The sequence below is a fragment of the Ramlibacter cellulosilyticus genome (genome assembly GCF_014297465.1).
GTDB classification, from domain to species: Bacteria; Pseudomonadota; Gammaproteobacteria; order Burkholderiales; family Burkholderiaceae_C; genus Ramlibacter; species Ramlibacter cellulosilyticus.
On sequence record NZ_JACORT010000001.1, the window covers coordinates 660791 to 773161 of the forward strand.

Sequence of the window (112371 nt, forward strand, 5' to 3'; positions counted from 1 at the left end):
CGGCGGCACGGGCGGCTCCGTCTACGCCCTGGCCGACGACGCCAACGAGCTGATCGCCTCGCTGCCCGATGCCGCGCGCAAGGTGCGCGACGTGCTGCGCAAGCCGAAGAAGGAAGCCTCCACGCTGGAGACCGTGCAGCAGGCCGCCACCGAGCTGCAGAAGGCCACCGAAGGCGCGCCCGCCGGCGGCACGCCCCGGGGCGTCCAGCGGGTGATCGTGGAGAAGCCGCGCTTCGACCTGCGCGACCACCTCTGGACCGGCACCATCGGCCTGGCGAACGTCGTCGGCCAGACGGTGATCATCACCTTCCTCACCTACTTCCTGCTGCTCTCGGGGGACACCTTCCGCCGCAAGCTGGTGAAGATCGCCGGCCCGGGCCTCGCCGAGAAGAAGCTCACCGTGCAGGCGCTGGACGAGATCAATGCGCAGATGCAGCGCTACCTGCTGGTGCAGCTGGTGGCGAGCGTGGCGGTGGGCGTGTGCACGGGCATCGCCTTCGCGCTCCTGGGCCTGAACCACGCGGCGGTGTGGGGCGTGGCCGCGGGCGTGCTGAACCTCGTGCCCTACGTCGGCTCCGTGGTGGTCACGGGTGGTGCTGCGCTCGTCGCCTTCCTGCAGTTCAACGGCAGCGTCAACATGGCGCTGGCCGTGGCCGGCGTTTCGCTCCTGATCAACACCATCGAAGGCAACCTGCTGGTGCCGCTGGCCACCAGCCGCGCGAGCAGCATGAACCCCGTCGCCGTCTTCATCGGCGTGCTCGCCTGGGGGTGGCTCTGGGGCGTGTGGGGCCTGCTGCTCGGGATCCCCATCCTCATGGCGGTGAAGGCGGTCTGCGACCGCGTGGACCACCTCAAGCCGATCGGGGAGCTCCTGGGCAACTAGGCGCGCAGGATGGGCGTCGCGCGGATCTTGCGCTGCAGCTGCATCACGCCGTAGAGGAGTGCCTCGGGCGTGGGCGGGCAGCCCGGCACGTAGACGTCCACGGGGAGGATGCGGTCGCAGCCGCGCACCACGGAATAGGCGTAGTGGTAGTAGCCCCCACCGTTGGCGCAGGACCCCATGGAGATGACGTAGCGCGGCTCCGCCATCTGGTCGTACACCTTGCGGATCGCGGGCGCCATCTTGTTGGTGAGGGTGCCGGAGACGATCATCAGGTCCGCCTGGCGCGGGCTGGCGCGGGGGATCATGCTGAAGCGGTCGAAGTCGTAGCGGGCCGCGGCGGTGTGCATCATCTCCACGGCGCAGCAGGCGAGGCCGAAGGTCAGGTACCAGAGGCTGCCGGATTGCGCCGCGCGCAGCACCTCTTCGACGGTGCCGAGGGCATACGCGCCTTCGCCGGTGCGGAAGGGCGGGGGAACGAGGGACATGCCGCCACCTTAGGCGGCGTCGCCTTCTCCGTCTTGAAGAATCCGGACACGGGCGGGCGCAAGGGACCAGTCATGGGCATGGCGCAAGCGGGCGGGGCTCGCGTGCACGAAGTCCTGCGTGTCGCGCGTCAGGTGCGCCTGGTCCGCGTAACCGTGGCCTGCGGCCAGGCGGGCGAGCGCCGGTCGCGCCTCGGGGGCGAGCAGGCCTTGCAGCGCCTCCTCCCAGCGGCGCACGCGCAGCCAGGCCGCGGGGCCGAGGCCTTGCTGGCGCTGGAAGCGTCGGCGGTACTGGCGCTCGCTGCAGCCCACCGCGGCGGCTGCGCCGGCGACGCCGTGTTCCCGCAGCAGGGGGAGCGCCAGTTCGGGTGGGCGAAGGGAGGGAACCGCGTCTTCCAGCAGGCGCCATGCGGTGGCGAGCGCGTCGGCGTCGCCGCAGGCGCTCGCCAGCGCGGCGCAGAGGGCGTGCAGTCCGGGGTGCTGCAAGGCGTCGACGTCCACCAGCGCATCGACCAGGCCGTCCGGCCGCAGGCCCAGCCAGGGTTCCAGCAGGCCCGGGGCGAGCACGAGGCTCGCGGACGCCAGCGGTGCGCTCGCCGACGTTTCGCGCGGACGGGACGCGGGGCCGGCGAGGAAGCGCGGCGGCTGCAGCGTGCCGTCGCAGCGCACCTCCCCGGCCGTGACGACGTTCAGGCAGGCGAAGGTCGTTGCCTGCACGCGGGCGCGGAGGACATCGCCCGCATCCGCGTGCCGCAGCAGCACGCACACGGCCCAGGGGCGCAGCGCGGGAGGTGCGGCGTGCACCGCCAGCCGTTCGCGCGTCGCAGCCTGCATGGCGGGCGGATCAGGACTCCGGCAGGCCGAAGGCCTCGCGGGCCCACGCGTCCGGCGCGGTCTTGAAGGCGAGCGCCTCGACCTGCAGCCGTTCCGTGCCGATGAAGATCTTGCGGAATCCCGCGTTCCACAGCGCCAGCTCCAGCGACCGCGGCGTGAAGCCGGTCTTGTGGGCATAGAAGTCCTGCCCGGTGCGCTCGATCTCCTCGCCGTAGCCGTAGAGGACGTCCAGCACCGTGATCGGGCCCGCGGCGGACTGGTACAAGGTGTCCTCGACGTCGAGCTTGCGCTCCACGGCCTGCTGCATCACCGCCTGGAGGTCCGGCACGATGACGTGCGCGAAGCCGCCCGGCTTGAGCACGTGCTGGAAGCCCGCGAGCACCCGCGGCACCTCGTGCCGGTGGTAGTGCTCCAGGTTGTGCGAGCAGTAGACGGCGTCGACCTGCGCCGCCTCCAGGGTGGTGAGCTGGCGCGCGTCGCAGACGATGTCGACCGAGTCGCCGGGCTGGATGTCCAGCAGCAGGTGCTCGTAACCGGCATAGGCGGGCGGCAAGGGGATCTGCTTGCTGTTGCCGCCGACGTTCAGGACGCGCTTGTTGCTCATGCGCGGCACGGTAACACACCGCAACTCGCCGACAATCACGCCATGAGCGAAAACACCGAACGTCCCCCGCTGCCCGACCACCTCTCCGCCGACCCGCGCAGCCCGCACCACGTGAAGGAAATCTTCGAGCACGACGTCGGCATCCTCTTCAACGGCAAGGAGCGCACCGACGTCGAGGAGTACTGCATCAGCGAGGGCTGGGTGAGGGTGCCGGCGGGCAAGACGCTGGACCGCAAGGGACAGCCGCTGATGATCAAGCTCAAGGGGAAGGTCGAGGCGTTCTACAAGTGAGGACGGGCGGTGGGGTTCGCTGCGCTCACCTTCCGCGGCTGGCGCCGCGCCACCCTACAAGTCCGGATTCGTAGGGTGGCGGCGCGCAAGCGCCGGCAGGTGAGCGCAGCGAACCCCACCGAAGGGCCCCGCCTCACCCCGTATTCCGCAACCCCGCCGCGATCCCGTTGATCGCGAGGTGGATGCCGCGCCGCTCGCGCTCGTCGGCGCTGCGTTCGCGCCAGCGGCGCACCAGCTCCACCTGCAGGTGGTGCAGCGGGTCGATGTAGGGGAAGCGGTGGCGGATCGAGCGTGCGAGGGCGGGGTTGCCGGCGAGGCGCTGCTTCTCGCCGGAGATCAGGGCCATCGCGTCCACGGTCCGCTGCCACTCCGCTTCCATGGTCCCGAAGATGCGCTTGCGCAGGCGTGCGTCCGGCACGAGGTCCGCGTAGCGACGCGCCAGGGCCAGGTCGCTCTTGGCCAGCACCATGTCCATGTTGGAGAGCAGGGCCTTGAAGAAGGGCCACTGCCGGTACATCCGCTGCAGCAGCGCGGCCTGCTCCTTGCGGTCGCCGGCGGCGAGGAAGGCCTCGACGGCGGAACCGAAGCCGTACCAGCCGTTCAGCGTGAGGCGGCACTGCCCCCAGCTGAAGCTCCAGGGGATCGCACGCAGGTCCTCGATCCTCTGGGTCGCCTTGCGTGACGCCGGTCGCGAGCCGATGTTCAGCTCCGCGATCTCGCGGATCGGCGTCGCGCTGAAGAAGAAGTCCACGAAGCCCGGCGTCTCGTACACGAGCGCGCGGTACGCCTTCATGCTCGCCTGCGACAGCGCTTCGGCCGCCTGCAGGAAGGCCTTGGTCGCGGGCTTCGTCGGCTGCAGCAGCGTGGCTTCGAGCGTGGCGGCCACCAGCGTCTCCAGGTTGCGCCGCCCGATCTCGGGGTTCGCGTACTTGGAAGCGATCACCTCGCCCTGCTCGGTGAGGCGGATCTGCCCGCGCACCGTGCCGGGCGGCTGCGCCAGGATGGCCTGGTAGCTCGGGCCGCCGCCGCGGCCCACGGTGCCGCCGCGTCCGTGGAACAGGCGCAGCTGGATCTGGTGAGAGGCGGCGAGCTGGTCGAACAGTTCGACGAGCGCGATCTCGGCGCGGTACAGCTCCCAGTTGCTGGTGAAGATGCCGCCGTCCTTGTTGCTGTCGCTGTAGCCCAGCATGATGTCCTGCTCGCGGCCCGAGCGCTGCATCATCTTCGCGATGCCGGGGAGCGCGTAGAACTCGCGCATGATGGGCGCGGCATTGCGCAGGTCGGCGATGGTCTCGAACAGCGGGACGACGATCAGGTCGATGTGCGCGCCGTCATCGATCGTCCCGTGCAGCAGGCCGACTTCCTTCTGCAGCAGCATCACTTCCAGGAGGTCGCTCACCGCCTCGGTGTGGCTGATGATGTAGTGCCGGATCGCCTGCGGGCCGTAGCGTCCCCGCATCGCGACGGCCGTCTCGAAGATGGCCAGTTCCCTGCGCGCGTGCTCGCTGTAGTCGGCGCCCGGCACGCGCAAGGGACGCGCGTCGGCCAGCATCTTCATCAGCACGGCGCGCTTGCCCGCTTCGTCGAGGCCGCGGTAGCCCTTCTCCACGCGCGCCGTCGCGAGCAGCTCGGCGACGACCTCCTCGTGCTGCTCCGAGTTCTGCCGCAGGTCCACGGTGGCGAGGTGGAAGCCGAACACCTCCACCGCGCGGATCAGCGGATGCAGCCGCTGGTGCACCAGCGCGCCGCCGTGGTTCGCGCGCAGCGAGTCCTGCAGCGTGCGCAGGTCGGCAAGCAATTCCTCGGCGCGGAAGTACGGGTTCTGCGGCGGCAGCACGTGGCGCGCCGCATCGCCGCCGGTGAACTCCTTCAGCGAGCCGGCGAGCCGCGCGTACATCCAGTTGACGGCGCGCCGGTAAGGCTCGTCCAGCCGGTGCTCGTTGGTGTCGGGCGAGCTCTCGGCCAGCGCGCGCATCTGCGGCGTCACTTCCACCAGAAGGGCGGAGAGCGACAGTTCGCTGCCCAGCCAGAACAGTTCGGTGAGGTAGTGGCGCAAGGCCACTTCGCACTGGCGGCGCAGTGCGTACGCGAGCGTCTCCGCCGTCACGTTGGGGTTGCCGTCGCGGTCGCCGCCGATCCACTGCCCCATGCGCAGGAAGCTCGCCACCGGGTGCTGCCCCAGCGCGTGCTCCAGCTCGCCATACAGCTTGGGGATCTCGCGCAGGAAGGTCGCCTCGTAGTAGCTGAGGGCGGTCTCGATCTCGTCGGCCACGGTCAGCCTGGTGAAGCGCAGCAGGCGCGTCTGCCACAGCTGCTCCACGCGCGCGCGCATCTGCAACTCGTTGGCGGCGAGCTCGCGCGGCGCCAGCGCGTCGCGGGGCAGGGCGCGGCCCTTGATCTCGTCGCGCTCCGCGAGCAGGCGCGCGATGTCGCGCTCCGCATCCAGGATGCTCTTGCGCTGCACCTCCGTGGGATGCGCGGTCAGCACGGGAGACAGGTAGCTGTTCGCGAGCGTCTGCGACACGGTGCGCGCATGGATGCCGGCCCAGCGCAGTCGCGCGAGCGCCACCTCGATGCTGCCCTCCTGCGTGTCGCCCGCGCGCTCGTGCACCTCGCGGCGGCGGATGTGGTGCCGGTCCTCGGCGAGGTTGGCCAGGTGGCTGAAATAGGTGAAGGCGCGGATCACGCGCACCGCCTCGTCGCCGGAGAGCGTCTTCAGCAGCGACTTCAGCTCGCGGTCCGCGGCCTGGTCGTCATGGCGGCGGAAGGAGACGGAGAGCTTGCGGATGCGCTCCACCAGCTCGTAGGTGTCCACCCCCTCCTGCTCGCGGATCACGTCGCCGAGGATGCGGCCGAGCAGGCGGATGTCCTCGACGAGCGGCCGTTCGTTCTCCTTGGCACGCCGCGCGGGCGGCTGCTCGATCGCAGGCATGGATCGCTTCCTGTGGGGGGATGCGCGGGATGCTAGCATCGACCTTCCCCCATCGATTACGAACAGGTTACGACCTTGAGCCAGTTCACCATCGCCACGCGCGAAAGCCGCCTGGCCCTCTGGCAGGCCGAACACGTGCAGGCCCTGCTGGAACAGCGGGGCCACGCGGTGGCGCTGCTCGGGATGACCACCAAGGGCGACCAGATCCTCGACCGGTCCCTCAGCAAGGTCGGCGGCAAGGGCCTCTTCGTCAAGGAGCTCGAGGTCGCCCTGGAGGAAGGGCGCGCGGACCTCGCCGTGCATTCGCTCAAGGACGTGCCCATGGACCTGCCGGAGGGCTTCGCGCTCGCCTGCGTCATGGAGCGGGAAGACCCGCGCGATGCCTTCGTCTCCAACAAGTACCGGCAGCTTGCGGACCTGCCGCAGGGCGCCGTCGTCGGCACGTCCAGCCTGCGCCGCGTGGTGCTGCTGCGCGCGCTGCGCCCCGACCTGAAGATCGAGCCGCTGCGCGGCAACCTCGACACGCGCCTGCGCAAGCTCGACGACGGCCAGTACGACGGCATCGTGCTCGCCGCGGCGGGCCTCAAGCGCCTCGGGCTGGCCGGGCGCATCCGCCAGGTCTTCGAGCCGACCGAGATGCTGCCGGCCGCGGGGCAGGGCGCGCTGGGCATCGAGATCCGCGCCGCGCGCGGCGACGTCGCCGAGGCGCTCGCGCCGCTCGCCAACCAGTCCACCTGGCTCGCCGTCGCGGCCGAGCGCGCCGTGAGCCGTTCCATGGGCGGCAGCTGCTCCATGCCGCTCGCCGCGCACGCGCACTTCGAGGGCGAATACCTGCAGCTGAACGCCGCCTGGGGCGATCCCGACCAGGCCGGCGTGCTGGTGCGCGCCCGCAGCGCGGACGTGGTGGCGGACCTGGAGCAGGCCGCGGCCCTCGGCGAGGCCGTCGCGGCGCGCCTGCGCGCCGGCGGGGCCCGCTAGCCGATGCGCGTCGTCCTCACGCGCCCGGTGCCCGAAGCCGAGCGCTGGGCGGCGCGCCTGCGGGAGCGCGGCATCGACGCGCTCGTGCTCCCGCTGCTGGCCATCGGGCCCGCGCCCGATGCCACCGCCCTGGAGCAAGCCGCACGCGAGGCGGACCGTTACGCTGCCGTCATGTTCGTGAGCGCCAATGCGGTGCAAGGCTTCTTCGCGGCGCAACCCGTGTTCCGCCAGGCCCGCGCCTGGGCGCCCGGTCCGGCGACGCAGGACGCCTTGCGGCAGGCCGGCGTGCCGGACGCGCGCGTCGACGCTCCGGCGGCGGACGCGGCCCAGTTCGACTCGGAAAACCTGTGGCAGCAGGTGCAGGGGCAGCTCGCGCGGGGCGACCGCCTGCTGCTCGTGCGCGGCGGCGACGGCGACGGCCGCGGGCAGGGCCGTGACTGGCTTCTGCAGCAGCTGGAGGCGCTGGGCGTCGGGGTGGACATCGTCGTGGCCTACACGCGCGCGGCTCCCGCCTGGAGCGAGGCGCAGCGCGCAGCGGCCCGCGAGGCGGCCTCGGACGGCTCGCTGTGGCTCTTCAGCAGTTCGGAGGCCGCGGGGCACCTGCCGGCGCTCCTCCCCGGCCAGGACTGGTCCCGCGCCCGCGCGCTCGCGACGCACCCGCGCATCGCCGACAGCGTGCAGCGCCTCGGTTTCGGTCGCGTGGAGACCACACGCCCCGGGTGGGACGCGGTGCTCGCGTCGATAGAATCGACCCGATGAGTTCCCTGCCCCCGACGCCTCCGCCTCCGCCCGAGCTCCCGCCGGTGCTGCCGGCGACGCAGGGCACGCCAGTCGCTGCGCAGGTCCGCTCCGCCACCGTGTCGCGCGGGACCTTGATGGCGCTGGTGCTGGTCGCCGGCGCGGGTCTCCTGTCCAGCGTGATGCTGTGGCAGCGCCTGTCGAACATCCAGGAGCAGCTCGCGCGGCAAAGCGCGGACACCGGCGCCAACGCCATCGAGGCCCGCGCCCTCGCGCGCCAGGCGCAGGACGTGGCGCGCGACGCCGCCGCGCGGCAGGTGGTGCTGGAGTCGCGCCTCTCCGAAGTCGCGCTGCAGCGCGGCCAGCTGGAAGACCTGATCCAGAGCCTTTCGCGTTCGCGCGACGAGAACCTGGTGGTGGACATCGAATCGGCGCTGCGCCTCGCGCAGCAGCAGACGCAGCTCACGGGCAGCCCCGAGCCGCTGCTCGCCGCGTTGCGCACCGCCGACCAGCGCCTCGCGCGCGCGGCCCAGCCGCGCCTGGCGCGCCTGCGTGCTTCCATCACGCGCGACATCGAGCGCATCCGTTCCGCCACCGTCACCGACGTGCCGGGCCTGCTGGCGCGCCTCGACGACATCGTGCGGCAGGTCGACGACCTGCCGGTGGCCAATGCCGTGCCGGCGCGCTCGCTGACGGCGGACGCACCGCGCAGGCCCGCATCCGCCGTGGACGCCGGCCCGGCGCCCGTGGCCTGGTGGCACCGCTGGCGCGGTGCCGTGCTGGAAGAGGCGCGCGGGCTGGTGCGCGTGAGCCGCATCGACCAGCCCGAAGCGATGCTGGTGGCGCCGGAGCAGGCCTTCTTCCTGCGCGAGAACATGAAGCTGAAGCTGCTGAACGTGCGGCTGTCGCTGCTCGCGCGCCAGAACGAGGCCGCGCGCGCCGATGTCGCCGCGGCGAGCGCCGCCCTTTTCAAGTACTTCGACCCGGGCTCGCGCCGCACGCAGGCCGTGGCGGCGCAGCTGCAGCAGGTGCAGGGCCAGGTGCGCACGGCGGAGCTGCCGCGCATCGACGAGACGCTCGCCGCGCTGGCGACGCTCGGCGCCGGGAAGTAAGCCATGCGTGCCGCGCTCTGGCTGCTGGTCCTGTTCGCCGTTGCCGTGGCGGGCGCCTTGTTCGCCGGCAACAACCAGGGCACGGTGACGCTGTTCTGGCCGCCGTACCGCATCGACCTCTCGCTGAACCTCGTCGTGCTGCTGCTGGTCGCCTCGTTCTTCTTCGTGCACGCGGTGATGCGCGCGCTGGCCGCGCTGTTCGACCTGCCGCGGCAGGCGCTGCGCTGGCGCACGCAGCAGAAGGAGCGCTCCATGTACGGCGCGCTGCTCGAAGGCTTGTCGCACATGCTGGCGGGCCGCTACATCCGCGCTCGCAAGGCGGGCGAGGCGGTGCTGGACCAGGAGGCGTCGCTGACCGCATCCGGGCAGAAGCCCGCGAACGCGGCGCAGTTGCGCGCCATCGCCCACGTGCTGGCCGCCGAATCGGCGCACGCCTTGCAGGACCGCGCCGCGCGCGAGGAGCACCTGCAGCAGGCGCTGGAGCAGGCCTCGGGCCGCGACGCGCAGGAAACGCGCGAGGGCACGCTGCTGCGCGCCGCGCGCTGGGCGCTCGAGGACCGCGAGCCCGAAGCCGCCATGCAGCACCTGCAGGAGTTGCCGCAGGGCGCGTCCCGCCGCACGCTGGCGCTGCGCACCCGCCTGCGCGCCTCGCGCCAGGCGGGCCAGACGCGCGAGGCGCTGGAGACCGCGCGCCTGCTCGCCAAGCACCATGCCTTCTCGCCCGTGGCGGCGCGCAGCATCGTGCGCGGCCTCGCGATGGATCTCCTCAACGGCGCGTACGACGTGGCGCAGCTGCAGCGGGCGTGGGCCGCGCTGGAGCCGGCGGAGCGGGTGATGCCGGAGGTCGCCATCCATGCAGCGCAGCGGCTCACGTCGCTGCGCGGCGAGGCGCGCGTCGCGCGGGAGTGGCTGCTGCCCGTGTGGGAGAAGCAGGCGGAACTCAACGACGCCTTGCGCGTGAAGCTGGTGTGCGCGCTCGAGGAAGGCCTCGACTCGCTGGATGCCAGCTGGCTCGCGCGCGTCGAGGCGGCGCAGAAGGCGAATCCGCGCGACGCCACCTTGCAGTACCTCGCGGGCATGGCGTGCATGAAGCGCCAGCTGTGGGGCAAGGCGCAGCAGCTGCTCACGCAGGCGGCGCTGGGGCTGCAGGATGCGAAGCTGCATCGCAACGCCTGGCGCGCGCTCGCGGAACTCGCGGAGCAGCGCGAGGATGCGCAGTCGGCGGCGATCGCGTGGAAGAGGGCGGCGGGGGAATAGCCTGGTGGCTCAACGCTGGGGTGCGCTGCGCGCAACCCAGCCTACCTGGTCGCGCGCACCCCCGGGGTCACTCCCGCATCCGTAGGCTGGGTTTCGCGCCAGCGAACCCCAGCAACTCCCCAAAGGAAAAAGGGCGCCACCGGCGCCCTTTTCATCCTGCAAGCCGCCTCAGAACGGCAACTGCATGTTGCGCAAATCGCGCTTCGTCTCCACCAGCACCAGCGGGCCTTCGTCGACGACCGCCGCCGGCGGCCGCTCGCGCGGCACGTGCACCGGCTTCGGTTCGGCGGCGATCGCGGCCTGGGCGGCAGCGATCTTGTCGGCGTCGGAATTCACCCACTGCAGGCCGGAGCCCTCGGCGACGTTCTTCAGCTCGTCGACCGGCAGCGAGAACGGCTGCACGCGGGGCACGCCGCGGGTGCGGATCGGCTCCAGGCCCGTGGCGGGCGCGGCGGCCTGCTGCGGCTGCGGCGCGTGGCCGCGGGCATGGTGCTCCTCGGGCAGCGGCGCGTGGCCGGCGAACACTTCCATCTCCGCGGGGGACACTTCGGCGCCGGTCGCAACGATGGCGCCGTTGGGGCGCTCGACGCGGTCGCCACGTTCGCGGCGGTCGCGGCCGTAGCGGTCGCGCGAACGGCGGTCGCGGCGCTCGCCCTGGTCGGCCTGCTCGCCCTCGGGGCGGCGGTCGTCGTAGTGCGTGTGCGATTCCAGCACCGGATCGGCACCCGGGGGCAGCTGCGACTCGGGCGACTCGGTCACCGCGCCGACGGAGCTGGCCGCGCCGGCCATGGCATCGGCGGCTTCGGCCGGCGTGCCTTCGCGGGGGCTGCGCTCCCCGCGGTGCTCGCCACGCTCGCGGCGTTCGCCGCGGTCACGACGCTCCCCACGCTCGCCACGCTCGCCGCGTTCGCCACGCTGCTCGGCGGACGCGCCTTCGCCTTCCGGCGCAGGCACGACGCCCTCCGGCATGTCGCCGCGGGTCTCCAGCAGTTGCTGGCTCTCGCGCGCCTGGCGCTCGGCTTCGCGGCGCTGGCGCGCCTCGTGCCGCTCGCGGCTCTCGCGCGGCTCGCGATCGTCGCGCCCTTCGCGCGGCTCGCGGCCCTCACGGGCCTCGCGCGGCTCCCGCTGCTCGCGGGGCTCGCGGGGCTCGCGCTGTTCACGCGCTTCGCGGGGCTCGCGGCCCTCGCGCGGTTCGCGTTGCTCCCGCCCTTCGCGCTGCTCGCGCGGTTCGCGCGCCTCGCGCGGTTCGCGCGGTTCGCGGCCTTCGCGCTGCTCGCGCGCCTCGCGGGGTTCGCGGCCTTCGCGCTGCTCGCGGCCCTCGCGGCCTTCGCCGCGACCGCCACGCTCGCGCCGGCCTTCCCCGCGCTGCTGCTGGCCGTCGCGCTGCTGCTGCTCCGGACGCTGCTGGCCTTCGGCCGCTTCCGCGCCCACGCGCTGGTCGCGTCGCTGCTCGCCGTCACGGCGGCCTTCGCCACGGCGGTCGCGGCCACCGCGTTCGCCACGACCGTCACGGCGGCCGCCACGTTCACCGCGCTCGCCGCGTTCCCCGCGGCCTTCGCCGCGCTTCTCGTCACGGCGCGGTTGCTGCGCGGCAGCCGGCGCCGGGGCCGGCGCCGGTTCGGCGGCCGGGGCCAGGCCGAAGGCCGTCTTCAGCCAGGAGAAGAAGCCACGCTCGGCCGGCGCGTGCGCGGGCGCGGCGACAGGTGCCGGGGCGGCCGGGGCAGGCTGGGCCTTCGCCACCGGCTCCTGCACGGGCGGCTTCGCCACGGGCATCGGTGCCGGCGCATCGGGCAGCACGCCCTTGATCAGCGGCTCCTGCTTGTTCACGCGCTCGTGCGAGCGGCGCGTCACGCCGGTCGGGTCCTCGACTTCCTCGGCCATGTGGTAGCTGGCCTTGATGTTGTCCAGGCGCGGATCGTCGTGCTTCAGGCGCTCCAGCCGGTAGTTCGGCGTCTCGAGCGTCTTGTTCGGGATCATCAGCACGCTGATGCGCTGCTTGAGTTCGATCTTCGCGATCTCCGTCCGCTTCTCGTTCAGCAGGAACGACGCGACGTCCACCGGGACCTGCACCAGCACGGAGGCGGTGCTGTCCTTCATGGACTCTTCCTGAATGATCCGCAGGATCTGCAGCGCGGAGCTTTCCGTGTCGCGGATGTGGCCGTGGCCGCCGCAGCGCGGGCAGGGGATGGACGCGCCTTCGGACAGGGCCGGGCGCAGGCGCTGGCGGCTCATCTCCATCAGGCCGAACTTGGAGATGGAGCCGAACTGCACGCGCGCGCGGTCCTGCCGCAGCGCGTCGCGCAGGCGGTTCTCCACTTCGCGGCGGTTCTTCGACTCCTCCATGTCGATGAAGTCGATGACGATCAGGCCGCCGAGGTCGCGCAGGCGCATCTGGCGGGCGACCTCGTCGGCGGCTTCCAGGTTGGTGCGCGTTGCGGTTTCCTCGATGTCGCCGCCCTTGATGGCGCGGGCCGAGTTGACGTCGATGGAGACCAGCGCTTCGGTGTGGTCGATGACGATCACGCCGCCGGAGGGCAGCTTCACCTCGCGGGCGTAGGCCGACTCGATCTGGTGCTCGATCTGGAAGCGGGAGAACAGCGGCGAATCGTCGCGGTAGCGCTTCACGCGGGCGGCATGCTCGGGCATGACGTGCGCCATGAACTGGTGCGCCTGCTCGAAGATGTCGTCGGTGTCGATCAGGATGTCGCCGATGTCGTGGTTGAAGTAATCACGGATCGCGCGGATCACCAGGCTCGACTCCTGGTAGATCAGGAAGGCGCCCTTGCCGCCCTTGGCCGCGCCTTCGATGGCGGTCCACAGCTTCAGCAGGTAGTTCAGGTCCCACTGCAGTTCCGGCGCGCTGCGGCCGATGCCGGCCGTACGGGCGATGATGGACATGCCGTTCGGGTACTCCAGCTGGTCCATCGCCTCCTTCAGCTCGGCCCGGTCGTCGCCCTCGATCCGGCGGCTGACACCACCGCCGCGCGGGTTGTTGGGCATCAGGACCACGTAGCGGCCCGCCAGCGAGATGAAGGTGGTCAGCGCCGCGCCCTTGTTGCCGCGCTCTTCCTTCTCCACCTGGACCAGCAGCTCCTGGCCTTCCTTGATCACGTCGTTGATCCGGGCCTGGGAGACCGGGACGCCCGCCGCGAAGTACTGCTTGGAGATTTCCTTGAACGGCAGGAAGCCGTGGCGGTCCTCGCCGTAGTCGACGAAACAGGCTTCGAGCGAGGGCTCGACGCGCGTGACGACCGCCTTGTAGATGTTGCCCTTGCGCTGCTCGCGCCCCTCGATCTCGATTTCGTAGTCGAGCAGTTTCTGCCCGTCCACGATCGCCAGCCGGCGTTCTTCCGCCTGCGTGGCGTTGATCAGCATACGCTTCATAGCGTCACCTTCTTGTTGTCAAACATCCGGACCCCCATGGGTCCAACGACGCCGGACGACGCTTCGAAACGGATGGAATTGCCGGAGTGCGGGTCGGCTTGCGGAGCGTCTAGCTCAGCAACCGTCGCAAGGGCACAGGGATGGGGGCGAGGGAGCGACGGCGCTGCACTGCAAATGCAGCAGTGGGAAGGGCGCCGAAGAGGGGCCATGGTGCCTGCATGGCGGGCGCCGGCAGCAGCCAGCGCCAGAAAGCCAGGAGGAAAACCATCAGCACCGTTGTCTCGCTTTGATCCGTCCGCGAGCCGGAGGCTTGCGGACTTCTTATTCCGTATCAGTGTTTCGAAGAGCCGGCCCCTGCCGTCACCGCCCGCGCCACGACGGGCTCTGGCCCGGAATCTGCGCGGCACGATGCCGGTGGCATCGACCTTCCAGAGGGCCCGGCGACGAGGCGTGGACTAAACTGCCAGCCAAATCAACCACTTACGGCGTAACTCTGGTGAAACTGATTATAGGGGGCCGCGCGCCCCCTGCAAGTGCGGAGGTCCAATTTCTGACAGTGGGCGAAGAGTCTGCGGGGCAGCGTCTCGATAATTTCCTGATCCGGGTGCTCAAGGGCGTGCCCAAGACGCACGTCTACCGGATCATCCGCTCCGGGGAGGTGCGGGTGAACAAGGGGCGGGCCTCGGCGGATACCCGCATCGAGCTCGGCGACCTGGTGCGGGTCCCGCCCGTGCGGATGTCCGAGGCCGCGGCCGCCAAGGCGGAGAAGCCGGCGCCCGCGCGCGAATTCCCCATCCTGTTCGAGGACGAGCACGTCCTGGCCGTGGACAAGCCCGCCGGGGTGGCCGTGCACGGTGGCAGCGGGGTGAGCTTCGGCGTGATCGAGCAGTTGCGCCAGGCTCGGCCGACCGCGAAGTTCCTCGAACTGGTGCACCGGCTGGACCGCGAGACTTCCGGCATCCTGCTGGTGGCCAAGAAGCGGTCCGCCCTGACGAAGCTGCAGGACCAGTTCCGCGAACGCGAGACCGGCAAGACCTACCTGGCGCTGGCCGTGGGCGCCTGGCCCGCGAACAAGAAGGTGATCGACCAGCCGCTGCACAAGTACCTGCAGGCCGACGGCGAGCGGCGCGTGCGGGTGGTCGCGAAGGACGATCCGGACGGGATGCGGTCGATCACGCTCGTGAAAGTGGCGGAACTGCTGGAGGGCTACTCCCTCCTCGAAGTCACCATCAAGACCGGCCGCACCCACCAGATCCGCGTGCACCTCGCCACGGCCGGCCACCCGATCGCAGGCGACGACAAGTACGGCGACTTCGAGCTGAACAAGGCGCTGGCGAAGCAGGGCCTCAAGCGCATGTTCCTGCACGCGTGGCGGTTACAGTTCGACCATCCCGCCACCGGCGAGCGCATCGCGCTGCAGGCGCCATTGCCGCCGGAACTGCAGAAATTCACCGACCAATGCAAGCATCCCGTCCGCGCCGGTACGACCTGATCGCCTTCGACTGGGACGGTACGCTCTTCGATTCCACGAAGATCATCGTCCGCTGCATCCAGAAGGCCGTCTCCGACGTCGGCGGCGCCGTGCCGACCGACGAAGCGGCGGCGTACGTGATCGGCATGGGGCTCATGGACGCGCTGGCGCACGCGGCGCCCGACGTGCCCCGCGACCGCTACCCCGAGCTGGGCGCCAGCTACCGCAGGCACTACCTGACGCACCAGGAAGACCTCGCGCTCTTCGACGGCGTGCTGCCGATGCTGGCCGAGCTGCGGGCGCGCCACCACTGGCTGGCGGTGGCGACCGGCAAGTCGCGCCGCGGGCTCGACGAGACGCTGCGCGCCGTGGAGCTCGCGGGCGTGTTCGACGGCTCCCGCACCGCCGACGAGACGGCCGGCAAGCCGGATCCGCGCATGCTGCACGAGCTGATGCGCGAGTTCGGGACCGACCCGGAACGCACGCTGATGATCGGCGACACGACGCACGACCTGCAGATGGCGCTGAATGCCGGCTGCCCGAGCGTGGCCGTGAGCTACGGCGCCCACGCGTACGAAGGCTTCGAGGCGCTGCAGCCGGTGGCGATCGTGCATTCCGTGCGGGAGCTCCACGACTGGCTGCTGGAGAACGCGTGAGCGACGAGGCGCAGCTCGTCGCGCTGTGCAATTCGCGCGACCTGGAGGAGGGCGGGTTGGCGGTCCCGTTCGACGTCGTCTACGCCGGCCAGACCTGCCGCGCGTTCGCGATCCGCTACCGCGGGCAGGTCCATGCCTACCTGAATCGCTGCACGCACGTGGCGATGGAGATGGACTGGCAGCCGAACCGCTTCTTCGACGACACGGGCCAGTGGCTCCTGTGCAGCACGCACGGCGCCGCCTACCGGCCGGATACCGGCGCCTGCGGCGGCGGGCCTTGCCGCGGGTCCCTCACGCGCATCGAGCTCACCGAAAGAGACGGCGTCGTCCACTGGCATACTGCCTGGAATCTCCAACCAATCTCTTTTTGACCCACCCCCGAAGCGCCTGCGGCGCCTCCCCCTCAAGGGGGCGCCACCAGCGGCCCGGCAAAGCCGGTTCCGCGGTGGCACGCGACACCCTTGGCGAGGCTGCGAGGATCGTGTACTCCCCGGAGAACTGAGATAGCGACATGAACGAGAACGACACCCTTCCGCCGGAACGTCCGGCCGAAGCGCCCGCGGCCGCCCCGACCGTCGGCGCCGCCACGCCCGCGGCCGGCAGCGCCGCCTGGGAACGCAGCGCGATGGAGAAGCTCCTCTTCGCGACGCTGGAGGAGCAGAAGGCGCAGCGGCGCTGGCGCACCTTCACGCGCCTCGCCTGGCTCGCCTTCTTCATCTTCCTGGTCTGGTCGCTCACGTGGAAGGGCAACGTCAGCGGCGAGAAGCTGGCACCGCACACGGCCGTCATCGAGATCGAGGGCGAGATCGGGCCCAAGAGCGAGTCCAGCGCCGAATTCATCGTCGCGGCGGCCAAGGCCGCCTTCGAGGACGAGGGCGCGCAAGGCGTGGTGCTGCTGATCAACTCGCCCGGCGGCAGCCCGGTGCAGGCCGGCATCATCAACGATGAACTGCGCCGGCTGAAGGCGAAGTACAAGAAGCCGCTGTATGCGGTCGTCGAGGAGTCCTGTGCCTCCGCGGCCTACTACATCGCCGTCTCGGCGGACCGCATCTTCGTGGACAAGGCCAGCATCGTCGGCAGCATCGGCGTGCTGATGGAAGGCTTCGGCTTCGTGGGCCTCATGGAGAAGCTCGGCGTCGAGCGCCGCCTGCTCACGGCCGGCGAGAACAAGGGCTTCCTCGATCCCTTCAGTCCGCAGACGGACCGCCACCGCGAGCACGCGCAGCAGATGCTGGACGTCGTGCACCGCCAGTTCATCGACGTGGTGAAGACCGGCCGCGGCAAGCGCCTGAAGGCGGACATGCCGGAGCTGTTCAGCGGCCTGTTCTGGACCGGGCAGCAGGCGGTGGACCTCGGCCTGGCCGACCAGCTGGGCAACCTGGACTTCGTCGCGCGCGAAGTGATCAAGGCGGAAGACCTGGTCGACTACACGCGGCGCGAGAACGTGGCGGAGCGGCTGGCGAAGCGGTTCGGGGCGGCGGTGGGCGAAGGTGCCGTGAAGGCGCTGCGCACCGTTCAACCGCTGCGGTAAGTCTTGGGCTGATTCCGTAGGCTGGGTTGCGCGCCAGCGCACCCCAGCGATGCGCCGCCGCGCCGGAAAGCTGGGGTGCGCCTGCGGCGCAACCCAGCCTACAGGCCGATGGCGAACACGGCGGGCAGGTCGTTCGTGACCGGTGCCGCCTGCTGCTTCCAGGCAGCGGCCGTCGCGCAGCGGCACCGCGCCGTCGGCAAGGTCAAGCCCGACGCGACCGCGATCCGCGTCGCCGGCTTCAAGCCCTGCACCATCGCCTGCCACAGCGCCGCATTCCGGTAAGGCGTCTCGATGAACATTTGCGTCTGCCCGGTGCGCTGCGCCAGCGCCTCCAGCTCGCGCAGGCGCTGCGTGCGCTGCGCCGCGTCCTGCGGCAGGTAGCCCACGAAGGCGAAGTGCTGGCCGTTGAGGCCGCTCGCGGCGAGGGCGAGCAGCAGCGACACCGGCCCCACCAGCGGCACCACCTCGATCCCCAGGTCCTGCGCGGCACGCACCACCGACGAGCCCGGGTCCGCGACCGCGGGCATGCCCGCTTCGCTGAGCAGCCCCACGTCCTGGCCCTGCAGCGCCGCCTGCAGCAGGGGCTTCGCATCGAAGGCGGCGGGCCCGTGGTCGCCCTTCTTGTGCACTTCGCGCGGCAGCTCCTGGATCGCCTGCTGCTGGAGCGGCGCGGCGAGCGGCTGCACTTCGCCCACGCGCTTGAGGAAGGCGCGCGCGGACTTCGCGTTCTCGCAGACCCAATGGGTCAGGCGCGCGGCGACGGCGATCGTGCCCGCCGGCAGCACTTCGCCGAGGGCCACGTGCTGCTCGCAGCCGAAGTCGAGCGGCGTCGGGACGAGGTACAGGCGCCCGGCCATCAGAACACTTGCAGGCCCGCGGCGCGCAGCATGCGGCAGGTGCGGATCAGGGGCAGGCCCACGAGCGCCGTCGGGTCGTCGCTGTCGATCGCCTCGAGCAGGGCGATGCCGAGGCCTTCGCTCTTGGCGCTGCCCGCGCAGTCGTAGGGCTGCTCCGCGCGCAGGTAGGCTTCGATCTCGTGGTCCGCGAGCTCCCGGAAGCGTACGCGCACCGGCGCGAGGTCGTGCTGGGTGAAGCCCGTCGCCTGGCACATGACGGTCAGCGCCGTCTGGAACACCACGGTCTTCCCCGACATGCGCCGCAGCTGCGCCACCGCATTCGCATGGTTGCCCGGCTTGCCCAGCGGTTCGCCTTCGAGGTCCGCGACCTGGTCCGAGCCGATCACCACAGCATCGGGATGCTTCGCGGCCACGGCGGCGGCTTTGGCTGCAGCGAGGCGACGCGCAAGCTCGGCGGGTGTTTCGCCCGCGCGCGGCGTCTCGTCGACGTGCGGTGGCTCGACCGAGAAAGGCAGATGCAGGCGCGACAGCAGTTCGCGGCGGTACACCGAGGTCGAGCCGAGCACGAGGGCGCGCGAGGGGGAGGCAGGAGGCATCCCGGGATTCTCTTACACTGGATTCATGGCCAAGGACTTCGACCCGCATCGCCTGGACGTTCGCCGCTTCGCCGAAGAAGGCGCGGCGCTGCAGGAGAGCACCGAACTGCGCAGCTTCTCGCGCCTGGCCGGCGAAACCGCGGGCGGCGACCCCGCCCTGCCCGTGCACTGGCACGCACATGGCGAGATGCGCAACCCCAAGCACGTCCATCCGGAGATCTGGCTGCACCTCGATGCCGACGCGATCCTGCCGCTCGTGTGCCAGCGCTGCCTGCAGCGGGTGGACCTGCCCGTGGCCGTGGACCGCTCGTTCCGCTTCGTGGCGGACGAAGCCACCGCGGCCGCCCAGGACGACGAGGCGGAGGAAGACCTGCTGGCCCTGTCCCGCAGTTTCGACCTGCTGGAGCTCGTGGAAGACGAACTGCTGATGGAGTTGCCGGTCGCCCCGCGCCACGAGGCCTGTCCGGAGCCCGTGAAGATGTCGGCGGCCGACCCGGAGTTCGAAGGAGCAGGGGCGGAAAAGGAGAACCCGTTCGCCGTGCTCGGCCGGCTGAAGACGGGGAAGTAGCCTTGGGCTATAATCGTGGGCTTCGCGCCAAGGGGGCGCCTGCCGGGCTGGCAGGACTCCGCACCCCGCGCCCTGTCCAACCCAACCCACGGCTGCCTGATCTGAAGGGCGGCTGCCAGATTCCAGGAGCCCTTCATGGCCGTCCAGCAAAACAAGAAGTCGCCGTCGAAGCGCGGCATGCACCGTTCGCACAACGCCCTGACGGTGCCGGGCATCGCGGTCGAGCCGACCACCGGCGAGACGCACCTGCGCCACCACATCAGCCCCAACGGCTTCTACAAGGGCCGCAAGGTGCTGAAGACCAAGAACGACGCCTGAGCCAGGTTCGCGCGAGAGGCCCGGCCGCAATACGCGGGCCGGGCCTTTTTCATGCCGATTTGGCTCTACAGTTGAGGCCATGACGACGACCACCCTGGCTGTCGATTGCATGGGGGGCGACCACGGCCCCGCCGTCACGCTGGCTGCCTGCCGGCAATTCCTCGAGTCGCATCCCGAGGCCCACCTGCTGCTGGTGGGCGCTCCGGCGGCGCTCGAAGCCTTCCAGCACCCCCGTGCCCGCGTCGTGCCCGCCTCCGAGGTGGTCACGATGGACGACCACGTGGAGGTCGCCCTGCGCAAGAAGAAGGACTCTTCGATGCGCGTGGCCATCCAGCAGGTGAAGGAGGGGCAGGCGCACGCCGCGGTGTCCGCGGGCAACACGGGGGCGCTCATGGCGCTCGCCCGCTACCTGCTGAAGACCGTCGAAGGCATCGACCGGCCCGCGATCGCGACGCAACTGCCCAACGCCAAGGGCGAAGCCACCACCGTGCTGGACCTCGGCGCCAACGTCGATTGCACCGAGCTGCACCTGCTGCAGTTCGCGGTCATGGGTTCGGCGCTGGTCTCCGCGATGGAAGGCCACGACAACCCCACCGTGGGCCTGCTGAACATCGGCGAGGAAGTGATCAAGGGCAACGAGGTGATCAAGCGCGCCGGCGAACTGCTGCGTGCCGCTGGCGCCGCGGGGGACCTGAACTACCACGGCAACGTGGAAGGCAACGACATCTTCAAGGGCACGACCGAGATCGTGGTGTGCGACGGCTTCGTCGGCAACGTGATGCTCAAGACCAGCGAAGGCGTGGCCTCGCTGATCTCCGGTTTCCTGAAGGAGGAGTTCTCGCGCAGTGCCCTCACGAAGCTCGCCGCCGCCGTCGCGATGCCGGTGCTGAACGCGCTGAAGCGCCGCGTCGACCATCGCCGCTACAACGGCGCCGCCCTGCTCGGGCTGCGCGGGCTGGTGTTCAAGAGCCACGGCTCCGCCGACGCCTTCGCCTTCGAGCAGGCCCTGAACCGCGCGTATGATGCGGCCCGAAACAATCTGCTGGAGCGCGTGCAGAGCCGCATCGCCCACGCGCGGCCGCTCCTGGCGAGCGCCGCCGGCGACGCCCCGCTCGAAACCGCCACCCATTGAGAATGAACAGATATTCCCGGATCACGGGCACGGGCAGCTTCCTGCCGCCCCGGCGCGTGACCAACGCGGAGCTCGCAGCGCAACTCGCCGCCACCGGAGTGGAAACCTCCGACGAGTGGATCGTCGAGCGCACCGGCATCCGGGCGCGCCACTTCGCCGAGCGCGACGTCGGCAGCAGCGACCTGGGCCTCGAGGCGGCGAAGCATGCGCTCGAGATGGCCGGCCGCCAGGCCTCCGAGATCGACCTGATCATCGTCGCCACGTCCACGCCGGACATGGTGTTCCCCTCGACCGCCACCATCCTGCAGAACAAGCTGGGCATCGCCGGCTGTCCCGCATTCGACGTGCAGGCGGTGTGCAGCGGCTTCGTCTACGCCCTCACCGTCGCGGACGCGATGATCCGCACGGGCACCGCGAGCAAGGCGCTCGTGATCGGCGCCGAAGTGTTCTCGCGCCTGCTGGACTTCAACGACCGCACCACCTGCGTGCTGTTCGGTGACGGCGCCGGCGCCGTGGTGCTGGAAGCATCGGACACCCCGGGCATCCTCGCGAGCGACCTGCACGCGGACGGCAAGCACGTGGAGATCCTCTGCGTGCCCGGCGGCGTCTACGGCGGCAAGGTGCACGGCAACCCCCTGCTGCGCATGGACGGCCAGGCCGTGTTCAAGCTCGCCGTGGGCGTGCTGGAGAGCGCCGCGCGCGCCACGCTCGCGAAAGCGGGCAAGACCGACGCGGACATCGACTGGCTCATCCCGCACCAGGCCAACATCCGCATCATGCAGGGCACGGCGAAGAAGCTGAAGCTGCCCATGGACAAGCTGGTCGTCACCGTCGACCGCCATGGCAACACGTCCGCGGCCTCCATCCCCCTGGCGATGGACGAAGCGGTGCGGTCCGGGAAGGTGAAGAAGGGCGATACCCTCATGCTGGAAGGCGTGGGCGGCGGCTTCACCTGGGGCGCGGTCCTGCTGGACTTCTGACGGCGGCCGCTGCGGCGGCGCTACCTACGACAAGAGAGACAAGCATGAAACCCTTCGCTTTCGTGTTTCCGGGCCAGGGCTCGCAGGCCGTCGGCATGCTGGACGCCTGGGGCGACCATCCCGCGGTGACCGAGACGCTCAAGGAAGCGTCCGCGGCCCTCGGCGAGGACGTCGGCCGCCTGATCCGGGAAGGTCCCAAGGAAGCGCTCGCGCTCACGACCAACACCCAGCCGGTGATGCTGGTGGCCGGCATCGCCGCTTATCGCGCCTGGCGCGCCGAAGGCGGTGCCGAGCCGGCCGTGGTGGCGGGGCATTCGCTGGGCGAGTACACGGCGCTGGTCGCCGCCGGCGCGCTGGCTTTTGCCGACGCGGTGCCGCTGGTGCGCTTCCGCGCGCAGGCGATGCAGGACGCGGTGCCCGTGGGCACCGGCGCCATGGCCGCCATCCTCGGCCTGGATGCGCAGCGGGTCATCGAAGGGTGCGCCGAGGCCGTGCGCAGCTTCGGCACCAACACCGACGAAGTGGTCGAGGCCGTCAACTTCAACGATCCGGCGCAGACCGTGATCGCCGGCAGCAAGGCCGCCGTGGAGAAGGCCTGCGAGGTCATCAAGGGCATGGGCGCCAAGCGCGCGCTGCCGCTGCCGGTGTCCGCGCCGTTCCACTCCAGCCTGATGAAGCCCGCGGCCGAAAGGCTGCGCGAGAAGCTGGCGGCCACGCCGCTGCAGGCGCCGCGCATCCCGGTGGTGAACAACATCGAGGTGAAGGTCGAGACGGACCCCGACCGCATCCGCGCCGCGCTCTACGAGCAGGCCTTCGGCCCGGTGCGCTGGGTGGAATGCGTGCGTGCCATCCAGGCGCGCGGCGTGGACACCATCATCGAGTGCGGCCCCGGCAAGGTGCTGGCGGGCCTCGCCAAGCGGATCGACGGCACCCTGAATGCCGCGTCCATCTACGACCCGGCGACCCTCGCCGAAGCGAAAGGGATGCTGGCATGAGCACGCACGTCGACATGCACGGACAAGTTGCGCTGGTCACCGGCGCCTCGCGCGGCATCGGCGCGGCCATCGCGCACGAACTCGCCGCCCGCGGCATGAAGGTGATCGGCACGGCCACCACCGACGAAGGCGCGGAGAAGATCACGCAGGCCTTGTCGCAGTACGCGGACTGCAAGGGCGCCAGGCTCGACGTGAACGACGCGAAGGCCGGCGAAGCGCTGGTGGATGCGATCGCCAAGGAGCACGGCGCCGTGCACGCGCTGATCAACAACGCCGGCATCACGCGCGACCAGCTCGCCATGCGCATGAAGGACGAGGACTGGGACGCCGTGCTGGACACCAACCTGAAGGCGGTGTTCCGGATGAGCCGCGCCGTCATGCGGACCATGATGAAGCAGCGCTACGGCCGCATCGTGAGCATCACGAGCGTGGTCGGAGCCTCCGGCAACCCCGGCCAGGCGAACTATGCCGCCGCGAAGGCCGGCGTCGCGGGCATGACCCGCGCGCTCGCCCGCGAACTGGGCAGCCGCGGCATCACCGTGAACTGCGTCGCGCCGGGCTTCATCGAGACCGACATGACCGCCGCGCTGCCGGAAGACCAGCAGAAGGCGCTGCTGAGCCAGATCCCGCTGGGCCACCTCGGCAAGCCCGCCGACATCGCCCATGCGGTGGCGTGGCTGGCGTCGCCGCAGGCCGGCTACGTCACCGGGCAGGAGATCCACGTCAACGGCGGAATGTTCATGGCCTGAGCCGGCCGTCCATCCCACGCCTCGGGCACAGCCCGGCCGGACCCTCCGCCCGGCTTAAAATCGCGGATTCAATCACAAACCCTTAGAGGGAACCCCATGAGCGATATCGAAGCACGTGTCAAGAAAATCATCGCCGAGCAACTCGGCGTGGAAGAGTCCCAGGTCACCAACGAAAAGGCTTTCGTGGCCGACCTCGGCGCCGACTCTCTGGACACGGTGGAACTGGTCATGGCCCTCGAGGACGAGTTCGGCATCGAGATCCCCGACGAAGACGCGGAGAAGATCACCACGGTGCAGAACGCGATCGACTACGCCCAGCAGCACCAGAAGGCCTGATCCGAAATGCGTCGCCGCGTCGTCGTGACGGGACTGGGCTGCGTGAGCCCGGTGGGAAACACCGTCGCCGAGTCCTGGGCCAACCTGCTCGCGGGCAAGAGCGGCATCGACACCGTCACGTCGTTTGATGCCGGCAACCTTCCGGTGAAGTTCGCCGGCGAGGTGAAGGGCTTCGACGTGACGCAGTACATGCCGGAGAAGGAAGCCCGGCACATGGACCGGTTCATCCACCTGGGCCTGGCCGCGGCCGACCAGGCGATCCAGGATGCCGGACTGCCCTCGGGTGACCAGCTCTCCCCCGAACTGGCCACGCGCATCGGCGTGAACATCGGCTCGGGCATCGGCGGGCTGCCGATGATCGAGGAGACGCACACCGAGTACGTGAACCGCGGCCCCCGCCGCATCTCGCCGTTCTTCGTGCCCGCGTCGATCATCAACATGATCTCCGGCCACGTGTCCATCCGCCACGGCTACCAGGGCCCCAACATCGCGGTGGTCACGGCCTGCACGACGGGCCTGCACGCGATCGGCCTGTCCGCCCGCCTGATCGAGAGCGGCGATGCCGACGTGATGATTGCCGGCGGCGCCGAGTCCACCGTGTCCCCGCTGGGCATCGGCGGCTTCGCGGCCGCACGCGCGCTGTCCACCCGCAACGACGACCCGAAGACCGCGTCCCGTCCCTGGGACAAGGACCGCGACGGCTTCGTGCTCGGCGAAGGCGGCGGCGTGCTGGTGCTCGAGGAATACGAGCACGCGAAGAAGCGCGGCGCGAAGATCTATTGCGAGCTCGCCGGCTTCGGCATGAGCGCCGATGCGTTTCACATGACCGCCCCCAACGTGGACGGCCCCCGCCGCTCCATGGTCGCGGCGCTGGTGAACGCGGGCGTGAACCCCGACCAGGTGAACTACCTCAACGCGCACGGTACCTCGACGCCGCTGGGCGACGTGAACGAGACCAACGCGATCAAGAACACGCTCGGCGAGCATGCGAAGAAGGTGGTGGTGAATTCCACCAAGTCGATGACCGGCCACCTGCTCGGTGGCGCCGGCGGCATCGAGTCCGTCTTCACCGTGCTGGCCCTGCACCACCAGAAGAGCCCGCCCACGATCAACATCTTCAACCAGGACCCCGAGTGCGACCTGGACTACTGCGCCAACGAGGCGCGGGACGTGAAGATCGATGTCGCGCTGAAGAACAACTTCGGCTTCGGCGGCACCAACGGCTCGCTGGTGTTCAAGAAGATCTGAGCCTTCCATGCACGGCGCTCCATCGGTGACCTACCCGGTGGGGCGCAGCCCGTTCGCGGGCCGCGCGGCCGCCGTCCTGGCGGCCGCCGGCTTTCTGGCCTGCCTCGCGTGGGCCTGGCAGTCGCCCGCGGGCTGGCGGCCGGTCGCCGGCTTCGCCGTGGCGTTCGCCTGCGCCGGGATCGCGCTGCACGCCTGGTGGCGCTCGCCCGTGGGCGAACTGCGCTGGGACGGCAGCGGCTGGATGTGGGAAGAGGGCGGTCGCGTGGATGCCGGCCGGCCCGAGGTCGCCCTGGACCTGCAGGCCCGCCTGCTGGTGCGCTGGCGCGCGGAGGAGGGCGCCGTGCGCTGGCTGTGGCTGGAGCGCGCGTCGGACGTGTCCCACTGGGAGGCGCTCCGCCGTGCTGTATATTCCCGCGCCAGCACGCACGTGCCTGCCGCCGGCAAGCCTCCGGCGGCCGAACAATGACCAAGACGCCTGCCGCTCCCGCGCCTCCCCCTTCTCCCGGCGATACCGACCTGATGCTCGTGGAACGCACGGTCGCGGGCGACCAGAAGGCTTACGAGCTCCTGGTCCTCAAGTACCAGCGCCGCATCGAGCGCCTGATCGGACGGATGGTCCGCGACACCGACCTGGTCGAGGACATCGCCCAGGAAACCTTCATCCGGGCCTACCGGGCGCTCGCCCAGTTCCGCGGCGAGGCGCAGTTCTATACCTGGCTGTACCGCATCGCAGTCAACACCGCGAAAAAAGCCCTCGTTGACCTCAAGCGCGATCCCGTCGTCTCCGAGAGTGCCCTCAAAGGAAGCGATGATGAGGAAGAAACTTCCGGCGTCGAGAACGAACTAACCTCCGCCGAGACGCCGGAAACGGTGCTGGCGGCCAAGGAGATCGCGCAGACCGTGAACTCTGCCATGGAGGCGCTTCCCGACGAATTGCGCCAGGCAGTCACGCTGCGCGAGATCGAGGGCCTCAGCTACGAGGAGATCGCGGAAGTGATGAACTGCCCGATCGGCACGGTGCGCTCCCGGATCTTCCGGGCGCGCGAAGCGATTTCGGCGAAGGTGAAACCCCTGCTGGAAAACCAGTCGGGCAAGCGCTGGTGAAAAGAGGCGCGACATGGATGCGATGGACAAGATGGACAACCAGGAACTGATTTCGGCACTCGCCGACGGGCAGCTGCAGGGCGAGGCCCTGGCGCTGGGCGTGCAGGCGGCCGCCGCCGATGCGCGGGGACGCGAGGCCTGGTGCGCCTATCACGCGGTGGGCGAGGTCCTGCGCACGGGGCGGGCGAGCACCGGCACGTCGCCGGAGGTCTTCCTGGCCAGGCTGCAGCGCCGGCTGCAGGAAGAACAGGCGGCTCCCGTGGCCTCCGCCCGTGCGGTGGTCGTGGCGGCGCCCCGGGAGGCGGCGAACGACTGGCGCTGGAAGATCGCCGCGGGCGTGGCCTCGGTGGCCGCCGTCGCGGCGGTGGGCTGGAACCTGTGGGGTGCCGGCACCGTGACGGGCCAGCCCCAGCTCGCCGCGGCGCCGGGCGTCCCGGCGGTGGTCGAGGCCAGCGCCACGCCGATGATGCGCGACGCGCGCCTGGACAAGCTGCTCGCGGCGCACCGCCAGCTGGGTGGCGCCAGTGCCCTGGGCACCACCAGCAACTTCCTGCGCAACGCCACCTTCGAGGGGCCGGCCCGCTGATGGCCCGCGGCATGGCGCGCATCGCTCCCGGGTTTGGCCGCCTGCGCATGGCGCAGGGCATGCTCGCCCTCTGGACCGCCGCCGCGCTCACCCTGGCTGCGGCCCAGGCCGCCGCCGCACCGCGCATCGCCGACCCGCGCCCCGGCGACGGCCGCGCCGAGCGCACGGTCAGCGACTGGCTCTCGCGCATGCACGATGCCTCGCGCCAGCGCAGCTACATCGGCACCTTCGTCGTTTCCTCCAGCAACGGCGCGATGTCCAGCGCGCGCATCTGGCACGCCTGCGACGGCCAGCGCCAGGTGGAGCGCGTGGAAAGCCTCACCGGCGAGCGCCGCTCCACCTTCCGGCGCGACGACGAGGTCCTGACCTTCCTGCCCGAGAGCCGCACCGTCCGCAGCGAACGGCGCGAGGCGCTGGGCATCTTTCCCGAGCTGACCCGCCCGGACGAGACCAGCATCCCCGAGTTCTACACGGCGCGCCGCGTCGGCAGCGACCGCGTGGCGGGCTTCGACGCCGACATCGTCCAGGTGCTGCCCAAGGACGCGCTTCGCTTCGGCTACCGCATCTGGAGCGAGAAGAAGAGCGGCCTCGTCGTGAAGCTGCAGACGCTCGACGAAGCCGGTCGCGTGCTCGAGCAGGCGGCCTTCTCGGAACTCCAGCTCGATGCGCCCGTGCGCATGCAGCAGCTGGTCCAGCAGATGGCGGTGCCGGCCGGCTGGCGCGTGGAAAAGCCCGACGCGGTCAAGACGACCGCCGCCGCCGAGGGCTGGGACCTGAAGGCGCCCATCGCCGGCTTCCGGCCGCTCAACTGCTACAAGCGCCCGAGCGAGGGCGTGGTGCAGTGGATCTTCTCCGACGGCCTTGCCTCGGTGTCGCTCTTCATCGAGGACTACGACCGCGAACGGCACGTCCAGGAAGGCGTGTTCGCCAGCGGCTCCACGCACACCCTCACCCGCCGCACGCAGGACTGGTGGGTCACGGCGGTGGGCGAAGTGCCGCCCGCGACCCTGCGCGCGTTCGCGCTCGGCCTTGAGCGGCGGCGCTGAAGCCCCAAATGGGCACCACCCGTCCGTGAACGGGGTGTAAATCCGGCCATGCGGAGTTCGCTGACGCGCAACTTTGCTTTCTGGTCGTATTCTCAGCAGATTCAACCCAGTCCCGACCCGTCAAGAGAGGTCTCTATGTTCCGCATGGATTCCAAGAACCTGCGCAGCTGCGGGCTGGCGATGGCCCTGGCCTTCGCCGGCGCCGCCGCCTTCGTTCCCGTGGCCCCGGCGTTCGCCCAGTCCGCGCCCCAGCCCCGGTCCCTTCCCGATTTCAGCGAGCTCGTCGACCAGGTCGGCCCCGCCGTCGTCAACATCCGCACCCTGGAGCGCGCGCGCAGCGGTGCCCGCGGCGGCACCGACGGCCAGATGGACGAGGAGATGCAGGAGTTCTTCCGCCGCTTCTTCGGCGTCCCCATGCCGAACGTGCCGCGCCAGCAGCGTCCCGCCCCCCGCGGCGAGCGCGGCGGCGGCGAGGAGGAGCAGCCGCGCGGCGTGGGCTCCGGCTTCATCCTCACCGCGGACGGCTACGTGATGACCAATGCGCACGTGGTCGAAGGCGCGGACGAAGTCATCGTCACGCTCACGGACAAGCGCGAGTTCAAGGCGAAGATCGTCGGCTCGGACAAGCGCACCGACGTCGCCGTGGTCAAGATCGAGGCGACCGGCCTGCCGTTCGTGCGCGTCGGCGACGTGAGCCGCGTGAAGGTCGGCGAGTGGGTGATGGCCATCGGCTCGCCCTTCGGCCTGGACAACACCGTCACGGCCGGCATCGTGAGCGCCAAGGGGCGCGACACAGGCGACTACCTGCCTTTCATCCAGACCGACGTGGCGATCAACCCCGGCAACTCCGGCGGCCCGCTGATCAACATGCGCGGCGAGGTGATCGGCATCAACAGCCAGATCTACTCGCGCTCGGGCGGCTTCATGGGCATCTCCTTCGCGATCCCGATCGACGAGGCGACCCGCGTCGCGGAGCAGCTGCGCGTGAGCGGCCGCGTGCAGCGTGGCCGCATCGGGGTGCAGATCGACCAGGTGACGCGCGACGTCGCCGAATCCATCGGCCTGGGCCGCCCGCAAGGCGCGCTGGTGCGCAGCGTGGAGAGCGGCTCCCCGGCGGACAAGGCGGGCATCGAGGCCGGCGACATCATCACCAAGTTCAACGGCCAGAACATCGAGCGCGCCACCGACCTGCCGCGCCTGGTGGGCAACACCAAGCCGGGCAGCAAGGTGAACCTCACCGTGTTCCGCCGCGGCGGCTCGCGCGAGCTGGGTGTCACGATCGCCGAGCTGGAGCAGGACACCGCCGCCGCGCCGCGCGGCCGCGGCGCCCAGCCGCCGAAGGAGGAGCAGGCGAAGGCTTCGCCCGCGGCGCAGTCCATCGGCCTGGTGGTGAGCGAGCTCAATGCCACGCAGAAGAAGGAAGCCAAGGTCAAGGGCGGCGTGCGCGTGGATGCCGTGAGCGAAGGTGCCGCGCAGCGCGCCGGCGTGCGCGAGGGCGACATCATCGTGGCCATCGGCAACACCGAGATCAACAGCGTCAAGGAGTTCGACGCGATCGTCTCCCGGCTGGACAAGTCCAAGCCGATCCCGGTGCTCCTGCGCCGGGGCGAGCTGGCCAGCTACCTGCTGCTGCGCCCGGCCCGCGGCTGAAGCGGACCGCAAGCAAAGGCCCCAAACCCGAGCAAGGGTTTGGGGCTTTTCTTCACCGCTGCTCCAAAAACGACAGGCGGCAAAGAATTTTTGGTGAACGGTCGTGCAGGCCTCCAGGTCAGCGCCCGCTCACATTCGAGGTGTCCTAAGAACCGGATTCGGTAGAATTCGGCGAACCGCCGGGTTTCCACGGCATATCGCAGGCCTGCCCCACCACCATGCGGGATGCCGGGCGCGCGGCGAGGCACCCTTCCACAAGTGGCCCACATGTTGTCCTGCCAAGGGCCTTCCCGGATTGTTGAAAACCTGTGTACAGAATGCGAGTTGCGGACCTGCAACGGCCGAGTCGGAGTGACCCCGTGTCTGTACGCCCGGCGCGTTTTGCCTACAATGAAGCTCCAACTATCGCAGTTGCCATAGATTGTTGGTTCAGGGCGCGTCACCTTCATGACGCGCCCTTTTTTCTTTGTGCGCGGCTTTTGAATCAATCACTTATCCGTTCCCGTTGATGAATCACATCAGAAACTTTTCGATCATCGCGCACATCGACCACGGCAAATCCACGCTCGCCGACCGCCTGATCCAGCGTTGCGGCGGACTCTCCGATCGCGAGATGGAAGAGCAAGTCCTGGACTCGATGGATCTCGAAAAGGAGCGTGGGATAACCATCAAGGCGCAGACCGCTGCGCTCACGTACAAGGCGCGCGACGGACAGGTCTACAACCTCAATCTGATCGACACGCCCGGCCACGTCGACTTCTCGTACGAGGTCTCGCGTTCGCTGTCCGCGTGCGAAGGCGCGCTGCTCGTCGTCGATGCGAGCCAGGGCGTCGAAGCGCAGACGGTCGCCAACTGCTACACCGCGCTCGACCTCGGCGTGGAGGTCGTGCCCGTCCTGAACAAGATGGACCTCCCGCAGGCCGACCCCGAGCGCGCGAAGGAGGAAGTGGAGGACGTGATCGGCATCGACGCGAGCGACGCGATCCCCTGCTCGGCGAAGACGGGCATGGGCATCGACGAGATCCTGGAAGCGATCGTCGCGCGCATCCCCGCGCCCAGGGGCAACGCGCAGGGGCCGCTCCGCGCGATGATCATCGACAGCTGGTTCGACAGCTACGTCGGCGTCGTGATGCTCGTGCGCGTCGTCGACGGCCGCCTGCAGAAGGGCGACCGCATCAAGCTGATGGCGACCGAGGCCACGTACGAGACGACGCAGCTCGGCGTCTTCACGCCGGCGAACTCCCCGCGCGACGCGCTGGAGGCGGGCGAGGTGGGCTACATCATCGCCGGCATCAAGGAACTGCAGGCCGCCAAGGTCGGCGACACCGTGACGCTGGTGAAGGCCGGCACGGGCGGCGCCGCTTTCACCGCCACCGAGCCGCTGCCCGGCTTCAAGGAGATCCAGCCGCAGGTGTTCGCGGGCCTGTACCCGGTGGAGGCGAACCAGTACGACTCGCTGCGCGACAGCCTGGAGAAGCTGAAGCTCAACGACGCCTCGCTGCATTTCGAACCCGAGGTGAGCCAGGCGCTCGGCTTCGGCTTCCGCTGCGGCTTCCTGGGCCTGCTGCACATGGACATCGTGCAGGAACGCCTGGAGCGCGAGTTCGACCAGGACCTGATCACCACCGCGCCCAGCGTGGTGTACGAAGTCGTCCGCGGCGACGGCGAGGTGATCATGGTCGAGAACCCGGCCAAGATGCCCGAGACCGGCAAGATCCAGGAGATCCGCGAGCCGATCGTCACGGTGCACCTGTACATGCCGCAGGAGTACGTCGGCCCGGTCATGACGCTCGCCAACCAGAAGCGCGGCGTGCAGATCAACATGGCGTACCACGGCCGCCAGGTGATGCTCACGTACGAGCTGCCGCTCGGCGAGATCGTGCTGGACTTCTTCGACAAGCTGAAGTCCGTGAGCCGCGGCTATGCGTCCATGGACTACGAGTTCAAGGAGTACCGCGCCTCGGACGTCGTGAAGGTGGACATCCTGCTCAACGGCGACAAGGTGGACGCCCTGTCGATCATCGTGCACCGCACCCAGGCGCAATACCGGGGGCGGGCCGTGGTCGCCAAGATGCGCGAGATCATCTCCCGGCAGATGTTCGACGTCGCCATCCAGGCGGCGATCGGCGCCAACGTGATCGCGCGGGAGACCGTCAAGGCGCTGCGCAAGAACGTGCTGGCAAAATGCTACGGCGGGGACATCACCCGCAAGCGCAAGCTCCTCGAAAAACAAAAAGCTGGCAAGAAACGCATGAAGCAGATCGGCTCGGTCGAAGTGCCTCAGGAAGCGTTCCTCGCCATCCTCCAGGTAGAAGAATGATGCCTTTCCTGACGGCCGCGGTCCTCGCGGCCTTCGTCGGCTATGCCGGCGCGTGGTATTTCGAGCTCGTCGAAGGCAACTTCGCCCTGCTGCTGTTCCTGGCGACCATCGTCACGGGCGTGTACTGGGTGGCCGAGCGCCTGTACTACCTGCCGAAGCGCCGGCGCGCGGCGGAGGAACTCGAGGCGAACGCCGCCGAGCGCCGCGCCTCGCTGGACGCGCGCGGCATCGTCGCCGACGACCCGCAGCTGGCCGAGACGAGGCAGCGCGTCCTGGCGCAGCCCTGGTGGCTGGACTGGACCGCGGGCCTGTTCCCCGTGATCCTGGCCGTCTTCGTCCTGCGCTCCTTCCTGTTCGAGCCGTTCAAGATCCCGTCCGGGTCGATGATCCCGACGCTGCTGGTCGGCGACCTGATCCTCGTGAACAAGTTCACCTATGGCCTGCGCCTGCCGGTACTGAACACCAAGCTCACCGAAGGCACGGCGCCCAAGCGCGGCGACGTGATGGTGTTCCGCTACCCGCCCAAGCCGTCCCTCGACTACATCAAGCGCGTGGTCGGCGTGCCGGGCGACGAGGTCGCCTACTTGAACAAGAAGCTGACCATCAACGGCCAGCCGGTGGAGTCCACGCGCCTGCCGGACTACTTCGACCGCGACGCGATGCGCTATTTCAAGCAGTTCGAGGAGAAGCTCGGGGACAAGTCCCACCGCCTCCTGAACGACGACGAGCGCCCCGCCTTTATCCCGGGTGTGGAGGAATTCCCGTTCAAGCAGAATTGCCGCTACAGTGTGGAAGGGGTCGCCTGCAAGGTGCCGGAGGGGCACTACTTCATGATGGGCGACAACCGTGATAATTCACTCGACTCGCGCTACTGGGGTTTCGTGCCGGACAAGAACATCGTCGGCAAGGCGTTCCTGATCTGGATGAACTTCGGCGACTTCAAGCGCATCGGGTCATTCGAATAAGGACGGAGGGGTTTCCATGGCACACAAGCGGCAGGGCGGCGCGTCGATCCTGACCATCATCTTCATCCTGGCGGTGCTGGGCGTCGTGGGGGCCATCGGCCTGCAGGCGTTCCCGTCGGTGGTGGAATACCAGGCCGCGCTGCGGGCCATCAACAAGGCGAAGAACGAGGCCACCGTGCCTTCCGTGCGCGCCGCGTTCGACCGCTACGCGCAGGTGGACGACATCCGCACCATCCAGGGCAAGGACCTCACCATCGCCAAGAACGGCGACCAGATCGACGTCTCCTTCGCTTACGAGAAGGAGTTCCACCTGATGGGCCCGGCCTGGCTGACACTCAAGTTCGAGGGGCAGTCGCGCCCCGGAAGGTAGTACCCCGAAAGTGGCCGACGCGCTCGCGGCGCTGCAGGAACGCCTGCAGCACCGCTTCCAGGACCCCGCCTTGCTGGCACGGGCCCTCACGCACCGCAGTTTCTCGGCCGCCCACAACGAGCGGCTGGAGTTCCTGGGCGATTCCGTCCTGAACCTCGCGGTCGCGGCGCTGCTGTACCAGCGCCTGAAGGACCAGCCCGAGGGCGACCTCTCGCGGGTGCGCGCCAACCTCGTCAAGCAGGAGACCTTGCACCAGCTGGCCGTCGGCCTCGGCTTGCCGGGACTGGTCCGGCTGGGCGAGGGCGAGGCCCGCTCCGGCGGGCACAAGCGGCCCTCCATCCTCGCGGATGCGCTGGAAGCCGTGATCGGCGCCGTGTACCTCGACGCGGGCTACGCCCCGGCCGAGGCGCTGGTGCACCGCCTGTTCGCGCAGGTCGAGATCAGGCCCGAGATGCAGGCGGCCGCCAAGGACCCCAAGACCGAGCTGCAGGAGCTGCTGCAGGGCCGCAGGATGAAGCTGCCGGTGTACCGCGTCGTCGGCACCCTGGGGGCGGCGCACAAGCAGACGTTCGACGTCGAATGCGAGGTCGCCGAGCTCGGCCTTGTCGAGCGCGGCATCGGCGCGTCGCGGCGGGCCGGCGAACAAGCCGCCGCCGCGGCCATGCTGATCGTGCTCAAATCGAAGCTGCAATGAACACCGAAGGCGAAGCAGCCGGCGACCAGGCCGGCGACCAGGCCCTTTCCGGCCCCCAGCGCTGCGGGCTCGTGGCGATCGTCGGCAAGCCCAACGTCGGCAAGTCCACGCTGCTCAACGCGCTCGTGGGCCAGAAGATCAGCATCACGTCGCGCAAGGCGCAGACCACGCGCCACCGCATCACGGGCGTGCGCACCGAAGGCAACACGCAGTTCGTCTTCGTGGACACCCCGGGCTTCCAGACCCGCCACAGCTCCGCGCTGAACCGCTCGCTGAATCGCGCCGTCACGGGCGTCGTCGGCGACGTGGACGTGGTGCTGTTCGTCGTGGAGGCCGGCAACTTCACCCTGGCCGACGCCAAGGTGCTGGCGCTGCTGAAGCCCGGCATCCCGGCGATCCTGATCGCCAACAAGCTGGACCTGGTGCACCGCCGCGGCGAGCTGGCGCCCTGGCTGCGCGACATGCAGCAGCGCCATCCCTTCACCGAGTTCATGCCGATCTCGGCCAAGAACCCGAAGGACATCCAGCGCCTGCTGGAAGTCTGCGCGAAGCACCTGCCCGAGCAGCCCTGGTGGTACGACGCGGACGAACTCACCGACAAGAGCGAGCGCTTCATGGCGGGCGAGATGATCCGCGAGAAGCTGTTCCGCCTGACGGGCGAGGAGCTGCCGTACACGTCCACGGTGGTCATCGACAAGTTCGAGGAAGAGCCCAGCCCGAAATTCAAGCGCATGGTGCGCATCGCGGCCACCATCGTGGTGGAACGCGACAGCCACAAGGCGATGGTGATCGGCGAGGGCGGCGAGAAGCTCAAGCGCATCGGCACCGAGGCGCGCCAGGAGCTGGAGCAGCTGTTCGACGCCAAGGTCTTCCTGCAGATGTTCGTGAAGGTGCGTTCGGGCTGGGCGGACGACGAAGCCCGGGTGCGCTCTTTTGGATATGAATGAAGAGGGACTAGGGGCTAGGGGCTAGGGACTAGGGCAACCGCCCCCCTAGCCCCTCAGCCCTAATCCCTAGTCCCTATGGCAACCCGCCGCATCGCCGACGAACCCGCCTTCGTCCTGCACCGCTACGACTGGAGCGAATCCAGCCTGATCCTGGAGCTGCTCACGCGGCACCACGGGCGCATCGCGGTCGTGGCGAAAGGGGCGAAGAAGCCCAGCTCCAATTTCCGTCCCGTGCTGCTGCCGCTGCAGCCGTTGCACGTGGCCTTCGGCGGGGACGCGGAGATCCGCACGCTGAAGTCGGCGGAGTGGCTGGGCGGGCAGGTGATGCCGACGGGCGACGCGCTGCTGTCCGGCTACTACCTCAACGAGCTGCTGCTGCGCATGCTCGCGCGCGACGACCCGCATCCGCCGCTGTTCGACGTCTATGCGTCGGCGGTCCGGGTGCTGGCGAGCGACGAACGCCTCACCCTCGAGCCGGCCCTGCGCGCCTTCGAGCTGCTGCTGCTGCGCGAGATCGGCCTGCTGCCGAGCCTGGACGTGCAGACGGCCACGCTGGCGGCCGTGGATCCTTCGCAGCGCTACACCTTGCGCGCGGAAGGCGGCCTGGTGGAAGCGGAAGAGGGCGACGACCGCGGGAGCCTGGCGGGCGGGCAGTGGATCGCCCTGCAGCAGGCGCTGGACGACCCCGCGCCCTTCCACGCCACGCTGCGTCAGGTGGCCGAGATGGGCGAGCTCAAGCCGCAGCTGCGCAGCCTGCTGCACTACCATTGCGGCGTCGCCACCCTGCGCACGCGGCAACTGATGATGGATCTCCAAGCCCTATGAGCCCCGCACGGCCGCCCGAAGGGGCTCTCACCGTAGTACGTAGTACGGAGGTGTTTCTGTGACTGGCACGCTGCTCTCCGTCAACCTCAACAAGGTCGCGCTGGTGCGCAACACGCGCCACCTCGGCATCCCGAGCGTCACGCGCGCGGCCACCCTGTGCCTGCAGGCGGGCGCGCACGGCATCACGGTGCACCCGCGTCCGGACGCGCGCCACATCCGCGCGCACGACGTGCGCGAGCTGCACGCGCTGCTGAAGAAGGACTGGCCGCGGGCCGAGTTCAACATCGAAGGCAATCCCTTCCACAACCTCATGGACTTCGTGCGCGAGCTGCGCCCGCACCAGTGCACCTTCGTGCCGGACAGCGAAGGGCAGTTCACCAGCGACCACGGCTGGGACCTGGAAAGGGACGGCGAGCGCGTGAAGCCGCTGATCGCCGAAGCGAAGTCGCTGGGCGTGCGCGTGAGCCTGTTCATGGATGCGGACCCCCGCATGATCCCGCTGGCCAAGGCCGTGGGCGCCGACCGCATCGAGCTCTACACCGAGCCGTACGCGGCCGCCTGGGGCACCACCCACCAGGGCGAGCAGCTGCGGCGCTTCGCCGCCGCGGCCCAGGCGGCCCATGCTGCGGGACTGGGCGTCAACGCCGGCCACGACCTGAGCCGCGCCAACCTCGCGGACTTCCTGCGGGCCGTGCCCAGCGTGCAGGAAGTCTCGATCGGCCACGCCCTCATCGCCGATGCACTGGAGATGGGCTACGCCGCGACGGTGCGCGCCTACCTGGGCGCCACCCAGTCCGCGCGCATGGGTGGCCACGACCAGTGATCTACGGCATAGGCACCGACATCTGCGACGTGCGGCGCATCCGCGCCTCGCTGGAGCGCCACGGCGACCGCTTCGCGCACAAGATCCTCACCGAGGCGGAGTTCGCCACGTGGAAGGCGCGCAGCGCCCGCTGGCCCGAGCGCGGCGTGCGCTTCCTCGCCACCCGCTTCTCCGCCAAGGAGGCGTTCAGCAAGGCCGTGGGGCTGGGCATGCGCATGCCCATGACCTGGCGGTCCTGCGAGGTGGGCAAGCTCGCCAGCGGCAAGCCGGTGATCGTGCTGCACGGCGAGCTGAAGGCCTGGTGCGAAGCCAAGGGGCTCACCGCGCAGGTGAGCGTGACCGACGAAACCGATTACGCGGCCAGCTTCGTGATCGTGGAACAGGAGAACAAGAAATGAGCGAACACGCCCCGGTGATCATCGACGTCGCCGGCCTGGGCCTTTCCGACGACGACCGCCGCCGCCTGGCGCACCCGCTGGTGGGCGGCATGATCCTGTTCGGCCGCAACTGGCAGGACCGCGAGCAGCTCTCCGCGCTGTGCGCCGAGATCAAGGCGGTGCGGCCGGACCTGCTGGTCTCGGTGGACCACGAAGGCGGCCGCGTGCAGCGCTTCCGCACCGACGGCTTCACCCACCTGCCGCCCATGCGCCGCTTCGGCGAGATGTGGATGCAGGAAGGCGGCCGCGAAGGCGAAGCCGCGATGCAGGCGATGTCCGCGGCCACCGCGGCGGGCTACGTGCTCGGCGCGGAACTGCGGGCCTGCGGCGTGGACTTCAGCTTCACGCCGGTACTGGACCTGGACTACGGCGCCAGCTCGGTGATCGGCGACCGTTCCTTCCACCGCGACCCGCGCATCGCCACGATGCTGGCGCGCTGCCTGATGCAAGGGCTGCTGCAGGCGGGCGTCGCCAACTGCGGCAAGCATTTCCCGGGGCATGGCTACGTGAAGGCCGACTCGCACCTGGAGATCCCGGAAGACGAGCGAGCGCTGGAGGACATCCTCTCCGACGACGCGATCCCGTACGAGTGGCTGGGAACGACGCTGACCAGCGTCATGCCGGCGCACGTGATCTACACGCAGGTGGACCCGCTGCCGGCCGGTTTCTCGCCGCGCTGGCTGCAGGACATCCTGCGCGAGCAGCTGCAGTTCCAGGGCGCGATCTTCAGCGACGACCTGAGCATGGCCGGCGCGCGCAAGATCGAAGGCAAGGACGTGACCTTCACCGAAGCCGCGGTCGCGGCGCTGAACGCCGGCTGCGACATGGTCCTGCTGTGCAACGAGTCGGTGAACAGCCCCGGCGGCAAGTCGATCGACGAGATGCTGGAGTCGCTGGAAACGGCGCTGGAGCGCGGCGACTGGGCCCAGGACGAAATGAGCGAACAGCGCCGCCTGGCCCTGCTGCCCTGCGGCCCGTCGATCACCTGGGATGCCCTGATGACGGAGCCGCGGTACATGCGGGCGCTGCAATTGCTGCCGTGAGGCTCGCAAGAAGAATCTGAACGCAGAGGTCGCAGAGAAAGCGCAGAGGTCGCAGAGAACTTCCCCTGAAGGTTTTCTCTGCGATCTCTGCGTAACCTCTGCGACCTCTGCGTTCCTGGCCCCGCCTTCTCAGCCCTCCCGACGCAGCGCCGGGAACAGGATGATGTCGCGGATGCTCGGGCTGTCGGTCAGCAGCATCATCAGGCGGTCGATGCCGATGCCGCAGCCGCCCGCCGGGGGCATGCCGTATTCGAGGGCGCGGATGAAGTCGTTGTCGAAGAACATGGCTTCGTCGTCGCCCGCGTCCTTGTTGGCCACCTGCGCCTGGAAGCGCGCGGCCTGGTCCTCGGCGTCGTTCAGTTCCGAGAAGCCGTTGGCCATCTCGCGCCCCGTGATGTACAGCTCGAAGCGCTCGGTCACTTCCGGACGCTCGTCGTTCGCGCGCGCCAGCGGCGAGATCTCGGTCGGGTGCTCCATGATGAAGGTCGGCTGCCAGAGCTTCTCCTCCACCTTCTCCTCGAAGTACATCACCTGCAGCGAGGCGAGCGAGCGGGCGGAGAGGCGCTCCTTCTCCTCCGACAGGCCCAGCTTCTTCAGCTGCTGGATGAGCCAGTCGCGGTTGCCCACGTTCTCGCCGGCGTCGGTGTGGCGCACGATCGCCTCGGGAATGGTCAGGCGCTCGAAGGGCTGCGACAGGTCCACTTCCTTGCCGTTGTAGGTCAGCTTGAGCGTGCCCACGGCCTTCTGCGCGGCGTCGCGCAGCAGGGCCTCGGTGAAGTCCATCAGGTCGCGGTAGTTCCAGTAGGCCGCGTAGAACTCCATCATCGTGAACTCGGGGTTGTGGCGCACCGAGATGCCTTCGTTGCGGAAGTTCCGGTTGATCTCGAACACCCGCTCGAAGCCGCCCACCAGCAGGCGCTTGAGGTACAGCTCCGGCGCGATGCGCAGGTACATCTCCTGGTCCAGCGCGTTGTGGTGGGTGATGAAGGGCTTGGCGTTGGCGCCGCCCGGGATCGGGTGGAGCATCGGCGTCTCCACTTCCAGGAAGCCGTGGTGCACCATGAACTCGCGGATGCCCGACATGGCCTTGCTGCGCGCCACGAAGCGCTTGCGCGCCTCCTCGTCGGTCATCAGGTCCACGTAGCGCTGGCGGTACTTCATCTCCTGGTCCGTCATGCCGTGGAACTTGTCCGGCATCGGGCGCAGGCTCTTGGTCAGCAGGCGGATGGAGGTGGCGTGCAGCGACAGCTCGCCGGTGCGCGTCTTGAACAGCTTGCCTTCGGCGCCGACGATGTCGCCCAGGTCCCAGTGCTTGAACGCGGCGTAGGCGTCCTCGCCCACGGCGTCGCGCGTCACGTAGATCTGGATGCGGCCGCTCTGGTCCTGCAGGGTGGCGAAGCTGGCCTTGCCCATGACGCGCTTGAGCATCATGCGGCCGGCGACGCGGGCGACGGTGCCTTCAGACTCGAGCTGCTCGGCCGCCTTCTCGCCATGCGAGGCGTGCAGATGCGAGGCATGCGTGCCGGGCTTGAAGTCGTTGGGGAAGGCCGGGCCGGCGCCCTGGCGATGCGCTTCGCGCAGGGCCTTGAGCTTCTCGCGGCGTTCTGCGATCAGCTGGTTCTCGTCGGTGGGCGGGGTGGTCTGGTCTTGGGACATGTCCGGGCGCGCGCGGCGCGGCTGGGGGGCGAAACCCTCCATTGTAGGTTTCGCGGGGGAGCCCGGCCGTGGGACTCGATAATGCCCACCCATGTTCCTGAAGGCCGGCGCCGTTTCCCTCGCCCTCCTGCTCGCCAGCCGCCTGCTGGGGCTGGTGCGCGAGTCGGCCCAGGCCGCGGCCTTCGGTGCCAGCGGGATGGCCGACGTGGCGGTGCTGATGCTGACCTTGCCGGACATCGTCGCCGGCCTGCTGGCGAGCGGCGCCCTGGCGTACGTGCTGCTGCCGCTGTGGTCGCACGAGGAAGGCGCGCGCGTCGCGGCGAGCCAGCGGCGGGTCGCGCGCTGGCTGCTCGCGGGCGGCGCGGTGCTGGCCCTGGTGCTGGCGCTCGCGCAGCAGCCAGTGGTGCGCTGGCTGGCGGGCGGCCTGCCCCCGGCCATGCAGGGCCTGGCGGGCACGGGGCTCGCGTGGAGCGCCGTCGGCGTACCGCTGGCCCTGCTCGCCGCGCTGTGGGTGACGCGGCTGCAGCACGAACGCGACGTCACCGGCATGTATGCGGCGAACCTGGTCGTCAACGCCGTCCTGATCGCGACCCTGGCCGTCGTCGCCCTGGCGGCGGTGCCGCCCCGCACGGCCATGCTGGTGCTGGCGGCCGGCCTGCTCGCGGCCCTGGTGGCGCGCCTGGCCTGGCTGCACTGGCGCCAGCGGCCGTTCCATGCGGCACCGGTCGCCGTCCCCGTGGCGCTGCCCGCGCCGGCCGTGTGGCTGTGGGCGATTGCCGCGGCGGGCCTGCCGCTCGCCTTGCCCTTCGCGGCCCGGTCGCTCGCCGCGCAGGAGGCGCCCGGCGCGCTGGCCACCTTCAACTACGCCTGGAAGCTGGTGGAGCTGCCGCTGGTGCTGGCGATCCAGCTGGTGGGGACGCTGGCGCTGGGGCCGATCTCGCGCGCCTTGCGCGGAGGCGCCCCCGCCGAAGCCGCCGCGACGATGCGCCGCGGCTTCGCCCTGGCCTGGACGCTCGCCTGCGCCTGCGCGGCCGGCCTGCTGGTCGCCGCGCCGGCCGTGGCGCAGCTTCTCTTCGGCTGGGGCCGCATGCAGCCGCAGGCGCTGGCCGAAGTGGCGCAATGGGGGCGCACGGGGGCCTGGAGCCTGCCGGCGCAGGCGCTGGTCACGATCGCGGTGGCGGCGCTGGCCGCGCAGGAGCGGCTGCGCATCGCGGTGTTCGCCCATGGCGCCGCCTTGGCGGTGCTGCTGTTCGTGGCGCGCGGCGACGGCGGCGAGCTCATGGCCTGGCTGGCCGTCCTCTGGTCCGCGATCGCGCTGGTGCTGCTGCGCGCGCTGCGGCCCGCGGGGCAGGGCTGGATGCCCTGGGTGGCGCTCGGTGCCGCCGGGGGCATGTTGCTGGCCGTGCAGGCCGTGCTGCTCCTGGTGGGCCGTCCGGGCGCCCTGGCCACGCAGTGGGCGGCGGCCATCGTGGCGGGGATCGCGGTTTCGGCGGTTGCGTGGCTCGCCAGCGCGGACCTGCGTGCGGCGCTCGCGCGATAATCCCGGCGGGCATGCTCGAGCTGATACAGATCACGGACGATCCGGCGTTTGCCCAACGCTGCGACGCGTTGGGCGGCTTCCGCCTGTTCGTCGACCTCGAGCGGCTGGGCAAGGCGGAGCGCCAGGCCGGCCGCAACACCTTCATCAGCGCCCACCAGCTCGAGGACGTGGCACGTGTCCGGTCCGTCCTGAAGCGCTCGCCGCTGATGGTCCGCGTGAACCCGGTGCACGAGGGCACCCGCGCCGAAGTGGACGCGGTGCTGGCCCGCGGCGCCGACCGCCTGATGCTCCCGATGTTCGAAGGGGCTGCGCAGCTGGAGGCTTTCGCGGGCATCGTGGCCGGACGTGCCCCGATCGTGGCGCTCCTCGAGACCTCCGCCGCGCTCGCGAGCGTGGAAAGCTGGGCCGGCACGCCCGGCCTGCAGGAGATCTACGTCGGCCTGAACGACCTGCACCTCTCGCTCGGCTGCCGCTTCATGTTCGAACCGCTCGCCGACGGCAGCGTGGAACGCGTGGCGCGTGTCGCACGGGCGCGCGGGCTGCGCTTCGGCTTCGGCGGCATCGCGCGGGTCGACGAGGGCCTGCTGCCGGGCCGCGACGTGCTGGCCGAACACCTGCGACTGGGTTCGCAGGCGGTGATCCTCTCGCGCACCTTCCATCGCGAAGACACCATGGATTTCGAGCGCGAGGTCGGCGCCCTGCGTGCCGCGGAGCGCGAGCTCGCCACGCGCACGCCGGAGCAGGCCGAAGCCGACCGGCAGCGCATCGCGCAACGCATCCGCTCCATCGCCTCCGGACTCGCCGCGCGGCCATGAAGCGCCTGCTGGACCTCCTCCTCGCAGGGACGGTCCTGCTGCTGCTGTCGCCGCTGCTGCTCGCGACGGCGCTCGCCGTGGCCGCCGAGAGCGGCTTCCCGGTGCTGTTCCGGCAGGTGCGCGTCGGCCGCGACGGCCGCACCTTCGGCATGTACAAGTTCCGCAGCATGGTGAAGGACGCGGCGGCCATCGGGCCGTTCAACACGTCCGCCAACGACCCGCGCATCACCCGGGTCGGCCGCTTCATCCGCCGCACCAGCCTGGACGAACTGCCGCAGCTGCTGAACGTGCTGCGCGGTGACATGAGCCTGGTCGGGCCCCGCCCCGACGTGCCGCTGCAGCGTTCCCTCTACGGCGACGCGGACTGGGCGCTGCGCTGCAGCGTCCGGCCCGGCATCACGGGCCTGGCGCAGGTCGTCCTGCGTTCCGAAGGCACCGAGGACCAGCGCCGCGAGCTGGACCTGCGCTACGTGCGCGAGCACGACCTCTGGCTGGACCTGCGCATCCTGTTCATGACCGTCGGCCGCCTGACCGGCCGGGGAGCCAACTGAGATGTGCGGCATCTTCGGCTACTGGGACCGCGAGCGCCGGGCGCTTTCCGCGGACGCGCTCGCCGCCATGGCGCGCTCGCTGGTGCACCGCGGCCCCGACGACGAAGGCATCCACCACGATGCGGCCCGCGGCGTGGCCGTGGGCAACCGGCGCCTCTCGATCATCGACCTCGCGCACGGGCACCAGCCTTTCGTGTCGGACGACGGCCGCATCGCCATCGTGCAGAACGGCGAGATCTTCAACTACGTGGAGCTCGCCGCGGAGCTGCGCGCGCAAGGCGTCCGGCTGGACACGCAGTCCGACACGGAGGTGCTGCTGCGCCTGTACGAACGCGAAGGGCTCGCCTTCGTGCACCGCCTCAACGGCATGTTCGCCATCGCGATCGCCGATGCGCGCGAGGACGCCCTCCTGCTCGTGCGCGACCGCATCGGCGTGAAGCCCTTGTACGTGGCGCAGCAAGGCGCGCGCACGCTCTTCGCCTCCGAGATCAAGGCCCTCCTGCAGGCGCTGCCGGCGCGTCCCGAAGTCGACCTCGAGGCGATCCACCACTACCTCACCTTCAACTACATCCCCGCACCGTGGACGGCGTGGCAAGGCATCCAGCACCTCATGCCGGGCTGCTGGATGAAGTTCACGCGCAGCGGCGTGGAGCAGGGGCGCTGGTGGGACCTCGCCGCGCAGCAGCAGCGCGAACACGACTTCGGTGCCTGGAGCGAGGAGTTCCTCGCCATCCTGGACGACGCGACCCGCATCCGGCTGCGTGCCGACGTGCCCTGGGGCGCCTTCCTGTCGGGCGGCGTGGACTCCAGCACGATCGTCGCCCTGATGGCGCGCCACGTGCAGCAGCCGGTGCGCACCTTCTGCATCGGCTTCGCGGACCCGCGCTTCGACGAATCGGCCTGCGCGGCGCAGGCGGCGCAGCGCTTCGGCTGCGAGCACACCAGCGAGGTCGCGGAGCTGAACATGCTGGATCGCTGGCCGCAGGTGCTGTACCACCTCGACCAGCCGCACGGCGACGCGTCCTTCCTGCCGACCCTGCGCGTGAGCGAGCTGGCGGCGAGGCACGTGAAGGTGGTGCTGACCGGCGACGGCGGCGACGAGCTGTTCGCCGGCTACGAGAAGTACGCGGAGTACTTCGCGCGCCCGGACGCCTTCACGCTGCCGGATGCGGCGTTCCAGCGCAGCTACTTCGACGCGATCTCCCTGTTCACCCCCGAAGCGAAGTCCGCGCTCTATCGCCCCGAGGTCGCGCGCCGCCTGCAGGACGTGGACAGCTTCGACGCCGCGGCGCGGCCCTGGTTCGAGCAGGCCGCGCACTTCGACCGCGTGAACCAGGCGCTGTACCTGGACATGCAACTGCTCCTCTCCGGCAACAACCTCGTCAAGCCGGACCGCATGGGCATGGCCGTGTCGATCGAGGCGCGCACGCCTTTCCTGGACTGGCGGATGATGGAGTTCGCCTTCCGCGCGCCGGGCGCGACCAAGCTCTCGGCCGACGGCGACAAGAAGCACTGGTACAAGCGCGCCGTGACGCCGCTGATCGGCGAGGACCTCGCGTACCGCCGCAAGCAGATGTTCACCGTGCCCGTCGGCGAGTGGTTCCGCAAGGAGAGCCATCCCTGGCTGCGGCAGGTGCTGGGCGCCAGTGCCCTGGTGCAGGAACTGTTCGCGCCGGCGGAAGTGGAGCGCATGCTGGCGCAGCACCGCGACGCCAGCGCCAACTACACGCGCGAGCTGCGGGCGCTGGCGGCCCTGGCGCTGTGGGACGCGCAGCGATGAAGGCGCTGTTCGTGAGCTACGGCGGCGGGCACGTCGAGATGTGCCTGCCGGCGATGCGGGCGCTGCGCGAGCGCGTGCCGGGCTGCGAGGCGCGGCTCCTCGCGCTGACCACGGCGGCGGGCGTCGCGCGGCGTGCGGGCGAGCAGCCGCTGGCATTCCGGGATTTCTGCACCGGCCCGGATGCGGCCCGCGCGCTGGCATTCGGCGAGCAGTTGATCGGCGACCAGCAGCATCCCGACGTGACACGCGAGGAATCGCTCGCCTACCTCGGCCTGAACTTCCTCGAGTGGGTCCAGGCGCTGGGCGAGGAGGGCGCCTGGGCCCGCTGGCACGCTCGAGGCCGGCAGGGATTCCGCCCCGTGCGCCTCATGACGCGCATCCTGCGCGAGCTCGGTTCCGACGTGGTCGTCGCCACCAATTCGCCACGCAGCGAGCAGGCAGCGATCGAAGCCGCGCATGCGCTCGGCATCGCTACGCTCTCGATGGTGGACCTGTTCGCCTTGCCCGGCGATCCTTACCGCGAACGGCAGGTGCACGCGGACCGCATCACGGTGCTGTCCGAAGGCACGCGCCGCAACCTCGTCGAGGCGGGCGTGGATGCCGCTCGCATCGTGGTGACGGGCAATCCCGCGTTCGACGATCTCTCCGGGCCGCAGGCGCAGGAGGCGGCGGCGCGCCTGCGCGCCGAGCGCGGCTGGGGCGAACGCCCGGTCGTGCTCTGGGCGGGCCATATGGAACCCGAGGACGCGGACCCGCGCTGGGCCGGCGCCGCGCTCGGCCAGGCCGTGCAGGACCTGCTGCTGCGCGAGGTGCTGGCGCGCGACGACGCGTGCCTCGCCATCCGCTACCACCCCAACGAGTGGCACCGCTTCACGCCGCCCGCCGCGCACCCGCGCGTGCACTGGAGCCGGCCGGATCGCGAAGGGCTGCTGCCCGTGCTCGCGGCAGCCGACGTCGTCGTCGTGCAGGCGACCACCGTGGGCGCGCAGGCGCACGCCGCCGGCAAGAAGCTGCTGGGGCTTTCCTTCTCGCCGCTGGTGCAGCGTTCGGGGATGGACTACGGCCGCCTCGGCCTGGGCACGGGCGTTCCCGGCCTGGAGGCGCTGCCCGCGCTGCTCGCGCAACAGCTCGCCGCCGTCCGTCGCGATGCCCCGGCCGCCGGGCCGCGCGGGGGCGCGGCGCAGCGCGTGGCGCAGGAAATTGCAGAACTGGCCGCCCGGCCTCCAGGACATCGCCCATGAAGGCGCCCCGCCTCCTTGCCCTCATCCTCGCCCGCGGCGGCAGCAAGCGCCTGCCCGGGAAGAACGTCCGCCCCCTCGCGGGCAAGCCCCTCATCGCGTGGAGCATCGATGCGGCGCGCGCATGTCCCGCGATCGCGGACGTGGTGGTCTCCACCGACGACGAGGCGATCGCCGAGGTCGCGCGCGCCCATGGTGCGCGCGTGCCTTTCCTGCGCCCGCCCGCGCTCGCGGCGGACGACAGCACGTCCGCCGACGCGGCGCTGCACGCGCTCGATTTCCTGCGCGAACATGAAGGCGCGAACTTCGACGCCGTGATCCTGCTGGAGCCGACCTCGCCCTTGCGGGCCAGCACCGACCTGCCCGGCGTGGCGGACCTGTTGGCGCGCCGCTGGGACGAGACGGACGCGGTGGTCACCGTCGGGCGCGTGCAGCTCGAACAGCCCGCGGTCATGAAGCGCATGGACGCCGACGGCCGCCTCGCCCCGTGGACGGAGCCCGCCCCCCCGGACGTCGCCTGGTTCCCCTACGGCGTCGCCTACGCGGTGAAGACCGAGGCCCTGCAGCGCCACCGCACCTTCTATCCGCCCCGGGTGCTGGGGTACACAATCGAACGCTGGCAGAACTACGAAGTCGACGACCTGTTCGACTTCCTCTGCGTGGAAGCCGTGATGCAACATTTCAAGGGAAGGCTGCCGTGAAGGCGCTGGTGATCGGGCTCGGGTCCATGGGGCGGCGCCGCGTGCGCTGCCTGCGCCAGCTGGGCGTGCAGCACATCGAGGGCCACGACGCGCGGGCCGACCGGCGTTCGCAGGCGGCGCAGGAGTACGGCATCGCCGTGCGCGAGCAACTCGCCGCCGCGGACCTGCACGCGTTCGACGTCGTCGTGGTGTCCACGCCGCCGGACCAGCACCACACAGCGATGGCGTGGGCGATCGAGGCGGGCAAGCCCGTGTTCGTCGAGGCGAGCGTGATCCGCGACCCGCTGCCTGCACTCGACGAGAAGGCGCGCGCGAAAGGCGTCGTCGTCGCGCCTTCCTGCACATTGCGCTTCCACGCCGGCATCCGCGACATCACGCGCCTCGTGCATTCGGGCGTGTACGGCAAGGTGTGCAACTTCTCCTACCACTGCGGCCAGTACCTGCCGGACTGGCATCCCTGGGAGAAAGTGTCCGACTACTACGTCTCCAACCCGCTCACCGGCGGCGCGCGCGAGATCGTGCCTTTCGAGCTGACGTGGATGGTGGACGCATTCGGCTGGCCCGCCAAGGTGCAAGGCACGAAGCTGCGCACGACCGACGTGGGCGCCCCCATCGACGACACCTATGCGGCGCTGCTGCGCTTCGAAGGCTGCGTCGGAAGTCTCGTCGTCGACGTCGTCGCCCGCCAGGCCGTGCGCAAGCTGACGCTCAACTTCGAGCGCGCCTCGCTGTCCTGGGACTGGGACGGCGGCGTCGTGCGCGTGTGGGAAGCGGATGCCGGCCGCCTCGTGGAACTGCACCAGCCCAAGAGCGTCGCGCACGCCGGCTACCACCAGAACATCGGCGAAGCGATGTACGTCGCCGAAGTCGACGCCTTCCTCGCCGCGGCGCAGGGCCGCGGCCGCTTCCCCCACACCCTGCAGGACGACATCCGCGTGCTGTCGCTCCTGGAAGAGATCGAGCGATGAGCAGTTCCTTCAGCGAACGCCTGCACCGGGTGATCCCCGGCGGCGCGCACACCTATTCCCGCGGCGACGACCAGTATCCCGCCAACGCGCCGGAGATCCTGGTGAGCGGCAAGGGCGCCTACGTCACGGCCGCCGACGGCCGCACGCTGCTGGACTACGGCATGGGCCTGCGGGCCGTGACGCTGGGCTACGCCGACGAGCGCATCAACCGCGCCGCGATCCGCGGCATGGAGCTGGGCGTGAACCTCACGCGCGCTTCCGTGCTGGAGCTGGAAGCCGCCGAGAAGATCGTGGAGCTCGTGGGCACGGACATGGTGAAGTTCGCGAAGAACGGCTCCAACGTCACGACCGCCGCCGCGAAGGTCGCGCGTGCCTATACGGGCCGGCGCCACGTCTGCGTGCCGCGGCAGCACCCCTTCTTCTCCTTCGACGACTGGTTCATCGGCGCCACGGCCATCAAGCGCGGGATTCCGGAAGTGCACCACGCGACGACGCTGGTGTTCGACTACGGCGACCTCGCCAGCCTGCAGAAGCTGTTCGCCGAACACCCTGGCGACATCGCGGGCGTGATGCTGGAGCCGGCGACGACCGTCGGCCCCTGCGACGCCGCGCCCGGCTACGACCGCATGCGGCCGCCGACGCCCGAAGTCGCCCAGTGGCCGGGCAACTTCCTGCGGCAGGTGCAGGACCTGTGCCGGCGCGAAGGCGCGCTCTTCATCCTCGACGAGATGATCACCGGCTTCCGCTGGGACCTGCGCGGCGCGCAGCACCTCTTCGGCGTGCAGCCGGACCTGAGCACCTTCGGCAAGGGCATGGCCAACGGCTTCGCCGTGGCGGCGCTCGTCGGCCGGCGCGAGGTGATGGAGGTGGGGGCGATCAACCGCCCCGGCCAGGAGCGCACCTTCCTCGTCTCCACCACGCACGGCGGCGAGATGGCGAGCCTCGCCGCCTTCCTCGAAACCGTCGCGGTGTACGAGGAGAAGGAGGTGGTGGGGCACCTCTGGAACTACGGCGCGCAGCTGATCACGGGCCTGGAAACGCTCGCGCGCGAAGCGGGCGTGGAGAAGCACTTCCAGCTGCAGGGCAACGCCATCTCCATGAACTACCTGACTTTCGACCGGCAGGGACAGCCCAGCCTGCCGCTGCGCACGCTCTTCTCGCAGGAGATGATCCGCCACGGCGTGCTGATGCCGTGGATCGCGCAGAGCTTCTCGCATGGCGAGCCCGAGCTGCAGCGCACCCTGGAAGCGGCGCGCAAGGCGCTCGCGGTCTTCGCGCAGGCCGTGGAAGGCGGCGTCGAGCGCTTCCTGCAAGGTCCCGCCATCAAGCCGGTCTTCCGGCAGTTCAACTGATGGCCGCGCAAGACTTCCGCCTCGACGGCAAGACCATCGCGATGACCGGCGCGGCCGGCATCCTGGGGCAAGGCGCCGTCGCCGCCTTCCTGCAGGCAGGTGCGCGCGTCTGTGCCCTCGACCGCAGCGCGCAGGACCTGGACAAGCTGGGCGCCGATGGCGACCGGCTGCTGAAGATCGCCACGGACGTGAGCGACCCCGCCGGCGTGCGTGCCGCCGCCGACCGCCTGCATGCCCACTGGGGCGTCGCCGACGTCTTGTTCAACAACGCGGCAACGAAGAGCGAGAACTTCTTCGCGCCCTTCGAGGAGTTTCCGCTCGAGGACTGGAACGCGGTGATGGCGGTGAACCTGACGGGCGCCATGCTGTGCGCGCAGGCCTTCGGCGCGCCCATGGCGAAGCGCGGCCGCGGCGCGGTCGTGAACACGCTCTCGATCTACGGCATCGTGGCGCCCGACCAGCGCATCTACGAAGGCTCCGAATACCTCGGCCGGCCGATCAACACGCCGGCGATCTACTCCGCCAGCAAGGCAGGTCTCTGGGGCCTGACGCAGTACCTCGCGAGCTACTGGGGCGGGCAGGGCGTGCGCGTGAACGCGATCACGCCGGGCGGCGTGTTCAGCGGGCAGAACGAGACCTTCGTGCGCAACTACTCGCAGCGCGTGCCCCTGGGCCGCATGGCGAGCCGCGACGACATCGTCAACGGCATGCTGTTCCTCGCGAGCGATGCCTCTTCCTACCTGAACGGCCACAACCTCGTGGTCGACGGCGGCTGGACGGTGTGGTGATGGAGCCGGTGTTCGTCATCGCCGAAGCGGGGGTCAACCACAACGGCGACCTCGGCATGGCGCTGGCGCTGTGCGACGCCGCGCGCGCCTCCGGTGCCGACGCCGTGAAGTTCCAGACGTTCCGCGCCGAGGACCTCGTCGTCCCCGGTGCGCCCACCGCGGAATACCAGAAGCGGCAGACCGGCGAACAGGACCAGTTCGGCATGCTGCGCAAGCTGGAGCTCTCGCCGGAGCAGCACGAGCGCATCCGCGACCACTGCTACGCGATCGGCATCGAGTTCTTCTCCACGCCGTTTTCGCTGGAGGCGGTAGACATGCTGGTGGCGCTGGGCGTCCGGCGCATGAAGCTGCCTTCGGGCGAGCTCACGCACCGCGCGCTGGTGGAACACGCCTGCGCCACCGGGCTGCCCGTGCTGCTCTCGACCGGCATGGCCACGCTGGACGAGGTGCGCGAGGCGCTCGCCTGGGCGGCTGGCGCACGCGGTTCCCTGGCCGGCGTGACCGTGCTGCATTGCACCTCCGCCTATCCGGCTCCCGACGCGTCCCTCAACCTGCGCGCGATCGTGACCATGCGCGAGGCCCTGGGCCTGCCGGTCGGCTACTCCGACCACAGCACCGGCATCGAGGCCGCGCTCGCGGCCGTGAGCCTGGGCGCGACCGTCGTCGAGAAGCACCTGACGCTGGACCGCAAGCTGCCGGGCCCGGACCACGCCGCTTCGCTCGAGCCCGGGGACTTCGGCGCGATGGTGCACGGGATCCGGCGCATCACCGCCATGCTCGGCGACGGCGTGAAGGCGCCGCGCCGCGAAGAGCAGGATGCCGCACGCGTGGCCCGCCGCAGCATCGTGGCCAGCACGGACATTCCAGCGGGCACGGCACTGCAGGCCTCCATGCTGGCCTGCCGCCGCCCCGCCGCCGGCATCCCGCCGGCCGAATGGGACCGCGTGGTCGGCCGCACGACGCGCGCCGCCATCGCGGCAGGCAGCGTGCTGCAGTGGGACGCGCTGCAGGACTGAGCGCATGGGCCGGCGTCGCATCCTCTTCCTCACCGGCACGCGGGCCGACTTCGGCCTGATGCTCGCTACGCTGCGGCGCATCCAGGCCACGCCGGGACTGCAGCTGGAGGTGGCCGTGACCGGGACCCACCTGAGCCGGGAGCACGGGCACACGGTCGACGAGGTGCGGGCCAGCGGCCTGCCGGTGCTGGCCGAGATTCCCGTGGACGTGCTCACGCGCACCGGCGCGAGCATGGCGCTCGCCATCGCGGACGTCACGCGCGGCATGACGCAACTGCTCGAACGCGCGCGACCCGACGCGCTGCTGCTGCTCGGGGACCGCGGCGAGATGCTCGCGGGCGCGATCGCCGCGCTGCACGTCGGCGTGCCGGCGGTGCACGTGCATGGCGGCGAGCGCTCCGGCACCGTCGACGAGCCGGTCCGCCACGCGATCAGCAAGCTGGCCGCGTACCACTGCGTCGCGACGGAAGCCGCGCGCGAGCGGCTGGTGAAGATGGGCGAGTGGCCGGAACGGATCGTCCTCACCGGCGCGCCAGGACTCGATGGCTTGCAGGAACTGGCGAACCCATCGCGCGAAGAGACGCTCTCCGCGCTGGGACTGCCCGCAGCGCAGGACTTCGTGCTCGCGCTGTTCCACCCGGTCGTGCAGCAGGCCGGCGAAGCGGCGCAGCAGACGCGCTCGCTGCTGCAGGCCCTCGGCGAGCTGGGCCTTCCCGTCCTCTGGCTGGAGCCGAACGCGGATGCCGGCGCGCGAGAGATCCTGGCGGCCCTGGACGCCGCCGCACTTCCGCCCGGCTCGCGCCGCGTGCAGCACCTGCCGCGCGCGCAGTTCTGCGCCGCGATGCGCCATTGCGCCGTGATGGCGGGCAACTCCTCCTCCGGCATCATCGAAGCAGCGAGCTTCGGCACGCCGGTCGTGAACGTCGGCACGCGCCAGCACATGCGCGAGCACGGCGCGAACGTCGTGGACGTGGGCACGGAGGCCGTCGGCATCCTCGCGGCACTGCGCGCACAGCGCAGCCACGGCCGCTGGCCGTGTGACAATCCCTGGGGCGACGGCCGCGCCGGCGAACGCATCGCGCAAGCGCTCGCGACCCTGCCGCTGGACAGCGCCGTCCTGGAAAAGACCAACAGCTACTGACGTGACGGCCCCCCAACGCATCCTCCTCGTGTTCGGCGCCGGCGGCCATGGCCGCGTGGTGGCGGATGCCGCGCTCGCGCAGGGACGGTGGACCCGCGTGCGGGCGACGGATCGCGATGCGGCGCGCGCCGGCGAGGCCTTGCTGCCGGGCCTGCAGGTCGAAGTGCCGGACGCGGCGGTGGCCGCCAGCACCGAGGTGCACGTCGCGATCGGCTCCCCGGCTTCGCGCGCGCGTGAAGCCCACGCCATCGGCCTGCCGCTCGCCACGGTCCTCCATCCGCATGCTTGCGTCTCGCCCCATGCCGTGATCGACGAAGGCACGTTCGTCGCCGCGCGCGCCGTCGTCGCGCCCGGCGCGCGCGTGGGCCGCTGCGTCATCGTGAACCACGGCGCCGTCGTCGACCACGACGTGGAAGTCGGCGCCTTCACGCACGTCGCACCGCTCGCGGCGTTGGGCGGGAACGTGCGGGTCGGCGAACGCGTGCTGGTCGGTGCTGGCGCCACGGTGCTGCCCGGCGTGCGCATCGCGGACGACATCGTGGTGGGAGCGGGAGCCGTGGTGCGCGAGCACCTGCTGGCGCCCGGGATCTATGCCGGCGTGCCGGCGAGGAGGGTGCGGTGAACGAGCAGCAATTCCGGGCCCTGTGCGTGCCCGCGACGTGCACGATCCGCGAGGCGCTCGACACGCTGGAGCGGACGGCGAAGAACATCCTGCTGGTCCTGGACAGCAAGGGCAAGCTGCGGCGCACGCTCACCGACGGCGACCTGCGCCGCGCCGCCCTCGCGCGCACGCCGGAAGACGCGTTCATCGCCACGCTGCCCGGGCAGGCGCCCATCGTCCTGCCCGAGACCGAAGGCGTCGGCCGCGCGCTGGCGCTGATGGACGAACACCAGGTCGACCAGCTGCCGGTGGTCGACGCGCAAGGCCACCCGGTGGACCTGCTGCTGCGCCGCGAGCTGTCGCAGCGCATCTGGCTGTCCTCGCCACACCTGGGCGAGGAAGAAACCGCTTTCGTCGAGGAAGCCTTCCGCACCAACTGGATCGCGCCGCTGGGCCCGCACGTCGACGGCTTCGAGCGCGAGCTCGCCGCGTACGCCGGCGTGGGCCACGCCGCGGCCCTCAGCTCCGGCACGGCGGCCATCCACCTCGGGCTGCTGCTGCTGGGCGTGCAGCCGGGCGACACGGTCTTCTGCTCCTCGCTCACCTTCGTGGGCAGCTGCAATCCCATCCTGTACTGCGGCGCGCGGCCGGTCTTCATCGACTCGGAGCCGGGCTCCTGGAACATGTCGCCGCAGGCGCTGGAGCGCGCCTTCGCGTGGGCGAAGCGGGAGAACCGCATGCCGCGCTGCGTGGTCCTCGTCAACCTGTACGGCCAGAGCGCCGACATGGATGCGCTCCTGCCCGTGTGCGAGCGCTACGGCGTGCCGGTGCTCGAGGACGCCGCCGAATCGCTCGGCGCCAGCTACAAGGGGCGCAAGAGCGGCAGCTTCGGCCGCGTGGGCGTGTACTCGTTCAACGGCAACAAGATCATCACCACCTCGGGCGGCGGGATGCTGGTGTCCGAGGACGCGGACCTGGTCGTGCGCGCCCGCAAGCTGTCGACGCAGGCGCGCGAGCCCGCGCCGCACTACGAGCACGTGGAGGTGGGCTTCAACTACCGCATGAGCAACGTGCTGGCCGGCATCGGCCGCGGCCAGCTGCGCGTGCTGGACCAGCGCGTGCAGCGCCGGCGCGAGGTGCACGAGATCTACCGGCACGCGCTCGCCGACGTGCCCGAGGTGCAGTGGATGCCCGAGCCGGACGGCATGCACTCCACGCGCTGGCTCACCTGCATGCTGCTGCAGGGCGCAGACGCGGACCGCCGGCGCGACCACGTGCTGCGCAGCCTCGAGCGCCATTCGATCGAGGCGCGGCCCGTGTGGAAGCCCATGCACCTGCAGCCGCTGTTCCGCGGCGCGCCTTACTTCGCGCATGCGGAAGGCGACGACGTCTCCGCGCGCCTGTTCTCGGCCGGCCTGTGCCTGCCCTCGGGTTCCAACCTCGCGGACGAACAGCTCGCCCGCGTCATCGACCACTTGCGGCGCGCCCTGCAGCGCGCGGAGGCGCTGGGTGCAGCGGCTGCTGTCTAGGTACGCGCTCTCGCTGCTGGCGCTGGACCTCGCCCTGGGCCTCGCGGCCTGGTGGGCGGCGTTCTGGCTGCGCTTCAACTTCGAGATCCCGGACGAATTCGAGCGGCTCGCGCTCGATGCGAGCGGCTGGTGCGTGCTGGGGCTCGCCGCCGGCCTCGTCGTGCGCCGCGTCGACCGCCAGGTCTGGACGTACATCGGCCTGCCGGAATTCCGGCAGCTCGCGGGCGGCGTGTTCCTCGGCGCGGTCTTCACCGCGGTGGCCGTGCTCATGCTGCGCATCCCCGAGTTCCCGCGGTCGGTGCTGCTGCTGCAGCCGCTGCTCGCCTTCCTGTTGATGGGAACGGCGCGCGCCTCCTGGCGCACCTGGGCCGAGCGCGGCGCGCACGGGCAGGGCGGCACGCCGGTCGTGGTGGTCGGATCGCTCGACGAAGCGGCGGGCGCGCTGCGTGCCTTGCGCGGCTCGCAGCGCTGGCGCGCGGTCGGCATCGTGTCGCCGCTTGCCGCCGAGCGCGGGCGCTCGCTGCAGCAGGTGCGGGTGCTGGGTACCGTGGACGATCTGCCGCAAGTGTGTGAAGCGGCCGATGCGCGCACCGCGCTCGTCGCGAGCCCGCCCGGCTCGGACGAGCGCCGCCAGGCGCTGCTGCTTGCGTCCGAGGCGCACATCTCGCTGCTCACGCTGCCGCGCCCGGACGAGTGGCTCAAGGCGGAGAGCACCGGCCCGCGCAAGATCGAGCTGGAAGACCTGCTCGGTCGCGCGCCGGTGGCATTGGACGTCGCGGGCCTGGCCGAACTCTTCTCGGGACAGGTGGTCGCCGTCACCGGCGCCGGCGGCTCCATCGGCTCCGAGCTGTGCCGCCAGATCGCCCGCTTCGGCGTCGGCAAGCTGGTGTGCATCGACGTCTCCGAGTACGGCATCTACCAGCTCGAACAGGAGCTGCGCCGCTCGCACCCGCAGATGCAGGGCATCTACTACACGGCCAACGTCCGCGAGTACGAGCGGCTGCACGCCATCCTCTGCCAGCATCGTCCCGCGGTGGTGTTCCACGCGGCCGCGTACAAGCACGTGCCGCTCATGGAGGAGTGCAACGAGATCGAGGCGCTGCGCACCAACGTGCTCGGCACGCTGCATGCGGCCCGTGCCGCGTCCGCTTGCGGCGCGAAGCGCTTCGTGCTGATCTCCACCGACAAGGCGGTGAACCCCACCAACGTGATGGGCGCGAGCAAGCGGCTGGCCGAACTCATGCTGCAGGCGCTCGCGGCGCGCGAGCCGCGCACGCAGTTCGTGTCCGTGCGCTTCGGCAACGTGCTCGGCTCCAGCGGTTCGGTGGTGCCGCTGTTCACGCAGCAGATCGAGCGCGGCGGGCCGGTGACGGTGACGCACCCGGAGATCGTGCGCTACTTCATGACCATTCCCGAGGCGGCGCAGCTCGTGCTGCAGGCGGGCCTGATGGGGCGCTCGGGCCAGATCTTCGTGCTCGACATGGGCGAGCCCGTGAAGATCGTGGAGCTCGCGCGCATGCTGATCCGGCTCTCGGGCAAGACGGAGCAGGAGGTGCCCATCACCTTCACCGGCCTGCGCCCGGGCGAGAAGCTGTACGAGGAACTGCTCGCCGACGACGAAACCACCGAGCCCACGCCGCACGCCAAGCTGCGCATCGCGAAGACGGGCGGCGCGCTGCCGGACGTCGATGCGGTCGTGCGCTGGATCTCCGACGCAGGTGCCTTGCCGCAGGGCACGCCCTTGCGCGAGTGGCTGCGCGCGCAGGTGCCGGAGTACGGGCCGCGCTGACCGTGCCGCCGGGCATGTAGTTCGGCACCGTCAGCACGGAAGGCCGCCGCCTACAGGTGCGCGACGGAGCCTCTTCCATACTCGCTCTCCCATTGCAGCCAGGGAGAACCTTTCCATGAAGAAGACGCTCGTCGCCATCCTCGTCGCCGCCAGCAGCCTCGCGTTCGCGGCGGACAAGTCCGGCGTGTCCCGCACCGACAAGGAGTTCTTCGACAAGGCCGCGGCCGGCGGGATGTTCGAGGTCGAGGTCGGCAAGCTCGCCGAGTCCAAGGCCCAGAACGCCGACGTGAAGGCCTTCGGTTCGATGCTGGTCAAGGACCACGGCGCCGCCAACGACGAACTCAAGGCGCTGGCGCAGAAGAAGAACGTGGCGCTGCCCACGACGTTGCCGAAGGCGCAGCAGAAGGAGCTGGACAAGCTGTCCAAGGCGAAGGACTTCGACAAGGACTTCATCAAGCACGTCGGCCTCGACGACCACAAGAAGGACATCTCGCTGTTCGAGAAGACCAGCAAGAACTCCAAGGACGCCGACGTGAAGGCGTTCGCCTCCAAGACGCTGCCGACGCTGCAGCAGCATCACCAGAAGGCCGAGGAGCTGTCGAAGGCGATGAAGGGGAAGAAGGCCTGAAGCCCTGGGTTCCCGCCTCCGCGGGAATGACGGAACGCGCCTAGTTCATGATGCCGGTCCTGGTGAGCACGTCGCTCACCAGTTCCAGGCGCACGAGCGGGTTGTCCAGCTCCATCAGGCGCTGCTTGAGCGCGACCGGCAGCGGCAGCAGCTCGCACCAGCGGTTGGCCACCCAGCCGCAGTCGTCAAGTTTCCACGGGGGCTGCAGCGGCATCGGCCCGGGGTTGCCGGGCTTGAGCTGCAGCGACTGGATGAGGCGCTGCAGCGCCTCGCTCGCGGGACGCAGGTCCTCCGGCACGGTGACGGCCATGTCGGCCTGCAGGCTCTCCACGTCCGCCACCCACAGCCCGTGCTTCAGCTGGTCGCTGGACCGGATGCGGAAGCGCTGCGCGCCGACGGCGCGCACCAGCATGAGGCCGGGTTGCGGCTGTTCGAAATCGTCGATGGTGGCCAGCGTGCCGACCTGCGCGAAGGCTTCCTGCACGCCGGGCTGCCGGACCTCGTTGCCCTGGGTGAGCGAGACCACGCCGAACGGGGCGCCGGCCTTGCGGCACTTGGTGATCATGTCCAGGTAGCGCACTTCGAAGACGCGCAGGGACAGCAGGCCATCCGGGAAGAGCACCGCGCTCAGCGGGAACAGGGGGAGGGACTGCAGGGTGAGGGCGGCGGGCACGTCGGTTCCAGTGGCTGCCGCTATCATCCCACGACTCCACCTGATCCATGTTCTTCCAGATCGCCACCTTCCTGCTCGACGTCGCTGCCGGCCTGCTCGGCGGCGCCTGCCTGTTGCGTGCCTACATGCAGCACCAGCGCATCCCCTTCGGCAACCCGGTCGGGCGCTTCATCTTCGCGCTCACCGACTGGATCGTGCTGCCGCTGCGCAAGCTGCTGCCCGGCTACAAGCGCTGGGACTTCGCAAGCATCCTTGCGGCCTTCCTGTTCGAGCTGGCGCAGTTCGTCGTGCTCGCGCTGATGGTCGGCGGCGGCTACGCGGCGGTGCCGGTGCTCGCGCTGTTCGGCCTCGTGCGGCTGGTGATCTCGGGCATGACGGGCCTCGTGATCGTCTACGCGATCCTGTCGTGGGTGAACGCGGACTCGCCGATGGTCGACGTGATCGACCGCCTGGCCTCCCCGATGCTGCGGCCCTTCCGCCGCATGATCCCGCTGGTCGGCGGCTTCGACCTGTCCCCGCTGGCCTTGCTGGTGGTGCTGCAAGTGCTGGCGATCATCGTCGCGAACCTGCAGGCGGCGTTGCTGCGCTAGAAGCCGGACAGCCGAACGCAGAGGTTTTCGACTACTCCACCGCGTCCGCCGACTGCCGCGTCAGCATCGCGAGCACGTTGGCCACCGTCTTGCGCAGTTCGCGGCGGTCGCAGATGAAGTCGACGGCGCCTTTTTCCTGCAGGAACTCGGCACGCTGGAAGCCTTCCGGCAGCTTTACGCGCACGGTGGATTCGATCACGCGCGGGCCGGCAAAGCCGATCAGCGCCTTGGGTTCGGCGATCACCACGTCGCCCACGAAGGCGAAGCCGGCGCTCACGCCGCCCATGGTCGGGTCGGTCAGCACGCTGATGTAGGGCAGGCCCTTCTTCGCCAGGCGCGTGAGCGCGGCATTGGTCTTGGCCATCTGCATCAGCGACAGCAGGCCTTCCTGCATGCGCGCGCCGCCGGTGGCGGTGAAGCAGAGGAAAGGCACCTTCTGCTCGATGGCGGTCTCGACGCCGCGCACGAAGCGCTCGCCGACCACGCTGCCCATCGAGCCGCCCATGAAGTCGAACTCGAAGGCCGCGGCCACCAGGTTGATGCTGTGCACCGAGCCGCCCATCACGACGAGCGCGTCGGTCTCGCCGGTGTTCTCCATCGCCTCCTTCAGGCGCTGCGGGTACTTGCGGCTGTCCTGGAACTTCAGCGCGTCGACCGGGACGACTTCCTGGCCGATCTCGTAGCGGCCTTCGGCATCGAGGAAGGCATTCAGGCGCGCGCGACCACCGATGCGGTGGTGGTGGCTGCAGGTCGGGCAGACGTAGAAGTTCTGCTCGAGGTCCGTCTTGTACAGCACCGTCTCGCAGCTGGGACACTTGATCCACAGCCCTTCCGGCACGCTGCGGCGCTCGTTCGGATCCGTCGGCTGGATCTTCGGGGGCAGCAGTTTTTCCAACCAGCTCATGCAGGGCTCCTCAGGAATTCTTTGAGTCTAAAGCAGCGCGGATGCCGCTCAGGAAGGCGGATAACGCCTTCGAGACGTTTTCCCGCGGCTGGTCTTCCACGACCTGGATGACCTTGGTGCCGATCACCACGGCGTCGGCTACCCGGCTGATGCTGCGGGCGGTGTTCTCGTCACGGATGCCAAAACCGACGCCTACCGGAATCTTCACGTGCTTGCGGATGCGGGGCAGGGCTTCTTCCACGGCCGCGATGTCCAGGTGGCCGGCACCGGTCACCCCCTTGAGCGAGACGTAGTAGACGTAGCCGCTCGCGATGCGCGCCACCTGCTGGATGCGCTGGTCCGTGCTGGTGGGCGCCAGCAGGAAGATCAGGTCCAGCCCGTTCACCTTCAGCTGCGCGGCGAAGGCCTCGCATTCCTCGGGCGGGTAGTCGACGATCAGCACGCCGTCCACGCCGCAGGCGGCCGCGTCGCGCGCGAAGGAGGCACTGCCGTGCGCGAGCTCGTAGCGCTCGACGGGGTTCGCGTATCCCATGAGCACGACCGGCGTCTGCTGGTCGCGCGCACGGAAGGTCTTCACCATCTCCAGCACCTGTGCGAGGCCGATGCCGAAGGTCAGGGCCTTCTCGCCGGCCTTCTGGATCACGGGGCCGTCGGCCATGGGGTCGGAGAAGGGTACGCCGAGTTCGATCACGTCGCAGCCCGCCGCCACCATGGCGTGCATCAGCTCGGGCGTGATGTCGGCGTACGGGAAGCCGGCCGTGATGTACGGGATCAGCGCCTTGCGCTTCTCCTGCGCGAGGCGGTCGAAGGTGGCCTGGATGCGGCTCATGGACGGGGCCCTCCCTTGAGCGTGAGGCCACGCATGGAAGGCCGGTCGTAGAACTCGACGCCCGCGAGGTCGGCGACGGTGCCGATGTCCTTGTCGCCGCGGCCCGAGAGGTTCACGAGGATGTGCTGGTCGGGCCGCATCGTCTTCGCGAGCTTCATCGCGTAGGCGATCGCATGGCTGGACTCCAGCGCCGGGATGATGCCTTCGGTGCGGCACAGGTAGTGGAAGGCCTTCAGCGCTTCCTCGTCGGTGATGCCGACGTATTCCGCGCGACCCGTGTCCTTCAGCCAGCTGTGCTCCGGGCCCACGCCGGGATAGTCGAGGCCGGCGCTCACGCTGTGCGTCTCGATGATCTGGCCGTTGGGGTCCTGCAGGATGTAGGTGCGGTTGCCGTGCAGCACGCCGGGGCTGCCGCGCTGCAGCGAGGCCGAGTGCTTGCCCGAGTCCAGGCCTTCGCCCGCCGCTTCCACGCCGATCAGGCGTGTCTTCTCGAACGGGATGTACGGATGGAAGATGCCCATCGCGTTGCTGCCGCCGCCCACGCACGCGATCACCGCGTCGGGCTGCTTGCCCGCCATCTCCGGCATCTGCGCTATGCATTCCTTGCCGATCACGCTCTGGAAGTCGCGCACCATCATCGGGTAGGGATGCGGGCCCGCCACCGTACCGATGATGTAGAAGGTGTTCTCGACGTTCGTCACCCAGTCGCGCATCGCCTCGTTCAGCGCGTCCTTCAACGTCTTGCTGCCCGACTCCACGGGCACCACGCGGGCGCCCAGCAGGTTCATGCGGTAGACGTTGGGGCTCTGGCGCGCGACGTCGTTGCTGCCCATGTAGACGACGCATTCCAGGCCATAGCGGGCGCAGATGGTGGCGGTGGCTACGCCGTGCTGGCCCGCGCCGGTCTCGGCGATCACGCGCGGCTTGCCCATGCGGCGGGCGAGCATCGCCTGCCCGATCACGTTGTTGATCTTGTGGGCGCCGGTGTGGTTGAGGTCCTCGCGCTTCAGGTAGATCTGCGCGCCGCCCTGTTCGCGGCTCATGCGCTGCGCGTGGTAGATGGGCGAGGGGCGGCCGACGAAGTGCTTCAGCTCGTACTCGAATTCGGCGAGGAACTCGGGGTCGTTCTGGAAGCGCTCGTACGCGTCGCGCAGTTCGCTGATGGCGTGGGTCAGCGTCTCGCTGACGAAGCTGCCGCCGTAGATGCCGAAGTGGCCGGTGGCGTCAGGCTGCTGGTAGGGGGACATGGGGTGACCTTGCAAGGCGCTCGTCCGCGGCACGCACGGCCGCGACGAACTGGTGGATCCTGCCGGCGTCCTTGATGCCCTTGCTGGACTCGACGCCGGAACTCACGTCAACGGCGAGCGTCGCGAAACGCGGCCGCACCTGCGCGATGCCATCGCCCACGTTTGCAGGTGTGAGCCCACCAGACAAAACGGCGTGAAAGCTGGCGTTTGGTGGAAGGCGTGACCAAGGGAATGTCTTGCCGGCGCCGCCGAAGCCCTCGACGTGGGCGTCGAGGAGCAGGGCCTGCGCCTGGCTGTAATCTGCGGCGAATTTTAGCAAGTCGAAGGGCACGGCCGGATCCACCGGGATGCGGGCCGCGCGCATCCACGGGCGGCCCGCGGCGGCCTCGATGCATTGCTGCGGCGTCTCGTCGCCGTGGAACTGCAGCAGCGCGTGGGGCACTTGTTCGCAGGCGGCGCGGACGTTCGCGGCCGTCTCGTTCACGAACAGCAGGACGGGGGTGACGAAGGGCGGCAGGCGCCGCGCGAGCACGCCGGCGCGTTCCGGCGTGACGCAGCGGGGGCTCTTCGCGTACAGCACCAGGCCGATCGCGTCGGCGCCGGCTGCCACGGCGGCGTCCACGTCCTGTTCGCGGGTCAAGCCGCAGATCTTGATGCGTGTCCGTGCGGCGCTCATGGCAGCCCATCATACGCAGCGACCCGGTCCGGCAGCCCCCAGGGGGCTTCGTACACCGGCCCGAGGAAATAGAGGCCGTCCGGGGAGAAGGTGGGCGCCGCGGCGTCGCGGCTGCGCGCCTCCAGCACCTCGCGCATCCAGCCGGGCGGATGCAGCCCCTGGCCCACCGCGATGAGGCAGCCCATGAGGTTGCGGATCATGTGGTGCAGGAAGGCGTTGGCCTGGAAGTCGAACCGCCAGTAGGCCCCGCGGCGCGAGATGGCGATGGGTGCCAGCGTCTTCACGGGCGTGGGCGACTGGCAGGAGGACGCGCGGAAGGACGTGAAGTCGTGCTCGCCGACGAGGTGCCTGGCCGCCTCGCGCATCGCATCGCCATCGAGCGGGCGGAACACCCAGCCAACGCGCCCCGCTTCCACGCTGGGGCGCACCGGCGACTCCAGCAGCACGTAGGCGTAGCGGCGCGCCCTGGCGCTGTTGCGGGCGTGGAAGGTGTCGGGCACGTGGCGTGCCCACTGCACGGCGATGTCGGGCGGCAGGAAGCTGTTCGTGCCGCGCACCCAGGAGAACTCTTCGCGCTTCACCTCGGTGTCGAGGTGCACGACCTGCATGAGGCCGTGCACGCCGGCGTCTGTGCGGCCTGCGCAGACCGTGGAGATGGGCACCGCGGCGAAGGCGGCGAGCGCCTGCTCCAGGTGGTCCTGCACGGTGCGGCCCGAGGGCTGGCTCTGCCAGCCGTCGTAGGCCTGGCCGTTGTAGGAGATGCCGAGGGCGAGTCGCACGGCGATGAGGGGCTGGTGGGGTCCGGTAGGCTGGGTTTCGCGAAGCGAACCCCAGCGGGTGAGGCCGAAAAAGCTGGGGTTCGCTTCGCGAAACCCAGCCTACCGGCCAAGCGTCCACCCAGCGAACGGGGTGACGCTGGACCGACCTTAACCGATCTCGGCCAGCAGCCTCTGCGCGCGGGATTTCAGGTCGCCCGACGCTTCGGCCAGCACTTCCTCGGCGAGGCTGCGGGCACCGTCGGCGTCGCCGATCGCGTTGAACTCCTCCGCCAGGGCCAGCTTCGTGGCGAGCGGGTTGTCCGCATCCTCGCTGCTACCCATGGAAGCGGGCGGCATGTCGAGGCCCATCGCCGGCGGGCTCATCGCGGCCGCGGGAGCGGCAGCGGCGGACACCGGCGCCGGCGCATTGCCCGGCAGGTCCAGCGAGAGGCCGCCCAGGTCGAACTCCAGCATGTCGTTCTTCGCGGGAGCCGGCGCCGGCGCGGGCGCTGCCTTGGCGACGGGAGCAGGGGCGGGCGCTTCGAACTCCAGGCTGTTGCCCAGGTCCAGCGAGGGCGCCGGGGCCGGGGCAGCCGCCTGCACGGGCGGTGCGCTGAAGTCCATGTTCAGCGGGGGCGGCTCGACGACGGGCGCGGGCGCCTGCACCACCGGCGCGGGCGCCGGACGGGCCACGGGCGGCGGAGCCACCGGCGCCGGAGCGGCGGCGGGCTCGTCACCCAGCGAGAAGTCGAGGTCCAGGTCCAGGTCGCCGGGAGGCGCCGGCGGCACCGTGGAGGCGGGCGCCGGGGCACGGGTGAAACCGGCGGCGCCAGCCACGGCGGCGGCACTGCCCGCAGCCGAGGGCTGGCCGCCCGGGCGGTACATCGGGTTGGACGCGTCGAGTTCGCGGCCCAGGTCGCAGATGTGGTCCCATTCGGGGCCGCTGCCCTGCGTCAGGCTGTAGGCTTCGGCGGCCACCGCCTCGAAGGCCTTCACGTCGCGGCGCTTTGCGTAGATCTCCAGCAGCTTGGCGTGGATTGCCACGCGTTGCGGGTTGATGCGCAGCGCTTCCTTGAGGATTTCCTCGGCCTGCAGGTCGCGGCCGTACGCGAGGTACACGTCCGCTTCCGCCACCGGGTCCACGTCGCCGGCCGCATCGAGCTGGCTGGGCGAATAGACCATGGAGGAGCCGGTCGGGTTGTTCGTCTCGGCGGTGTCGATGCGCTGGCCGCCGCTGGCGCCGAAGAACGAGTCCGGCTGCAGGCGGCTTTCCAGGAAGGAGCTGTCGACGGCCGCGGTCTTGCGCTTCTGCCGCAGCTTGTAGAAGCCGAAGCCACCCAGCACCGCGAGCAGCGCCACGGCCAGCGCCGGGATCAGCGGGTTCTCCAGCACGTCGTCGAGCAGGCTCGGCTCGGGCGGCGGCGGGGGCGGTGCACGGCGGACCGGGGGCTTGGCCGCGGCGACGGGCGCCGCCGCACTGGCGGGCTGCGCTGCCGAGGCGCCGGCGCCGGGCGCGGAAGCTGCAGCCGCTGCGCTGGCGGCCGGCTCCGGCGTGGTGGTGACAGCGTTCGCGACGGGCGCCGGCGCCGTGGAGGCGGCCGGGGCAGGAGCGGGCGTCGGGGCCGGCGTGGGCGCCGGGGTCGGCGCAGGCGTCGGAGCCGGGGTGGGGGCGGGCGTCGGCGCCGGGGTCGGCGCGGGTGCCGGGGCCGGCCGCGGCGCGCTGGCCGTCACGGCCGCCGGCGCGGAAGCGGGACGCGTCGTCGCGGCCGGGGGCGTGATGCCCGCGGGAGCGGTCACGCCGGCGCCCGGGCGTGCGCCCGTGCCGCCGGTTCCGCCTGCACCTGCGCCACCGGGCGTGCCGGTGAGCTTGTTCAGGTCGGAAATGTTCTTGTTCAGTTCCGCGACGCGGGCCTGCTGCTCCTTCGCCTGGCGCTCGCGCGCGATCTGGTCGGCGGTGGAGCTCTTGCCCTGCACCGCGCCCTTGGACAGCGTCAGCTTGTCGGGGCTGGTGCCCGCGGGCTTCTTCTCTTCCACCTGCGCCTGCACGCGGCCCGTGGCCTGGCGGCTGGCGCTCGGCGTGGTGGTCGCGGGCACGCCTTCGGCGAGGCGGCGGCGGAACTCGTTGAAGTCGCGGCTCTGCACCACGAGGGTCTCGCGGGCGTCCTCGGGCTGGATGGCGCTGGCGTCGTCGGCGCTCGGCATCTCCAGCACCGCACCGGCCTTCAGCCGGTTGACGTTGCCGCCGACGAAGGCATCGGGGTTGGCGCGGAGCATCGCGACCAGCATCTGGTCGAGGGAGACGCTTGCAGGCTTGTTCGCGCCGGCAATCTTGCCGGCCGTGTCGCCGCTCTGCACGGTGACGCGCTTGCCCGGTTCGCCGGACGACGCCGTCGACGAAGGGGCGGGAGCCGGGCTCGGTGCACGCGGGGCCGGAGCGGGCGCGGCCGCGGTGGCCGGTGCCGGTGCCGGTGCCGGTGCTGCCGCTGCGGGGGCGGGAGCCGGGGCGGGCGCGGCCGGACGTGCGGTGGGCGCAGCCGGGGCCGCGCTGCGCGGGGCCGTCGCGCCGGGGCTGACCTGCGCCGACAGCGGCGCCTGGCCTTGCCGCAGCGCCGGCGGGTCGAACAGCATCGTGAACTCGCGCTGCACGCGGCCGGACGACCAGGCGGCCTCCAGGATCACGTCCACGAAGGGTTCGCTCACCGGGCGGTCGCTCGCGAGCTGCAGGAAGTAGCTGCCGTTCGGGCGGCGCTGCAGGGTGATGGTGACGTTGTTCAGCGCGCCGCTGTAGTCCAGGCCCTGGTTGCGGAAGACCGTGGGCGGCGCGATGTTGGCACGCAGGGAGGAGACTTCCTCCGGCGTGATCTCGGGGACGTCGATCTCGGCGCGCAGCGGCTCGCCGAGGGCGGACTGCACGGTCACGCGACCGAGCGCCAGCGCCTGTGCGTCAAGGGAGGCAAAGCCGAAGGTGACTGCGGCCGCGAGTGCCAGCGCCGAAACGCGAAGCTTCGGCAGGCCCATCTGTGGCGGCGTCCCCACACCTCCTCCGGGAGGCTGTCTTTTTCTCTTCATGCTGCCCATTGGCTGAATTCGAAAAAGGACCATAGCAGCAACGTTTTAGGCTGACAAGCTGAGACAGCGCTTAACGTCCGTGGAACGCTCGCGCATCGCTTCACACCCCATCCCTTGTTGCCACCCGACAACGCGCCGTAACGCGCCGATACAGGCCCTGGCAAGAAAAAGGGCGCTGCGATGCAGCGCCCCGGCGTCGAAAAAGTCGCGCGCGATCAGGCTTCGAGCAGGATGCGCAGCATGCGGCGCAGCGGCTCGGCCGCGCCCCACAGCAGCTGGTCGCCGATGGTGAAGGCGCCGACGTACTCGGGGCCCATCGCCAGCTTGCGGATGCGGCCCACCGGGATGTCCAGCGTGCCGGTCACGGCCACCGGGGTGAGTCCCTGCATCGTGGCTTCGCGCGTGTTGGGCACGACCTTGGCCCAGGCGTTGTCGGCGGCGATCATGGCCTCGATGTCCGCCAGCGGCACGTCCTTCTTCAGCTTGAAGGTCAGGGCCTGGGAGTGGCAGCGCATGGCGCCCACCCGCACGCAGAAGCCGTCCACGGGCACGGCGGCCGTGCCGAAGCCGGCGCCCTGGCCCAGGATCTTGTTGGTCTCGGCGCCGGCCTTCCATTCCTCGCGCGAGACGCCGCCGCCCAGGTCCTTGTCGATCCAGGGGATCAGCGAGCCGCCCAGCGGCACGCCGAAGTTGGCGGTCTCTTCGCCGGACAGCGACTGCTGGCGCGCCAGCACCTTGCGGTCGATCTCCAGGATGGCGGACTTGGGATCGTCCAGCAGGGCGCGCACCTCGCCGTTCAGCGTGCCGAACTGGGTGAGCAGCTCGCGCATGTGCTGGGCGCCGCCGCCGGAGGCGGCCTGGTAGGTCATGCTGGTCATCCACTCGACCAGGCCGGCCTTGTACAGCGCGCCCACGCCCATCAGCATGCAGCTGACGGTGCAGTTGCCGCCGATCCAGTTGCGGCCGCCCTTGCCCAGGGCGTTCTTGATGACGGGCAGGTTGACGGGGTCCAGGATGATGACCGCGTCGTCCTTCATGCGCAGGGTGGAGGCGGCGTCGATCCAGTGGCCGTTCCAGCCCGCGGCGCGCAGCTTGGGGAAGACTTCGGTCGTGTAGTCGCCGCCCTGGGCGGTGATCACGATGTCGCACTTCTTCAGCGCCTCGATGTCGAACGCGTCCTGGAGGGTCTTCTCGTTCTTCGCCTGGGCGGGCGCCTTGCCGCCGGCGTTGGACGTGGAGAAGAACATGGGCTCGATCAGGCCGAAGTCGCCTTCGGCCTGCATGCGGTCCATGAGGACCGAGCCCACCATGCCGCGCCAGCCGACGAGGCCGACCAGCGGTTGTTGTCCGTTCGAGAGAGTCATCGTCGCGCCTTTTCAGTCAGAAGTTTGAATCTGGTTCCCCCGGCTCGTCCGGCCGGGGTACAGGCGCGCGACGAACCGGAGCTTGCTAGCTCTTGGTAATCGTCTTCTTGGTGATCGCCGCAACGACCGCGTCGCCCATCTCGCGGGTGCCGACCTTGCGGGTGCCTTCGGACCAGATGTCCGCCGTGCGCAGGCCCTGGGACAGCACGTCCTTCACCGCGGACTCGATCCGGTCGGCGGCTTGGGGCTGGTTGAGGGAGAAGCGGAGCATCATGGCGGCAGACAGGATTGTAGCCAAAGGATTGGCAACCCCCTTGCCCGCGATGTCGGGCGCGCTGCCGTGGGACGGCTCGTACAGGCCCTGGTTGGACGCGTTCAGGCTGGCGGAGGGCAGCATCCCGATGGAGCCGGTCAGCATGGCCGCCTCGTCCGAGAGGATGTCGCCGAACATGTTGCCGGTGACCACCACGTCGAAGGACTTGGGCGACTTCACCAGCTGCATGGCCGCGTTGTCCACGTACATGTGGTCCAGCTTCACGTCCGGGTACTGCTGGCCGACTTCGGTGACCACGTCCTTCCAGAACTGGAAGGTCTCCAGCACGTTGGCCTTGTCGACCGAGGTCACCTTCTTGCCGCGCTTGCGGGCCGCCTGGAAGGCGACGTGGGCGATTCGCTCGATCTCCGGGCGCGCGTAGCGCATGGTGTCGAAGGCTTCCTCGGCGCCCTGGAAGGCGCCGTCCGGGGACTGGCGGCGGCCGCGGGGCTGGCCGAAATAGATGTCGCCGGTGAGCTCGCGGATGATCAGGATGTCCAGGCCGGCGACCAGCTCGGGCTTCAGGCTGGAGGCGTGGGTCAGCTGCTCGTAGCAGATGGCCGGGCGGAAGTTGGCGAACAGGCCCAGGTTCTTGCGCAGGCCCAGGATGGCCTGCTCGGGGCGGAACTGGCGCTCGAGCTTGTCGTACTTCCAGTCGCCCACGGCGCCGAACAGCACCGCGTCGGCTTCCTTCGCCAGCTTCAGCGTGGCCTCCGGCAGCGGATGGCCGTGGTGGTCGTAGGCGACGCCGCCGACGTCGGCGGTCTCCATCTCGAACTTCAGGTCGAGGACGTTCAGGACCTTGACGGCCTCGGCGACGATTTCGGTACCGATGCCGTCACCGGGGAGGACTGCGATTTTCATTGGGGGCTTTCGAATGCGGATGCGGACAGCCGGACGCAAAATTCGCAAAAGCTACGCAAAAGTCGCAAAAGGAGCCAGGAAGAACTTCATGGAGTTCTTTTGCGGCTTTTGCGAAACCTTTGCGACTTTTGCGTCCGGCAGTTCGGATGTTCAGAGCGTATGCGCCAACCAAGGCTTCGTTGCCAGGCGCTGGGCTTCGAACTGCTTGATCTTGTCGGACTGGCGCAGGGTGAGGCCGATGTCGTCGAAGCCGTTCATGAGGCAGTAGCGGCGGAAGGGCTGCACCTCGAAGGGGATCTCTTCGCCTTGCGGCTTCACGATCACCTGGCGGTCGAGGTCCACGGTGAGCTGGTAGCCGGGGAAGGCGTACACCTCGTCGAACAGCTGGGCGACGGTGGCCTCAGGCAGCACGATGGGCAGCAGGCCGTTCTTGAACGTGTTGTTGAAGAAGATGTCGGCGAAGCTCGGGGCGATCAGCGCGCGGAAGCCGTACTGCTGCAGCGCCCACGGCGCGTGCTCGCGGGAAGAGCCGCAGCCGAAGTTCTTGCGGGCCAGCAGGATGGAAGCACCCTGGTACCGCGGCTGGTTCAGCACGAAGTCCGGGTTCGGCTTGCGGCTGGCCGGGTCGGAATCCGGCTCGCCCTTGTCCAGGTAGCGCCACTCGTCGAAGAGGTTCGGGCCGAAGCCGGTCTTCGTGATGCGCTTGAGGAACTGCTTCGGGATGATCGCGTCGGTGTCGACGTTCTCGCGATCCATGGGGGCCACGAGGCCCTTGTGCACGATGAATTTGTCCATGTTAGTCAGAGGGGACCGAGCACCGCTTCGCTTGTGGTCCGTCCCCAGGTCCTTATTTCTTCTTCGAGGCGTCTTCGATCTTCTCGCCGGCCTTCTGGATGTCCTGCCCCATGCCGCGCACGGTGTTGCAGCCGGCCAGCATCAGGGCGAAGGCGATCAGGGCGGTGGTGGTGATGGCTTTCATGCGAGGACTCCTCAGGCGAACTGCCGGACATCGACGAAATGGCCGTGGACGGCGGCAGCTGCCGCCATGGCCGGGCTCACGAGGTGCGTGCGGCCGCCGGCGCCCTGGCGGCCTTCGAAGTTGCGGTTGCTGGTGGAGGCGCAGCGCTCGCCCGGCTCCAGCCGGTCGGCGTTCATCGCCAGGCACATGGAGCAGCCCGGCTCGCGCCACTCGAAGCCGGCGGCCCGGAAGATCTCGTGCAGGCCTTCGCGCTCCGCCTGCTCCTTCACCACGCCCGAGCCCGGGACGACGAGCGCGGCCTTGATGTTGGGCGCGACCTTGCGACCGAGCTTCTTCACCACGGCGGCGGCCTCGCGCATGTCCTCGATGCGGCTGTTGGTGCACGAGCCGATGAACACCTTGTCCACGTAGATGTCGTTCATCGGCTTGCCCGGCTGCAGGCCCATGTAGGTCAGCGCGCGCTCCATCGCGTTGCGCTTGTTGCTGTCCTTTTCCTTGTCCGGGTCCGGCACGCGGCCGCCGATGGTGGTGACCATCTCGGGCGAGGTGCCCCAGGTGACCTGCGGCTGGATCTCCGCGGCATCGAGCTTGACCACGGCGTCGAACTTCGCATCCGGGTCGGAGAAGAGCGTGCGCCAGTAGGCGATGGCCTGGTCCCACTCCACGCCGCTCGGCGCGAGCGGGCGGCCCTTGATGTACTCGAAGGTCTTCTCGTCGGGCGCCACCATGCCGGCGCGCGCGCCGGCCTCGATCGCCATGTTGCACACGGTCATGCGGCCTTCCATGCTGAGGCCGCGGATCGCGGAGCCGGAGAACTCGATGGTGTAGCCCGTGCCGCCGGCGGTGCCGATCTTGCCGATGATGGCCAGCACGATGTCCTTGGCGGTGACGCCGGCGCCCAGCCGGCCTTCCACCTGCACCAGCATGTTCTTCGCCTTCTTGGCGAGCAGCGTCTGCGTGGCGAGCACGTGCTCCACCTCGGAGGTGCCGATGCCGTGCGCCAGCGCGCCGAAGGCCCCGTGCGTGGAGGTGTGCGAGTCGCCGCAGACGACGGTCATGCCCGGGAGCGTCGCGCCGGACTCGGGGCCGATCACGTGCACGATGCCCTGGCGCTTCGACAGGAAGGGGAAGTACGCCGCCGCGCCGAACTCGCCGATGTTCCTGTCCAGCGTCGTGACCTGCTGCTTGGAGATCGGGTCGTCGATGCCGTCGTAGCCGCGCTCCCAGCCGGTGGTGGGCGTGTTGTGGTCGGCGGTGGCGACCACGGAGCTGATGCGCCAGACCTTGCGGCCGGCTTCGCGCAGGCCTTCGAAGGCCTGCGGGCTCGTCACCTCGTGCACCAGGTGGCGGTCGATGTAGAGGATGGCGGTGCCGTCTTCCTCGGTGTGGACGACGTGCTCGTCCCAGATCTTGTCGTACAGCGTGCGGGCCATGGGGCTTGTCCTTTGAACGAAATTCTATGCGGCGAGGGCCTGCTGCCCTTCCGCGCGGGCGCGGAGGTGGTCCACCAGCAGGCGGGCGGTGAGCGGGAGCGTGGAGAAATCGCGGGCGACGAGGCGGATGTCGCGCGCCGCCCACGCGTCGGTGAGGCGCACGCATTCCAGGTCGCCCACGCCGTGCATCAGCGCGAACGCGCGGCGCGGCATGACGCCCACGCCGAGGCCGTTGTGGATCATGCGGCACATCGCGTCGAGGCCGGTCACGTGGATGCGCAGGCGGATCGTGCGTCCCGCGGCCGCCGCGGCCTCGCGCATCGCGAGGTAGATGGAGCTGTTGGAGTGCAGGCCGACGTGGTCGAAGTCCAGCGTGTCCTCGAAGGCCACCGCCTTCTTCTTCGCCAGCGCGTGGCCGCGCGGCACGATCAGCACGAGTTCGTCGTGCCGGTAAGGCAGCGTCTGCAGCTCGTGGGCGTTGCCGCCCGCGGCGATGTTGCAGATGCCCAGGTCCGCGGCGCCTTCCTGCACGGCGCGCAGCACCTCGGTGGAGAGGTGCTCCTCCAGGTCGATCTTCACCTGCGGGTGGGCCTGGCTGAAGGTGCCGAGGTCCTCGGGCAGGAACTGCACGATCGCGGAGATGTTGGCGTGGATCCGCACGTGCCCGCGCACGCCGTCGGCGTACTCGGAGAGCTCCGCCTGCATCTTCTCCAGGCTGAAAAGGACCGAGCGCGCGTGGTGCAGCAGGCTCTCGCCGGCGGGCGTGAGCTTCACGCCGCGCGTGTGGCGATAGAGCAGGGGCGTCTCGAGCGTCGCCTCGAGGTCCGACAGGCGCTTGCTGACCGCCGACGCGGCGATGAACTCGCGCTCGGCCGCCTTGCCGATGGAGCCCAGCTCGCAGACAGCGACGAAGAGCTGCAGCGAGGTGAGGTCGATCCGGCGGGCGAAGGAACGTTCGGAGGGGCGCATCGGGGATTCGGCATCGCGCGGCGCGATGGCGAACAGGGATTTTCCCAAAGAAGAGGGGTTCTTGCCATCGCGGTTCGCGATGCCCCTCGATCCCGCCCGGGCACGCCCCGGACGCCACGCCGGTGTTGCGTTCTGGAGCGCGCGACACGTTCCGCGGGAGCAGCGCGGGGCGTTGCCTAGTGGTTCACCCGCAGCGGGGGGCCTGCCCGCGGCCCCGGGCCACTGGCATACGGCTTGCCCTGGAGGGTACGCGGTCCCCCGGCCGCGTCCACCCACGAGGAGACCCCATGCGCTTCCACGCCCTTTCCCTGGCTGCCGTGCTGGCAGCCACCACCCTGGCGGCCCCGGCCGTCGTCACCGACCGCATGATCCGCGAGGACGCCACCAGCACCGGTGACGTGCTGAGCTGGGGCCTCGGCACCCAGGGCCAGCGCTACTCGCCCCTGAAGCAGGTGAACGCCGGCAACGTGCGGCGCCTGGTCCCGGCCTGGGGCTTCTCCTTCGGCGGGGAGAAGCAGCGCGGCCAGGAATCGCAGCCCGTGATCCATGGCGGCAGGATGTTCGTCACCGCCTCGTACTCCCGGCTGTTCGCGCTGGACGCGGCCACCGGCCGCAAGCTGTGGAAATACGAGCATCGCCTGCCCGAGGGCATCATGCCCTGCTGCGACGTCGTGAACCGCGGCGCCGCGCTCTACGACGACCTCGTCATCTTCAGCACCCTCGACGCGCAGCTCGTGGCGCTGAAGCAGGACACCGGCGAGCTGGCGTGGAAGGAAAAGATCGACGACTACGCCGCCGGCTACTCCACCACCGCCGCGCCCCTCATTGCGGAGGGGCTGGTGCTCACGGGCGTGTCGGGTGGCGAGTTCGGCGTCGTGGGCCGCGTGGAAGCGCGCAATGCGAAGACCGGCGAGCTCGTGTGGGTGCGGCCCACGGTCGAAGGCCACATGGGCTACACCTACGACGCGGACGGCAACCGCAAGGAGTCCGGCGTGTCCGGCACGGCGGGCCGCACCTGGCCCGGCGACCTGTGGAAGACCGGCGGCGCGGCCACGTGGCTGGGCGGCACCTACGACCCGAAGACCGGCCTGGCCTACTTCGGCACCGGCAACCCCTCGCCCTGGAACAGCCACCTGCGCCAGGGCGACAACCTGTTCTCCTGTTCCACGGTCGCCATCGACGTGAAGACGGGCCAGATCCGCTGGCACTACCAGGGCACGCCCAACGACGGCTGGGACTTCGACGGCGTGAACGAATTCGTCACCTACGACGCGGGCGGCCGCCGCCTCGGCGGCAAGGCCGACCGCAACGGCTTCTTCTACGTGCTGGATGCCGTCACCGGCAAGCTGGAGAACGCCTTCCCCTTCGTGCGCAAGATCACCTGGGCCACCGGCGTGGACCTGAAGACGGGGCGGCCGAACTTCGTGCCGGAGAACCGGCCCGGCGACCCGACCGCGGGCGACGGCAAGAAGGGCAGCTCCGTGTTCGCCGCGCCCTCGTTCCTGGGCGGCAAGAACCAGATGCCCATGGCCTACAGCCCCGACACCGGCTGGTTCTACGTGCCCGCCAACGAATGGGGCATGGAGATCTGGAACGAGCCGGTCGCGTACAAGAAGGGCGCGGCCTACCTCGGCGCCGGCTTCACCATCAAGCCCACCAACGAGGACTACATCGGCGCGCTGCGCGCGGTGGACCCGAAGAGCGGCCGCATCGTCTGGGAAGTGAAGAACAACGCGCCCCTGTGGGGCGGCGTGCTCACCACCGGCGGCAACCTCGTGTTCTGGGGCACGCCCGAGGGCTACCTGCAGGCCGCCGACGCGAAGACCGGCAAGGTGCTGTGGCAGTTCCAGACCGGCTCCGGCGTGGTCGCGCCGCCCGTCACGTGGGAGCAGGGCGGCGTGCAGTACGTCGCCGTGGTGTCCGGCTGGGGCGGCGCCGTGCCGCTGTGGGGCGGCGAGGTCGCCAGGAAGGTGAACTACCTCGAGCAGGGCGGGATGGTCTGGGTGTTCCGCCTCCCCCGCTAGTGGCCCCCGAATCCCCCGACTTTCGACATTCCTCCAGGAGAGCGACATGAGCAAGCCCTTTTTCCTTCAAGCCGCGATCGCGGCCGGCGTCCTCCTCGCCGCCGGCGCCGCGCTGGCGCACGGCGACGTCACGCCGCAGGCCGTCGACACGCGCGGGCTCCCTGCGCTGGGCGCCGACTGGCGCGACGAGAACCCCTACCGCGCCAACGCGGACGCGGTGCGCATCGGCAGTTCCGCCTTCAACCAGAACTGCGCGCGCTGCCACGGCCTGGAGGCGATCTCCGGCGGCATTGCCCCGGACCTGCGCCGCCTGGACAACGACTGTGCCGCGCAGCGCGACGCCCGCAAGAAGGCGGCGTGCGCGAAGGAGAACGACCAGTACTTCACCACCGCCGTGCGCAACGGCCGCAGCCGCAATGGCGCGGTGTACATGCCGCCCTTCTCCGGCGTCCTGAGCCAGGAGGCGGTGTGGGCGATCAAGAGCTACCTGGAAACGCGCCGGGAGAAGCCGCTGTGAGGCGCGCGTTCCTGAAGCGCGGCGTCGCGGCGGCGCTCGCCTTCGCCCTGCCGGCCGTGCATGCCGGCGGCTGGCAGGGCATCCGCCAGCGCGGCAGCCTGCAGGTGGCGCTCTACCAGGAGATGCCGCCCTTCCACGCACAGGGCCGCGGCATCGACGTGGACCTGGCGCGCGCGCTCGCCGCGCAACTGGGCCTCGGCTTCTCCGCCTTGCCCTTCGCGGCCGGCGAGAACATGGGCGACGACCTGCGCAACGCGGTGTGGAAGGGCCACTACCTCGGATGGGGCCCGGCCGACGTGCTGCTGCACGTGCCCGTCGACGCGCCGCTGATGCGCGCCACCCCGCAGGTGCGGATCGTCGCGCCCTATTACCGCGAGCGGGTGGCGGTCGCGTTCGATCGGCAGCGGCTGCCCGCGCTGGAGTCGCTCGCAGCGCTGCGCGGGCAGCCCATCGCGGTCGCGGGCCTGTCGCTTGCGGGCTGGTTGATGCTCGGTGCCGAAGGCGGGCTGCTGCGCGAGCAATTGCAGACGCACCTGCCGCACGGCGTGGCCGCGGCAGAGGCACTGCAGCGCGGCGAGGTGGCGGCCGCCGCGGGCCTGGCGTCCGAACTGGAGTCGGTGCTCGCGGGCGACGCGCGCTTCGCGCTGCAGCCGCTGCCCGCGCCGCGCGCGCCGCGCGATGGCTGGGCCGTGGGCTGCGCCGTGCGCAAGGACGCGGACGAACTCGCCGCGGCCCTGCAGCAGGGGATGCAGTCCTTGCAGGCGAGCGGGGAGCTGCAGGCGATCTTCCGGGCGCACCGCGTCGAGCCGCGACTGTAGGCTGGGTTGCGGGCGACGCCCGCACCCCAGCTCGCGCCGGCCTCAGGAGGGCTCGCCATCCCCCCACCGCAGGCGCCGATAGATCGTGTTCCGGCTGATTCCCAGCTTCTTCGCCGCGACCGAGATGTTGCCGCCTGCTTCCTCCAGCGCGCGCCGGATCGTCGCGAGCTGCAGGTCTTCCAGCGTGCCACGCGAGGAGGCCGCCGTTTCCGGCAAGGCCCGCTGCGCATCCTCCAGGAAATCGTCGGAGAGGTGCTCGCGCGTGATCGTGCGTTCGCCGCCCGCCATCACCGCCGCCGTGCGCAGCACGTTGGCGAGCTGGCGGATGTTGCCCGGCCACCGGTAGGCCTGCAGCAGCGCGGCCACTTCCTCGTGCAGGGCGAGCGGCCGCCCCTCGGTTTCCGCGCGCAGGATCTTCTGCACGATCACCATGAGGTCGCTGCGCTCCCGCAATGCAGGCAGCTTCACGACGAGCCCGTTGAGGCGGTAGTACAGGTCCTGGCGGAAGGTACCGGCCGCGATCATGGCCGACAGGTCGCGGTGCGTGGCGCTCACCACCGCCACGTCCACCGGCAGCGAGCGCGTGGAACCCAGGGGCGTCACCTGCCGCTCCTGCAGCACGCGCAGCAGCCGCGCCTGCAGCGCCAGCGGCATGTCGCCGATCTCGTCGAGGAACAGCGTGCCACCGTGGGCCTGCACGATCTTGCCCGGGGCGCCCTTGCGCCGCGCGCCGGTGAAGGCGCCGTCCTCGTAGCCGAACAGCTCCGACTCGATCAGGTTCTCGGGGATGGAAGCGCAGTTCACCGCCACGAAGGGCTGCCGGGAGCGGGCGGAATCGTGGTGGATCGCGCGCGCGAGCAGTTCCTTGCCGGTGCCGGTTTCGCCCAGCACCAGGATCGAGATGTCGCGGTCCAGCACGCGGCGCACCTTGGCCACGACGGCTTCCATCTGGGCGTCGCCCGTGCGCAGGTAGTGCAGGCCCGAGATCCCGCTGTTGCCCTGCGCGGGCGCGCGCAGGCCGACGGCCGCGGCGTAGAGGCTGCCTGCGGCCGCGACGGGTGGGGCGATGTCCAGCGGTGCCTGCGCCTGCGCCTGCGGCGCGCCCAGCGCCTGCCACGCCGGCCAGCTGAAGGCCGCGCGCATGTGCAGCGTGCGGCCGTCGGGCAGGTTCAGCACCATCGGCGGCGCGATCGGCGAGCGGAAGTGGTCGACGATGGCGCCGACCGCCACGCCGAACAGCGACAGCGTGCTCTGCATGCGCAAGGCCGCGCCGCTGCAGTGCAGCTGCTCCAGCGCGCTGCGGTTGGCGCCCTGCAGGCGGCCATCGTGGTCGACGGCGACGATGCCTTCCATCAAGGTGCCGATGAACTCCGGCCGGCCGTGGAAGTGCAGGCGCAGCCCGTTGCGGAAATCGTCCGAGAGCCAGTGGTTCTCGATCATGCGGGCCGACATCTTCACCAGGCCCAGCGTGTGCAGGTGGTACGAGTGGTGCTCGCCCGAGACGTCCAGCACGCCCAGCAGGTTGCCGCGCGGGTCCAGGATGGGCGCCGCGGAGCAGGTGAGGAAGCCGTTCGCGTGGATGAAGTGCTCGCCCGCGTGGACGACGGTGGGGGCTTCGTTGACGAGCGCGGTGCCGATCGCATTGGTGCCCTTGCTCGCCTCGGACCAGTTGGCACCGGGCGCGAGGGCCACGCGCGATGCGCGCTGCAGGAAGTCGTCGTGGCCGACCGAGTGCAGCACGGTGCCCTGCGCGTCGGTGAGCACCACCATGCTCTGCGTCGCCATGATCTGCTCCAGCAGGATCTCCATGAGCGGCGCGGCATGCAGGTGCAGGCGCAGGTTGCGCTCCCGCGCCGCGGCCAGCTCGGCGCGTGCCACGCGCGCGTGCTCGGGGCGGTCGCGGCGCGACAGGCCCAGCGCCTCGCAGCGTTCGTGCGAGCGCGAGATCGCCTCCACGTGCTGCGGCTCGGCGATCGGGAGCGTGCCGGAGGCGACGGGGCCCTCGCGGGCCAGGGGCATGGCGGTCATGGGACGCGTCCTTTCCGGATGCTTGCACTGTCGCCGCTGCGCGCGCCGGCGGCATCGCGGGATTCCCTGCCCGCCGCACGCGGCGCGGCCCGCGGAGTGCTCCAAAGTGACACAGTCCGCGGGCCGGCGCTTGATCCCCGTCAACCGGGGCGCAGGCTCAGAAGAAGCCCAGCGGCTGCTCGCTGTAGCTCACCAGCATGTTCTTGGTCTGCTGGTAGTGGTCGAGCATCATCTTGTGCGTCTCGCGGCCGATGCCCGACTGCTTGTAGCCGCCGAAGGCCGCATGCGCGGGATACGCGTGGTAGCAGTTGGTCCACACGCGGCCGGCCTGGATCGCGCGGCCCATGCGGAAGGCGGTGTTCATGTCGCGCGTCCACACGCCGGCGCCGAGGCCGTACAGCGTGTCGTTGGCGATCGCGAGCGCCTCCTCCTCGTCGCGGAAGGTCGCCACCGACACCACCGGCCCGAAGATCTCCTCCTGGAAGATCCGCATCCTGTTGTGGCCCTTGAACACGGTCGGCCGCACGTAGTAGCCGCCCTTCAGGTCGCCGGGCAGCTCGTTGCGCTCGCCGCCTGCCAGGCACTGCGCGCCTTCGCTCTTGCCGATGTCGAGGTACGACAGGATCTTCTGCAGCTGCTCGGCGGAAGCCTGCGCGCCGATCATGGTGGCGGGGTCGAGCGGGTTGCCCTGCACGATGGCTTCCACGCGCTTCAGCGCGCGTTCCATGAAGGCTTCGTAGATGGACTCGTGCACCAGCGCGCGCGAGGGGCAGGTGCAGACCTCGCCCTGGTTCAGCGCGAACATCACGAAGCCTTCCACCGCCTTGTCGAGGAAGCCGTCGTCGCGCGCCAGCACGTCGGGGAAGAAGATGTTGGGCGACTTGCCCCCCAGCTCCAGCGTCACCGGGATCAGGTTCTCGCTGGCGTACTGCATGATCAGCCGGCCCGTCGAGGTCTCGCCGGTGAAGGCGATCTTGGAGATGCGCTTGCTGGTGGCGAGCGGCTTGCCCGCTTCCAGGCCGAAGCCGTTGACGACGTTCAGTACGCCCGGGGGCAGCAGGTCGCCGATGACTTCCATCAGCACGAGGATGGAGGCCGGGGTCTGCTCCGCGGGCTTGAGCACCACGCAGTTGCCGGCGGCGAGCGCGGGCGCGAGCTTCCACGCCGCCATCAGCAGCGGGAAGTTCCAGGGAATGATCTGGCCGACGACGCCCAGCGGCTCGTGGAAGTGGTACGCCATGGTGTCGCGGTCGATCTCGCCCACCGTTCCTTCCTGCGCACGGACGCACGCGGCGAAGTAGCGGAAGTGGTCGATGGCGAGCGGCAGGTCCGCCGCGCGCGTCTCGCGGATCGGCTTGCCGTTGTCCCACGTCTCCGCGGTGGCCAGCAGCTCCAGGTTCTGCTCCATGCGGTCGGCGATGCGCAGCAGCACGTTCGCGCGCTCGGCGGGCGAGGTAGCGCCCCACTTGCCCTTCGCGGCATGCGCGGCGTCGAGCGCGCGCTCGACGTCCTCCGCGGTGGAGCGCGGGATTTCGCAGAAGGGCTGGCCGGTGATGGGCGTGATGTTCGCGAAGTACTGGCCCTGGGCCGGTGCGAGCCATTCGCCATTGATGTAGTTGCCGTAGCGCTTGCGGAAGGCGACGGGGAAGCCGAAGCGGCCGGGTTCGAGCATGTCCATGAATTTCTCTCCAGGTTGCGCCCATCGGGATCGAAGGTGCTGCGGCTTCGTCATTGCGAAGCGCGTGCCAGCGCCGGGCATGGCCGCCAGGGGCGATTTGCGCGGGCTAGTACGGAGGAGACGCGGGAGACTGTTCCGTCGCGGAACAGCAGGGGAGGACAGCGCGGAGCAATGATTTCAGAACGCAGAGGTCGCAAAGGTGCGCAGAGGTCGCAGAGAAGACCTGGAGCGCCCTCGGCTGTTCTCTGCGACCTCTGCGCAACCTCTGCGACTTCTGCGTTCTTCTGCCCGAACCCGCGCGGCGCTCGGTGAAGCGCCCAAAAAAAAGCCGCCCCGAGGGCGGCTTCCGGAACCACGACCGGCTCAATCCCGCAGCGACAGCCACCGGTTCGTCCGCAGCGCCAGCAGCGTGCACACGGCGCCCGACAGCAGGTACAGGCTCACCGCCACCAGCCCGAAGTGGGCCGAGAGGTACAGCGCGACCAGCGGGGCGAAGGCCGCGCCGATGAGCCATGCCAGGTCCGTGGTGAGGGCAGAGCCGGTGTAGCGGAACGACGGCAGGAAGTTGCCCGCCACGGCGCCCGCGGACTGGCCGTACGACAGGCCCAGCAGCACGAAGCCGGCGAGGATGAAGGCGTCCTGGCCGATGCTGCCGCCGCCCAGCAGCCAGGGCGTCGCGAGGCTGAAGACGCCGATGGCGATGGCGAGCGTGCCCAGGGTGTTGCGGCGACCGAAGCGGTCGGCGAGCCAGCCGGAAGCCAGCATGGCGAGGCCCGCCAGCACGGCGCCCACGAGTTCGACGGCGAGGAACTGGCTGATCTCCTGCTCGGAGTACAGCATGACCCACGACAGCGGGAAGACGGTGACCAGGTGGAACAGCGCGTAGGAAGCGAGCGCCGCGAATGCGCCGATCACGACATTGTGGCCTTGCTGCCTGAAGAGCTCGCGCGTGTCGCAGGGCTCCAGCTCGTTGGCCTGCAGTTCGCGCTCGTATTCGTGCGTCACCACCAGGCGCAGGCGGGCGAAGAGCGCCACCACGTTGATCGCGAAGGCGGCGAAGAAGGGGAAGCGCCAGCCCCACTCGTGGAAGTCGGTGGTGGACAGGTTGCCCCAGAGGTAGGCGAACAGGCCGCAGGCCACCAGGAAGCCGAGGGGCGCGCCCAGCTGGCCCAGCATGGCGTACCAGCCACGCTTGCCTTCCGGCGCGTTCAGGGCGAGCAGCGAAGGCAGGCCGTCCCAGGACCCGCCCAGCGCCAGCCCCTGCCCGATGCGGCAGGCCACCAGCAACCCGATGGCCGCCGCACCCGCAGCGCCGTAGGACGGCAGCAGCGCGATGCCCACCGTGGAACTTCCGAGCAGGAAGAGGGCGACCGTCAGCTTGGCGCCGCGGCCGAAGCGGCGCTGCAGCGCCATCCCGAGCAGGGTGCCGACCGGGCGCACCACGAAGGCCAGCGCCAGCAGCGCGAAGGCCCAGAGGATGCCCTCGAAGCGCCCGGCGAACGGGAAGAACACCGCGGGGAACACCAGCACCGAGGCGATGCCGTAGACGAAGAAGTCGAAGTATTCCGAGGCCCGGCCGACCACCACGCCTACCGCGATGTCGCCGGGGGCGACCTTGGCGGCTTCGCTGGAGTTCTCGGGGTTCGCGCCGTGGGCGCCGGTGAGGGGGGAAGGGAAGGGGAGGGAAGCGCTGGAAACGGAGGTCATCGAGGCGAAACGGAGCGGGGAAGCTGGAAACCGGGAGCCGGGCGGGACGACGGGTGGGACAAAATGTCCAATGTTTGATCTGGCTCAATGAGGATACATTCGCGACCGAAACGCAATCAGCGTTTTCCCCAGCGTCTTGTCATCCTGATGTCCCTCTCCTCCCTGATCGTCATGAAGCCCCACGGCGACATCGCCGTGCAACAGGCGCAGCTGATCGTCACGTCGACCTTCCTGATGCTGCTGATCATCGTGCCGGTGATCGCCCTGACCCTGTTCTTCGCGTACAAGTACCGCCAGTCCAACACCAAGGCGACCTACACGCCGGACTGGGACCACTCCACCAAGCTGGAACTGGTGATCTGGGGCGTGCCGCTCCTGATCATCATCGCCCTGGGCGCGATCACCTGGATCAGCACCCACAAGCTGGACCCCTTCCGCCCGCTCGATCGCATCGACGCGCAGCGCCCGGTGCCCGCCGGCACGCAGCCCCTGGTGGTGAACGTGGTCGCCATGGACTGGAAGTGGCTGTTCCTGTACCCGGAACAGGGCATCGCCACGGTGAACGAGCTGGCGCTGCCGGTGGACCGTCCCGTGGAATTCCGCATGACCGCGTCGACGGTGATGAACACCTTCTACGTGCCCGCCATGGCCGGCATGGTCTACGCCATGCCCGGCATGCAGACCAAGCTGAACGCGGTCATGAACAAGACCGGCACGTACGAAGGCCTGTCCGCCAACTACAGCGGCGCCGGCTTCTCGGACATGCGCTTCAAGGTCCTGAGCCTCACGGACGGTGACTTCGAGGCCTGGGTGGCCAACAACCAGAAGGGCGGCGAGGTCCTCGGCCGCGCCAGCTACCTGCAGCTGGAAAAGCCGAGCCACAAGGACCCCGTGCGCCGCTACGCGAAGGTGGAAGACGGCCTGTACGAAGCCGTCCTGAACCGCTGCGTGGACGGCCAGAAGATGTGCGCCCACCAGATGATGGCCATCGACGCCGCCGGTGGCCTGGGCAAGGGCAACGTGGACGGCGTGCTGCGCCAGTCCACGGGCCGGGGCGACCGCTCCGTCGTCGCCGCCCTCTGCACCCCCGACAACCCGCTGGGCCTGCCGCGCCCCGACGCCGCCGCCGCGGCGCAATAAGCCATGACTCTGAGTGAATTGCTCCTGGGCAAGCTGGGATGGGAAGCCATTCCCCTGCACGAGCCCATCCTCATCGCCACCTTCGCCGGCGTGGTCCTCGGCGGCCTCGTCGTCCTGGGCGGCCTGACCAGGCTGCGCCTGTGGGGCCCGCTGTGGCGCGACTGGATCTGCAGCATCGACCACAAGAAGATCGGCATCATGTACATGGTGCTGGGCATCGTGATGCTGCTGCGCGGCTTCGCCGACGCGATCATGATGCGCATGCACCAGGCGGTCGCCTTCGGCGAGAACGCCGGCTTCCTGCCGCCGCACCACTACGACCAGATCTTCACGGCGCACGGCGTGATCATGATCTTCTTCGTGGCCATGCCGCTGGTGACGGGCCTCATGAACTACCTCGTGCCGCTGCAGATCGGCGCGCGCGACGTGGCCTTCCCCTTCCTGAACAACTTCAGCTTCTGGATGACCACCGGCGGCGCGATCCTCGTGATGGTCTCGCTGTTCGTGGGTGAGTTCGCCAAGACCGGCTGGCTGGCGTATCCGCCGCTCTCGGGCATCCTCGCGAGTCCGGACGTGGGGGTGGACTACTACATCTGGGCGCTGCAGGTCGCCGGCATAGGCACCACCTTGTCCGGCATCAACCTGATCGCGACCATCATCAAGATGCGCGCGCCGGGCATGAAGCTGATGAAGATGCCCGTCTTCACGTGGACCTCGCTGGTCACCAACGTGCTGATCGTGGCGACCTTCCCGATCCTGGCCGCGACCCTGGCGCTGCTGACCGCCGACCGCTACCTGGCCACCAACTTCTTCACGAACGACCTGGGCGGCAACGCCATGCTGTACGTGAACCTGATCTGGATCTGGGGCCACCCCGAGGTCTACATCCTGGTGCTGCCGGTGTTCGGCGTGTTTTCCGAGGTGGTCGCCACCTTCAGCGGCAAGCGCCTGTTCGGCTACGCCTCCATGGTGTACGCCACCTGCGTGATCGGCGTGCTGTCGTACCTGGTGTGGCTGCACCACTTCTTCACCATGGGCTCGGGCGCCAGCGTGAACTCGTTCTTCGGGATCACGACCATGATCATCTCGATCCCGACGGGCGCGAAGATCTTCAACTGGCTGTTCACCATGTACCGCGGCCGCATCCGCTTCGAGCTGCCGATGCTGTGGACCGTGGGCTTCATGGTCACCTTCGTGATCGGCGGCATGACCGGCGTGCTGCTGGCCGTGCCCGCGGCGGACTTCGTGCTGCACAACAGCCTGTTCCTGATCGCGCACTTCCACAACGTGATCATCGGCGGCGTGGTGTTCGGCATCTTCGCCGGCATCAACTACTGGTTCCCCAAGGCCTTCGGCTACAAGCTCGATGATTTCTGGGGCCGCATCTCCTTCTGGTGCTGGCTGGTGGGCTTCTGGGTCGCGTTCACGCCCCTGTACATCCTGGGCCTGATGGGCGTGACCCGCCGCGTGAGCCACTTCGACGACCCGTCGCTGCAGATCTGGTTCCAGGTCGCCGCCGTCGGCGCGGGCCTGGTTGCCATCGGCATCGCCACCTTCCTGATCCAGCTGGTGGTGAGCTACCTGCGGCGCGAGCAGCTGCGTGACGTGACGGGCGACCCGTGGAACGGCCGCACGCTGGAGTGGGCCACGGCCTCGCCGCCCGCCGACTACAACTTCGCGTTCACGCCGGTGGTGCACGACACCGACGCCTGGCACGACATGAAGCAGCGCGGCGCGCAGCGCCCGACCACCGGCTTCCAGCCCATCCACATGCCGAAGAACACCGCGGCCGGCTTCGTGATCGCGATGCTCGCCACGGCCCTGGGCTTCGCGCTGGTCTGGCACATGTGGCTGGTGGCCGGCATCGCCTTCGTAGCCGTGATCGCCGCCTCCATCTTCCACACCTTCAACTACGACCGCGACTTCCACATCCCGGCGGACGAGGTGACGCGCAGCGAGGACGCCCGCACCCGCGCCCTGGCCGCCGCCTGAGGAACCACGAGACCATGTCTTCTTCGCAAGTGACAACGTACGGCGCCGCGCCGGTCTTCTACGACGACGGCAGCCATCACCCGCAGCAGGGCACCCTGTTCGGGTTCTGGATGTACCTGATGAGCGACTGCCTCATCTTCGCCGTCCTGTTCGCCACCTACGCCGTGCTGGGCCGCAGCTATGCGGCCGGCCCGTCCGGCGCCGACCTGTTCGACCTGCCGCTGGTGGCGGTGAACACCGGCCTGCTGCTGCTGTCCTCCATCACCTACGGCTTCGCGATGATCGCGATGCTGGCCGGCAGGAAGAAGCAGCTGCTCGCGTGGCTCGCGGTGACCGGCCTGCTGGGCCTGGGCTTCCTCGGCGTCGAGATCTACGAGTTCTCGCACCTGATCCACGAAGGCGCGGGGCCGCAGCGCAGCGCCTTCCTGTCCGCCTTCTTCACGCTCGTGGGCACCCACGGCCTGCACGTGACCTTCGGCTGCATCTGGCTGGTGACGCTGATGTTCCAGGTGGGCAAGCTGGGCCTGACGCGCGAGAACAAGCGCCGGCTGGTGTGCCTGTCGATGTTCTGGCACTTCCTGGACGTCATCTGGATCGGCGTCTTCACCTTCGTGTACCTCATGGGGACCCTGCAATGAGCGCCGCCCACCACGACGACCACGACGACGTCGGCTACCACGCCACGGTCAAAGGCTACCTCGTCGGCTTCGTCCTCTCCGTGATCCTCACGGCCATCCCCTTCTGGCTCGTCATGGCCAAGGTGTTGCCGCCGGACGCGACGAAGTTCATCATCGTGGGCTTCGCGGCCGTGCAGGTGGTCGTGCACATGATCTACTTCCTGCACCTCAACGCGAAGGTGGAAGGCGGCTGGACCATGCTCGCGACGCTGTTCACGATCATCGTCGTGGTGATCATGCTGGCCGGCTCGATCTGGGTCATGTACCACATGAACACGAACATGATGCCGATGGATCCTCACACGGTCCGCAACATGCCTTGACGATGGATGTTCCCGCGCGAGGCCCGCGCTCGCTCCGCGCGCTGGTGGTGATGCTCACCGCCTGCGCGGTGGCGTGCGTGGGCTTCGTCGCATTGGGGGCCTGGCAGGTCGAACGGCTCGGGTGGAAGGAGGCGCTCATCGCGCGGGTGGAGCGCAACGCGAACGGCGCGCCCGTTCCCGCGCCCGGCCCCGCGCAATGGGACCTCCTCACGCGCGACGACGAATACCGCCGCGTCCAGGTCCACGGCCGCCTCGACTACGAGCGCGAAGTGCTCGTGGCCGCCACGACGGGACTGGGGCAGGGCTTCTGGGTGCTGACGCCGCTGCAGACGCAGCAAGGCCACTGGGTGCTGGTCAACCGCGGCTTCGTCCCTTCCGACCTGCGCGAGCGCGTGCCGCAGGGTGCGCTGGAAGAGACGGTCACCGGCCTGCTGCGCTTCAGCGAGCCGGGCGGCCGGCTGCTGCAGAAGAACGATGCCGCCGAGGGCCGGTGGTACTCGCGCGACGTTGCCGCCATCGCGCAAACGCAGCACCTCCCCGGGACGGTCGCCCCCTACTTCGTCGACGAGGTGGCACTCCCCGGCGCGCCGGCTGACTGGCCCCGGCCCGGCCTCACGGTGCTCCAGTTCCCGAACAACCACCTGGTGTACGCCCTCACCTGGTTCGCGCTCGCCGCCATGACGGCCGCTGCGGTAGGCTACGTGCTGCTCGACCACCGCCGCCGTCGCCCGACGGCCTGAGGGCCCCGGGTTGCTGACTCCATCCACCTTTCCCGCCACGGCGCCCGCCGTCGCCGGCATGGCGCCGGAACGCCTGGCGCACAACCGCAACCTGCTGCAGCTGGTGGAGCTGCGCTGGCTTGCCGTCGCCGGCCAGCTGCTCACCGTGCTGGTCGTGCAGACGCTGCTGCAGGTGGAGCTGCCGGTGCGCGAGATGCTCACGCTGCTCGCGATCCTGGCGCTCTTCAACGTGGCGAGCTGGCTGCGCACGCGCCTGTCGCTGCCGGTGGTCAACGCGGAACTGTTCGCCGGGCTCCTGGTGGACGTCGCCGTGCTGACGGGGCAGCTCTATTACGCGGGCGGCATCACCAACCCCTTCATCTTCCTGTTCCTGCTGCAGGTGGCGGTCGCCTCGGTGCTGCTGCGGCCCCGCTACGTGTGGGCGCTGGTGGCGGCCACGACGGGCGCCTTCATCGCGCTCACGCTGTGGCACCGGCCGCTGGCCCTGTCGGGACTGTTCGACGCCGTCCTCTCCACCGACTACGTCGGCGGCCTGCTCGTGTGCTTCGTGCTGAATGCGGCGCTGCTGGTGATCTTCATCGGCCGCATCTCGCGCAACCTGCGCCAGCGCGACGAGGCCCTCGCCAAGCTGCGGCAGCGCGCGGCGGAGGAGGAGCACATCGTGCGCATGGGCCTGCTCGCTTCGGGAGCCGCGCACGAGCTGGGAACGCCGCTCGCCACGCTGTCCGTGATCCTGGGCGACTGGTCGCGGATGGCGCCCTTCGCGGGCGAGCCCGAGCTGCGCGAGGAGATCGAGGAGATGCAGCGGCAGATCGCGCGCTGCAAGGCGATCGTGGCGGGCATCCTGAGCTCCGCCGGGGAGACGCGCGGCGACGCGCCGGAGGAGACGACGCTCAACGCCTTCCTGGACACCCTGGTGGACGAGTGGAAGCGCACGCGCGGCGCCGAGCTCGCCTTCCGCCGGGAGGGGCTGGACCTGCCCATCATCTCCGACACGGCGCTCAAGCAGATGATCCACAACATCCTGGACAACGCGCTGGAGGCGGCGCCGGAGCAGCCGCTGCACTTCCATGCGCGCTGGGACGACGACACGCTGAGCCTGCGCGTGCAGGACCGCGGCCCCGGGTTCCCCGCGGACATCCTGGAGCGCCTGGGCACGCCTTACCAGTCCAGCAAGGGCTCGGGCCGCGGCCTCGGGCTCTTCCTCGCCTTCAATGTCGCACGCACGCTGGGGGGACACATCGCGGCGCACAATGTCCCCGGGGGCGCCGAGGTGGAGATCACGCTGCCGCTGGCCGCCCTGATGCCGCAGGAGGATGCCGACGATGGACGCTGAGCGCGAACTGCTGGTCGTGGAGGACGACGACGCCTTCGCGCGCACGCTCACGCGCTCCTTCGAGCGCCGCGGCTACCGCGTGCTGCGCGCGTCCGACCTGGAGAGCGCCAGGGCCGTTCTCGAAGGGCATGCGCCCGCCTACGCGGTCGTGGACCTCAAGCTGGCGGGTGGTGCCTCGGGGCTTGCCTGCGTGCAGCTGCTGCACGAGCACGATCCGGAGATGGTGATCGTCGTGCTGACCGGCTACGCCAGCATCGCCACGGCCGTCGAAGCCATCAAGCTCGGCGCGCGCCACTACCTCGCCAAGCCCGCCAACACCGACGACATCGAGGCCGCGTTCGCGCGCGCCGAAGGCGATGCAGAGGTGGAGCTCACCGAACGCCAGACCAGCATCAAGACGCTGGAGTGGGAGCGCATCCACGAGACGCTCGCCGAGACCGGCTTCAACATCTCCGAGACGGCGCGACGCCTGGGCATGCACCGGCGCACGCTGGCGCGGAAGCTGGAAAAGCAGCGGGTGAAGTAGATTGGAGGCCATGCGCTCCAGACGCCTGGCCTTCCTCGCCCTCGCCGTCCTCGCCACCGCCGCCCCGGCGCAGGAGCGGCGCAACGTCTTCGGCGATCCCTTCCTGCAGGTCACGTCCGCGATCCCCGGCTGCCCCGTCCCGCGTCCCCCCGGGTTCACCGAGGAGGAGATCCGCAAGGAAGAACACGCGCGCGCCCAGCACGGCACCAGCTGCTACCACTCGGGGCGTTGCCGGCTGCCGAACTCCTACCTGTACGACAAGGAGATCATTCCGCGCGTGCAGCAGTACATCCGGCGGGATGGGCGCTTCGACGACACGTCGGTGTGGGTCCTGGGCGAGCGGCGCATCGTCACGCTGATGGGATGCGTGAAGACCCGGGAGCAGGGCGAGCAGATGGAGAAGGCGGTGATGCTGGTGGACGACGTGATGGGGGTGGTGAACTTCCTGCAGGTGGGGACCGGCGGCAAGCCGAAGTACGAGCTGGCGCGGTGACGGTGCGCCCGGATCGCTGGGGTGCGCTGACGCGCAACCCAGCCTACGGTCCGCCGCAATCGGAAGGATGCCGGCGCGGGACACGCCCGGGCCGTAGGCTGGGTTGCCCGAAGGGCACCCCAGCGATGCAAAGCAAAAGGCCCGCGCCAGCGGGCCCTTTGCTTGCAGAACCGAACGATCAGCGCTTGTCGATCGGCTGCACGTCGCGCTTCGTGGCGCCGACGTACAGCTGGCGCGGACGGCCGATCTTGTACTCGGGGTCGGCGATCATCTCGTTCAGCTGGGCGATCCAGCCGACCGTGCGGGCCAGCGCGAAGATCGCGGTGAACAGCGAGACCGGGATGCCGATCGCGCGCTGCACGATGCCGGAGTAGAAGTCGACGTTCGGGTACAGCTTGCGGGAGACGAAGTATTCGTCCTCCAGCGCCACCTTCTCCAGGGCCATCGCCAGCTTGAACAGCGGGTCGTTGCCCAGGCCCAGGGTGTCCAGCACCTCGTGGCAGGTCTCGCGCATCAGCTTGGCGCGCGGGTCGTAGTTCTTGTACACGCGGTGGCCGAAGCCCATCAGCTTGATGCCGCTGTTCTTGTCCTTCACCTTGGACACGAACTCGCCGATCTTCGCCACGCCGCCCATCTTCTGGATGTCTTCCAGCATGTTGAGCGCCGCCTCGTTGGCGCCGCCGTGCGCGGGACCCCACAGGCAGGCCACGCCGGCCGCGATCGCCGCGAACGGGTTGGTGCCGGAGGAGCCGCACAGGCGCACCGTGGAGGTGGAGGCGTTCTGCTCGTGGTCGGCGTGCAGGATGAAGATGCGGTCCATGGCGCGCACCAGCACGTCGTTGGGCTCGTACTCCTCGCAGGGCGTCGCGAACATCATGCGCATGAAGTTCGACGTGTAGCCCAGCTTGTTCTGCGGGTACATGTAGGGCTGGCCCATGGAGTACTTGTACGCCATGGCGACGAGCGTCGGCATCTTCGCGATCAGGCGGATCGCGGAGATCTCGCGGTGCTCGGGATTGTTGATGTCCGTGCTGTCGTGATAGAAGGCCGACAGGGCGCCCACCAGGCCGGTCATCACGGCCATCGGGTGGGCGTCGCGGCGGAAGCCGCGCAGGAAGAACTGCATCTGCTCGTTGACCATCGTGTGGTTGGTCACGCGGTTGACGAAGTCCGTCTTCTGCTGCGGGTTGGGCAGCTCGCCGTACAGCAGCAGGTAGCAGGTCTCCAGGTAGTCGCACGAGGTCGCCAGCTGCTCGATCGGGTAGCCGCGGTACAGCAGCTCGCCCTTGTCGCCGTCGATGTACGTGATGGTCGACTGGCAGGAGGCCGTGGACATGAAGCCCGGGTCGTACGTGAACATCCCCGTCTGGGCGTACAGCTTGCGGATGTCGACGACGTCGGGGCCGATGCTGCCCTGGTAGACGGGCAGCTCGACGCTCGGGCTGCCGTTGCTGAAGGACAGCGTGGCCTTGTTGTCAGCGAGTTTCATAGGGGTGTTCCTAAACAGTGGTCTCTCAATGCCGGGTACCGGTCGATGCGTCCGGCTTGCGCCGCAGCATCTCCAGCACTTCTCTCGTGTCCGGCCGATCCAGTTCGCCTTCGGGATCCTTGCGCCGCAGCAGCAGGTCCAGCAGGTCGTTGTCGGCCAGGTCCATCAGCTCCCCGAGCGCCTCGGCCTGCCGGACGGTCAGGCTGTCGGCGTAGCGGCCGAAGAAGCGCTCGATGAAAAGGTCGTTCTCCAGCAGCCCGCGGCGGCAACGCCAGCGCAGCTTGCTGAGGGCACGTTCGTCGAGCAGCGTTTCAGCCATTGTGCGTCAAACGGTCAGACCGCGCGGCGGACCATCAATTCCTTGATCTTGCCGATCGCCATGGTCGGGTTGAGACCCTTCGGGCAGACGTCGACGCAGTTCATGATGGTGTGGCAGCGGAAGAGGCGGTACGGATCTTCCAGGTTGTCCAGGCGCTCGCCGGTCGCCTGGTCACGGCTGTCGGCGATGAAGCGGTAGGCCTGCAGCAGGCCGGCGGGGCCCACGAACTTGTCGGGGTTCCACCAGAAGCTCGGGCAGCTCGTGGAGCAGCTCGCGCACAGGATGCACTCGTACAGGCCGTTCAGCTCCTCGCGCTCCTCGGGCGACTGCAGCCGCTCCTTCTCGGGCGGGATCTCGTCGTTGACGAGGTAGGGCTTGATCGAGTGGTACTGCTTGAAGAACTGCGTCATGTCCACGATCAGGTCGCGGATGACCGGCAGGCCGGGCAGCGGCTTCAGGACGATGGGGTCCTTCAGCGTGCGCAGGTTGGTCAGGCAGGCCAGGCCGTTCTTGCCGTTGATGTTCATCGCGTCGGAGCCGCAGACGCCTTCGCGGCAGGAGCGGCGGAAGGCGATGGTGGGATCCTGCGCCTTGAGCTTCATCAGGGCGTCGAGCAGCATGCGCTCGTTGCCCTCCAGCTCGATCTCCACCGTCTGCATGTACGGCTTGGCATCCTTGTCCGGGTCGTAGCGGTAGATGTGGAAGGTGCGCTTTTGCATGGGGTAATCCGTATCGTGAATCTAGGCGCTTTTCTTATGCGCAGGATTGCGTAATCAGAAAGTCCGGACCTTGGGCGGCACGGTTTCCACGGACAGCGGCTTGAGCTTCACGGGCTTGTACGCGAGGCGGCTGCCCTCGCTGTACCACAGCGTGTGCTTCATCCAGTTCGCGTCGTCGCGGCCCAGGGGGGCGACCGCGTCGTTCGCCGGGCGCTCGTAGTCGCTCACGGTGTGGGCGCCGCGGCATTCCTTGCGGGCGGCGGCGGACACGATGGTCGCCTGCGCGGCCTCGATCAGGTTCTCCACTTCCAGCGCCTCGACGCGGGCGGTGTTGAACACGCGCGACTTGTCCTTCAGCTCGATGGCGCCCACGCGATCGCGGATGGCCGCGATCTTGCGCACGCCTTCGTCCATGCTGGCCTGGGTGCGGAACACGCCGGCGTGCGCCTGCATGGCGGAGCGGATGTCGTTGGCGACGTTCTGCGCGTACTCGCCGGACGTCGTGTTGTCCAGGCGGTTGAGGCGCTCGAGCGAGCGCTCCGCGGCATCGGCGGGCAGCGGCTTGTGCGCCTTGGTGCGGCTCGCGTACTCCACGATGTGGTTGCCCGCGGCCTTGCCGAACACCAGCAGGTCCAGCAGCGAGTTGGTGCCCAGGCGGTTGGCGCCGTGCACGGACACGCAGGAGCACTCGCCCACGGCGTACAGGCCGTTCAGCGCGTCGTTGTCGCTGCCGTTGCGCTGCAGGACGACCTGGCCGTGGATGTTGGTCGGGATGCCGCCCATCTGGTAGTGGATGGTGGGCACCACCGGGATCGGCTCGCGCGTGATGTCGACGTTGGCGAAGTTGATGCCGATCTCGTACACCGACGGCAGGCGCTTCATGATGTCCTTCTCGCCGATGTGCGTCATGTCGAGCATGATGTAGTCCTTGTTCGGACCGCACCCGCGCCCTTCCTTGATCTCCTGGTCCATCGAGCGGGACACGAAGTCGCGCGGCGCCAGGTCCTTCAGCGTGGGCGCGTAGCGCTCCATGAAGCGCTCGCCGTTGGCGTTGCGCAGGATGGCGCCTTCGCCGCGGCAGCCCTCGGTGAGCAGCACGCCCGCGCCGGCCACGCCGGTGGGGTGGAACTGCCAGAACTCCATGTCTTCCAGCGGGATGCCGGCGCGCGCCGCCATGCCGAGGCCGTCGCCCGTGTTGATGAAGGCGTTGGTGGAAGCCTGGTAGATGCGGCCCGCGCCGCCGGTGGCCAGCAGCACGGTCTTGGCGTGCAGCACGTGCAGGTCGCCGGTTTCCATCTCCAGCGCGGTCACGCCGACCACGTCGCCTTCGGCGTCGCGGATCAGGTCCAGCGCCATCCACTCGACGAAGAACGAGGTCTTCGCGCGCACGTTCTGCTGGTACAGCGTGTGCAGCATGGCGTGGCCGGTGCGGTCGGCCGCGGCGCAGGCGCGCTGCACGGGCTTCTCGCCGTAGTTCGCCGTGTGGCCGCCGAAGGGACGCTGGTAGATCGTGCCGTCGGGGTTGCGGTCGAAGGGCATGCCGAAGTGCTCGAGCTCGTACACGACCTTCGGCGCCTCGCGGCACATGAATTCGATCGCGTCCTGGTCGCCGAGCCAGTCGGAACCCTTGACGGTGTCGTAGAAGTGGTAGTGCCAGTTGTCCTCGGACATGTTGCCGAGCGAGGCGCCGATGCCGCCCTGCGCCGCCACGGTGTGCGAGCGGGTGGGGAACACCTTCGTCAGCACGGCCACGTTCAGGCCGGCGAGGGACAGCTGGAGGGAGGCGCGCATGCCGGAGCCGCCGGCGCCCACGATGACGACGTCGAACTTGCGCGTCGCGATGTTGCTCTTGGTGTATGCCATTTGTTCTGTCCTCAGACGCGCCACAGCACCTGGATGGCCCAGCCCGCGCAGCCCACGAGCCACACGAGGACCAGGATCTGCAGGACGAGGCGGATGCCGACGGGCTTGACGTAGTCCATCAGCACGTCGCGCATGCCGACCCACACGTGGTACAGCAGGCCGACGATGGTGGCGAAGGTGAGCATCTTCATCCACTGCGGATGGAAGATGCCGGCCCACGCGTAGTAGTCGACCGGGCCGCGGGTGAAGAGCACCTGCGCCAGCACGACCAGCGTGAAGAGGGCCATGACGACCGCGGTGACGCGCTGCGCCAGCCAGTCGCGGGTGCCGTAGTGCGCACCGACGACGGTGCGGCGGGAGCCGTAGTTGACTGCCATGGTTCTTCCTTAGTAGACGCCGAAGAGCTTGAGGCCCAGGACCACCGTCAGCAGCAGGCTGGCGACGAGGGTGACCTTCGCGGAAGTGCCGCCCCAGGCCTTGCTCACGGCCTTGTGGCTCACGTCCATCCAGACGTGGCGCAGGCCGGCGATGAAGTGGTGCAGGTAGGCCCAGATCAGCGCCAGGCACACCAGCTTGAGGACCACGCCGGTGCCGCCGGTGAAAGCGGCGCGCAGGCGGTTGCTGGAGATCTCGGAGGACACCGAGGCGTCGAAGATCCAGAGGATCAGGGGCAGCAGCACGAACATCAGCACGCCGCTGATGCGGTGCAGGATGGAGACCCAGCCAGGCGCGGGCAGCCGGTACGTGGGCAGGTCCTTGAAGGCGTGGATGTTGCGGAATTCCGGCCGCTGCTTGGCGAGCTCTGTCATGCGTTTCTTTCGGATGGCGGGGGGTGTGCGGATGCGGACAACCCAAAATTCTATTGCAACGCAACAGAGTGCTACCGACGACTGACTTGGGCCTTGCGTCCGAAAGGCCCGCCGGCCCTCAGTTCAACTCGTTGCGGTAGTGGTGCGTGTCGGTACGGTACAGGCCGCGGCGCAGCTCCATCGGTACGTCGTTGTACGTATAGGAAAGCCGCTCCACGGACAGCAGCGGCGCGCCTTCGGGCATGGCGAGCAGGGTGGCCTGCTGCGCGTCCGCCGCGACCGCGCGGATCTTCTCTTCGGCCCGCACCATGCGCACGCCGAACTCCAGTTCGAAGAGCGCGTAGGTCGGGCCCTGGTGGGCGTCGAGCTGTTCGGCGGTGAGTCCCTTGAACGGGTTTCCCGGCAGCCACATGTCCTCCAGGATCGTGGGGACACCGGAGAACGAGAGCACGCGGCGCACCTGCACGACCGAGTCGCCGGTGCGCAGCTGCAGGGCGCGCGCGACCTCGGCGCTGGCGCGCTGCCGGCGGCATTCGAGGATGCTGCGCTGCGCGGGCCCGGCCTCGCCCGTGTCGGGCACGAGCTTGAGGAAGCGGTAGCGCACGTGCTGCTCGGCATGCGTGGCGACGAAGGTGCCCTTGCCCTGGCGGCGCACCACCAGGTTCTCGGCCGCGAGTTCGTCGATCGCCTTGCGCACGGTGCCCTGGCTCACGCGGAAACGCGCGGCCAGGTCCATCTCGCTCGGGATGGCTTCGCCGGGCTTCCACTCGCCGGCCTGCAGGCTTTGCAGGATCAGCCCCTTGATCTGCTGGTACAGCGGGCTGAACGCGGGCGTGGCGCCTTCGGGCGAGTCAGCGGACGGGGCAGGGGTGGCGGCCATGGTGTGGGATGGACCCCAATGATATCTTATATAAGACATAAGACGCGTTGACCCCCGAGGGTTTGCCCGGGTACACTCACGCCCTGTCCCCGCAGGGCCGCACCCGGGCCTCGCGCACGCGAGCTGCTCCTCCCGCGCCCCACGCCGACTCCCGACCATCTCTTTCGCAGCACTTCCATCCGGAGAATTTCCATGAGCAAGAAGCCCGTTCGCGTCGCCGTCACCGGCGCCGCTGGCCAGATCGGTTACGCCCTGCTGTTCCGCATCGCCTCCGGCGAGATGCTGGGCAAGGACCAGCCCGTGATCCTGCAGCTGCTGGAGATCCCCGACGAGAAGGCCCAGAAGGCGCTCAAGGGCGTGATGATGGAACTGGAAGACTGCGCCTTCCCGCTGCTGGCCGGCATGGAAGCCCACAGCGACCCGATGACCGCCTTCAAGGACACCGACTACGCCCTGCTGGTCGGCGCCCGCCCGCGCGGCCCCGGCATGGAGCGCAAGGACCTGCTGTCCGCCAACGCCCAGATCTTCACGGCCCAGGGCAAGGCGCTGGACAAGGTCGCCTCCCGCAACGTCAAGGTGCTGGTGGTCGGCAACCCCGCCAACACCAACGCCTACATCGCGATGAAGAGCGCCCCGAGCCTGCCGCGCGAGAACTTCACCGCCATGCTGCGCCTGGACCACAACCGCGCGCTGTCGCAGGTCGCGGCCAAGACCGGCACGCAGGTCAAGGACATCGAGAAGCTCACGGTGTGGGGCAACCACTCGCCCACCATGTACGCCGACTACCGCTTCGCCACGGTCAACGGCAAGTCCGTCAAGGACCTGATCAACGACCAGGAGTGGAACGCCAACACCTTCCTGCCGACGGTGGGCAAGCGCGGCGCCGCGATCATCGAAGCGCGCGGCCTGTCGTCCGCCGCCTCCGCCGCCAACGCCGCCATCGACCACATGCGCGACTGGGCCCTGGGCAGCAACGGCAAGTGGGTCACCATGGGCATCCCGTCCAACGGCGACTACGGCATCCCCAAGGACGTCATGTTCGGCTTCCCCGTCACCACCAGGGACGGCAAGTACGAAGTGGTGAAGGGCCTGGAGATCGACGCGTTCTCGCAGGAGCGCATCAACCTGACGCTCAAGGAGCTGCAGGAAGAGCAGCAGGGCGTCTCCCACCTCCTGTGAGCTTGAAGGGACTAGGGATTAGGGGCTAGGGACTAGGGTCCTGCCTCTCCCTAGTCCCTAAACCCTAGCCCCTAGTCCCTCATGCATCCCAGAGACATCCTCCTCGGCACGCAGGGCCGCACCGGCACGCTGCCGGTGTGCGACCACTACAGCGGCGTCGAAGCGCGCATGCGCAAGAGCCTGCAACTGCAGGAGGAGATGACGCAGGAGTTCGGCGCCTGCGTCTTCGACGTCACGCTCGACTGCGAGGACGGCGCGCCGGTCGGCGGCGAGGCGGAACATGCCGCCCTCGTCGTCGAACTCGCGCTGGGTGCGAAGCCCGATGCGCGCGTCGCCGTGCGCGTGCATCCGGTGGACCATCCCGCGTTCGAGCAGGACATCGCCACCATCGCCGGCAAGGCGGGCCACCGCCTCGTGCACATCATGGTGCCGAAGGTGGAGCGGCCCGAGGACGTCGAGCGTGCCGCGCGCGCGCTGGACGCCGCGGGCGCGAAGCAGCTGCCGCTGCAGGGCCTCATCGAGTCGCCGGCGGCCGTGCACCGCGCCTTCGACATCGCGGCGCACCCGCGCATGCAGTCCCTGAGCTTCGGCCTCATGGACTTCGTGTCGGCGCACGGCGGCGCCATCCCGTCGGACGGGATGGGCGTGCAGGGCCAGTTCACGCACCCGCTCGTGGTGCGCGCCAAGCTCGAAATTTCCTCCGCCTGCCATGCCCACGGCAAGGTGCCGTCGCATGGCGTCGTGACGGAGTTCAAGGATCGCGAGGCTTTCCGCGCCGCGGCGTCGCGCGCAGCCAACGCGTTCGGTTACACGCGCATGTGGAGCATCCACCCTGACCAGATCAGGACGATCGTGGAAGTGTTCGCTCCCGGCGCCGACGAAATTCACAAGGCGACACAACTTCTTCGCGCCGCGGAAGCGGCAAGCTGGGCACCGATCAGCTTCGACGGCAAACTCGAAGACCGGGCGAGCTACCGCTACTACTGGCAGGTCCTGGAAAGGGCCCACCAGACCGGGCGGCCGCTCCCCGAAGAAGCACGCGCGTGGTTTGCGCGTCCCTAGTCCGAGAGGAGAGACGTCATGAAGAAAGTTGTGATTGCCAGCATCCTGGCCGCTGCGTTCGGTGCCACCGGCCTCGCGCAGGCGCAGCAGAGCGCGCCGGCGACCAAGCCCGCCGCCAAGGCCAAGGCCCCTGCCAAGCCGGCCACGCGCCGGGAGGCGGTGGAGCTGTCCACGCCGCTGGAGGAGAACGACCCGTCCGACAAGCTCACGCCTGCCGAACTGGAGATCGCCCAGCGTGTCTACACGGGCGAGATCAAGTGCGAGCTCGGCGCGCACGTGAAGGTGACGCCGCGCCGCCGCGCCGGCTACTTCCTCGTGTCGCACGGCATCAACCGCTTCGTGATGCACCCGGTGGAGAGCAAGACCGGCGCCATCCGCCTCGAGGACCCCGCGCGCGGCGCCCTCTGGCTGCAGCTGGGCAACAAGTCCATGCTGATGAACCAGAAGGAAGGCAAGCGCCTGGCCGACGAGTGCCAGAGCCCCGAGCAGCTCAAGTTCGCGGAGGAGATGAAGACCCGTCCGCCGATCAACCTGCTCGAGCCGGCGCCCACGCCCACCACTTCACAACAGCCGGCCGCGCCCGCGGCACCGGCGGCACCCAAGACCTGATTTACGGAGAGACCCCATGTTGCAAGCCTACGTCGAACACGTTGCCGAGCGTGCCAAGCTCGGCATCCCCCCGCTGCCGCTGTCCGCGAAGCAGACCGCCGAACTGATCGAGCTGATCAAGGCGGCCCCGGCCAAGGAAGAAGCCTTCCTGCTGGACCTGCTCACGAACCGCGTGCCGCCGGGCGTGGACGATGCGGCCAAGGTGAAGGCCAGCTTCCTGGCCGCCGTCGCGCATGGGGATCTCGCCGTCAAGGCGATTTCCAGGGCCAAGGCGACCGAGCTGCTCGGCACCATGGTCGGCGGCTACAACGTCAAGCCGCTGATCGACCTGCTCGATGACGCGGAGGTCGCGCAGATCGCCGCCGACGGCCTGAAGAAGACGCTGCTGATGTTCGACTACTTCCACGACGTCGCCGAGAAGGCGAAGGCGAACAACGCCTTCGCCAGGCAGGTGATCCAGTCGTGGGCCGACGCCGAGTGGTTCACGAGCCGCCCGGAAGTGGCGCAGAAGATCACGGTCACCGTGTTCAAGGTGCCCGGCGAGACCAACACCGACGACCTGTCGCCCGCCCCGGACGCCTGGTCGCGCCCCGACATCCCGCTGCACACGCTGGCGATGCTGAAGAACTCGCGCCCCGGCACCGCGTTCAAGCCGGAAGAAGAGGGCAAGCGTGGCCCCATCGCCTTCATCGAGGACCTGAAGAAGAAGGGCCACCAGGTCGCCTACGTCGGTGACGTGGTGGGCACCGGCTCCTCCCGCAAGTCCGCCACCAACAGCGTGATCTGGGCCACGGGCCAGGACATCCCGTTCGTGCCGAACAAGCGCTTCGGCGGCGTCACGCTGGGCGGCAAGATCGCCCCGATCTTCTACAACACGCAGGAAGACTCCGGCGCGCTGCCGATCGAGGTGAACGTCACGCAGCTGGAGACCGGCGACGTGATCGACATCTACCCGTACGAGGGCACGATCGAGAAGGACGGCAAGGTCGTCGAGCGCTTCTCGCTCAAGTCCGACGTGCTGCTGGACGAAGTGCGCGCCGGCGGCCGCATCAACCTGATCATCGGCCGCTCGCTGACCGCCAACGCGCGCCAGTTCCTGGGCCTCGGCGCCTCCACCACCTTCCGCCTGCCCAAGCCCCCGGTCGATTCCGGCAAGGGCTTCACGCTGGCGCAGAAGATGGTCGGCCGCGCCTGCGGCCTGCCGGAAGGCAAGGGCATCCGTCCCGGCACGTACTGCGAGCCGCGCATGACCACCGTGGGTTCGCAGGACACCACGGGCCCGATGACCCGCGACGAGCTGAAGGACCTGGCCTGCCTCGGCTTCAGCGCCGACATGGTGATGCAGTCCTTCTGCCACACCGCGGCCTACCCGAAGCCCGTGGACGTGAAGACGCACCGCGAGCTGCCCCAGTTCATCTCCAACCGCGGCGGCGTGGCCCTGCGCCCCGGCGACGGCGTGATCCACTCCTGGCTGAACCGCCTGCTGCTGCCCGACACCGTCGGCACCGGCGGCGACAGCCACACGCGCTTCCCGATCGGCATCAGCTTCCCCGCCGGCTCCGGCCTGGTGGCCTTCGCCGCGGCGACGGGCGTGATGCCCCTGGACATGCCCGAGTCCGTGCTGGTGCGCTTCAAGGGCGAGATGCAACCCGGCATCACGCTGCGCGACCTGGTGCACGCGATCCCCTACTTCGCGATCCAGCAAGGCCTGCTGACCGTGGCGAAGGAAGGCAAGAAGAACATCTTCTCCGGCCGCATCCTCGAGATCGAGGGCCTGCCGGACCTGAAGGTGGAACAGGCGTTCGAGCTGTCCGACGCGTCCGCCGAGCGCTCCGCCGCCGGCTGCACGGTGAAGCTGAACCCGGCGCCGATCAAGGAGTACCTGACCTCGAACATCGTTCTCATGAAGAACATGATCGCCCAGGGCTACGCCGACAAGCGCTCGCTGGAGCGCCGCATCAAGGCCGTGGAAGCGTGGCTCGCCAAGCCGGACCTGCTGGAAGGCGACAAGGACGCCGAGTACGCCGCCGTGATCGAGATCGACCTCGCGACGATCACCGAGCCGCTGCTGTGCTGCCCGAACGACCCGGACGACGTGAAGCCGCTGTCCGCCGTGCAGAACACGAAGATCGACGAAGCCTTCATCGGTTCGTGCATGACCAACATCGGCCATTTCCGTGCCGCCTCGCTGCTGCTCGAAGGCAAGCGCGACATCCCGGTCAAGCTGTGGGTCGCCCCGCCGACCAAGATGGACCAGGAGGAGCTGACGAAGGAAGGCCACTACGCCAACTTCGGCGGCGCCGGCGCGCGCACCGAGATGCCCGGCTGCTCGCTGTGCATGGGCAACCAGGCGCAGGTGAAGGAAGGCGCGACGGTCGTGTCCACGTCGACGCGCAACTTCCCCAACCGCCTGGGCAAGAACACGAACGTGTTCCTGGCCTCCGCGGAGCTGGCCGCGATCGCGTCCAAGCTGGGCCGCCTGCCGACCGTGTCCGAGTACCAGGCCGACATGGGCGTGATCAACGCCAACGGCGACAAGGTCTACCGCTACATGAACTTCGACCAGATCGAGGAATACGCGGAAACGGCGAAGGAAGTGGCGGTCTGACGCTGCCGCGCCACACCGCGCCCGTCAATGCCCCGCGAGAGCGGGGCATTTTTCTTGGCGGTCCCCTACAGTGCCGGCAGGGGGGTGGCCATGGACAAGTCCATCGTGGGGATCCTGGCCTGCGCCGCGGCGCTGGCGGGGCCGGCGGCGCACGCGCAGAACAAGTGCGTGGAGAACGGCAGGACGACCTACCAGGAAGCACCGTGTCCGGGCACGGCACGGTCGGAGACGATCCAGTCGCCGTCCGCCGTGCGGACCGCGCCTTCCCCGGCGCCGCGCAACGGCGCCGCCGCCGCGCCGCCCCGGCCCTCCGCCGGCCGCGACCCCATGGAACTGCGCAAGGAGGCGTCGGAGATGGAGAGCTGCGCCGGCGACTGGGACATCCAGGCCGGCACGATGCGCAGCCAGCGGGAGGCCATGGAGCGGTCGCGGGCGCGGGGCCGCAGCACGGCCAGCGACGAGGTGGTTGCCACGACGCAGATGCAGCGCTTCGTCGCGCGCTTCCTGCCCAAGTGCGGCAAGTTCGGCTTCGTCGCGCCCACGGACGCGGCTTCGGAGCAGCTGGACATCGGCATCGCGCAGGAGCTCTGGCGCAAGCACGACGCGAAGCTGGCGGAGATCGAGGCCGCGGGGAGGGCGGAGACGGCGGCGCGCAGCCGCGCGTCGGAACAGCAGGGCCGCGCCGACCTCGCCCGCGACTGCATGAAGGCGCGCCGGGAGATCGCCGACGCGTTCGCGCAGAACATGCGGCTGCCCGCCGACCAGCGCGCGCCGGGTGAGCGCGCGATCGCCCAGGCGCAGAGGGAGGTCGAGCGGGAGTGTTCCCGGTGAGCCGGCTCGCGCGCGTCGGCCTCCTGGTCCTGCTGCTCGTCGGCCTTGCCGTCGCGATCCGGTGGTCCTCGCAGCGCCTCGTCCCCGACCGCGCTTCGCCCTCCGGCCCGCAGAAGGCGGCCTTGTTCGGTCCCTGCATGGACCGCCGGCCGCAGCAGCCGGACGCAGCGCCCGTGCCCGGGCTGGATCCGCGCACGCTTCTCTTCAGCTCCGATTGCCGGTGGCTCGTGAGCGGCAACCGCAACGGCAGCATCCAGGTGATCGAGCGGGAAAGCGGCAAGCTCCTCGCGCAAGCGGCCGGCCACGCCTTCCAGGTCGAGAACATGGTGCTCGGCGCCGACGACAAGCTGCTCTTCTCCTCTTCGAAGACGCAGGAGGACGTGCTGGCCTGGTCGCTGCCGGACCTGAAACGCCTCGCCACCGTGCAGACCAGCCGCCGCGGCAGTTCGGCGCTCGCCTACGACGCGAAGCGCGGCGTCCTCGCCACCGGCGACAGCAGCGGCCTGTACCTGTGGAAGATCGCCCCCGAACCCGGACGCGAGGTGCGGGTCGCCGAGCCGTTCTTCCAGCTGAAGCCGCGGGGGACGGTGCATTCGCTCGCCTTCTCGCCGGACGGGAAGCTGCTCGCCGCCGGCCTCGGCGGCGCGGTGGAGATCTGGCAATACGACGGTACGGGCCTGGTGCCGATCGCGCGGACCGCGCAAGGAGACTTGCGCGACTGGATCCTGGCCGTGGCCTTCACGCGCGACGCGAAGGCGCTCGTTTCCGGAACGAGCCACAAGGCGATCGCGGTGTGGCAGGTGCCTTCGCTCGAACCGGTGCGCCAGGCCGCGGCCGATCCGGCGACCTGGTCGTTCTACACGGACCCGACGCGCTTCACCGCGCGGCCGCCGCGCGAGTACGCGGGGCCGGACAAGGGCAGCCTGGTGTTCGAGATCGACGATGCCACTGCGGACCGCGTTTACCTAGCCGCCACCGGCCACGTGTACCAGGACCCGATCGCCTGGCGCGGGCTCGTGCAGGCGGCGGGCAACGGCGGGGGCATCTCCTTCTTCGACGTCTACGCGAACCGTCCCGGGCCGGTCCTGAGCATTCCCACCTCGCGTGCTCCGCAGCGCGGCTTGCTCCTGAACTTCGCCGTGCTGCCGGAACGCTCGCTGCTCGCGGTGAAGCGCGAGTCCGACCTGGTGGTGGTCGACCTGGCGAACCTGAAGGTGCTGCACAACCTGCAGGTGACGCGGGGCAAGGCCGAACTGCAGTGGATCGCCGACGGCGCCACCCTCGCGTACAGCGATTCCGGGGAGGTCGGCTTCGTCACCGTCGCGAGCGGCCAGGTCCGCAAGGTGCCGCGACCGGCGTGGAACGGCCAGCCGCAGATGATCCATCACCAGCTCGGTGCCAGCCTCGACGGCCGGGGCGTGGTCGCGGTCTTCGGGGACCGGCTCGTGGAGATCGACACCGACCTGCGCGTGAAGGACGTGGTCCGCATGCCGCTGATGCCGATCGAACGCCTGGCGCCCATTGCGCCAAGGGACGCCTACCTGGTCGCCGGCCCCGACGGCGCAGCGCTGTTCCGCAGCGGCGCAGCGGAAACGAGGATCCCCAGCCGCGTCAGCGAGACCGTGCAGGCGGCACTCAGCCCCGACGCAGGAACGCTCTACGTGAAGGAAAACGACAAGCTCTGTCGCTACCGCCTCGAGGCACCCGGGCCCTGCGACGCGTTCGCCACGGCCGCCAATCCCGGCAAGATGGCGCTCGACACCGACGGGCGCCTGCTCGTCGAAGGCGGCCACAGGAAGACGGTGCGCGTCCTTGACCTGGCCTCCGGCCAGGACATCGCGCAGCTCGAAGGGCATCTCGGCGAGATCGTCTACGTCCGCCTCCTCGGCAACCGCGTGCTGTCGGCCGACAGCACGGGCGAGCTCAGGCTCTGGTCGCTGGAGACGCGCGAACTGGTCGCGAGCACCCGGCCGTAGGGGAAGAAAAGGCGGCCCCCCGGTGCCTGACTCCGCAGCCATCGAAACCGGAGCATCCCCGCCGGTGCCGCTCAGCCTTTAGCATCACCGGACAAACACCAAGCACAAGGCTTCCGATGTTCCGTTCCTTCTTCCTCAACCGGCGGTGGTTCGCGTGGTCCATCCTCGGGACCATCCTGATCCTCGCGGCGACCTGGTACCGCGTGCAGCTGGACGTGCAGATCAACGAGTGGTTCGGCACCTTCTACGACCTGGTGCAGAACGCGCTGTCCAAGCCGGGCAGCATCACGCTGGACTCCTACTGGCAGCAGCTCTCGACGTTCCTGTCGATCGCGATGATCTACGTCACCGTGGCGGTGGTGCTGGACTTCTTCATCAAGCACTACATCTTCCGCTGGCGCCAGGCGATGAACGACTACTACATGGAGCACTGGAAGAAGCTGCGCACGATAGAGGGCGCGGCCCAGCGCGTGCAGGAGGACACGATGCGCTTCGCCAGCATCATGGAAGGCCTGGGCGTGGACCTCATGCGCAGCCTCATGACCCTCGCGGCCTTCGTCCCCATCCTCTGGGTGCTCTCGGACAAGATCACCGGCCTGCCGGTGATCGGCGCCATCCCGCATTCGCTCGTGTGGGTGTCCATCGGCTGGGCCGTGTTCGGCACGGTGCTGCTGGCCGTCACGGGCATCCTGCTGCCGGGGCTGCAGTTCCAGAACCAGCGGCGCGAGGCCGCGTACCGCAAGGAGCTGGTGTACGGCGAGGACGATCCTGCGCGCGCCGAGAAGCCGGTCGTGGCGGTGCTGTTCCAGGAAGTGCGGCGCAACTACTTCCGGCTGTTCTTCCACTACCTGTATTTCGACGTCGTGAAGTGGTCGTACCTGCAGGTGAGCGTGCTGGTGCCGCTGATCGCCATCGGCCCTACGGTGGCGGCCGGCGTGATCACGCTGGGCGTGATGCAGCAGATCTCGCGCGCGTTCGACAAGGTGACGGAATCGTTCCAGTACCTCGTGTACAGCTGGAGCACGATCGTGGAGCTGATCTCGGTGTACAAGCGCCTGCGCGCCTTCGAGGCGCGGATCCACGAGCCGGATGCGGCGCCGCCGGACGATGGGTTGGTGCCGTTGAATCCTTGAGGCGGGCGATTGCTGGGGTGCCCTGCGGGCAACCCAGCCTACGGCCGTTGTCCACGGGAGGCGACCGGCCGTCGTTCACGGGAGGCCACCGGCCGTCTCGTTCACGGAGGCGACCGGCCGTCGTTCACGAGAGGCGACCGGCCGTCGTTCACGGGAGGCCACCGGCCGTCGTTCGCGGGAGGCCACCGACCGTCGTTCACGGGAGGCGGCCGGCCGTCGTTCACGGGTGGCCACCGGCCGTCGTCCACGGGAGGCGGCCGGCCGTCGCTCACGGGAGGCCACCGGCCGTCGTTCACGGAAGGCGACCGGCCGTCGTTCAACGGGAGGCGGCCGACCGTCGTTCACGGATGGTCACCGGCGGCCGCTCACGGGTATTCGTAGGCTGGGTTGCGCGAAGCGCACCCCAGCTTCGCGAGCGCCCGCAAGCGCGCCGCCGTCTCCGCATCCGCCGGAAAGAAGGTCTCCAGCGCCAGCTCCTGCAAGGTCACGTCCACCGGCGTGCCGAAGATGGTCGTGGTGCTGATCAGGTTCAGTACCCCGTCCGGCGTCCGGAAGCGCAGCGGCACGGCGATGCCGAGCACCTCGCCTTCCAGCCGCGTCTCGTCCGCCCCTTCCGGCACCGGATAACCCCGCAACTCCTGCTCCAGCGCGCGCAGCGTGCCATCGCCGGTCGCCTGGATCTGCTGCCGCAGCCGCTCGAACAGGTGGTGCCGCCACTGTCCCAGGTTGGCGAGGCGCGGCGCGACGCCGCGCGGGTGCAGGCTCAGGCGCAGCACGTTGACGGGCGGCTGCAGGAGTTCGGCGTCCACGCCGGCGAAAAGCTGTCCGGCCACGCCGTTGTGCGCCACGAGGTTCCAGTGGCGGTCCACGGCGAGGGCCGGGTGGGGCGCGTGGCTGCGCAGGATCAGCTGCACCGCCTCGCGTGCGGCGGCGAGCGCCGGGTCGTCCAGCGGCCGCTCGCGGTACATGGGCGCGTAGCCGGCCGCCACCAGGAGGGTGTTGCGCTCGCGCAGCGGCACGTCCAGCCGCTCCGCCAGGCGCAGCACCATCTCGCGGCTGGGCACCGAGCGTCCCGTCTCCACGAAACTCAGGTGGCGCGTCGAGATCTCCGCCTCGCCCGCGAGGTCCAGCTGGCTCATGCGGCGGCGCAGGCGCCAGTCGCGCAGGTGTTCGCCGAAGGGGCGCTGCGAAGCCGGCGCGGCCGGCGCGGCAAGGGCGATGTCCATGGCCTCGCATGGTAGAGGGCCCCGCGCGCCGGTTCCATGACCTGGGAGGTCATGCCTTGCCGCCCGTCGGAGCGGGCCCGCGCGGAGGCGGGGCATGGCATCTTGGTATGCTGGCAGGTCCGGGGGCGCCTTGCGCCCCGCCCGTCTCCACGTTCCCAGCATCCATGACCCGCGTCTTCAATTTCAGCCCCGGCCCTGCCACCCTTCCCGAACCCGTCCTGCGGCAGGCCGCCGCGGAGATGCTGGACTGGAACGGCTCCGGCATGTCGGTGATGGAAATGAGCCACCGCGGCAAGGAGTTCATGGGGATCCACGCCGAAGCGGAGGACCTGCTCGCGGAGCTGATGGGCATCCCGTCCGGCTACCAGATCCTGTTCATGCAGGGCGGTGCCATCGGCGAGAACGCGATCGTCCCCATGAACCTGATCGGCGCCACCGGCCGCGCCGACTACGTGCTCACCGGCGACTGGTCGAAGAAGTCCGCGAAGGAAGCGAAGACCTACGGCACGGTGAACGTCGCCGCAACCGGCGAGGCCTCGAAGTTCACGGCCATTCCGAAGCAGTCGGAGTGGAAGCTCGATCCCGGCGCCTCCTACGTCCACATCTGCTCCAACGAGACCATCGGCGGCGTGCAGTTCCACTGGACGCCGGACACGGGCAAGGTGCCGCTCGTGGCCGACATGTCCTCGGACATCCTCTCGCGTCCGCTCGACGTCTCGAAGTACGGCCTGATCTACGCCGGCGCGCAGAAGAACATCGGCCCCTCGGGCCTCACCATCGTCGTCGTTCGCAAGGACCTCCTCGGCCACGCGCTGCCGGTCACGCCGTCTGCCTTCAACTACCAGATCCAGGGCGAAGCGGACTCCATGTACAACACGCCGCCGACCTACGCGATCTACATCGCGGGCCTGGTGCTCAAGCACGTGAAGGCGCTCGGCGGCATGCCGGCCATGGCGGAACACAACGCGCGCAAGGCGAAGATCCTCTACGACTTCCTCGACGGCAGCAGCTTCTTCCGCAGCCCCATCTCGAAGGAGGACCGCTCCCTGATGAACGTGACCTTCTGGCTGAAGGACGACAAGCTCGACGATCCCTTCGTGAAGGGCGCCCTGCAGCACGGGATCTCCGGCATCAAGGGCCACCGCTCCGTGGGCGGCATGCGTGCCTCGATCTACAACGCGATGTCCGTCGAGGGCGTGCACGCCCTCGTGAAGTACATGCAGGACTTCGAAAGGCAGCATGGCTGAGGCCGTGTCCTTCGGGGTCCTGGTACTGAACCAGATCTCGAAGGCTGGTCTCGAGCGGCTGCCTGCCGGCCGCTACCTCACGGGCAAGGACATCGCCGAGCCCGACGCCATCCTGGTGCGTTCCGCGGACCTCCACGGCCGGGAGATCCCGGCTTCCGTGCAGGCCGTCGCCCGCGCCGGCGCGGGCACCAACAACATCCCCGTGCCGGCGCTGAGCGCGCGCGGCGTCCCCGTCTTCAACGCACCGGGCGGCAATGCGAACGCCGTCAAGGAACTCGTGCTCGCGGGCATGCTGATGGCGGCCCGCCGGCTCGGCCAGGCACAGCGCTTCGTCGACACGCTCGATGCCGCCGGCGGTGACCTCGAGAAGGTGGTGGAAGAAGGCAAGAAGGCCTTCGCCGGCTTCGAGCTGTGCCACCAGACGCTGGGCGTCATCGGGCTCGGCAAGGTGGGCGCGCTCGTCGCCGACGCGGCGATCAAGCTGGGCATGCACGTGACGGGCTACGACCCCGACATCACCGTCGAAGCGGCGTGGAGCCTGCCGTCGCAGGTGCAGCGCGCCACCAGCGTGGAAGACGTGCTGAAGCATTGCCTGTTCGTGACCCTGCACGTGCCGCTCGTGCCTGCGACGCGGCACCTGGTGGGTGCGAAGAACCTCCCGCTCATGCAGGCGGACGGCGTGCTGCTGAACTTCTCGCGCGAAGGCGTGGTCGACGATGCCGCGGTGCTGGCGGCGCTCGATGCGAAGCAACTCGGCCATTACGTCTGCGACTTTCCCAACGCGACCATCCTGCGCCACCCGGGCGTCATTGCCTTGCCCCACCTCGGTGCGTCCACGCGCGAGGCGGAGGACAACTGCGCCGTCATGGTGGCCGATCAGCTGCGCGACTACCTGGAGCACGGCAACATCCGCAACGCCGTCAACTTCCCGGACGTCCGCATGGGCCGCGGCACCTCGTGGCGCGTGGCCATCGCCAATGCGAACGTCCCGAACATGCTGGGGCAGATCTCCACGGCGATGGCGCAGGCCGGGCTCAACATCCACAACATGGTGAACAAGTCGCGCGGCGAGATGGCCTACACGCTGGTGGACGTGGACAGCCCCGTGGGGGAGCCGGTGCTCGCCGCCCTGCGCGCCATCGAGGGCGTGCTGTCCGTGCGTTACCTGCCGCAGCCCGCCTGACGCCCCCTCGCCCGCGTCTGGCGGCACAATGACGCAAAGCAACAACGAGAGGTCGAGAGAATGGCTCACGCGTTCGCCGAAACACTCCAGAGCTTCAAGGCCGGCATCGGCCTGGGCGGAAAGTTCTATTCGCTGCCCGCGCTGGCGGCCCAATTCCCCAACGTCAGGCGGCTGCCGGTCTCCATGCGCATCGTGCTGGAGTCGGTGCTGCGCAATTGCGACGGCAGGAAGGTCACCGCCGAGCACGTCGCGCAGGTGGCCAACTGGCAGCCCAACGCGGAACGCACCGAGGAGATCCCGTTCACGGTGGCGCGCGTCGTGCTGCAGGACTTCACCGGCGTGCCGCTGCTGGCCGACCTGGCCGCCATGCGCAGCGCGGCGCAGCGCCTGGGCAAGGACGTCAACAGGATCGAACCGCTGGTGCCGGTGGACCTGGTGGTGGACCACTCGATCATGGTCGACTACTACGGGCAGAAGAACGCCATCGACCTGAACATGAAGCTGGAGTTCCAGCGCAACCGCGAGCGCTACCAGTTCATGAAGTGGGGCATGCAGGCCTTCGACACCTTCGGCGTCGTGCCCCCGGGCTTCGGCATCGTGCACCAGGTGAACCTGGAGTACCTGGCGCGCGGCGTGCACCGCGGCCCGGACGACGTCTGCTACTTCGACTCCCTGGTCGGCACCGACAGCCACACGACGATGATCAACGGCGTGGGCGTGGTGGGCTGGGGCGTGGGCGGCATCGAGGGCGAGGCCGCGATGCTGGGGCAGCCGGTCTACTTCCTCACGCCCGACGTCGTCGGCTTCGAGCTCTCCGGCAAGCTGCGCGAAGGCTGCACCGCCACGGACCTCGTGCTCACCGTGACGGAGATCCTGCGCAGGCACAAGGTCGTGGGCAAGTTCGTCGAGTTCTTCGGCGAGGGCACGCGCAGCCTCGGCGTGACGGACCGCGCCACCATCGGCAACATGGCGCCCGAGTACGGGGCGACGATGGGCTTCTTCCCCGTCGACGAGCGCACCATCGAGTACTTCGAGGGCACCGGCCGCAGCAAGGAGGAAATCAAGCTGCTGGAGGCCTACTTCAAGGCGCAAGGCATGTTCGGCGTGCCGATGCCGGGCGAGGTGGACTACTCGCAGGTGATCCGGCTGGACCTCGGCACGGTGACGCCCAGCCTCTCCGGCCCCAAGCGGCCGCAGGACCGCATCGAGATCGGCAAGGTGGCCGAAACCTTCCGCACGCTGTTCTCGAAGCCCGTCGCCGAGAACGGCTTCAACAAGGCACCCGAGCTGCTGCAGACGCGCCACCTGGTGCACCGGCCGGGCGTGAACCTGATCGAGGACCGCCTCCCGCCCGACAATCCGCCGGTGCCGGCGGACGCGCCGCGCTTCGAGCTGGAGATGCAGGCCAACAAGCCGACGCCGCCGTCCGCGCACACGATGTCGGTGCCGCCGGTGGAGGTGGGCGACATCACGATCGGCAACGGCGACGTGCTGATCGCGGCCATCACGAGCTGCACCAACACGTCCAACCCCGGCGTGATGCTGGCGGCGGGCCTGCTGGCGAAGAAGGCGGTGGAGAAGGGCCTGCGCGTGCAGCCGCACATCAAGACCTCGCTCGCGCCCGGCTCGCGCATGGTCACCGAGTACCTGCGCGACGCGAAGCTGCTGCCCTACCTGGAGCAGCTCGGGTTCACGCTCGCCGGCTACGGCTGCACGACCTGCATCGGCAACTCGGGCGACCTCACGTCCGAGATCAACGAGGCGATCAGCCAGAGCGACCTGGTGTGCGCCGCCGTGCTGTCCGGCAACCGCAACTTCGAGGCCCGCATCCACCCGAACATCAAGGCCAACTTCCTCGCCAGTCCGCCGCTGGTGGTGGCCTACGCGATCGCCGGCACGATGCTGAAGGACCTCATGACGGAGCCCGTCGGCAGGAACGACAAGGGGCAGGACGTCTGGCTGGGCGACATCTGGCCGTCCAGCGACGAGGTCCAGAAGCTGATGAAGTACGCGATGAACGCGAAGGGCTACCGGTCCAACTACGCGAAGGTGAAGAGCGACCCCGGCGAGCTGTGGAAGAACATCGAGGGCGCGGCGGGCGAGACCTACGACTGGCCCGCCAGCACCTACATCGCCGAGCCGCCGTTCTTCGACGGCTTCACGCTGGAGGCGCCGGCGACCTCCGCGGCCGGCGGCACCGCGGGTGCGGCGCAGCCGCATGCGATCCGCGACGCGCGCATCATGGCGCTGTTCGGCGATTCCATCACGACGGACCACATCTCGCCGGCCGGCTCGATCAAGGACACGTCCCCCGCCGGCCGCTACCTGCTGGAGAACGGCGTGCAGAAGCCGGACTTCAACAGCTACGGTTCGCGCCGCGGCAACCACGAGGTCATGATGCGCGGCACCTTCGCCAACGTGCGCATCAAGAACCTGATGCTGCCCGCCGGCCCCGACGGCTCGCGCAAGGAGGGCGGCTACACCCTCTACCGCGGCGGGGACGGCCAGGCGCAGGAGATGTTCATCTACGACGCGGCGATGAAGTACATCGCCGAAGGCCGCCCGACCGTCGTCTTCGCGGGCGAGGAATACGGCACCGGCTCGTCCCGCGACTGGGCGGCCAAGGGCACGCAGCTGCTCGGGATCAAGGCCGTGGTGGCGCGCAGCTTCGAGCGCATCCACCGCAGCAACCTCGTGGGCATGGGCGTGCTGCCGCTGCAGTTCCAGGGCGACATGGGCTGGCAGTCGCTGGGGCTCACGGGCGAGGAGCTGGTGGACATCGAGGTCGACCCGCAGCTCAAGCCCATGAGCAACGCCGCGCTGATCATCCGCAAGCCGGACGGCACCAGCCGCGAGGTGAAGCTCACGCTGCGCATCGACACGCCCATCGAGGTGGACTACTACCGCCACGGCGGGATCCTGCCTTACGTGCTGAGGCAGCTCTTGACCCAGTGATGCTCGAACTGCTGGTGGCCGGCGGCGGGATCGCCGGCCTCGCCGCGGCGGTCGCGGCCCGGCATGCCGGCTGGGAGGCGCGCCTGTTCGAGCAGGCGCCCGAATTCACGGAGGTCGGTGCCGGGATCCAGCTCGGGCCGAACGCGACGCGCATCCTGCGCGAATGGGAGCTGTCCCCGCAGGCCCTGCACGCCGTGGCGCCGCCCCGCCTGCGCGTGCGCGACGGGGTCGACGGCGCCTTGCTCGCGCTGATGCCGCTGGGTGCGGATTTCGAGCGGCGCTACGGCGCGCCTTACCTCACGGTGCATCGCGCCGACCTGCACTCGGCGCTGCTGGCCGCCGCCCGCGACGCCGGCACGCGCCTGCACCCGGCCTGCCGCGTCCTCGAGGCGCAGGAGAGGGCCGATGCCGTCGCCCTGCGCACCGAGCGCGCGAAAGGGGTGGAAGGCGATGCGCTCGCCGTCGCCGAAGGCGTGTGGAGCGGCCTGCGCGCGCTGGTCGCCGAGGACGGGGCGCCGCGGAGCACCGGCCATCTCGCCTATCGCGGCATGGTGCGCCAGCAGGACCTGCCGCCGCTGCTGCGCAGCGACGAGGTGACCGTGTGGCTCGCCCCGCGCATGCACCTCGTGACCTATCCGGTGCGCGACGGCGAGTGGCTCAACGCGGTGTGCGTGGTCGAAGGCACGCAGGCGGGCGACCCGCGCAGCTGGGACCACGCGGCCTCGCAGGCGCAGCTGGACGCGGCGCTGGGCCCCGTGTGCAATGCCGTGCGCGAGCGCGTGGCGTGCATCCCCGAGTGGCGCCTGTGGGTGCTGCATGCGCGCACGCCGGTGGCGGCGCCCGGTGAGCTGGCCCGGGGCCGCATCGCGCTGCTCGGCGACGCGGCGCACCCGATGCGTCCCTACCTCGCGCAAGGCGCGGGCATGGCGATCGAGGATGCGCGGGAATTGCAGCGCGTGCTGTCGGTGGCCGACGGCCGCGTGATCGACGTGCCGACGGTCTTGCGCCGCTATGCGCTGAACCGCTGGGAGCGGGTCGCGAAGGTGCAGGAGCGTTCCGAGCGCAACGGGACGGTGTTCCATGCGACCGGGCCGCTGCGCATGGCGCGCAACACGGCGCTGCGGACGCTGGGGGCGAAGCTGCTGGACCAGCCGTGGTTGTATCGTTGACCGGTGGGGTTCACTTCGTTTACCTGCCCGCGGCCCGCCGCGGCCACCCCACAGAAACCCACGCGCGTGAGCCATCCCCTGTAGGGTGGCGGCGCGCCAGCGCCGGAAGGTGAGCGCCAGCAAACCCCACCGCCAGGCTCACAAGTCCGTCCGCAGCTGCCAGATCTCCGGAAACAGCACCACGTCCAGCATCTTGCGCAGGTAGCTCACCCCGCCCGTGCCGCCCGTGCCGCGCTTGAAGCCGATCACCCGCTCCACGGTGGTCACGTGCCGGAAGCGCCAGAGGCGGAACGCGTCTTCCAGGTCCGTGAGCTCCTCGCCGAGCTGGTACAGGTCCCAGTGCTGCTGCGGCGCGCGGTACACCTGCAGCCAGGCCTGCTCCACTTCCTTGCTCGCCTCGTACGGCTGCGTCCAGTCGCGCTGCACGTGCGAGGCGGGCATGGGCACGCCGCGGCGCGCGAGCAGGCGCAGCGACTCGTCGTAGAGCGAAGGCGCCTCGTACGCCGCCTGCACCACGGAGAGCCGCTCCGCATGGTGCGCGTGCGGCTTGAGCATCGCCGCATTCTTGTTGCCGAGGCGGAATTCGATGCAGCGGTACTGCCAGCTCTGGAAGCCGCTGGAGTTCGCGAGGTAGGGACGGATCGCGCTGTACTCCGGCGGCGTCATGGTCGCCAGCACGTCCCACGCGTGCACCAGCTGCTCCATGATGCGCGAGACGCGGGCCAGCATCTTGAACGCGGGCGGCAGCTCGTCGGCGGCGATGCTGGCGATGGCGGCCGAGAGCTCGTGCAGCATCAGCTTCATCCAGAGCTCGCTCGTCTGGTGCTGCACGATGAACAGCATCTCGTTGTGGTCCGGCGAGAGCGGCTTCTGCGCCGACAGGATCGCGTCGAGCTGCAGGTAGTCGCCGTAGCTCATGTCCCGGCTGAAATCGAGCTGCGCGCGCTCGCTGCGCACGATGTCTTCTGGCTTGTTCATGTCACTGCATGCTGCTGGTTGAATTCGGGCCGCTGCCACTCCTCCTCGGCGAGGACCTGGCGCAGGTGCTCCACGGCGTGCCACGTGTCCTCGAAGCCGACATACAGCGGCGTGAAGCCGAAGCGCAGGATGTCGGGGCGGCCGGCGCGGAAGTCGCCGATGACGCCGCGCGCGATCAGCGCCTGCACGATCGCGTAGGCGCCGGTGTCGCGCGTGAGGCAGACCTGCGAGCCGCGCCGCGCGTGTTCGCGCGGCGTCGCCAGGCCGAGGCCGTGGCCGGCGCAGCGCTCCTCCACGAGCGCGATGAACAGGTCGGTGAGCGCGAGCGACTTGCGGCGCAGGGCCTGCATGCCGCCGAAGCGGTCCGCGGCGTGCAGCGTGTCGAGGCCGCATTCCAGCGCCGTCATGCTCAGGATCGGCTGCGTGCCGCACAGGTAGCGCGCGATGCCCGCGGCCGGCTGGTAGTCGTGCGTGAAGGCGAACGGCGCGGCGTGGCTCCACCAGCCGGAGAGCGGCTGCCAGAAGCGGTCCGCATGCCGCGGGTGCACCCATGCGAAGGCAGGCGCGCCCGGGCCGCCATTGAGGTACTTGTAGCCGCAGCCGATGGCGAAGTCGGCGTCGGCCCCGCGCAGGTCGACCTCCACCGCGCCGGCGCTGTGGGCCAGGTCCCAGACAACCAGCGCCCCCGCGGCATGCGCCGCGCGCGTCACGGCGGCCATGTCGTGCATCGCGCCGGTGCGGTAGTTGACGTGCGTGAGCATCAGCACCGCGGTGCGCTCGTCGACCGCCGCGGGCAGCTCCTCTGCGTCCACGAGGCGCAGCTCGAGCCCGCGCTCGCGGCAGAGGCCTTCGGCGATGTAGAGGTCGGTGGGGAAGTTGCTGCGCTCGCTGACGATCACGCGGCGCGACGGGGCATCGGCGGCCGTGATGGAAAGCGCCGCGCTCAGCACCTTGAACAGGTTGATCGACGTGCTGTCGGTCGCCACCGTCTCGCCGGCGCCGGCGCCGACCAGCGCGCCTATCCTGTCGCCGAGCCGGCGCGGCAGCTCGTACCACCCGGCGGTGTTCCAGGAGCGGATCAGCCCCTGGCCCCATTCCTCGCGCACCGCCTTTGCGACCCGTTCCGGCGCGGCCCTGGGCAGCGGGCCGAGCGAATTGCCATCGAGGTAGATCACGCCTTCGGGCAGCGTGAAGAGGTCGCGCAGCGGGCGCAGCGGGTCGCGCGCGTCGAGGGCGCGGCAATCTTGCAGGGTCGTCGTCATGGAAGGCTTCGCAGCACGGCGCGCACGGGGGACGCGTCGGCGGCCATGAGTTTCAGGGGCAGGGCGATCAGCTCGTAGTCGCCTTCCGGGACCGCGTCGAGGACGAGGTTCTCCAGCACGCGCAGGCCGCGGCGGCGGATCACCTGGTGGCTGTCCAGGGTCTTGCTTTCCGCCGGGTCGATGCTGGCGGTGTCGATGCCGACGAGGCGCACGCCGAGGTCGGCGAGGCGCTCAAGCGTCTGCGGTGCATAGGCGGCCAGCTGCGGGTCCCAGCGGTCCACGGGGGCGCGCTCGTACGTGCGCACGAGCACGCGGGCGGGCAGGTCCTGCACGGCGTGCGCGAGGTCGTCCCAGGTCACGAGCGGGCCGCGC

105 protein-coding genes (2 of these 105 only partly in view) are annotated in these 112371 nt (G+C 69.7%); 70 read left to right on the forward strand and 35 right to left on the reverse strand.

Going from position 1 to position 112371, the window contains the following annotated elements:
- Positions 1-883: the 3' portion of an AI-2E family transporter gene (locus H8N03_RS03280; protein ID WP_354005068.1), read on the forward strand. It extends 293 nt beyond the left edge of the window; the window shows 883 of its 1176 coding nt (coding positions 294-1176); its start codon lies off the left edge, out of view; its stop codon occupies positions 881-883.
- Here the strand turns inward: H8N03_RS03280 and H8N03_RS03285 are convergent.
- From H8N03_RS03285 to H8N03_RS03295, 3 genes are read right to left on the reverse strand one after another with little or no spacing between them, the layout of a single operon-like run.
- Positions 880-1368 (reverse strand): NuoB/complex I 20 kDa subunit family protein, encoded by a 489-nt coding sequence (locus tag H8N03_RS03285; RefSeq protein WP_187074678.1) that lies wholly within the window; start codon positions 1366-1368, stop codon positions 880-882. The two genes, H8N03_RS03280 and H8N03_RS03285, sit on opposite strands and share 4 nt — an antisense overlap.
- A 9-nt stretch (positions 1369-1377) precedes the next feature.
- Complete coding sequence (locus tag H8N03_RS03290) at positions 1378-2199, reverse strand: helix-turn-helix domain-containing protein (RefSeq protein ID WP_187074679.1); 822 nt, start codon at positions 2197-2199, stop codon at positions 1378-1380.
- Between the two features lie 10 nt (positions 2200-2209).
- The gene (locus tag H8N03_RS03295; RefSeq protein WP_187074680.1) at positions 2210-2803 is read right to left on the reverse strand and encodes a class I SAM-dependent methyltransferase; all 594 of its coding nucleotides are present in this window, start codon (positions 2801-2803) and stop codon (positions 2210-2212) included.
- Positions 2804-2845: 42 nt separating this feature from the next.
- Here H8N03_RS03295 and H8N03_RS03300 point away from each other — a divergent pair, with 42 nt between their 5' ends.
- On the forward strand, positions 2846-3094 hold the full coding sequence (locus H8N03_RS03300; RefSeq protein ID WP_187074681.1) for a DUF3297 family protein: 249 nt from the start codon (positions 2846-2848) through the stop codon (positions 3092-3094).
- Between the two features lie 133 nt (positions 3095-3227).
- Here the strand turns inward: H8N03_RS03300 and ppc are convergent, their stop codons facing one another.
- On the reverse strand, positions 3228-6026 hold the full coding sequence (ppc, locus tag H8N03_RS03305; protein ID WP_187074682.1) for a phosphoenolpyruvate carboxylase: 2799 nt from the start codon (positions 6024-6026) through the stop codon (positions 3228-3230).
- Positions 6027-6101: 75 nt separating this feature from the next.
- Here ppc and hemC point away from each other — a divergent pair, with 75 nt between their 5' ends.
- Genes hemC through H8N03_RS03325 form a run of 4 tightly spaced genes read left to right on the forward strand, consistent with a single transcriptional unit; the run spans position 6102 to position 10111 of the window.
- Positions 6102-7004: a hydroxymethylbilane synthase gene (gene hemC / locus H8N03_RS03310; RefSeq protein ID WP_187074683.1), complete on the forward strand. Its 903-nt coding sequence runs from the start codon at positions 6102-6104 to the stop codon at positions 7002-7004.
- Between the two features lie 3 nt (positions 7005-7007).
- Positions 7008-7763 carry a uroporphyrinogen-III synthase gene (locus H8N03_RS03315; RefSeq protein ID WP_187074684.1) on the forward strand — a complete coding sequence of 252 codons (756 nt, stop codon included), beginning with the start codon at positions 7008-7010 and terminating at the stop codon, positions 7761-7763.
- On the forward strand, positions 7760-8854 hold the full coding sequence (locus H8N03_RS03320) for a uroporphyrinogen-III C-methyltransferase (protein ID WP_187074685.1): 1095 nt from the start codon (positions 7760-7762) through the stop codon (positions 8852-8854). Before H8N03_RS03315 ends, H8N03_RS03320 begins: the two co-directional genes overlap by 4 nt.
- 3 nt (positions 8855-8857) lie before the next feature.
- Positions 8858-10111 (forward strand): heme biosynthesis protein HemY, encoded by a 1254-nt coding sequence (locus H8N03_RS03325; RefSeq protein WP_187074686.1) that lies wholly within the window; start codon positions 8858-8860, stop codon positions 10109-10111.
- A 168-nt stretch (positions 10112-10279) separates the two neighbouring features.
- On the opposite strand, the gene H8N03_RS03330 is transcribed toward H8N03_RS03325, so the two are convergent.
- Positions 10280-13495, reverse strand: coding sequence for an Rne/Rng family ribonuclease (locus H8N03_RS03330; protein WP_187074687.1), 3216 nt, complete (start codon positions 13493-13495; stop codon positions 10280-10282).
- Between the two features lie 496 nt (positions 13496-13991).
- On the opposite strand from H8N03_RS03330, the gene H8N03_RS03335 reads away from it, so the two are divergent.
- From H8N03_RS03335 to H8N03_RS03350, 4 genes are all read left to right on the forward strand, one after another.
- The gene (locus H8N03_RS03335) at positions 13992-14987 is read left to right on the forward strand and encodes an RluA family pseudouridine synthase (RefSeq protein WP_187074688.1); all 996 of its coding nucleotides are present in this window, start codon (positions 13992-13994) and stop codon (positions 14985-14987) included.
- Complete coding sequence (locus H8N03_RS03340) at positions 14954-15622, forward strand: HAD family hydrolase (protein WP_187074689.1); 669 nt, start codon at positions 14954-14956, stop codon at positions 15620-15622. Before H8N03_RS03335 ends, H8N03_RS03340 begins: the two co-directional genes overlap by 34 nt.
- Positions 15619-15993: a Rieske (2Fe-2S) protein gene (locus H8N03_RS03345; protein WP_187074690.1), complete on the forward strand. Its 375-nt coding sequence runs from the start codon at positions 15619-15621 to the stop codon at positions 15991-15993. Before H8N03_RS03340 ends, H8N03_RS03345 begins: the two co-directional genes overlap by 4 nt.
- Before the next feature lie 140 nt (positions 15994-16133).
- Positions 16134-17153 (forward strand): S49 family peptidase, encoded by a 1020-nt coding sequence (locus tag H8N03_RS03350; protein ID WP_187074691.1) that lies wholly within the window; start codon positions 16134-16136, stop codon positions 17151-17153.
- 98 nt (positions 17154-17251) lie between these two features.
- On the opposite strand, the gene H8N03_RS03355 is transcribed toward H8N03_RS03350, so the two are convergent.
- Both H8N03_RS03355 and H8N03_RS03360 read right to left on the reverse strand, forming a co-directional pair.
- Complete coding sequence (locus tag H8N03_RS03355; protein WP_187074692.1) at positions 17252-18010, reverse strand: SAM-dependent methyltransferase; 759 nt, start codon at positions 18008-18010, stop codon at positions 17252-17254.
- Entirely contained in the window at positions 18010-18606 is a 597-nt protein-coding gene (locus tag H8N03_RS03360) for a Maf family nucleotide pyrophosphatase (protein ID WP_187074693.1), read from the reverse strand. Before H8N03_RS03360 ends, H8N03_RS03355 begins: the two co-directional genes overlap by 1 nt.
- 25 nt (positions 18607-18631) lie before the next feature.
- On the opposite strand from H8N03_RS03360, the gene H8N03_RS03365 reads away from it, so the two are divergent.
- From H8N03_RS03365 to nagZ, 22 genes are all read left to right on the forward strand, one after another.
- Positions 18632-19174: a YceD family protein gene (locus H8N03_RS03365; RefSeq protein ID WP_187074694.1), complete on the forward strand. Its 543-nt coding sequence runs from the start codon at positions 18632-18634 to the stop codon at positions 19172-19174.
- A gap of 135 nt (positions 19175-19309) precedes the next feature.
- Positions 19310-19492: a 50S ribosomal protein L32 gene (gene rpmF / locus H8N03_RS03370; RefSeq protein ID WP_187074695.1), complete on the forward strand. Its 183-nt coding sequence runs from the start codon at positions 19310-19312 to the stop codon at positions 19490-19492.
- Between the two features lie 79 nt (positions 19493-19571).
- Positions 19572-20624 (forward strand): phosphate acyltransferase PlsX, encoded by a 1053-nt coding sequence (gene plsX, locus H8N03_RS03375; protein WP_187074696.1) that lies wholly within the window; start codon positions 19572-19574, stop codon positions 20622-20624.
- A gap of 2 nt (positions 20625-20626) precedes the next feature.
- Positions 20627-21604: a beta-ketoacyl-ACP synthase III gene (locus H8N03_RS03380; RefSeq protein ID WP_187074697.1), complete on the forward strand. Its 978-nt coding sequence runs from the start codon at positions 20627-20629 to the stop codon at positions 21602-21604.
- 44 nt (positions 21605-21648) lie between these two features.
- Positions 21649-22599, forward strand: a complete 951-nt coding sequence (fabD, locus tag H8N03_RS03385) for an ACP S-malonyltransferase (protein WP_187074698.1) — start codon at positions 21649-21651, stop codon at positions 22597-22599.
- Positions 22596-23348, forward strand: a complete 753-nt coding sequence (gene fabG, locus H8N03_RS03390) for a 3-oxoacyl-ACP reductase FabG (RefSeq protein WP_255428020.1) — start codon at positions 22596-22598, stop codon at positions 23346-23348. Before fabD ends, fabG begins: the two co-directional genes overlap by 4 nt.
- Before the next feature lie 96 nt (positions 23349-23444).
- Positions 23445-23684 (forward strand): acyl carrier protein, encoded by a 240-nt coding sequence (gene acpP, locus H8N03_RS03395; RefSeq protein ID WP_187074699.1) that lies wholly within the window; start codon positions 23445-23447, stop codon positions 23682-23684.
- A gap of 6 nt (positions 23685-23690) precedes the next feature.
- On the forward strand, positions 23691-24932 hold the full coding sequence (gene fabF, locus H8N03_RS03400) for a beta-ketoacyl-ACP synthase II (protein WP_187074700.1): 1242 nt from the start codon (positions 23691-23693) through the stop codon (positions 24930-24932).
- A 7-nt stretch (positions 24933-24939) separates the two neighbouring features.
- On the forward strand, positions 24940-25398 hold the full coding sequence (locus H8N03_RS03405) for a hypothetical protein (RefSeq protein ID WP_187074701.1): 459 nt from the start codon (positions 24940-24942) through the stop codon (positions 25396-25398).
- Positions 25395-26036 (forward strand): RNA polymerase sigma factor RpoE, encoded by a 642-nt coding sequence (gene rpoE, locus H8N03_RS03410; protein WP_187074702.1) that lies wholly within the window; start codon positions 25395-25397, stop codon positions 26034-26036. The genes H8N03_RS03405 and rpoE overlap by 4 nt, the downstream gene beginning before the upstream one ends.
- Before the next feature lie 13 nt (positions 26037-26049).
- Positions 26050-26622, forward strand: a complete 573-nt coding sequence (locus tag H8N03_RS03415) for an RseA family anti-sigma factor (RefSeq protein WP_255428021.1) — start codon at positions 26050-26052, stop codon at positions 26620-26622.
- Positions 26622-27668 carry a MucB/RseB C-terminal domain-containing protein gene (locus H8N03_RS03420; protein WP_255428022.1) on the forward strand — a complete coding sequence of 349 codons (1047 nt, stop codon included), beginning with the start codon at positions 26622-26624 and terminating at the stop codon, positions 27666-27668. Before H8N03_RS03415 ends, H8N03_RS03420 begins: the two co-directional genes overlap by 1 nt.
- A gap of 135 nt (positions 27669-27803) precedes the next feature.
- Entirely contained in the window at positions 27804-29318 is a 1515-nt protein-coding gene (locus H8N03_RS03425; RefSeq protein WP_187074703.1) for a DegQ family serine endoprotease, read from the forward strand.
- Positions 29319-29826: 508 nt separating this feature from the next.
- Positions 29827-31638 (forward strand): translation elongation factor 4, encoded by a 1812-nt coding sequence (gene lepA / locus H8N03_RS03430; protein ID WP_187074704.1) that lies wholly within the window; start codon positions 29827-29829, stop codon positions 31636-31638.
- Positions 31638-32603, forward strand: coding sequence for a signal peptidase I (gene lepB / locus H8N03_RS03435; protein ID WP_187075209.1), 966 nt, complete (start codon positions 31638-31640; stop codon positions 32601-32603). The genes lepA and lepB overlap by 1 nt, the downstream gene beginning before the upstream one ends.
- A 16-nt stretch (positions 32604-32619) precedes the next feature.
- On the forward strand, positions 32620-32973 hold the full coding sequence (locus H8N03_RS03440; RefSeq protein ID WP_187074705.1) for a DUF4845 domain-containing protein: 354 nt from the start codon (positions 32620-32622) through the stop codon (positions 32971-32973).
- A gap of 10 nt (positions 32974-32983) precedes the next feature.
- Complete coding sequence (gene rnc, locus H8N03_RS03445) at positions 32984-33667, forward strand: ribonuclease III (RefSeq protein WP_187074706.1); 684 nt, start codon at positions 32984-32986, stop codon at positions 33665-33667.
- Positions 33664-34614, forward strand: coding sequence for a GTPase Era (gene era, locus H8N03_RS03450; protein ID WP_187074707.1), 951 nt, complete (start codon positions 33664-33666; stop codon positions 34612-34614). The genes rnc and era overlap by 4 nt, the downstream gene beginning before the upstream one ends.
- 75 nt (positions 34615-34689) lie before the next feature.
- Positions 34690-35439: a DNA repair protein RecO gene (recO, locus tag H8N03_RS03455; protein WP_187074708.1), complete on the forward strand. Its 750-nt coding sequence runs from the start codon at positions 34690-34692 to the stop codon at positions 35437-35439.
- Between the two features lie 58 nt (positions 35440-35497).
- Entirely contained in the window at positions 35498-36262 is a 765-nt protein-coding gene (locus H8N03_RS03460; protein WP_187074709.1) for a pyridoxine 5'-phosphate synthase, read from the forward strand.
- Complete coding sequence (gene acpS / locus H8N03_RS03465; RefSeq protein ID WP_187074710.1) at positions 36259-36660, forward strand: holo-ACP synthase; 402 nt, start codon at positions 36259-36261, stop codon at positions 36658-36660. Before H8N03_RS03460 ends, acpS begins: the two co-directional genes overlap by 4 nt.
- Positions 36657-37742, forward strand: a complete 1086-nt coding sequence (nagZ, locus tag H8N03_RS03470; RefSeq protein ID WP_187074711.1) for a beta-N-acetylhexosaminidase — start codon at positions 36657-36659, stop codon at positions 37740-37742. Before acpS ends, nagZ begins: the two co-directional genes overlap by 4 nt.
- A gap of 129 nt (positions 37743-37871) precedes the next feature.
- Here the strand turns inward: nagZ and lysS are convergent, their stop codons facing one another.
- Positions 37872-39398 carry a lysine--tRNA ligase gene (gene lysS / locus H8N03_RS03475; RefSeq protein WP_187074712.1) on the reverse strand — a complete coding sequence of 509 codons (1527 nt, stop codon included), beginning with the start codon at positions 39396-39398 and terminating at the stop codon, positions 37872-37874.
- 91 nt (positions 39399-39489) lie between these two features.
- Here lysS and H8N03_RS03480 point away from each other — a divergent pair, with 91 nt between their 5' ends.
- From H8N03_RS03480 to H8N03_RS03550, 15 genes are all read left to right on the forward strand, one after another.
- Complete coding sequence (locus H8N03_RS03480; RefSeq protein ID WP_187074713.1) at positions 39490-40938, forward strand: lipid II flippase MurJ; 1449 nt, start codon at positions 39490-39492, stop codon at positions 40936-40938.
- An 11-nt stretch (positions 40939-40949) separates the two neighbouring features.
- Positions 40950-41753 (forward strand): aldolase/citrate lyase family protein, encoded by an 804-nt coding sequence (locus H8N03_RS03485; RefSeq protein WP_187074714.1) that lies wholly within the window; start codon positions 40950-40952, stop codon positions 41751-41753.
- Complete coding sequence (locus H8N03_RS03490; RefSeq protein ID WP_187074715.1) at positions 41750-42304, forward strand: sugar transferase; 555 nt, start codon at positions 41750-41752, stop codon at positions 42302-42304. The genes H8N03_RS03485 and H8N03_RS03490 overlap by 4 nt, the downstream gene beginning before the upstream one ends.
- Before the next feature lies 1 nt (position 42305).
- A complete protein-coding gene (asnB, locus tag H8N03_RS03495; RefSeq protein WP_187074716.1) occupies positions 42306-44084 on the forward strand; it encodes an asparagine synthase (glutamine-hydrolyzing) in 1779 nt (592 codons plus the stop codon).
- On the forward strand, positions 44081-45325 hold the full coding sequence (locus H8N03_RS03500; RefSeq protein ID WP_187074717.1) for a UDP-glycosyltransferase: 1245 nt from the start codon (positions 44081-44083) through the stop codon (positions 45323-45325). The genes asnB and H8N03_RS03500 overlap by 4 nt, the downstream gene beginning before the upstream one ends.
- Positions 45322-46023, forward strand: coding sequence for an acylneuraminate cytidylyltransferase family protein (locus H8N03_RS03505; RefSeq protein WP_187074718.1), 702 nt, complete (start codon positions 45322-45324; stop codon positions 46021-46023). Before H8N03_RS03500 ends, H8N03_RS03505 begins: the two co-directional genes overlap by 4 nt.
- Positions 46020-46991, forward strand: coding sequence for a Gfo/Idh/MocA family protein (locus H8N03_RS03510; protein WP_187074719.1), 972 nt, complete (start codon positions 46020-46022; stop codon positions 46989-46991). Before H8N03_RS03505 ends, H8N03_RS03510 begins: the two co-directional genes overlap by 4 nt.
- Positions 46988-48343 carry a glutamate-1-semialdehyde 2,1-aminomutase gene (locus tag H8N03_RS03515; protein ID WP_187074720.1) on the forward strand — a complete coding sequence of 452 codons (1356 nt, stop codon included), beginning with the start codon at positions 46988-46990 and terminating at the stop codon, positions 48341-48343. The genes H8N03_RS03510 and H8N03_RS03515 overlap by 4 nt, the downstream gene beginning before the upstream one ends.
- Complete coding sequence (locus tag H8N03_RS03520) at positions 48343-49131, forward strand: SDR family oxidoreductase (protein WP_187074721.1); 789 nt, start codon at positions 48343-48345, stop codon at positions 49129-49131. The genes H8N03_RS03515 and H8N03_RS03520 overlap by 1 nt, the downstream gene beginning before the upstream one ends.
- Positions 49131-50147, forward strand: a complete 1017-nt coding sequence (gene neuB, locus H8N03_RS03525; RefSeq protein ID WP_187074722.1) for an N-acetylneuraminate synthase — start codon at positions 49131-49133, stop codon at positions 50145-50147. The genes H8N03_RS03520 and neuB overlap by 1 nt, the downstream gene beginning before the upstream one ends.
- A 4-nt stretch (positions 50148-50151) precedes the next feature.
- Entirely contained in the window at positions 50152-51288 is a 1137-nt protein-coding gene (gene neuC / locus H8N03_RS03530; protein WP_187074723.1) for a UDP-N-acetylglucosamine 2-epimerase, read from the forward strand.
- Between the two features lies 1 nt (position 51289).
- The gene (locus H8N03_RS03535; RefSeq protein ID WP_187074724.1) at positions 51290-51910 is read left to right on the forward strand and encodes an acetyltransferase; all 621 of its coding nucleotides are present in this window, start codon (positions 51290-51292) and stop codon (positions 51908-51910) included.
- Positions 51907-53418 carry a DegT/DnrJ/EryC1/StrS family aminotransferase gene (locus tag H8N03_RS03540; protein WP_187074725.1) on the forward strand — a complete coding sequence of 504 codons (1512 nt, stop codon included), beginning with the start codon at positions 51907-51909 and terminating at the stop codon, positions 53416-53418. Before H8N03_RS03535 ends, H8N03_RS03540 begins: the two co-directional genes overlap by 4 nt.
- Positions 53399-55207: a polysaccharide biosynthesis protein gene (locus tag H8N03_RS03545; RefSeq protein ID WP_354005069.1), complete on the forward strand. Its 1809-nt coding sequence runs from the start codon at positions 53399-53401 to the stop codon at positions 55205-55207. Before H8N03_RS03540 ends, H8N03_RS03545 begins: the two co-directional genes overlap by 20 nt.
- A gap of 115 nt (positions 55208-55322) precedes the next feature.
- Positions 55323-55835, forward strand: coding sequence for a DUF4142 domain-containing protein (locus H8N03_RS03550; RefSeq protein WP_187074726.1), 513 nt, complete (start codon positions 55323-55325; stop codon positions 55833-55835).
- A 40-nt stretch (positions 55836-55875) separates the two neighbouring features.
- Here H8N03_RS03550 and H8N03_RS03555 read toward each other — a convergent pair whose 3' ends face one another.
- Complete coding sequence (locus H8N03_RS03555) at positions 55876-56535, reverse strand: LON peptidase substrate-binding domain-containing protein (RefSeq protein WP_187074727.1); 660 nt, start codon at positions 56533-56535, stop codon at positions 55876-55878.
- A 20-nt stretch (positions 56536-56555) separates the two neighbouring features.
- On the opposite strand from H8N03_RS03555, the gene H8N03_RS03560 reads away from it, so the two are divergent.
- Positions 56556-57098, forward strand: coding sequence for a YggT family protein (locus tag H8N03_RS03560; protein ID WP_187074728.1), 543 nt, complete (start codon positions 56556-56558; stop codon positions 57096-57098).
- A 31-nt stretch (positions 57099-57129) separates the two neighbouring features.
- Here the strand turns inward: H8N03_RS03560 and accD are convergent, their stop codons facing one another.
- The 12 genes from accD to H8N03_RS03620 all read right to left on the reverse strand — a co-directional run bounded on the left by accD (position 57130) and on the right by H8N03_RS03620 (position 70503).
- Positions 57130-58002 (reverse strand): acetyl-CoA carboxylase, carboxyltransferase subunit beta, encoded by an 873-nt coding sequence (gene accD, locus H8N03_RS03565; RefSeq protein WP_187074729.1) that lies wholly within the window; start codon positions 58000-58002, stop codon positions 57130-57132.
- Between the two features lie 10 nt (positions 58003-58012).
- Positions 58013-58831: a tryptophan synthase subunit alpha gene (trpA, locus tag H8N03_RS03570; protein WP_187074730.1), complete on the reverse strand. Its 819-nt coding sequence runs from the start codon at positions 58829-58831 to the stop codon at positions 58013-58015.
- Positions 58828-60078 (reverse strand): tryptophan synthase subunit beta, encoded by a 1251-nt coding sequence (gene trpB, locus H8N03_RS03575; RefSeq protein ID WP_187074731.1) that lies wholly within the window; start codon positions 60076-60078, stop codon positions 58828-58830. The genes trpA and trpB overlap by 4 nt, the downstream gene beginning before the upstream one ends.
- Positions 60056-60754 carry a phosphoribosylanthranilate isomerase gene (locus H8N03_RS03580; protein ID WP_187074732.1) on the reverse strand — a complete coding sequence of 233 codons (699 nt, stop codon included), beginning with the start codon at positions 60752-60754 and terminating at the stop codon, positions 60056-60058. The genes trpB and H8N03_RS03580 overlap by 23 nt, the downstream gene beginning before the upstream one ends.
- A complete protein-coding gene (truA, locus tag H8N03_RS03585; RefSeq protein WP_187074733.1) occupies positions 60751-61533 on the reverse strand; it encodes a tRNA pseudouridine(38-40) synthase TruA in 783 nt (260 codons plus the stop codon). The genes H8N03_RS03580 and truA overlap by 4 nt, the downstream gene beginning before the upstream one ends.
- A 147-nt stretch (positions 61534-61680) precedes the next feature.
- The gene (locus H8N03_RS03590; RefSeq protein WP_354005070.1) at positions 61681-64548 is read right to left on the reverse strand and encodes a motility hub landmark protein FimV; all 2868 of its coding nucleotides are present in this window, start codon (positions 64546-64548) and stop codon (positions 61681-61683) included.
- A 248-nt stretch (positions 64549-64796) separates the two neighbouring features.
- The gene (gene asd / locus H8N03_RS03595) at positions 64797-65945 is read right to left on the reverse strand and encodes an aspartate-semialdehyde dehydrogenase (protein WP_187074735.1); all 1149 of its coding nucleotides are present in this window, start codon (positions 65943-65945) and stop codon (positions 64797-64799) included.
- An 85-nt stretch (positions 65946-66030) separates the two neighbouring features.
- Positions 66031-67122, reverse strand: coding sequence for a 3-isopropylmalate dehydrogenase (gene leuB, locus H8N03_RS03600; protein WP_187074736.1), 1092 nt, complete (start codon positions 67120-67122; stop codon positions 66031-66033).
- Between the two features lie 150 nt (positions 67123-67272).
- The gene (leuD, locus tag H8N03_RS03605) at positions 67273-67917 is read right to left on the reverse strand and encodes a 3-isopropylmalate dehydratase small subunit (RefSeq protein WP_187074737.1); all 645 of its coding nucleotides are present in this window, start codon (positions 67915-67917) and stop codon (positions 67273-67275) included.
- Between the two features lie 52 nt (positions 67918-67969).
- The gene (locus H8N03_RS03610) at positions 67970-68101 is read right to left on the reverse strand and encodes an entericidin A/B family lipoprotein (protein ID WP_187074738.1); all 132 of its coding nucleotides are present in this window, start codon (positions 68099-68101) and stop codon (positions 67970-67972) included.
- An 11-nt stretch (positions 68102-68112) separates the two neighbouring features.
- Positions 68113-69534, reverse strand: a complete 1422-nt coding sequence (leuC, locus tag H8N03_RS03615; RefSeq protein ID WP_187074739.1) for a 3-isopropylmalate dehydratase large subunit — start codon at positions 69532-69534, stop codon at positions 68113-68115.
- Between the two features lie 24 nt (positions 69535-69558).
- Complete coding sequence (locus tag H8N03_RS03620; RefSeq protein WP_187074740.1) at positions 69559-70503, reverse strand: LysR family transcriptional regulator; 945 nt, start codon at positions 70501-70503, stop codon at positions 69559-69561.
- A 287-nt stretch (positions 70504-70790) separates the two neighbouring features.
- On the opposite strand from H8N03_RS03620, the gene H8N03_RS03625 reads away from it, so the two are divergent.
- The 3 genes from H8N03_RS03625 to H8N03_RS03635 are packed head-to-tail and all read left to right on the forward strand — an operon-like array spanning position 70791 to position 73862.
- Complete coding sequence (locus H8N03_RS03625) at positions 70791-72527, forward strand: PQQ-dependent methanol/ethanol family dehydrogenase (protein WP_187074741.1); 1737 nt, start codon at positions 70791-70793, stop codon at positions 72525-72527.
- A 46-nt stretch (positions 72528-72573) separates the two neighbouring features.
- Positions 72574-73044, forward strand: coding sequence for a cytochrome c-550 PedF (pedF, locus tag H8N03_RS03630; protein WP_187074742.1), 471 nt, complete (start codon positions 72574-72576; stop codon positions 73042-73044).
- On the forward strand, positions 73041-73862 hold the full coding sequence (locus H8N03_RS03635; protein WP_354005071.1) for a substrate-binding periplasmic protein: 822 nt from the start codon (positions 73041-73043) through the stop codon (positions 73860-73862). The genes pedF and H8N03_RS03635 overlap by 4 nt, the downstream gene beginning before the upstream one ends.
- 42 nt (positions 73863-73904) lie before the next feature.
- On the opposite strand, the gene H8N03_RS03640 is transcribed toward H8N03_RS03635, so the two are convergent.
- The 3 genes from H8N03_RS03640 to H8N03_RS03650 all read right to left on the reverse strand — a co-directional run bounded on the left by H8N03_RS03640 (position 73905) and on the right by H8N03_RS03650 (position 79275).
- Positions 73905-75890, reverse strand: a complete 1986-nt coding sequence (locus tag H8N03_RS03640) for a sigma-54-dependent Fis family transcriptional regulator (protein ID WP_187074744.1) — start codon at positions 75888-75890, stop codon at positions 73905-73907.
- 157 nt (positions 75891-76047) lie between these two features.
- Positions 76048-77568, reverse strand: coding sequence for an aldehyde dehydrogenase (adh, locus tag H8N03_RS03645; protein ID WP_187074745.1), 1521 nt, complete (start codon positions 77566-77568; stop codon positions 76048-76050).
- Between the two features lie 363 nt (positions 77569-77931).
- Positions 77932-79275 carry an MFS transporter gene (locus H8N03_RS03650; RefSeq protein ID WP_187074746.1) on the reverse strand — a complete coding sequence of 448 codons (1344 nt, stop codon included), beginning with the start codon at positions 79273-79275 and terminating at the stop codon, positions 77932-77934.
- Positions 79276-79422: 147 nt separating this feature from the next.
- Here H8N03_RS03650 and cyoA point away from each other — a divergent pair, with 147 nt between their 5' ends.
- The 8 genes from cyoA to H8N03_RS03690 are packed head-to-tail and all read left to right on the forward strand — an operon-like array spanning position 79423 to position 86502.
- Positions 79423-80415 (forward strand): ubiquinol oxidase subunit II, encoded by a 993-nt coding sequence (gene cyoA, locus H8N03_RS03655; RefSeq protein WP_255428023.1) that lies wholly within the window; start codon positions 79423-79425, stop codon positions 80413-80415.
- Positions 80416-80418: 3 nt separating this feature from the next.
- Entirely contained in the window at positions 80419-82407 is a 1989-nt protein-coding gene (gene cyoB / locus H8N03_RS03660) for a cytochrome o ubiquinol oxidase subunit I (RefSeq protein ID WP_187074748.1), read from the forward strand.
- Positions 82408-82421: 14 nt separating this feature from the next.
- Complete coding sequence (cyoC, locus tag H8N03_RS03665; protein ID WP_187074749.1) at positions 82422-83045, forward strand: cytochrome o ubiquinol oxidase subunit III; 624 nt, start codon at positions 82422-82424, stop codon at positions 83043-83045.
- Positions 83042-83407 carry a cytochrome o ubiquinol oxidase subunit IV gene (cyoD, locus tag H8N03_RS03670; RefSeq protein WP_187074750.1) on the forward strand — a complete coding sequence of 122 codons (366 nt, stop codon included), beginning with the start codon at positions 83042-83044 and terminating at the stop codon, positions 83405-83407. The genes cyoC and cyoD overlap by 4 nt, the downstream gene beginning before the upstream one ends.
- 2 nt (positions 83408-83409) lie before the next feature.
- Positions 83410-84147: an SURF1 family protein gene (locus tag H8N03_RS03675; protein ID WP_222622794.1), complete on the forward strand. Its 738-nt coding sequence runs from the start codon at positions 83410-83412 to the stop codon at positions 84145-84147.
- A 10-nt stretch (positions 84148-84157) separates the two neighbouring features.
- Entirely contained in the window at positions 84158-85483 is a 1326-nt protein-coding gene (locus H8N03_RS03680) for an ATP-binding protein (protein ID WP_255428024.1), read from the forward strand.
- Positions 85473-86009 (forward strand): response regulator transcription factor, encoded by a 537-nt coding sequence (locus tag H8N03_RS03685; RefSeq protein WP_222622795.1) that lies wholly within the window; start codon positions 85473-85475, stop codon positions 86007-86009. Before H8N03_RS03680 ends, H8N03_RS03685 begins: the two co-directional genes overlap by 11 nt.
- A 10-nt stretch (positions 86010-86019) precedes the next feature.
- Entirely contained in the window at positions 86020-86502 is a 483-nt protein-coding gene (locus H8N03_RS03690; protein ID WP_187074752.1) for a BON domain-containing protein, read from the forward strand.
- A 178-nt stretch (positions 86503-86680) separates the two neighbouring features.
- On the opposite strand, the gene H8N03_RS03695 is transcribed toward H8N03_RS03690, so the two are convergent.
- From H8N03_RS03695 to H8N03_RS03725, 7 genes are all read right to left on the reverse strand, one after another.
- Positions 86681-87991 carry a citrate synthase gene (locus H8N03_RS03695; RefSeq protein WP_187074753.1) on the reverse strand — a complete coding sequence of 437 codons (1311 nt, stop codon included), beginning with the start codon at positions 87989-87991 and terminating at the stop codon, positions 86681-86683.
- Between the two features lie 25 nt (positions 87992-88016).
- The gene (locus H8N03_RS03700; RefSeq protein ID WP_187074754.1) at positions 88017-88310 is read right to left on the reverse strand and encodes an FAD assembly factor SdhE; all 294 of its coding nucleotides are present in this window, start codon (positions 88308-88310) and stop codon (positions 88017-88019) included.
- A 14-nt stretch (positions 88311-88324) separates the two neighbouring features.
- Complete coding sequence (locus tag H8N03_RS03705; RefSeq protein WP_187074755.1) at positions 88325-89029, reverse strand: succinate dehydrogenase iron-sulfur subunit; 705 nt, start codon at positions 89027-89029, stop codon at positions 88325-88327.
- A 54-nt stretch (positions 89030-89083) separates the two neighbouring features.
- The gene (gene sdhA, locus H8N03_RS03710; protein WP_187074756.1) at positions 89084-90892 is read right to left on the reverse strand and encodes a succinate dehydrogenase flavoprotein subunit; all 1809 of its coding nucleotides are present in this window, start codon (positions 90890-90892) and stop codon (positions 89084-89086) included.
- Positions 90893-90903: 11 nt separating this feature from the next.
- The gene (gene sdhD, locus H8N03_RS03715) at positions 90904-91269 is read right to left on the reverse strand and encodes a succinate dehydrogenase, hydrophobic membrane anchor protein (protein WP_187074757.1); all 366 of its coding nucleotides are present in this window, start codon (positions 91267-91269) and stop codon (positions 90904-90906) included.
- A gap of 9 nt (positions 91270-91278) precedes the next feature.
- Positions 91279-91701, reverse strand: a complete 423-nt coding sequence (gene sdhC, locus H8N03_RS03720; RefSeq protein ID WP_187074758.1) for a succinate dehydrogenase, cytochrome b556 subunit — start codon at positions 91699-91701, stop codon at positions 91279-91281.
- Positions 91702-91819: 118 nt separating this feature from the next.
- Positions 91820-92581, reverse strand: coding sequence for a GntR family transcriptional regulator (locus H8N03_RS03725; RefSeq protein ID WP_255428025.1), 762 nt, complete (start codon positions 92579-92581; stop codon positions 91820-91822).
- 192 nt (positions 92582-92773) lie between these two features.
- Here H8N03_RS03725 and H8N03_RS03730 point away from each other — a divergent pair, with 192 nt between their 5' ends.
- The 7 genes from H8N03_RS03730 (at position 92774) to sbmA (ending at position 101979) form a co-directional block, all read left to right on the forward strand.
- Positions 92774-93760 carry a malate dehydrogenase gene (locus H8N03_RS03730; protein ID WP_187074760.1) on the forward strand — a complete coding sequence of 329 codons (987 nt, stop codon included), beginning with the start codon at positions 92774-92776 and terminating at the stop codon, positions 93758-93760.
- Positions 93761-93841: 81 nt separating this feature from the next.
- The gene (locus H8N03_RS03735; protein WP_187074761.1) at positions 93842-94822 is read left to right on the forward strand and encodes an HpcH/HpaI aldolase/citrate lyase family protein; all 981 of its coding nucleotides are present in this window, start codon (positions 93842-93844) and stop codon (positions 94820-94822) included.
- 18 nt (positions 94823-94840) lie between these two features.
- Complete coding sequence (locus H8N03_RS03740; protein WP_187074762.1) at positions 94841-95431, forward strand: hypothetical protein; 591 nt, start codon at positions 94841-94843, stop codon at positions 95429-95431.
- A gap of 16 nt (positions 95432-95447) precedes the next feature.
- Positions 95448-98039, forward strand: a complete 2592-nt coding sequence (locus H8N03_RS03745) for a bifunctional aconitate hydratase 2/2-methylisocitrate dehydratase (RefSeq protein WP_187074763.1) — start codon at positions 95448-95450, stop codon at positions 98037-98039.
- Positions 98040-98129: 90 nt separating this feature from the next.
- Entirely contained in the window at positions 98130-98870 is a 741-nt protein-coding gene (locus tag H8N03_RS03750; protein WP_187074764.1) for a DUF4124 domain-containing protein, read from the forward strand.
- On the forward strand, positions 98867-100846 hold the full coding sequence (locus H8N03_RS03755) for a WD40 repeat domain-containing protein (RefSeq protein ID WP_187074765.1): 1980 nt from the start codon (positions 98867-98869) through the stop codon (positions 100844-100846). Before H8N03_RS03750 ends, H8N03_RS03755 begins: the two co-directional genes overlap by 4 nt.
- Before the next feature lie 116 nt (positions 100847-100962).
- Positions 100963-101979, forward strand: coding sequence for a peptide antibiotic transporter SbmA (gene sbmA / locus H8N03_RS03760; protein ID WP_187074766.1), 1017 nt, complete (start codon positions 100963-100965; stop codon positions 101977-101979).
- 365 nt (positions 101980-102344) lie between these two features.
- On the opposite strand, the gene H8N03_RS03765 is transcribed toward sbmA, so the two are convergent.
- A complete protein-coding gene (locus H8N03_RS03765; RefSeq protein WP_187074767.1) occupies positions 102345-103205 on the reverse strand; it encodes a helix-turn-helix domain-containing protein in 861 nt (286 codons plus the stop codon).
- A 164-nt stretch (positions 103206-103369) separates the two neighbouring features.
- Here H8N03_RS03765 and serC point away from each other — a divergent pair, with 164 nt between their 5' ends.
- Genes serC through H8N03_RS03785 form a run of 4 tightly spaced genes read left to right on the forward strand, consistent with a single transcriptional unit; the run spans position 103370 to position 109759 of the window.
- On the forward strand, positions 103370-104452 hold the full coding sequence (serC, locus tag H8N03_RS03770) for a 3-phosphoserine/phosphohydroxythreonine transaminase (RefSeq protein WP_187074768.1): 1083 nt from the start codon (positions 103370-103372) through the stop codon (positions 104450-104452).
- Positions 104445-105635 (forward strand): phosphoglycerate dehydrogenase, encoded by a 1191-nt coding sequence (locus tag H8N03_RS03775; RefSeq protein ID WP_187074769.1) that lies wholly within the window; start codon positions 104445-104447, stop codon positions 105633-105635. The genes serC and H8N03_RS03775 overlap by 8 nt, the downstream gene beginning before the upstream one ends.
- Before the next feature lie 60 nt (positions 105636-105695).
- Positions 105696-108590 (forward strand): aconitate hydratase, encoded by a 2895-nt coding sequence (locus tag H8N03_RS03780; protein WP_187074770.1) that lies wholly within the window; start codon positions 105696-105698, stop codon positions 108588-108590.
- Complete coding sequence (locus H8N03_RS03785; protein ID WP_187074771.1) at positions 108587-109759, forward strand: FAD-dependent monooxygenase; 1173 nt, start codon at positions 108587-108589, stop codon at positions 109757-109759. Before H8N03_RS03780 ends, H8N03_RS03785 begins: the two co-directional genes overlap by 4 nt.
- Before the next feature lie 138 nt (positions 109760-109897).
- Here H8N03_RS03785 and kynA read toward each other — a convergent pair whose 3' ends face one another.
- The 3 genes in view from kynA to kynB are tightly spaced (each overlapping or abutting the next) and all read right to left on the reverse strand, a layout consistent with a single transcriptional unit that may run on beyond the window.
- Complete coding sequence (gene kynA, locus H8N03_RS03790) at positions 109898-110737, reverse strand: tryptophan 2,3-dioxygenase (RefSeq protein ID WP_187074772.1); 840 nt, start codon at positions 110735-110737, stop codon at positions 109898-109900.
- Complete coding sequence (kynU, locus tag H8N03_RS03795) at positions 110734-111999, reverse strand: kynureninase (RefSeq protein ID WP_187074773.1); 1266 nt, start codon at positions 111997-111999, stop codon at positions 110734-110736. The genes kynA and kynU overlap by 4 nt, the downstream gene beginning before the upstream one ends.
- A protein-coding gene (kynB, locus tag H8N03_RS03800; protein WP_187074774.1) for an arylformamidase crosses the window boundary here: on the reverse strand, positions 111996-112371 show its 3' portion. The gene runs 254 nt beyond the window's last position; only the last 376 of its 630 coding nucleotides appear in the window; its start codon lies beyond the right edge, outside the window — the gene reads right to left on this strand; its stop codon occupies positions 111996-111998. Before kynB ends, kynU begins: the two co-directional genes overlap by 4 nt.

Excerpts from the sequence above, each read along its gene's own strand:
- H8N03_RS03285 (WP_187074678.1), bottom strand. The coding sequence starts at position 1,368 with ATGTCCCTCGTTCCCCCGCCCTTCCGCACCGGCGAAGGCGCGTATGCC.
- H8N03_RS03290 (WP_187074679.1), bottom strand. The coding sequence starts at position 2,199 with ATGCAGGCTGCGACGCGCGAACGGCTGGCGGTGCACGCCGCACCTCCC.
- H8N03_RS03295 (WP_187074680.1), bottom strand. The coding sequence starts at position 2,803 with ATGAGCAACAAGCGCGTCCTGAACGTCGGCGGCAACAGCAAGCAGATC.
- H8N03_RS03300 (WP_187074681.1), top strand. The coding sequence starts at position 2,846 with ATGAGCGAAAACACCGAACGTCCCCCGCTGCCCGACCACCTCTCCGCC.
- ppc (WP_187074682.1), bottom strand. The coding sequence starts at position 6,026 with ATGCCTGCGATCGAGCAGCCGCCCGCGCGGCGTGCCAAGGAGAACGAA.
- H8N03_RS03315 (WP_187074684.1), top strand. The coding sequence starts at position 7,008 with ATGCGCGTCGTCCTCACGCGCCCGGTGCCCGAAGCCGAGCGCTGGGCG.
- H8N03_RS03320 (WP_187074685.1), top strand. The coding sequence starts at position 7,760 with ATGAGTTCCCTGCCCCCGACGCCTCCGCCTCCGCCCGAGCTCCCGCCG.
- H8N03_RS03325 (WP_187074686.1), top strand. The coding sequence starts at position 8,858 with ATGCGTGCCGCGCTCTGGCTGCTGGTCCTGTTCGCCGTTGCCGTGGCG.
- H8N03_RS03330 (WP_187074687.1), bottom strand. The coding sequence starts at position 13,495 with ATGAAGCGTATGCTGATCAACGCCACGCAGGCGGAAGAACGCCGGCTG.
- H8N03_RS03340 (WP_187074689.1), top strand. The coding sequence starts at position 14,954 with ATGCAAGCATCCCGTCCGCGCCGGTACGACCTGATCGCCTTCGACTGG.
- H8N03_RS03350 (WP_187074691.1), top strand. The coding sequence starts at position 16,134 with ATGAACGAGAACGACACCCTTCCGCCGGAACGTCCGGCCGAAGCGCCC.
- H8N03_RS03355 (WP_187074692.1), bottom strand. The coding sequence starts at position 18,010 with ATGGCCGGGCGCCTGTACCTCGTCCCGACGCCGCTCGACTTCGGCTGC.
- H8N03_RS03360 (WP_187074693.1), bottom strand. The coding sequence starts at position 18,606 with ATGCCTCCTGCCTCCCCCTCGCGCGCCCTCGTGCTCGGCTCGACCTCG.
- H8N03_RS03365 (WP_187074694.1), top strand. The coding sequence starts at position 18,632 with ATGGCCAAGGACTTCGACCCGCATCGCCTGGACGTTCGCCGCTTCGCC.
- rpmF (WP_187074695.1), top strand. The coding sequence starts at position 19,310 with ATGGCCGTCCAGCAAAACAAGAAGTCGCCGTCGAAGCGCGGCATGCAC.
- plsX (WP_187074696.1), top strand. The coding sequence starts at position 19,572 with ATGACGACGACCACCCTGGCTGTCGATTGCATGGGGGGCGACCACGGC.
- H8N03_RS03380 (WP_187074697.1), top strand. The coding sequence starts at position 20,627 with ATGAACAGATATTCCCGGATCACGGGCACGGGCAGCTTCCTGCCGCCC.
- fabD (WP_187074698.1), top strand. The coding sequence starts at position 21,649 with ATGAAACCCTTCGCTTTCGTGTTTCCGGGCCAGGGCTCGCAGGCCGTC.
- fabG (WP_255428020.1), top strand. The coding sequence starts at position 22,596 with ATGAGCACGCACGTCGACATGCACGGACAAGTTGCGCTGGTCACCGGC.
- acpP (WP_187074699.1), top strand. The coding sequence starts at position 23,445 with ATGAGCGATATCGAAGCACGTGTCAAGAAAATCATCGCCGAGCAACTC.
- fabF (WP_187074700.1), top strand. The coding sequence starts at position 23,691 with ATGCGTCGCCGCGTCGTCGTGACGGGACTGGGCTGCGTGAGCCCGGTG.
- H8N03_RS03405 (WP_187074701.1), top strand. The coding sequence starts at position 24,940 with ATGCACGGCGCTCCATCGGTGACCTACCCGGTGGGGCGCAGCCCGTTC.
- rpoE (WP_187074702.1), top strand. The coding sequence starts at position 25,395 with ATGACCAAGACGCCTGCCGCTCCCGCGCCTCCCCCTTCTCCCGGCGAT.
- H8N03_RS03415 (WP_255428021.1), top strand. The coding sequence starts at position 26,050 with ATGGATGCGATGGACAAGATGGACAACCAGGAACTGATTTCGGCACTC.
- H8N03_RS03420 (WP_255428022.1), top strand. The coding sequence starts at position 26,622 with ATGGCCCGCGGCATGGCGCGCATCGCTCCCGGGTTTGGCCGCCTGCGC.
- H8N03_RS03425 (WP_187074703.1), top strand. The coding sequence starts at position 27,804 with ATGTTCCGCATGGATTCCAAGAACCTGCGCAGCTGCGGGCTGGCGATG.
- lepA (WP_187074704.1), top strand. The coding sequence starts at position 29,827 with ATGAATCACATCAGAAACTTTTCGATCATCGCGCACATCGACCACGGC.
- lepB (WP_187075209.1), top strand. The coding sequence starts at position 31,638 with ATGCCTTTCCTGACGGCCGCGGTCCTCGCGGCCTTCGTCGGCTATGCC.
- H8N03_RS03440 (WP_187074705.1), top strand. The coding sequence starts at position 32,620 with ATGGCACACAAGCGGCAGGGCGGCGCGTCGATCCTGACCATCATCTTC.
- era (WP_187074707.1), top strand. The coding sequence starts at position 33,664 with ATGAACACCGAAGGCGAAGCAGCCGGCGACCAGGCCGGCGACCAGGCC.
- recO (WP_187074708.1), top strand. The coding sequence starts at position 34,690 with ATGGCAACCCGCCGCATCGCCGACGAACCCGCCTTCGTCCTGCACCGC.
- nagZ (WP_187074711.1), top strand. The coding sequence starts at position 36,657 with ATGAGCGAACACGCCCCGGTGATCATCGACGTCGCCGGCCTGGGCCTT.
- lysS (WP_187074712.1), bottom strand. The coding sequence starts at position 39,398 with ATGTCCCAAGACCAGACCACCCCGCCCACCGACGAGAACCAGCTGATC.
- H8N03_RS03480 (WP_187074713.1), top strand. The coding sequence starts at position 39,490 with ATGTTCCTGAAGGCCGGCGCCGTTTCCCTCGCCCTCCTGCTCGCCAGC.
- H8N03_RS03485 (WP_187074714.1), top strand. The coding sequence starts at position 40,950 with ATGCTCGAGCTGATACAGATCACGGACGATCCGGCGTTTGCCCAACGC.
- H8N03_RS03490 (WP_187074715.1), top strand. The coding sequence starts at position 41,750 with ATGAAGCGCCTGCTGGACCTCCTCCTCGCAGGGACGGTCCTGCTGCTG.
- asnB (WP_187074716.1), top strand. The coding sequence starts at position 42,306 with ATGTGCGGCATCTTCGGCTACTGGGACCGCGAGCGCCGGGCGCTTTCC.
- H8N03_RS03500 (WP_187074717.1), top strand. The coding sequence starts at position 44,081 with ATGAAGGCGCTGTTCGTGAGCTACGGCGGCGGGCACGTCGAGATGTGC.
- H8N03_RS03505 (WP_187074718.1), top strand. The coding sequence starts at position 45,322 with ATGAAGGCGCCCCGCCTCCTTGCCCTCATCCTCGCCCGCGGCGGCAGC.
- H8N03_RS03515 (WP_187074720.1), top strand. The coding sequence starts at position 46,988 with ATGAGCAGTTCCTTCAGCGAACGCCTGCACCGGGTGATCCCCGGCGGC.
- H8N03_RS03520 (WP_187074721.1), top strand. The coding sequence starts at position 48,343 with ATGGCCGCGCAAGACTTCCGCCTCGACGGCAAGACCATCGCGATGACC.
- neuB (WP_187074722.1), top strand. The coding sequence starts at position 49,131 with ATGGAGCCGGTGTTCGTCATCGCCGAAGCGGGGGTCAACCACAACGGC.
- neuC (WP_187074723.1), top strand. The coding sequence starts at position 50,152 with ATGGGCCGGCGTCGCATCCTCTTCCTCACCGGCACGCGGGCCGACTTC.
- H8N03_RS03550 (WP_187074726.1), top strand. The coding sequence starts at position 55,323 with ATGAAGAAGACGCTCGTCGCCATCCTCGTCGCCGCCAGCAGCCTCGCG.
- H8N03_RS03555 (WP_187074727.1), bottom strand. The coding sequence starts at position 56,535 with ATGATAGCGGCAGCCACTGGAACCGACGTGCCCGCCGCCCTCACCCTG.
- H8N03_RS03560 (WP_187074728.1), top strand. The coding sequence starts at position 56,556 with ATGTTCTTCCAGATCGCCACCTTCCTGCTCGACGTCGCTGCCGGCCTG.
- accD (WP_187074729.1), bottom strand. The coding sequence starts at position 58,002 with ATGAGCTGGTTGGAAAAACTGCTGCCCCCGAAGATCCAGCCGACGGAT.
- trpA (WP_187074730.1), bottom strand. The coding sequence starts at position 58,831 with ATGAGCCGCATCCAGGCCACCTTCGACCGCCTCGCGCAGGAGAAGCGC.
- trpB (WP_187074731.1), bottom strand. The coding sequence starts at position 60,078 with ATGTCCCCCTACCAGCAGCCTGACGCCACCGGCCACTTCGGCATCTAC.
- H8N03_RS03580 (WP_187074732.1), bottom strand. The coding sequence starts at position 60,754 with ATGAGCGCCGCACGGACACGCATCAAGATCTGCGGCTTGACCCGCGAA.
- asd (WP_187074735.1), bottom strand. The coding sequence starts at position 65,945 with ATGACTCTCTCGAACGGACAACAACCGCTGGTCGGCCTCGTCGGCTGG.
- leuB (WP_187074736.1), bottom strand. The coding sequence starts at position 67,122 with ATGAAAATCGCAGTCCTCCCCGGTGACGGCATCGGTACCGAAATCGTC.
- leuD (WP_187074737.1), bottom strand. The coding sequence starts at position 67,917 with ATGGACAAATTCATCGTGCACAAGGGCCTCGTGGCCCCCATGGATCGC.
- H8N03_RS03610 (WP_187074738.1), bottom strand. The coding sequence starts at position 68,101 with ATGAAAGCCATCACCACCACCGCCCTGATCGCCTTCGCCCTGATGCTG.
- leuC (WP_187074739.1), bottom strand. The coding sequence starts at position 69,534 with ATGGCCCGCACGCTGTACGACAAGATCTGGGACGAGCACGTCGTCCAC.
- H8N03_RS03620 (WP_187074740.1), bottom strand. The coding sequence starts at position 70,503 with ATGCGCCCCTCCGAACGTTCCTTCGCCCGCCGGATCGACCTCACCTCG.
- H8N03_RS03625 (WP_187074741.1), top strand. The coding sequence starts at position 70,791 with ATGCGCTTCCACGCCCTTTCCCTGGCTGCCGTGCTGGCAGCCACCACC.
- pedF (WP_187074742.1), top strand. The coding sequence starts at position 72,574 with ATGAGCAAGCCCTTTTTCCTTCAAGCCGCGATCGCGGCCGGCGTCCTC.
- H8N03_RS03640 (WP_187074744.1), bottom strand. The coding sequence starts at position 75,890 with ATGACCGCCATGCCCCTGGCCCGCGAGGGCCCCGTCGCCTCCGGCACG.
- adh (WP_187074745.1), bottom strand. The coding sequence starts at position 77,568 with ATGGACATGCTCGAACCCGGCCGCTTCGGCTTCCCCGTCGCCTTCCGC.
- H8N03_RS03650 (WP_187074746.1), bottom strand. The coding sequence starts at position 79,275 with ATGACCTCCGTTTCCAGCGCTTCCCTCCCCTTCCCTTCCCCCCTCACC.
- cyoA (WP_255428023.1), top strand. The coding sequence starts at position 79,423 with ATGTCCCTCTCCTCCCTGATCGTCATGAAGCCCCACGGCGACATCGCC.
- cyoB (WP_187074748.1), top strand. The coding sequence starts at position 80,419 with ATGACTCTGAGTGAATTGCTCCTGGGCAAGCTGGGATGGGAAGCCATT.
- cyoC (WP_187074749.1), top strand. The coding sequence starts at position 82,422 with ATGTCTTCTTCGCAAGTGACAACGTACGGCGCCGCGCCGGTCTTCTAC.
- cyoD (WP_187074750.1), top strand. The coding sequence starts at position 83,042 with ATGAGCGCCGCCCACCACGACGACCACGACGACGTCGGCTACCACGCC.
- H8N03_RS03675 (WP_222622794.1), top strand. The coding sequence starts at position 83,410 with ATGGATGTTCCCGCGCGAGGCCCGCGCTCGCTCCGCGCGCTGGTGGTG.
- H8N03_RS03685 (WP_222622795.1), top strand. The coding sequence starts at position 85,473 with ATGGACGCTGAGCGCGAACTGCTGGTCGTGGAGGACGACGACGCCTTC.
- H8N03_RS03690 (WP_187074752.1), top strand. The coding sequence starts at position 86,020 with ATGCGCTCCAGACGCCTGGCCTTCCTCGCCCTCGCCGTCCTCGCCACC.
- H8N03_RS03695 (WP_187074753.1), bottom strand. The coding sequence starts at position 87,991 with ATGAAACTCGCTGACAACAAGGCCACGCTGTCCTTCAGCAACGGCAGC.
- H8N03_RS03700 (WP_187074754.1), bottom strand. The coding sequence starts at position 88,310 with ATGGCTGAAACGCTGCTCGACGAACGTGCCCTCAGCAAGCTGCGCTGG.
- H8N03_RS03705 (WP_187074755.1), bottom strand. The coding sequence starts at position 89,029 with ATGCAAAAGCGCACCTTCCACATCTACCGCTACGACCCGGACAAGGAT.
- sdhA (WP_187074756.1), bottom strand. The coding sequence starts at position 90,892 with ATGGCATACACCAAGAGCAACATCGCGACGCGCAAGTTCGACGTCGTC.
- sdhD (WP_187074757.1), bottom strand. The coding sequence starts at position 91,269 with ATGGCAGTCAACTACGGCTCCCGCCGCACCGTCGTCGGTGCGCACTAC.
- sdhC (WP_187074758.1), bottom strand. The coding sequence starts at position 91,701 with ATGACAGAGCTCGCCAAGCAGCGGCCGGAATTCCGCAACATCCACGCC.
- H8N03_RS03725 (WP_255428025.1), bottom strand. The coding sequence starts at position 92,581 with ATGGCCGCCACCCCTGCCCCGTCCGCTGACTCGCCCGAAGGCGCCACG.
- H8N03_RS03730 (WP_187074760.1), top strand. The coding sequence starts at position 92,774 with ATGAGCAAGAAGCCCGTTCGCGTCGCCGTCACCGGCGCCGCTGGCCAG.
- H8N03_RS03735 (WP_187074761.1), top strand. The coding sequence starts at position 93,842 with ATGCATCCCAGAGACATCCTCCTCGGCACGCAGGGCCGCACCGGCACG.
- H8N03_RS03740 (WP_187074762.1), top strand. The coding sequence starts at position 94,841 with ATGAAGAAAGTTGTGATTGCCAGCATCCTGGCCGCTGCGTTCGGTGCC.
- H8N03_RS03745 (WP_187074763.1), top strand. The coding sequence starts at position 95,448 with ATGTTGCAAGCCTACGTCGAACACGTTGCCGAGCGTGCCAAGCTCGGC.
- H8N03_RS03750 (WP_187074764.1), top strand. The coding sequence starts at position 98,130 with ATGGACAAGTCCATCGTGGGGATCCTGGCCTGCGCCGCGGCGCTGGCG.
- sbmA (WP_187074766.1), top strand. The coding sequence starts at position 100,963 with ATGTTCCGTTCCTTCTTCCTCAACCGGCGGTGGTTCGCGTGGTCCATC.
- H8N03_RS03765 (WP_187074767.1), bottom strand. The coding sequence starts at position 103,205 with ATGGACATCGCCCTTGCCGCGCCGGCCGCGCCGGCTTCGCAGCGCCCC.
- serC (WP_187074768.1), top strand. The coding sequence starts at position 103,370 with ATGACCCGCGTCTTCAATTTCAGCCCCGGCCCTGCCACCCTTCCCGAA.
- H8N03_RS03775 (WP_187074769.1), top strand. The coding sequence starts at position 104,445 with ATGGCTGAGGCCGTGTCCTTCGGGGTCCTGGTACTGAACCAGATCTCG.
- H8N03_RS03780 (WP_187074770.1), top strand. The coding sequence starts at position 105,696 with ATGGCTCACGCGTTCGCCGAAACACTCCAGAGCTTCAAGGCCGGCATC.
- kynA (WP_187074772.1), bottom strand. The coding sequence starts at position 110,737 with ATGAACAAGCCAGAAGACATCGTGCGCAGCGAGCGCGCGCAGCTCGAT.
- kynU (WP_187074773.1), bottom strand. The coding sequence starts at position 111,999 with ATGACGACGACCCTGCAAGATTGCCGCGCCCTCGACGCGCGCGACCCG.